The sequence below is a fragment of the Nonomuraea sp. KM88 genome (assembly GCF_052245635.1).
In the GTDB taxonomy this organism is placed as follows: Bacteria; Actinomycetota; Actinomycetes; order Streptosporangiales; family Streptosporangiaceae; genus Nonomuraea.
On the sequence record NZ_JBQQCC010000001.1, the window covers coordinates 338,007 to 448,774 of the forward strand.

Annotated in this window: 108 protein-coding genes and 3 pseudogenes (2 of these 111 cut by a window edge); 48 read left to right on the forward strand and 63 right to left on the reverse strand. The window is 70.6% G+C overall.

Annotated elements, in window-relative coordinates:
• Positions 1-476: the 5' portion of a hypothetical protein gene (locus ACTWPV_RS01580; RefSeq protein WP_347641686.1), read on the reverse strand. 145 nt of this gene lie to the left of the window's left edge; only the first 476 of its 621 coding nucleotides appear in the window; the start codon lies at positions 474-476; its stop codon lies beyond the left edge, outside the window.
• 135 nt (positions 477-611) lie between these two features.
• Here ACTWPV_RS01580 and ACTWPV_RS01585 point away from each other — a divergent pair, with 135 nt between their 5' ends.
• Together ACTWPV_RS01585 and ACTWPV_RS01590 are read left to right on the forward strand one after the other, a co-directional pair.
• Positions 612-1,370: a TetR/AcrR family transcriptional regulator gene (locus ACTWPV_RS01585; RefSeq protein WP_347641687.1), complete on the forward strand. Its 759-nt coding sequence runs from the start codon at positions 612-614 to the stop codon at positions 1,368-1,370.
• A 111-nt stretch (positions 1,371-1,481) separates the two neighbouring features.
• A pseudogene (locus tag ACTWPV_RS01590) lies at positions 1,482-1,583 on the forward strand (IS982 family transposase); the annotation flags it as partial.
• Here ACTWPV_RS01590 and ACTWPV_RS01595 read toward each other — a convergent pair.
• Positions 1,560-3,215, reverse strand: coding sequence for a pyruvate, phosphate dikinase (locus tag ACTWPV_RS01595; RefSeq protein ID WP_443150282.1), 1,656 nt, complete (start codon positions 3,213-3,215; stop codon positions 1,560-1,562). The pseudogene ACTWPV_RS01590 and the gene ACTWPV_RS01595 overlap by 24 nt on opposite strands.
• On the reverse strand, positions 3,212-3,898 hold the full coding sequence (locus ACTWPV_RS01600) for a transcriptional regulator (RefSeq protein ID WP_443150283.1): 687 nt from the start codon (positions 3,896-3,898) through the stop codon (positions 3,212-3,214). Before ACTWPV_RS01600 ends, ACTWPV_RS01595 begins: the two co-directional genes overlap by 4 nt.
• Positions 3,899-4,196: 298 nt before the next feature.
• On the opposite strand from ACTWPV_RS01600, the gene hemW reads away from it, so the two are divergent.
• Complete coding sequence (gene hemW / locus ACTWPV_RS01605; protein ID WP_347641690.1) at positions 4,197-5,417, forward strand: radical SAM family heme chaperone HemW; 1,221 nt, start codon at positions 4,197-4,199, stop codon at positions 5,415-5,417.
• Here the strand turns inward: hemW and ACTWPV_RS01610 are convergent.
• From ACTWPV_RS01610 to ACTWPV_RS01620, 3 genes are read right to left on the reverse strand one after another with little or no spacing between them, the layout of a single operon-like run.
• Entirely contained in the window at positions 5,414-6,322 is a 909-nt protein-coding gene (locus tag ACTWPV_RS01610; protein ID WP_443150284.1) for a DUF4870 domain-containing protein, read from the reverse strand. The genes hemW and ACTWPV_RS01610 overlap by 4 nt on opposite strands.
• Positions 6,319-7,125 (reverse strand): DUF3097 domain-containing protein, encoded by an 807-nt coding sequence (locus tag ACTWPV_RS01615; RefSeq protein ID WP_347641693.1) that lies wholly within the window; start codon positions 7,123-7,125, stop codon positions 6,319-6,321. The genes ACTWPV_RS01610 and ACTWPV_RS01615 overlap by 4 nt, the downstream gene beginning before the upstream one ends.
• 17 nt (positions 7,126-7,142) lie before the next feature.
• Entirely contained in the window at positions 7,143-7,670 is a 528-nt protein-coding gene (locus ACTWPV_RS01620) for a hypothetical protein (RefSeq protein WP_443150285.1), read from the reverse strand.
• 560 nt (positions 7,671-8,230) lie between these two features.
• Between ACTWPV_RS01620 and hrcA the strand changes: the two genes are divergently transcribed.
• Genes hrcA through ACTWPV_RS01635 form a run of 3 tightly spaced genes read left to right on the forward strand, consistent with a single transcriptional unit; the run spans position 8,231 to position 11,128 of the window.
• Entirely contained in the window at positions 8,231-9,244 is a 1,014-nt protein-coding gene (gene hrcA, locus ACTWPV_RS01625; RefSeq protein WP_443150286.1) for a heat-inducible transcriptional repressor HrcA, read from the forward strand.
• Between the two features lie 11 nt (positions 9,245-9,255).
• Positions 9,256-10,401, forward strand: coding sequence for a molecular chaperone DnaJ (dnaJ, locus tag ACTWPV_RS01630; RefSeq protein ID WP_443150287.1), 1,146 nt, complete (start codon positions 9,256-9,258; stop codon positions 10,399-10,401).
• Between the two features lies 1 nt (position 10,402).
• On the forward strand, positions 10,403-11,128 hold the full coding sequence (locus ACTWPV_RS01635; protein WP_443150288.1) for a 16S rRNA (uracil(1498)-N(3))-methyltransferase: 726 nt from the start codon (positions 10,403-10,405) through the stop codon (positions 11,126-11,128).
• A 15-nt stretch (positions 11,129-11,143) separates the two neighbouring features.
• Here ACTWPV_RS01635 and ACTWPV_RS01640 read toward each other — a convergent pair whose 3' ends face one another.
• Together ACTWPV_RS01640 and ACTWPV_RS01645 are read right to left on the reverse strand one after the other, a co-directional pair.
• The gene (locus tag ACTWPV_RS01640) at positions 11,144-11,791 is read right to left on the reverse strand and encodes a hypothetical protein (RefSeq protein WP_443150289.1); all 648 of its coding nucleotides are present in this window, start codon (positions 11,789-11,791) and stop codon (positions 11,144-11,146) included.
• Complete coding sequence (locus tag ACTWPV_RS01645; protein WP_049573205.1) at positions 11,788-12,300, reverse strand: SigE family RNA polymerase sigma factor; 513 nt, start codon at positions 12,298-12,300, stop codon at positions 11,788-11,790. The genes ACTWPV_RS01640 and ACTWPV_RS01645 overlap by 4 nt, the downstream gene beginning before the upstream one ends.
• A 281-nt stretch (positions 12,301-12,581) precedes the next feature.
• On the opposite strand from ACTWPV_RS01645, the gene ACTWPV_RS01650 reads away from it, so the two are divergent.
• The 8 genes from ACTWPV_RS01650 to era all read left to right on the forward strand — a co-directional run bounded on the left by ACTWPV_RS01650 (position 12,582) and on the right by era (position 18,629).
• The gene (locus tag ACTWPV_RS01650; protein ID WP_132517572.1) at positions 12,582-12,926 is read left to right on the forward strand and encodes a histidine triad nucleotide-binding protein; all 345 of its coding nucleotides are present in this window, start codon (positions 12,582-12,584) and stop codon (positions 12,924-12,926) included.
• A gap of 117 nt (positions 12,927-13,043) precedes the next feature.
• A complete protein-coding gene (locus ACTWPV_RS01655) occupies positions 13,044-14,099 on the forward strand; it encodes a PhoH family protein (protein ID WP_347641699.1) in 1,056 nt (351 codons plus the stop codon).
• Complete coding sequence (gene ybeY, locus ACTWPV_RS01660) at positions 14,089-14,565, forward strand: rRNA maturation RNase YbeY (protein ID WP_347641700.1); 477 nt, start codon at positions 14,089-14,091, stop codon at positions 14,563-14,565. The genes ACTWPV_RS01655 and ybeY overlap by 11 nt, the downstream gene beginning before the upstream one ends.
• Positions 14,538-15,857, forward strand: a complete 1,320-nt coding sequence (locus ACTWPV_RS01665; RefSeq protein WP_443150290.1) for a hemolysin family protein — start codon at positions 14,538-14,540, stop codon at positions 15,855-15,857. The genes ybeY and ACTWPV_RS01665 overlap by 28 nt, the downstream gene beginning before the upstream one ends.
• Before the next feature lie 312 nt (positions 15,858-16,169).
• Complete coding sequence (locus ACTWPV_RS01670) at positions 16,170-16,805, forward strand: hypothetical protein (RefSeq protein WP_347641702.1); 636 nt, start codon at positions 16,170-16,172, stop codon at positions 16,803-16,805.
• 101 nt (positions 16,806-16,906) lie between these two features.
• Positions 16,907-17,224 (forward strand): cytidine deaminase, encoded by a 318-nt coding sequence (locus tag ACTWPV_RS01675; protein WP_443150291.1) that lies wholly within the window; start codon positions 16,907-16,909, stop codon positions 17,222-17,224.
• A 1-nt stretch (position 17,225) separates the two neighbouring features.
• Positions 17,226-17,702 carry an NUDIX domain-containing protein gene (locus ACTWPV_RS01680; RefSeq protein ID WP_347641704.1) on the forward strand — a complete coding sequence of 159 codons (477 nt, stop codon included), beginning with the start codon at positions 17,226-17,228 and terminating at the stop codon, positions 17,700-17,702.
• Positions 17,703-17,720: 18 nt separating this feature from the next.
• Positions 17,721-18,629 (forward strand): GTPase Era, encoded by a 909-nt coding sequence (gene era, locus ACTWPV_RS01685; protein ID WP_443150292.1) that lies wholly within the window; start codon positions 17,721-17,723, stop codon positions 18,627-18,629.
• A 33-nt stretch (positions 18,630-18,662) separates the two neighbouring features.
• Here era and ACTWPV_RS01690 read toward each other — a convergent pair whose 3' ends face one another.
• Genes ACTWPV_RS01690 through ACTWPV_RS01730 form a run of 9 tightly spaced genes read right to left on the reverse strand, consistent with a single transcriptional unit; the run spans position 18,663 to position 26,155 of the window.
• Positions 18,663-20,117 carry an MmgE/PrpD family protein gene (locus tag ACTWPV_RS01690; RefSeq protein ID WP_443150293.1) on the reverse strand — a complete coding sequence of 485 codons (1,455 nt, stop codon included), beginning with the start codon at positions 20,115-20,117 and terminating at the stop codon, positions 18,663-18,665.
• Positions 20,114-20,938, reverse strand: a complete 825-nt coding sequence (locus ACTWPV_RS01695; protein WP_347641707.1) for a cyclase family protein — start codon at positions 20,936-20,938, stop codon at positions 20,114-20,116. Before ACTWPV_RS01695 ends, ACTWPV_RS01690 begins: the two co-directional genes overlap by 4 nt.
• A 50-nt stretch (positions 20,939-20,988) precedes the next feature.
• A complete protein-coding gene (locus ACTWPV_RS01700; protein ID WP_347641708.1) occupies positions 20,989-21,495 on the reverse strand; it encodes a hypothetical protein in 507 nt (168 codons plus the stop codon).
• Positions 21,496-21,537: 42 nt separating this feature from the next.
• Complete coding sequence (locus ACTWPV_RS01705) at positions 21,538-22,332, reverse strand: urease accessory protein UreD (RefSeq protein ID WP_443150294.1); 795 nt, start codon at positions 22,330-22,332, stop codon at positions 21,538-21,540.
• Positions 22,332-23,006, reverse strand: coding sequence for an urease accessory protein UreG (gene ureG / locus ACTWPV_RS01710; protein WP_443150295.1), 675 nt, complete (start codon positions 23,004-23,006; stop codon positions 22,332-22,334). Before ureG ends, ACTWPV_RS01705 begins: the two co-directional genes overlap by 1 nt.
• A gap of 15 nt (positions 23,007-23,021) precedes the next feature.
• Positions 23,022-23,843, reverse strand: coding sequence for an urease accessory protein UreF (locus ACTWPV_RS01715; RefSeq protein WP_443150296.1), 822 nt, complete (start codon positions 23,841-23,843; stop codon positions 23,022-23,024).
• Entirely contained in the window at positions 23,843-25,552 is a 1,710-nt protein-coding gene (locus ACTWPV_RS01720) for an urease subunit alpha (protein ID WP_443150297.1), read from the reverse strand. The genes ACTWPV_RS01715 and ACTWPV_RS01720 overlap by 1 nt, the downstream gene beginning before the upstream one ends.
• Positions 25,545-25,856 (reverse strand): urease subunit beta, encoded by a 312-nt coding sequence (locus tag ACTWPV_RS01725; protein WP_132517596.1) that lies wholly within the window; start codon positions 25,854-25,856, stop codon positions 25,545-25,547. The genes ACTWPV_RS01720 and ACTWPV_RS01725 overlap by 8 nt, the downstream gene beginning before the upstream one ends.
• Positions 25,853-26,155: an urease subunit gamma gene (locus ACTWPV_RS01730; protein WP_132604563.1), complete on the reverse strand. Its 303-nt coding sequence runs from the start codon at positions 26,153-26,155 to the stop codon at positions 25,853-25,855. The genes ACTWPV_RS01725 and ACTWPV_RS01730 overlap by 4 nt, the downstream gene beginning before the upstream one ends.
• Before the next feature lie 277 nt (positions 26,156-26,432).
• Between ACTWPV_RS01730 and ACTWPV_RS01735 the strand changes: the two are divergent.
• Positions 26,433-26,567, forward strand: a pseudogene (locus ACTWPV_RS01735) (ABC transporter ATP-binding protein); the annotation flags it as partial.
• Between the two features lie 245 nt (positions 26,568-26,812).
• On the opposite strand, the gene ACTWPV_RS01740 reads toward ACTWPV_RS01735, so the two are convergent.
• The 5 genes from ACTWPV_RS01740 to ACTWPV_RS01760 all read right to left on the reverse strand — a co-directional run bounded on the left by ACTWPV_RS01740 (position 26,813) and on the right by ACTWPV_RS01760 (position 33,845).
• On the reverse strand, positions 26,813-29,386 hold the full coding sequence (locus ACTWPV_RS01740) for a BTAD domain-containing putative transcriptional regulator (protein ID WP_443150298.1): 2,574 nt from the start codon (positions 29,384-29,386) through the stop codon (positions 26,813-26,815).
• A 69-nt stretch (positions 29,387-29,455) separates the two neighbouring features.
• Positions 29,456-30,175: a Mut7-C RNAse domain-containing protein gene (locus ACTWPV_RS01745; RefSeq protein ID WP_443150299.1), complete on the reverse strand. Its 720-nt coding sequence runs from the start codon at positions 30,173-30,175 to the stop codon at positions 29,456-29,458.
• 50 nt (positions 30,176-30,225) lie between these two features.
• Entirely contained in the window at positions 30,226-32,523 is a 2,298-nt protein-coding gene (locus ACTWPV_RS01750) for a glycoside hydrolase family 6 protein (protein ID WP_443150300.1), read from the reverse strand.
• Between the two features lie 44 nt (positions 32,524-32,567).
• Positions 32,568-33,548 carry a GNAT family N-acetyltransferase gene (locus ACTWPV_RS01755; protein WP_443150301.1) on the reverse strand — a complete coding sequence of 327 codons (981 nt, stop codon included), beginning with the start codon at positions 33,546-33,548 and terminating at the stop codon, positions 32,568-32,570.
• A 51-nt stretch (positions 33,549-33,599) separates the two neighbouring features.
• Entirely contained in the window at positions 33,600-33,845 is a 246-nt protein-coding gene (locus ACTWPV_RS01760) for a DUF2630 family protein (protein ID WP_347641721.1), read from the reverse strand.
• A gap of 38 nt (positions 33,846-33,883) precedes the next feature.
• On the opposite strand from ACTWPV_RS01760, the gene ddaH (ACTWPV_RS01765) reads away from it, so the two are divergent.
• Together ddaH (ACTWPV_RS01765) and leuA are read left to right on the forward strand one after the other, a co-directional pair.
• Entirely contained in the window at positions 33,884-34,630 is a 747-nt protein-coding gene (gene ddaH, locus ACTWPV_RS01765; RefSeq protein WP_443150302.1) for a dimethylargininase, read from the forward strand.
• Positions 34,631-34,851: 221 nt separating this feature from the next.
• Positions 34,852-36,555 carry a 2-isopropylmalate synthase gene (gene leuA, locus ACTWPV_RS01770; RefSeq protein ID WP_443150303.1) on the forward strand — a complete coding sequence of 568 codons (1,704 nt, stop codon included), beginning with the start codon at positions 34,852-34,854 and terminating at the stop codon, positions 36,553-36,555.
• A 38-nt stretch (positions 36,556-36,593) separates the two neighbouring features.
• On the opposite strand, the gene ACTWPV_RS01775 is transcribed toward leuA, so the two are convergent.
• From ACTWPV_RS01775 to ACTWPV_RS01785, 3 genes are read right to left on the reverse strand one after another with little or no spacing between them, the layout of a single operon-like run.
• Entirely contained in the window at positions 36,594-37,184 is a 591-nt protein-coding gene (locus tag ACTWPV_RS01775) for a hypothetical protein (protein WP_443150304.1), read from the reverse strand.
• Positions 37,181-39,385, reverse strand: coding sequence for a hypothetical protein (locus tag ACTWPV_RS01780; protein WP_443150305.1), 2,205 nt, complete (start codon positions 39,383-39,385; stop codon positions 37,181-37,183). Before ACTWPV_RS01780 ends, ACTWPV_RS01775 begins: the two co-directional genes overlap by 4 nt.
• Positions 39,382-39,684 carry a hypothetical protein gene (locus ACTWPV_RS01785; RefSeq protein WP_443150306.1) on the reverse strand — a complete coding sequence of 101 codons (303 nt, stop codon included), beginning with the start codon at positions 39,682-39,684 and terminating at the stop codon, positions 39,382-39,384. Before ACTWPV_RS01785 ends, ACTWPV_RS01780 begins: the two co-directional genes overlap by 4 nt.
• A gap of 455 nt (positions 39,685-40,139) precedes the next feature.
• Between ACTWPV_RS01785 and ACTWPV_RS01790 the strand changes: the two genes are divergently transcribed.
• Positions 40,140-40,409 (forward strand): hypothetical protein, encoded by a 270-nt coding sequence (locus tag ACTWPV_RS01790; RefSeq protein WP_347620145.1) that lies wholly within the window; start codon positions 40,140-40,142, stop codon positions 40,407-40,409.
• Between the two features lie 108 nt (positions 40,410-40,517).
• Here the strand turns inward: ACTWPV_RS01790 and ACTWPV_RS01795 are convergent, their stop codons facing one another.
• Positions 40,518-40,730 carry a DUF397 domain-containing protein gene (locus ACTWPV_RS01795; RefSeq protein ID WP_443150307.1) on the reverse strand — a complete coding sequence of 71 codons (213 nt, stop codon included), beginning with the start codon at positions 40,728-40,730 and terminating at the stop codon, positions 40,518-40,520.
• The gene (locus ACTWPV_RS01800; RefSeq protein WP_443150308.1) at positions 40,718-41,545 is read right to left on the reverse strand and encodes a helix-turn-helix domain-containing protein; all 828 of its coding nucleotides are present in this window, start codon (positions 41,543-41,545) and stop codon (positions 40,718-40,720) included. Before ACTWPV_RS01800 ends, ACTWPV_RS01795 begins: the two co-directional genes overlap by 13 nt.
• A 147-nt stretch (positions 41,546-41,692) precedes the next feature.
• Between ACTWPV_RS01800 and ACTWPV_RS01805 the strand changes: the two genes are divergently transcribed.
• The 4 genes from ACTWPV_RS01805 (at position 41,693) to ACTWPV_RS01820 (ending at position 46,879) form a co-directional block, all read left to right on the forward strand.
• Positions 41,693-42,163 carry an ATP-binding protein gene (locus ACTWPV_RS01805; protein WP_443150309.1) on the forward strand — a complete coding sequence of 157 codons (471 nt, stop codon included), beginning with the start codon at positions 41,693-41,695 and terminating at the stop codon, positions 42,161-42,163.
• Positions 42,164-42,284: 121 nt separating this feature from the next.
• Positions 42,285-43,685 carry an MDR family MFS transporter gene (locus ACTWPV_RS01810; protein ID WP_443150310.1) on the forward strand — a complete coding sequence of 467 codons (1,401 nt, stop codon included), beginning with the start codon at positions 42,285-42,287 and terminating at the stop codon, positions 43,683-43,685.
• 229 nt (positions 43,686-43,914) lie between these two features.
• Entirely contained in the window at positions 43,915-46,278 is a 2,364-nt protein-coding gene (locus ACTWPV_RS01815; RefSeq protein ID WP_443150311.1) for a PEP/pyruvate-binding domain-containing protein, read from the forward strand.
• Position 46,279: 1 nt separating this feature from the next.
• Entirely contained in the window at positions 46,280-46,879 is a 600-nt protein-coding gene (locus tag ACTWPV_RS01820) for a TetR/AcrR family transcriptional regulator (protein ID WP_347641732.1), read from the forward strand.
• Between the two features lie 21 nt (positions 46,880-46,900).
• On the opposite strand, the gene ACTWPV_RS01825 is transcribed toward ACTWPV_RS01820, so the two are convergent.
• From ACTWPV_RS01825 to ACTWPV_RS01835, 3 genes are read right to left on the reverse strand one after another with little or no spacing between them, the layout of a single operon-like run.
• Positions 46,901-47,785, reverse strand: coding sequence for a hypothetical protein (locus ACTWPV_RS01825; RefSeq protein ID WP_443150312.1), 885 nt, complete (start codon positions 47,783-47,785; stop codon positions 46,901-46,903).
• Complete coding sequence (locus tag ACTWPV_RS01830; protein WP_347641734.1) at positions 47,782-48,111, reverse strand: PadR family transcriptional regulator; 330 nt, start codon at positions 48,109-48,111, stop codon at positions 47,782-47,784. The genes ACTWPV_RS01825 and ACTWPV_RS01830 overlap by 4 nt, the downstream gene beginning before the upstream one ends.
• 24 nt (positions 48,112-48,135) lie before the next feature.
• On the reverse strand, positions 48,136-48,828 hold the full coding sequence (locus ACTWPV_RS01835; RefSeq protein WP_443150313.1) for a TetR/AcrR family transcriptional regulator: 693 nt from the start codon (positions 48,826-48,828) through the stop codon (positions 48,136-48,138).
• A 113-nt stretch (positions 48,829-48,941) separates the two neighbouring features.
• On the opposite strand from ACTWPV_RS01835, the gene ACTWPV_RS01840 reads away from it, so the two are divergent.
• From ACTWPV_RS01840 to ACTWPV_RS01850, 3 genes are read left to right on the forward strand one after another with little or no spacing between them, the layout of a single operon-like run.
• Positions 48,942-49,295 carry a YrdB family protein gene (locus ACTWPV_RS01840; protein WP_347641736.1) on the forward strand — a complete coding sequence of 118 codons (354 nt, stop codon included), beginning with the start codon at positions 48,942-48,944 and terminating at the stop codon, positions 49,293-49,295.
• 2 nt (positions 49,296-49,297) lie between these two features.
• The gene (locus ACTWPV_RS01845; protein ID WP_443150314.1) at positions 49,298-50,209 is read left to right on the forward strand and encodes an NAD-dependent epimerase/dehydratase family protein; all 912 of its coding nucleotides are present in this window, start codon (positions 49,298-49,300) and stop codon (positions 50,207-50,209) included.
• Entirely contained in the window at positions 50,206-51,093 is an 888-nt protein-coding gene (locus ACTWPV_RS01850) for a Gfo/Idh/MocA family protein (protein WP_443150315.1), read from the forward strand. The genes ACTWPV_RS01845 and ACTWPV_RS01850 overlap by 4 nt, the downstream gene beginning before the upstream one ends.
• 72 nt (positions 51,094-51,165) lie before the next feature.
• Here the strand turns inward: ACTWPV_RS01850 and ACTWPV_RS01855 are convergent, their stop codons facing one another.
• The 4 genes from ACTWPV_RS01855 to ACTWPV_RS01870 all read right to left on the reverse strand — a co-directional run bounded on the left by ACTWPV_RS01855 (position 51,166) and on the right by ACTWPV_RS01870 (position 55,624).
• Positions 51,166-51,993 (reverse strand): trypsin-like serine peptidase, encoded by an 828-nt coding sequence (locus ACTWPV_RS01855; RefSeq protein ID WP_347641739.1) that lies wholly within the window; start codon positions 51,991-51,993, stop codon positions 51,166-51,168.
• 105 nt (positions 51,994-52,098) lie between these two features.
• A complete protein-coding gene (locus ACTWPV_RS01860) occupies positions 52,099-53,106 on the reverse strand; it encodes an acetamidase/formamidase family protein (protein ID WP_443150316.1) in 1,008 nt (335 codons plus the stop codon).
• Positions 53,103-54,470 (reverse strand): APC family permease, encoded by a 1,368-nt coding sequence (locus ACTWPV_RS01865; RefSeq protein WP_443150317.1) that lies wholly within the window; start codon positions 54,468-54,470, stop codon positions 53,103-53,105. The genes ACTWPV_RS01860 and ACTWPV_RS01865 overlap by 4 nt, the downstream gene beginning before the upstream one ends.
• Positions 54,471-54,544: 74 nt before the next feature.
• Positions 54,545-55,624, reverse strand: coding sequence for a substrate-binding domain-containing protein (locus tag ACTWPV_RS01870; RefSeq protein WP_443150318.1), 1,080 nt, complete (start codon positions 55,622-55,624; stop codon positions 54,545-54,547).
• Positions 55,625-55,673: 49 nt separating this feature from the next.
• On the opposite strand from ACTWPV_RS01870, the gene ACTWPV_RS01875 reads away from it, so the two are divergent.
• Positions 55,674-56,120 carry a MarR family winged helix-turn-helix transcriptional regulator gene (locus ACTWPV_RS01875; protein WP_443150319.1) on the forward strand — a complete coding sequence of 149 codons (447 nt, stop codon included), beginning with the start codon at positions 55,674-55,676 and terminating at the stop codon, positions 56,118-56,120.
• 174 nt (positions 56,121-56,294) lie between these two features.
• Here the strand turns inward: ACTWPV_RS01875 and ACTWPV_RS01880 are convergent, their stop codons facing one another.
• Positions 56,295-57,572, reverse strand: a complete 1,278-nt coding sequence (locus ACTWPV_RS01880; RefSeq protein ID WP_443150320.1) for a Glu/Leu/Phe/Val family dehydrogenase — start codon at positions 57,570-57,572, stop codon at positions 56,295-56,297.
• A gap of 217 nt (positions 57,573-57,789) precedes the next feature.
• Between ACTWPV_RS01880 and ACTWPV_RS01885 the strand changes: the two genes are divergently transcribed.
• A complete protein-coding gene (locus tag ACTWPV_RS01885) occupies positions 57,790-59,343 on the forward strand; it encodes an alkaline phosphatase D family protein (protein ID WP_443150321.1) in 1,554 nt (517 codons plus the stop codon).
• Positions 59,344-59,347: 4 nt separating this feature from the next.
• On the opposite strand, the gene rocD is transcribed toward ACTWPV_RS01885, so the two are convergent.
• The 3 genes from rocD to ACTWPV_RS01900 all read right to left on the reverse strand — a co-directional run bounded on the left by rocD (position 59,348) and on the right by ACTWPV_RS01900 (position 61,972).
• Entirely contained in the window at positions 59,348-60,562 is a 1,215-nt protein-coding gene (gene rocD, locus ACTWPV_RS01890; protein ID WP_443150322.1) for an ornithine--oxo-acid transaminase, read from the reverse strand.
• 2 nt (positions 60,563-60,564) lie between these two features.
• Positions 60,565-61,362, reverse strand: coding sequence for a dimethylargininase (gene ddaH / locus ACTWPV_RS01895; RefSeq protein ID WP_443150323.1), 798 nt, complete (start codon positions 61,360-61,362; stop codon positions 60,565-60,567).
• A gap of 124 nt (positions 61,363-61,486) precedes the next feature.
• On the reverse strand, positions 61,487-61,972 hold the full coding sequence (locus ACTWPV_RS01900; RefSeq protein WP_347641748.1) for an Lrp/AsnC family transcriptional regulator: 486 nt from the start codon (positions 61,970-61,972) through the stop codon (positions 61,487-61,489).
• Positions 61,973-62,063: 91 nt separating this feature from the next.
• Between ACTWPV_RS01900 and ACTWPV_RS01905 the strand changes: the two genes are divergently transcribed.
• Entirely contained in the window at positions 62,064-64,415 is a 2,352-nt protein-coding gene (locus ACTWPV_RS01905; RefSeq protein WP_443150324.1) for a GH1 family beta-glucosidase, read from the forward strand.
• A 119-nt stretch (positions 64,416-64,534) separates the two neighbouring features.
• Here the strand turns inward: ACTWPV_RS01905 and ACTWPV_RS01910 are convergent, their stop codons facing one another.
• The 3 genes from ACTWPV_RS01910 to ACTWPV_RS01920 all read right to left on the reverse strand — a co-directional run bounded on the left by ACTWPV_RS01910 (position 64,535) and on the right by ACTWPV_RS01920 (position 68,461).
• The gene (locus tag ACTWPV_RS01910; RefSeq protein WP_443150325.1) at positions 64,535-65,935 is read right to left on the reverse strand and encodes a glycoside hydrolase family 16 protein; all 1,401 of its coding nucleotides are present in this window, start codon (positions 65,933-65,935) and stop codon (positions 64,535-64,537) included.
• Positions 65,936-66,173: 238 nt separating this feature from the next.
• Positions 66,174-66,896 carry a DUF5941 domain-containing protein gene (locus ACTWPV_RS01915; RefSeq protein WP_347641751.1) on the reverse strand — a complete coding sequence of 241 codons (723 nt, stop codon included), beginning with the start codon at positions 66,894-66,896 and terminating at the stop codon, positions 66,174-66,176.
• Positions 66,893-68,461: a CDP-alcohol phosphatidyltransferase family protein gene (locus ACTWPV_RS01920; RefSeq protein WP_347641752.1), complete on the reverse strand. Its 1,569-nt coding sequence runs from the start codon at positions 68,459-68,461 to the stop codon at positions 66,893-66,895. The genes ACTWPV_RS01915 and ACTWPV_RS01920 overlap by 4 nt, the downstream gene beginning before the upstream one ends.
• Positions 68,462-68,611: 150 nt before the next feature.
• Between ACTWPV_RS01920 and recO the strand changes: the two genes are divergently transcribed.
• Positions 68,612-69,346, forward strand: coding sequence for a DNA repair protein RecO (gene recO, locus ACTWPV_RS01925; protein ID WP_347769542.1), 735 nt, complete (start codon positions 68,612-68,614; stop codon positions 69,344-69,346).
• The gene (locus ACTWPV_RS01930; protein ID WP_443150326.1) at positions 69,343-70,116 is read left to right on the forward strand and encodes an isoprenyl transferase; all 774 of its coding nucleotides are present in this window, start codon (positions 69,343-69,345) and stop codon (positions 70,114-70,116) included. Before recO ends, ACTWPV_RS01930 begins: the two co-directional genes overlap by 4 nt.
• 4 nt (positions 70,117-70,120) lie before the next feature.
• Here ACTWPV_RS01930 and ACTWPV_RS01935 read toward each other — a convergent pair whose 3' ends face one another.
• Positions 70,121-70,669, reverse strand: a complete 549-nt coding sequence (locus ACTWPV_RS01935) for a CGNR zinc finger domain-containing protein (RefSeq protein ID WP_347641754.1) — start codon at positions 70,667-70,669, stop codon at positions 70,121-70,123.
• A 71-nt stretch (positions 70,670-70,740) separates the two neighbouring features.
• Between ACTWPV_RS01935 and ACTWPV_RS01940 the strand changes: the two genes are divergently transcribed.
• Positions 70,741-71,658, forward strand: a complete 918-nt coding sequence (locus ACTWPV_RS01940; RefSeq protein WP_443150327.1) for a DMT family transporter — start codon at positions 70,741-70,743, stop codon at positions 71,656-71,658.
• Here ACTWPV_RS01940 and ACTWPV_RS01945 read toward each other — a convergent pair.
• The 9 genes from ACTWPV_RS01945 to ACTWPV_RS01985 all read right to left on the reverse strand — a co-directional run bounded on the left by ACTWPV_RS01945 (position 71,598) and on the right by ACTWPV_RS01985 (position 81,362).
• Complete coding sequence (locus tag ACTWPV_RS01945) at positions 71,598-71,987, reverse strand: Fur family transcriptional regulator (protein ID WP_443150328.1); 390 nt, start codon at positions 71,985-71,987, stop codon at positions 71,598-71,600. The two genes, ACTWPV_RS01940 and ACTWPV_RS01945, sit on opposite strands and share 61 nt — an antisense overlap.
• Entirely contained in the window at positions 71,984-72,859 is an 876-nt protein-coding gene (locus ACTWPV_RS01950) for a metal ABC transporter permease (protein WP_443150329.1), read from the reverse strand. Before ACTWPV_RS01950 ends, ACTWPV_RS01945 begins: the two co-directional genes overlap by 4 nt.
• Entirely contained in the window at positions 72,856-73,638 is a 783-nt protein-coding gene (locus ACTWPV_RS01955) for a metal ABC transporter ATP-binding protein (protein WP_443150330.1), read from the reverse strand. The genes ACTWPV_RS01950 and ACTWPV_RS01955 overlap by 4 nt, the downstream gene beginning before the upstream one ends.
• Positions 73,635-74,525 (reverse strand): metal ABC transporter substrate-binding protein, encoded by an 891-nt coding sequence (locus ACTWPV_RS01960; RefSeq protein WP_443150331.1) that lies wholly within the window; start codon positions 74,523-74,525, stop codon positions 73,635-73,637. Before ACTWPV_RS01960 ends, ACTWPV_RS01955 begins: the two co-directional genes overlap by 4 nt.
• 445 nt (positions 74,526-74,970) lie before the next feature.
• Positions 74,971-75,804: a formate dehydrogenase accessory sulfurtransferase FdhD gene (gene fdhD / locus ACTWPV_RS01965; RefSeq protein ID WP_443150332.1), complete on the reverse strand. Its 834-nt coding sequence runs from the start codon at positions 75,802-75,804 to the stop codon at positions 74,971-74,973.
• Positions 75,797-76,639 carry a 2Fe-2S iron-sulfur cluster-binding protein gene (locus tag ACTWPV_RS01970; protein WP_347641760.1) on the reverse strand — a complete coding sequence of 281 codons (843 nt, stop codon included), beginning with the start codon at positions 76,637-76,639 and terminating at the stop codon, positions 75,797-75,799. The genes fdhD and ACTWPV_RS01970 overlap by 8 nt, the downstream gene beginning before the upstream one ends.
• Complete coding sequence (locus tag ACTWPV_RS01975; protein WP_443150333.1) at positions 76,636-78,441, reverse strand: NAD(P)H-dependent oxidoreductase subunit E; 1,806 nt, start codon at positions 78,439-78,441, stop codon at positions 76,636-76,638. Before ACTWPV_RS01975 ends, ACTWPV_RS01970 begins: the two co-directional genes overlap by 4 nt.
• Before the next feature lie 4 nt (positions 78,442-78,445).
• Positions 78,446-80,347: a molybdopterin oxidoreductase family protein gene (locus tag ACTWPV_RS01980; protein WP_347641762.1), complete on the reverse strand. Its 1,902-nt coding sequence runs from the start codon at positions 80,345-80,347 to the stop codon at positions 78,446-78,448.
• A 37-nt stretch (positions 80,348-80,384) separates the two neighbouring features.
• Positions 80,385-81,362 (reverse strand): 2-dehydropantoate 2-reductase, encoded by a 978-nt coding sequence (locus ACTWPV_RS01985; RefSeq protein ID WP_347641763.1) that lies wholly within the window; start codon positions 81,360-81,362, stop codon positions 80,385-80,387.
• A 261-nt stretch (positions 81,363-81,623) separates the two neighbouring features.
• Here ACTWPV_RS01985 and ACTWPV_RS01990 point away from each other — a divergent pair, with 261 nt between their 5' ends.
• From ACTWPV_RS01990 to ACTWPV_RS02020, 7 genes are all read left to right on the forward strand, one after another.
• On the forward strand, positions 81,624-82,871 hold the full coding sequence (locus ACTWPV_RS01990; protein ID WP_443150334.1) for a molybdopterin-binding protein: 1,248 nt from the start codon (positions 81,624-81,626) through the stop codon (positions 82,869-82,871).
• A gap of 89 nt (positions 82,872-82,960) precedes the next feature.
• Positions 82,961-84,631 (forward strand): thiamine pyrophosphate-binding protein, encoded by a 1,671-nt coding sequence (locus tag ACTWPV_RS01995; protein ID WP_443150335.1) that lies wholly within the window; start codon positions 82,961-82,963, stop codon positions 84,629-84,631.
• Positions 84,632-84,643: 12 nt separating this feature from the next.
• Positions 84,644-85,867, forward strand: coding sequence for a formyl-CoA transferase (gene frc, locus ACTWPV_RS02000; RefSeq protein ID WP_347641766.1), 1,224 nt, complete (start codon positions 84,644-84,646; stop codon positions 85,865-85,867).
• Complete coding sequence (locus ACTWPV_RS02005; RefSeq protein WP_443150336.1) at positions 85,868-87,988, forward strand: acetate--CoA ligase family protein; 2,121 nt, start codon at positions 85,868-85,870, stop codon at positions 87,986-87,988.
• 76 nt (positions 87,989-88,064) lie between these two features.
• The gene (locus ACTWPV_RS02010) at positions 88,065-89,558 is read left to right on the forward strand and encodes an Nramp family divalent metal transporter (RefSeq protein WP_443150337.1); all 1,494 of its coding nucleotides are present in this window, start codon (positions 88,065-88,067) and stop codon (positions 89,556-89,558) included.
• Positions 89,558-90,049 carry a hypothetical protein gene (locus tag ACTWPV_RS02015; protein WP_443150338.1) on the forward strand — a complete coding sequence of 164 codons (492 nt, stop codon included), beginning with the start codon at positions 89,558-89,560 and terminating at the stop codon, positions 90,047-90,049. Before ACTWPV_RS02010 ends, ACTWPV_RS02015 begins: the two co-directional genes overlap by 1 nt.
• Positions 90,046-91,020: a TerC family protein gene (locus ACTWPV_RS02020; RefSeq protein WP_347641769.1), complete on the forward strand. Its 975-nt coding sequence runs from the start codon at positions 90,046-90,048 to the stop codon at positions 91,018-91,020. Before ACTWPV_RS02015 ends, ACTWPV_RS02020 begins: the two co-directional genes overlap by 4 nt.
• A gap of 125 nt (positions 91,021-91,145) precedes the next feature.
• On the opposite strand, the gene ACTWPV_RS02025 is transcribed toward ACTWPV_RS02020, so the two are convergent.
• From ACTWPV_RS02025 to ACTWPV_RS02055, 7 genes and pseudogenes are all read right to left on the reverse strand, one after another.
• On the reverse strand, positions 91,146-91,934 hold the full coding sequence (locus tag ACTWPV_RS02025) for an SDR family NAD(P)-dependent oxidoreductase (RefSeq protein ID WP_443150883.1): 789 nt from the start codon (positions 91,932-91,934) through the stop codon (positions 91,146-91,148).
• Between the two features lie 112 nt (positions 91,935-92,046).
• Positions 92,047-92,313, reverse strand: coding sequence for a TetR-like C-terminal domain-containing protein (locus ACTWPV_RS02030; protein ID WP_443150884.1), 267 nt, complete (start codon positions 92,311-92,313; stop codon positions 92,047-92,049).
• A 215-nt stretch (positions 92,314-92,528) separates the two neighbouring features.
• Positions 92,529-92,684 (reverse strand): annotated as a pseudogene (locus ACTWPV_RS02035) (TetR family transcriptional regulator); the annotation flags it as partial.
• A gap of 130 nt (positions 92,685-92,814) precedes the next feature.
• Entirely contained in the window at positions 92,815-93,873 is a 1,059-nt protein-coding gene (locus tag ACTWPV_RS02040) for an SDR family oxidoreductase (protein WP_443150339.1), read from the reverse strand.
• Positions 93,874-93,907: 34 nt separating this feature from the next.
• The gene (locus ACTWPV_RS02045) at positions 93,908-94,762 is read right to left on the reverse strand and encodes an alpha/beta hydrolase (RefSeq protein ID WP_443150340.1); all 855 of its coding nucleotides are present in this window, start codon (positions 94,760-94,762) and stop codon (positions 93,908-93,910) included.
• A gap of 84 nt (positions 94,763-94,846) precedes the next feature.
• Positions 94,847-96,184, reverse strand: coding sequence for an MFS transporter (locus ACTWPV_RS02050; protein ID WP_443150341.1), 1,338 nt, complete (start codon positions 96,182-96,184; stop codon positions 94,847-94,849).
• Between the two features lie 29 nt (positions 96,185-96,213).
• Positions 96,214-96,639 carry a hypothetical protein gene (locus ACTWPV_RS02055; protein WP_443150342.1) on the reverse strand — a complete coding sequence of 142 codons (426 nt, stop codon included), beginning with the start codon at positions 96,637-96,639 and terminating at the stop codon, positions 96,214-96,216.
• A gap of 101 nt (positions 96,640-96,740) precedes the next feature.
• On the opposite strand from ACTWPV_RS02055, the gene ACTWPV_RS02060 reads away from it, so the two are divergent.
• Positions 96,741-97,640 carry a LysR family transcriptional regulator gene (locus ACTWPV_RS02060; RefSeq protein WP_443150343.1) on the forward strand — a complete coding sequence of 300 codons (900 nt, stop codon included), beginning with the start codon at positions 96,741-96,743 and terminating at the stop codon, positions 97,638-97,640.
• A gap of 72 nt (positions 97,641-97,712) precedes the next feature.
• On the opposite strand, the gene ACTWPV_RS02065 is transcribed toward ACTWPV_RS02060, so the two are convergent.
• Positions 97,713-99,017, reverse strand: a complete 1,305-nt coding sequence (locus ACTWPV_RS02065) for an SGNH/GDSL hydrolase family protein (RefSeq protein WP_443150344.1) — start codon at positions 99,015-99,017, stop codon at positions 97,713-97,715.
• 251 nt (positions 99,018-99,268) lie between these two features.
• Between ACTWPV_RS02065 and ACTWPV_RS02070 the strand changes: the two genes are divergently transcribed.
• Positions 99,269-99,400: a hypothetical protein gene (locus tag ACTWPV_RS02070; RefSeq protein WP_443150345.1), complete on the forward strand. Its 132-nt coding sequence runs from the start codon at positions 99,269-99,271 to the stop codon at positions 99,398-99,400.
• A gap of 253 nt (positions 99,401-99,653) precedes the next feature.
• Here ACTWPV_RS02070 and ACTWPV_RS02075 read toward each other — a convergent pair whose 3' ends face one another.
• The 3 genes from ACTWPV_RS02075 to ACTWPV_RS02085 all read right to left on the reverse strand — a co-directional run bounded on the left by ACTWPV_RS02075 (position 99,654) and on the right by ACTWPV_RS02085 (position 102,206).
• The gene (locus ACTWPV_RS02075) at positions 99,654-99,836 is read right to left on the reverse strand and encodes a hypothetical protein (RefSeq protein ID WP_443150346.1); all 183 of its coding nucleotides are present in this window, start codon (positions 99,834-99,836) and stop codon (positions 99,654-99,656) included.
• A gap of 226 nt (positions 99,837-100,062) precedes the next feature.
• Entirely contained in the window at positions 100,063-100,806 is a 744-nt protein-coding gene (locus ACTWPV_RS02080; protein WP_347641779.1) for a GntR family transcriptional regulator, read from the reverse strand.
• A gap of 86 nt (positions 100,807-100,892) precedes the next feature.
• The gene (locus ACTWPV_RS02085) at positions 100,893-102,206 is read right to left on the reverse strand and encodes a hypothetical protein (RefSeq protein WP_443150347.1); all 1,314 of its coding nucleotides are present in this window, start codon (positions 102,204-102,206) and stop codon (positions 100,893-100,895) included.
• 89 nt (positions 102,207-102,295) lie between these two features.
• Here ACTWPV_RS02085 and sucC point away from each other — a divergent pair, with 89 nt between their 5' ends.
• Genes sucC through ACTWPV_RS02115 form a run of 6 tightly spaced genes read left to right on the forward strand, consistent with a single transcriptional unit; the run spans position 102,296 to position 109,187 of the window.
• Positions 102,296-103,426: an ADP-forming succinate--CoA ligase subunit beta gene (sucC, locus tag ACTWPV_RS02090; RefSeq protein ID WP_347641781.1), complete on the forward strand. Its 1,131-nt coding sequence runs from the start codon at positions 102,296-102,298 to the stop codon at positions 103,424-103,426.
• A complete protein-coding gene (gene sucD, locus ACTWPV_RS02095) occupies positions 103,426-104,310 on the forward strand; it encodes a succinate--CoA ligase subunit alpha (RefSeq protein ID WP_347641782.1) in 885 nt (294 codons plus the stop codon). The genes sucC and sucD overlap by 1 nt, the downstream gene beginning before the upstream one ends.
• Positions 104,307-105,071: a hydroxypyruvate isomerase family protein gene (locus ACTWPV_RS02100; RefSeq protein WP_443150348.1), complete on the forward strand. Its 765-nt coding sequence runs from the start codon at positions 104,307-104,309 to the stop codon at positions 105,069-105,071. The genes sucD and ACTWPV_RS02100 overlap by 4 nt, the downstream gene beginning before the upstream one ends.
• On the forward strand, positions 105,068-105,928 hold the full coding sequence (locus tag ACTWPV_RS02105; protein ID WP_443150349.1) for an NAD(P)-dependent oxidoreductase: 861 nt from the start codon (positions 105,068-105,070) through the stop codon (positions 105,926-105,928). The genes ACTWPV_RS02100 and ACTWPV_RS02105 overlap by 4 nt, the downstream gene beginning before the upstream one ends.
• Positions 105,925-107,646, forward strand: coding sequence for a glyoxylate carboligase (gene gcl / locus ACTWPV_RS02110; protein ID WP_443150350.1), 1,722 nt, complete (start codon positions 105,925-105,927; stop codon positions 107,644-107,646). The genes ACTWPV_RS02105 and gcl overlap by 4 nt, the downstream gene beginning before the upstream one ends.
• Before the next feature lie 11 nt (positions 107,647-107,657).
• Positions 107,658-109,187, forward strand: a complete 1,530-nt coding sequence (locus ACTWPV_RS02115; protein ID WP_443150351.1) for an aldehyde dehydrogenase family protein — start codon at positions 107,658-107,660, stop codon at positions 109,185-109,187.
• Between the two features lie 46 nt (positions 109,188-109,233).
• Here the strand turns inward: ACTWPV_RS02115 and ACTWPV_RS02120 are convergent, their stop codons facing one another.
• Positions 109,234-109,674, reverse strand: coding sequence for a DUF6703 family protein (locus ACTWPV_RS02120; RefSeq protein ID WP_443150352.1), 441 nt, complete (start codon positions 109,672-109,674; stop codon positions 109,234-109,236).
• Between the two features lie 62 nt (positions 109,675-109,736).
• Between ACTWPV_RS02120 and ACTWPV_RS02125 the strand changes: the two genes are divergently transcribed.
• Together ACTWPV_RS02125 and ACTWPV_RS02130 are read left to right on the forward strand one after the other, a co-directional pair.
• Complete coding sequence (locus tag ACTWPV_RS02125) at positions 109,737-110,024, forward strand: antibiotic biosynthesis monooxygenase family protein (RefSeq protein WP_347620091.1); 288 nt, start codon at positions 109,737-109,739, stop codon at positions 110,022-110,024.
• A 93-nt stretch (positions 110,025-110,117) separates the two neighbouring features.
• Positions 110,118-110,768, forward strand: the 5' end (the start) of a protein-coding gene (locus ACTWPV_RS02130; protein ID WP_443150353.1) for a glycine--tRNA ligase. The gene runs 735 nt beyond the window's last position; only the first 651 of its 1,386 coding nucleotides appear in the window; it begins with the start codon at positions 110,118-110,120; the stop codon falls past the right edge of the window.

The following is a 110,768-nucleotide window of genomic DNA, read 5'->3' on the forward strand; positions in this document are numbered from 1 at the left end:
AGGCTCAGCACGCCGGTGATCGCGAAGGTCATGCCGATGCCATGCCCCCGGAAGGCCGGGGCCAGGAAGAGGCAGGCGAGGGAGAAGAACACGCCCCAGCCGAGCAGTTCGAGCGCGAAGGTCAGCGACGGCCATCCGTAGGGCTCGAACCACTCCAGGCCCTCGGTCCGGCCGAGGCCGGGGCTCTGCGCGACCAGAGTCAGCGCCACGAACCGGTTGGCGCACGTGCACACGGCACACAGCACGACGAACACCAGTGAGGCGAGCGTGTAGACCTGCCTGGCGGCCGGGGTGGCGAGGTGGACGGCGCACCACAGGGGCACCATGACCAGCCCTCCGAGCATCATGATCACGTGAAAGGCCGTGCGGAAGGGGTCCTGCGGCGGGAACGGCAGCCCTTGGGCCGTCATTACCGCGAGAGCGGCCGTGTAGGCCACCAGCAGGGTGACGAAGCCACCGCCCGCCCACGTGCCCACGGATACGACTGACGTCCTGTTTCTCATGGCCCTGCCTCCGACGAGTGGCGTAGATTGTTCACCATAGTGGTGAAAAATCTACGCCACTATAGGGTTGTCGCCGACATACCGCAGCGCAACAGGGAGACGGAGGCGATGGGGGAGCACCACAGGAGGCCCACGCCGGCGGGCATCGAGCTGGCCTGGCACGCCTCCCGCGCCCGGGAGCGCGGTGAGCCGCCCAGGCCCGGCCCTCGGCGAGGGCTCAGCCTGGAGCGGATCGTCGAGGCCGCGATCAACCTCGCCGACCGCGAAGGGCTCGGGGCGGTGTCGCTGGCGCGCGTCGCCGCCGCGCTCGGCACCGTGACGACCTCGCTGTACCGGCATGTCCGTTCCAAGGACGACCTCGTCGTGGTGATGCGCGATGCCGCCGCCGCGCCCCCGGCCGGCCTGCCGGACCCCGACCCCGCACGGTGGCGGGAGTCCCTGGCCGCCACCGCCTGGCAAATCTACGACCTCTTCCGGCGCCACCCCTGGGTCCTCCAGGTGCCCGCGTTCGGCCCGCCGGACACGCCGAACGACCTGCTGTGGGGCGAGCGCATGCTCAAGGCTCTATCGGGGACCAGGCTGAGCCCGCACGACCGGCTGCGCGCCGTCACCCTGATTTTCGGATACGTTCGCGAGCAGGCCAGGCTCACCCTCGATCCGGTCATCTCCGACGGCGGCGAGGCCGCGGCCGGCGACTACTTCGGCTTCCTCGCGACGGTCATGACGCCGGACCGCTATCCGCTGTTCTGCGGCCTGTTCGCCGACGCGGCCGGCGCCGCTTCCATCGGCTACACCGACGAGGACTTCCGGTTCGGCCTGGACCGCATTCTGGCCGGGCTGGCCGAGCTCAACCACGCGGGCGGCTGATCCTGGCAGGCCACCGTCCGGCTACGACAAGCGGCTACGGGCCTGCCGTCGGGCTGGACAAGCGGACCGTCGGCGTGCTCGCCCGACGACTGCTGGACCGTGGATTGCACCATCCGCGTCGCCCAGCGCGTTCTCGCGCCGGCGGCGGCGATCTGGCGAAACAACGCGACCAACGCCCCGATCACCCGGTCACTGATCGCCTACGACCCTTGACCGGAGATCGGACTTGCTCGTGCAGTCGTGACGGAGGATGGCGTGGGCGGCGGTGAGGCGTTCGGCCTCCTCGCGTTCGGAGCGGTCGCCCGACACGTCGTCCGCCCAGGCGAGGAGCCGGCGCAGGTGGGCGTCGGCCGCGTCCGTCGAGACGGGAGGGCTGCCGAGGGCGACCTCGCCGCTGGTCCCGTCGATGGTGACGAGGGTGCCTTCGCTGACGGTGTGCCCATCGGCCCTCCACGAGGCGGCGGCGACGTCGACGACGAGGCCGGTGACGCCGACGACGGCCGGCTTTCCCATCGCCCGTGCGACGACCGCGGCGTGGCTGGCCGACCCGCCGCGCGCGGTGACGATGCCCGTGGCGGCGGCCAGGCCGCGCATGTCGTGCGGGGACGTCTCCGGGCGCACCAGGATGACCGGGCCGTCGGCGGCCATGCGCACCGCCGCTTCAGCCGTGGTCGCCACCTTGCCGGCCGCTACACCGGGACAGGCCCCCACTCCGCGGACGACGATGTCAGCCTTCGCCGATGCCGCCATGCGGGGCGTGCGGGCGTGCCGCAGATGGTGTGGCGAGACCCTGAGCAGCGCTTCTCGCCGCGTGATGAGGCGCTCGTCGGCGAGTTCGGTCGCGACGCGAACGGCGGCGCCTCCGACGAACCGGCCGGGCCGGACCTGCAACAGCCACAGCTCGCCGGCCTGGAAGGTGAACTCGACGTAGCACGCATCGCGGTAGTGCCCCTCGACCCGGCGCAGGGCTTCCGTCAGGGCGCTCCACACGGCCGGTTCCCGGCCGGCCAGTTCGTGCAGGGGGCGGGTCGATGACCGGCCCGAGACGACGTCTTCGCCCTGGCGCCCGAACAGGACGTCGCCGTACGGGACGTTCTCCCCGGTGTTGGGGTCACGGCTGAAGGCGACTCCGGTGCCGCTGCGGTCGTCACGGTTCCCGTACACCATCGCCTGCACGATCACTGCTGTGCCGAGATCGTGCGGAATGTCATGCAGTTCGCGGTACGTACGCGCCCGAGGTGCGTCCCACGACGAGAAGACGGTCTCGATCGCCAGCTCCAGCTGCTCGACCGCGCCGTCAGGGATCGACCGGCCGACTCGTTGCCGGATACGCTCCTCGACCGCTTCGATCAGCTGTGCGTCCCCGTCGCCCGGGGCTCCGCCGGAATCGGCGGCCGCTCCCATGACGTCGGTGTCCGTGATCGCGGACGCGAAGCTCGACAGGAACCGCAGCCGCGAGTTCAGCGCGAACCGGGCGTCGCCGGTCTCGGCGGCCAAACCCGCTGACGCTTCCGTCGTGAGCCCGAGATTCAGGACGGTGTTCATCATGCCGGGCATCGACACGCTCGCCCCGGAGCGTACCGACACGGCCAACGGCGCCTGAGCTCCGCCGAACCTGCGTCCGGTCGCGGCCTCCAGGCCGGTCATGGCGATCGCGAGCTCCTCGTCCAGTCCGGCGGGAAGACGGCCCTCGCGCATGAACGCCCGGCATGCCTCGACGGTGACGACGAACCCGGCGGGCACCGGCAACCCCAGACGGTGCAGGACCACGAGGCCGTGCGCCTTGGCGCCCAGAACCTCCGCAGGCTCCTCGGCCCGCGCGGAGAGCGGCCGGATCCACCTCACCGGGGGATCCCGAGCGTCGCGAGCAGGTCCTCGTGAAGCTGGGCCCACACGGTGTGGTACGAGGCGGCGACGTGGTCGGCCACGTACTCGAGCTCGCCCGAGTGGGCACGGTCGAGGGCTTCGGTCAGGCGGGTTCGATAACGGCCTAAGCGCGGCAACGCCGCGGCCAGTTCGGCGCAGACGACCGCGGCCCGCTGGTCCAGGGCGGAGAACCGGTCGAGCACGCGAGTGTCGTACGCGGCGTCGCTGTGGTCGTTGACGATCATCACACCGTCGACGGGCCTCAGCTGCCAGGCCGTGCAGAGATCGAGCAGTTCCGGGTTCAGTACGAGAAAGCGCTCGTAGGCCGCGGTGACAGCGGGACGCGCGCCACCTGATTCGAGCTCGTCGGTGATCCACTCGGCGTCGGCGACCCGGCCGGCATCCGTCAGGCCCCACACGTCGAACCCGCCGGACAGATGCGTGACGAGACCGGCGACCGCGAGATCGATCAGCTCGGACTCGACCTCGGACTCGTCCATGCCCGTGGCCGCGGCCACACGGGTGAGGCCAGCATGGCCGACACAGCGCAGTGCATGGAGCACCAGCAGCCCGGCGTCGGTGCGGCGAGGTGCGGGCCGGCTCGCGTCATCGCCCTTCGCGACCGGGCGCCGTGCCGGGTCGCCGGGTGCGGGCCGGCTCATGGCGCGGCCCTTCGCGACCGCGCGCCGTGTGCGGCGTCGGCTGCCGTCGCGGCTCCGTCCACCGCGACCCGGGTCCGTGCCCGTGAGCCCCGCTCGACGGGCTCCCGCCTCGCGGCCGATGCGCGTCCGCGCGCCTGCCGGACCCGTGCCGGCCGTGTCTCCACCACTTCTTCCCACCAGAACATGATTGGGATGCTCTCATAATCCGAATGTTGTTGTCATTCGAAGGGCGTCGCGACAAGCGCTTCGTCAACGCCCTGAGCCGGAGCACTCCCGCGGGGCGGGCAGACTGGAAGGCGTGCCATCCACCCCGCCTGACGGCGATCCCGCGCCCGCCACGGGCGAGCTGCCCGCGAGCGCCCTGAGCGGGCTCGGCGAGCGTCCGTTCGGCTTCTACGTGCACGTGCCGTTCTGCGTCACCCGCTGCGGCTACTGCGACTTCAACACCTACACCGCCGCCGAGCTCGGCCCCGGTGCCTCCCACCGCGACTACGCCGACACGGTCGTCGAGGAGATCCGGCTCGCGCGCCGCGTCCTGGGCACGGCCGAGCTGCCGGTGGAGACGGTGTTCTTCGGCGGGGGAACCCCCACTCTGCTTCCTCCGGAAGACCTGGCCAGGATCCTTGGCGCGATCGGCTCGGAGTTCGGGCTGCGGCCGGGGGCCGAGGTGACGACCGAGGCCAACCCGGAGTCCGTCACCCCGTCCTCCCTCGACAAACTCCGCCACGGCGGGTTCAACCGGGTCAGCTTCGGCATGCAGAGCGTCCGCGAGCACGTGCTCCAGGTGCTCGACCGCGGGCACACGCCGGGGCGGGCCGCCGCGGCCGTGAAGGAGGCGCGGGCGGCCGGGTTCGAGCACGTCAACCTCGACCTGATCTACAGCACGCCCGGCGAGTCCGACGACGACTGGAGGGCCTCGCTGGACGCGGCGATCGAGGCCGGGCCCGACCACGTGTCGGCGTACTCGCTGATCGTCGAGGACGGCACCAGGCTGGCGGCCAGGATCCGGCGGGGCGAGCTGCCGATGCCCGACGACGACGTGGCCGCCGACCGCTACCTGATCGCCGACGAGATGTTGTCGCAGGCAGGTCTCCACTGGTACGAGGTGTCCAACTGGGCCACCTCCGACGCGGCGCGCTGCCGGCACAACCTGCTCTACTGGACCGGCGGAGACTGGTGGGCCGCCGGTCCGGGCGCGCACAGCCACGTCGGCGGCACCCGCTGGTGGAACGTCAAACACCCGGCCGCCTACGCCCAGCGGCTGGCCGGCGGCGCCTCGCCCGCGCATGCCCGCGAGGTGCTGGACACCGATGACCGCGACGCCGAGCGCCTGATGCTGGAGCTGCGGCTGGCGTCCGGCTACCCGCTCGCCGAGGTCGCGCCCGCCGCGCGTCCCGCTGTGGCGAGCGCGCTGGCGCGGGGGCTGCTCGAGCCCGGGCCGTTCAGGTCGGGGCTGATGGTGCTCACCCTCCAGGGCCGGCTGCTGGCCGACGCCCTCATCAGGGATCTGCTCGTCTAGGTGATCATGCGGATGGCGAACGGATAGCGGTACATCTGCCCCTTGTTCGTGGCCATCGCCGCCTGGATGTGGAAGATCAACGACACGATCCAGACCACCGGCAGCAGCAGGATGCCGACGAAGACGATCATCAGGATGCTCGAGACGAGATAGCCGATGAACATCGTGATCTGGAAGTTGAGCGCCTCGGCCGCCTGGTCCCGCACGTACGGCGACTCGTCCTTCTTCATGAGGTAGATGACCAGCGGACCGATCCAGGAGGCCAGCAGGCCCAGCAGGTGCGCGATCATCGCCAGCGAGGTGTCGTCGGTGCCCGGGCGAGGGCCGAAACGGCCGGGGACGTACGGCTCGTGCGGGCCCCGGGGGTAGGCGTAGCCGGGCGGGGGAGAGCCGTATCCCGGGGCCTGGCCCTGGCCGGGCGGTGGTGCGTAACCGGGAGGCGGACCGTAGCCGGGCGGCTGGGGTCCGTAGATCGGCTCGGAGTCGGGCATCCGGCCGTAGGGCTGCTCGCCGTAGGCGGGCTCGGACCCGGGTTGCGGGCCGTACCCTGGCTGGGCGCCGTACCCGGGCCGGCCCGTATAGCCGGGCTGCCCGCCGTAGCCGGGCTGGGAACCGGGTTGCTGGGCGTATCCGGGTTGGCCGCCGTAGCCGGGCTGGGATTGCGGTTGGGAACCGTAGCCGGGGTGGCCGCCGTATGCGGGTTGGGATCCTGGTTGGGGGCCGTAGCCGGGTTGGGAGGCCTGCTGAGGGCCGTAGCCGGGGTGGGAGCCGGGTTGGCCGCCGTAACCCGGGTGGTGGCCGGGGGCCGGGGGCTGAGGGCCGGAGCCGTGGTCCGGCTGGAGGTCCGACGCGGGCACCTTGCGGGTGCGTTCGTCGTCAGGCGGCGGCTGGGGATCCTGGCTCATGATGCCTCCGTCACGAAGTCGATCAGTTCTTCGACCCGGCCGAGCAGCTCCGGCTCCAGGTCGGTGTAGCTCGAGACGGCGCCGAGGATGCGCCGCCATGCCTGCGCGGGCTCCATGCGCCAGCCCAGGGCCGCGATCACGCCTTCCTTCCACGGCACGCCGCGCGGCACGTCGGGCCAGCCGGGGATGCGCAGCACGGACGGTTTGACCGCCTGCCAGATGTCGACGTAGGGGTGCCCCACGACGAGCACGTCCGGTGAGGTGATCTCGGCGGCGATCCGGCTCTCCTTGGAACCGGGCACGAGGTGGTCGACCAGCACCCCGAGACGGCGGCCAGGCTCGGGACCGAACTCCGCCACGATGGCGGGAAGATCGTCCACGCCCTCCAGGTATTCGACCACGACCCCTTCGACCCGCAGGTCGTGACCCCAGATCTTCTCCACGAGGGCAGCGTCGTGCACACCCTCCACGTAGATCCGGCTCTCCCTGGCCACCCTGGCCCGCAGCCCCTGGACGGCGATCGAGCCCGACGCGCTGCGTCTGGTGCCCGCGGGGGCCGCCGCCGGGCGCACGAGTGTCACGGGCTTGCCCTCGAGCAGGAACGCCGCGGGCGCGAGCGGGAACAACCGGCGCTTGCCGAACCGGTCTTCGAGCGTGACGGCCTCCTTGTCACAGGCCACCACCGCGCCGCAGAAGCCGCTGTCGGCATCTTCCACGACGAGCTCCAGCTCGGCGGGCACTTTCGGGATCTTCCCCTTGCCCGGCCGACGCCAATTCCCCGCCAGTACATCGCCCTCGTACACACGGGGACGGTAGCAAATCACCCGCCGACCGCGCCGACCGCAAGGCGCCTGCGCGACGCACCCCGGCCCGCCAGGACGACGGCCGTGCCGATGACCGCGGCGAGCAGTCCCGCGCCGCCGACCTGCAACGGGGCGGTCGTCCCCCCGCCCGTGGAGGAGGCGTCCTTCCCGACGCCGTACCGTACGGTGGCCTGCTCCTGGTGGGTGCAGATCAGCTGGTAGTCGCCCCTGGCGGGCGCGTTGATGACGAGGAACTGCTGCCAGACCGTGCCGCCCTCCGTGACCCTCGGGAGGCCCGTGGTCTTGGCCAGCCTGGCCGGTCCGGAGATCTCGCACGCGTAGTGGACGGCCGTGTCGCTGGCGATGTAGACGGCCGGCCTGTCCGCGGGGTCGATCGGCACCGTGACGCTTTCGCCGGACGCGAACGCCTTGGTCGGCGCCAGGCCGGACGCGTCGGCCCCGCCGCCGAACATGACGGCGGCGGTGATCAGGCACACGACGGCCACGCCCCAGACGGCTCCGAGCCACCACAGGGGCGGCGTCACGGCCTTCGGGTCGATGCGGGGCGGGAACTGGGGTTGCCCGCCATGAGGTCCGTACCGCGGCTGCGGGCCGTACTGGGGTTGCTGCGCGTACGGCCCGGGCTGGCTGTGGTGCGGTTGTCGCGCGTACGGCCCGCTGTGGTACGGCGGTTGCCCGTGGGGCGAAGGCTGACCGTAGCCCGAGGGCTGATCATAGGGTGGCGATGGATGCCCGAACTGAGGCGGTGGACTGTAACCAGGCTGTGAGCCCGCCTGAGGCTCGTAGCCGGGTTGTGAGCCCGGCTGAGGGCCGTAGCCCGGCTGGGAGCCCGGTCGCGGGCCGTACTGCGGGGGTTGGGGCTGACCTTGGTCGGGATCCTGCCCTGGCGGCTGGTCGGACGACGGGGGCTGGGAATCGTCGGTCATGTGCGCAAGTGTGAGGCCTGTCCCTTCCCGGAAGCTAGAAGCAGGACGGGACACGGTGTTATCGCACCTTGTGGGCGAGAGCCGTACACTTGGCACTCGGGAACACAGAGTGCTAGAGCCTGTGTCTTCCCCGTGGCACGAGGGCAGGAGGTGAGCGCGTGCTTGACGAACGGAAGCTGGCGGTGCTCCGCGCCATTGTCGAAGACTACGTGTCGACCAACGAACCGGTGGGCTCCAAAGCGCTGGCCGATCGCCACAATCTGAAGGTCTCCCCGGCGACCGTCAGGAACGACATGGCGGCGCTGGAGGAGGAGGGATACATCACGCAGCCGCACACCAGCGCGGGCCGGGTGCCGACGGACAAGGGCTATCGCCTGTTCGTCGATCGGCTCTCGCAGGTCAAGCCGCTGTCGGGGGCCGAGCGCCGGGCGATCGAGACGTTCCTGGCCGGCGCGGTCGACCTCGACGACGTGGTGACCCGCACGGTTCGCCTGCTCGCGCAGCTGACCAGGCAGGTGGCGGTGGTGCAATACCCGACGCTGACCCGTTCGACGGTGCGGCACGTCGAGCTCGTCCCGCTGAACGACCGGCGGGTCATGCTCGTGCTGATCACCAACACCGGCCGCGTCGAGCAGCGCGTGATCGAGCTGCCCGAGGTGGTGGAGGAGGCGCGGATCGCGCACCTGCGCGCCGTGCTCAACTCCTGCCTCGACGGCTGCGGCCTGACCAGCGTGCCCGACCTGGTGGCCGACCTGCCTGAGCGGTTGCCCGCCGAAGACCGGCCCGCCGTGGCGACGATCCTGTCGGTGCTGCTCGAGACCCTCGTGGAGCGGCACGACGAGAAGATCGTGTTCGCCGGGGCGGCCAACCTCGCCGGCGCCGACTTCTCCACCGGCCTCCGCGACGTGCTGGAGGCGCTGGAAGAGCAGGTGGTGCTCATGCGGCTGCTCGGCGAGACCACGTCCGACACCCCGTCCACGCTCACCGTGCGCATCGGCTCGGAAAACCCCTACCTGCGGGGCACATCCATCGTCGCGACCGGATACGGTTCTGGCGACAACCAACTGGCCCGGCTCGGGGTGCTGGGACCCACGAGGATGGATTATCCAGTGACGATGGGCGCCGTGCGCGCGGTGGCACGCTACGTCAGCCAGATCCTGGCTGCATCTTAAGAGGTCGATAAGTGGCAAACAGCGACTATTACGCCACCCTCGGGGTGCGCCCTGACGCCAGTCAGGACGAGATCAAGAAGGCCTACCGCCGGCTCGCCCGCGAGCTGCATCCCGACATGAACCCCGATCCTGAGACTCAGGACAGGTTCAAGGAGATCACGCAGGCCTACGAGGTGCTGTCCGACCCGAACAAGCGCCAGATGTACGACCTGGGCGGCGACCCCTTCAGCGGCGCCGGAGCGGGTGCGGGCGCCGGAGCCGGCGGGTTCGGCGCGGGTTTCCCCTTCAGCGACATCATGGACGCCTTCTTCGGCACCGCGGCCGGCGCCAGGGGCCCCCGTTCGCGTGCCCGCAGGGGCCGCAACGCCACCATCAGGGTCGAGCTCGACCTGCGCGAGACCGCTTTCGGCACCACCCGCGAGCTGGTCGTCGACACGGCCGTGATCTGCGAGGTGTGCCAGGGCGCGGGCGCGGCGGCCGGCACCCACCCCAACACGTGCGACATGTGCAACGGGCGCGGCGAGATCTCCCAGGTCACCCGCTCGTTCCTGGGCCAGGTCATGACCTCGCGGCCGTGCCCGCAGTGCGGCGGGTTCGGCACCATCATCCGCAACCCCTGCCAGGAGTGCTCGGGCGACGGCCGGGTGCGCACCCGGCGGACGATCAAGGTCCGCATCCCCGCGGGCGTCGAGGACGGCACCCACATCCAGCTCGCCGGCGAGGGCGAGGTCGGTCCCGGAGGCGGCCCGCCCGGAGACCTGTTCCTCGAGATCGTCGAGCGGCCTCACGAGATCTTCGAACGGCGCGGCGACGACCTCCACTGCACCGTGCAGATCCCGATGACGGCCGCCGCGCTGGGCACGGTGCTGACGGTGGAGACGCTCGACGGCGCCGAGGAGATCGACGTCCGCCCGGGCACCCAGTCAGGTCAGGTCATCACGATGTACGGGCGCGGCGTGCAGCGGCTCAACGAGTCCGGCAGGGGCGACCTGCTGATCCACGTCAACGTCGAGACGCCGACCCGCCTCGACACGGCGCAGGAGGAGCTGCTGCGCGAGCTGTCCAGGCAGCGCGGCGAGGAGCGTCCTCCCGGCAAGTTCGCCCCCGGGCAGCAGAGCTTCTTCTCCCGGCTGCGCGACGCCTTCAACGGCAGGTGACGTGACCGTCCCCGTCTTCCTGTCGCGGGAGCTGGACGGCACGGAGCTGACGCTCGACGGCCCGGAGGGGCGCCACGCGGCCTCGGTCAGGCGCCTGCGGGCCGGCGAGCGGGTCGACCTGACCGACGGCGCCGGCTCCGTCGCCGAGTGCGTCGTACGCGAGGTGCTGAAGGACGCGCTCAGGCTCGACGTGATCGGCCGGCACACCGTCGAGCCGCCCGGCCGGCGGCTGGTCGTCGTCCAGGGGCTGCCCAAGGGCGACAGGGGCGAGCTGGCGGTCGAGATGATGACCGAGGCGGGCGTCGACGTGATCGTGCCGTGGTCGGCCGCCCGGAGCGTCACGCAGTGGAAGGGCGACAAGGTCGCCAAGGCGCTGGGGCGCTGGCGGTCCACGGCTCGTGAGTCGGGCAAGCAGGCCCGCAGGTTCCGCCTGCCCGAGGTCGCCGACCTCGCCTCCACCTCCCAGGTCGAGCGGCTGCTGTCGGAGGCGGCGCTGGGGCTGGTGCTGCACGAGGAGGCGGCCGAGCCGCTGTCGGGCGTGGAGTTGCCGGAGGGCGGCGACATCGTGGTGGTCGTGGGGCCTGAGGGCGGTGTCTCAGCGGACGAGCTCGACAGGTTCCGCGCGGCGCGGGCTGTGCCGGTGCTGCTGGGGCCCACGGTCCTGCGTACGTCCACGGCGGGCGTGGCGGCGGCGGCCGTGCTGATGACGCGTACGGGGCGCTGGTAGGGCCTCTGAGGGCCGTCAGGGCGCCGGCTGGGAGGCGTCGAGGAGCGGGCTGCTGCCGCCGGTGGGCGTCTCCTCCACGACGTCGCCAGGCGGGCACTCCTCCATCGGGCACGCCGTGGGCTCCATGGACGTCTCTTCCGGGGCGGGCGTCGGGCTGGGGGTGCTCGTGGGGCAGTCGGGCGCCGGCTCGGCCGGCACGACGGTCGCCGAAGGGCACGGGGTGGACGTGGGGCTGGACGAGGGCGACGGCGCCCTGGTCGAGTCGGCCGTCTTCGAGGCCCGCGGCGTCGGGGACTTCGACTCGGGCGGCACGAAGACGACCTCGGAGCGCGAGGGGACGGGTTTCTTCGGCGGGGGCTCGTGCGAGCGGGTGGTGGAGGAGTTGGACGGGACCTCGGAGGACTCGACACCGGCGGGCTGGACGGAGCTCTCCTCGGTGATCTGGGAGCGCAGCCCGGGAACCATCATCACGATCGTCCCCGCCACGAGCAGGGCACTGGCGGCGGCCGCCCCCGCGCGCCACCAGAACAGGTTACGAACGCCGCGCCGCTCGATGCGGGCACGGATGATCTCCAGTCCTTCCGGCGAGGGCACGACCGCATCCGCCTCCGCACGGAGCGCACGACGCAGCGCGTCGCCGTACTCGTCGGGGGGCTGGGTCATGACATTTTCTCCAGAACGGATCGCAACGCGGCCATGCCACGAGCGGTGTGGCTCTTGACCGCCCCCTTGCTGATGCCCATGGCGTGAGCGATCTCAGCTTCGGACAGATCACCGTAATAGCGTAGGACCAGTGCTTCTCTCTGTCGGGTCGGCAGGGCTCGTAACGCCTCGATGACGGCGGAGCGTTCCAGCTCGCCGATCGCGCCGTTCTCGGCGCTCGGGGCGTCAGGCAGGCCCTTGGGGGCGTATTTCTCGACGACCGCGCGGTGACGCAGCACGGAGCGGGACCGGTTGACGACGGATTGACGCAGGTAGGCGAGTGCTTTGTCGGGATCACGCAGCCTACGCCACGCGCCATGAATGGCGACGAACGCATCCTGCACGACTTCCTCGGCGGTTGCCATGTCGCGCACCAGCAACACAGCGAGACGCACCAACGACCGGAAATGCGCGCTGTAGAGCGCGGTAACGGCCATGTCGGCATCCCACCCGACCGGCACCGCCCCCATCGACCTGTCGGCCAGAAGGGTTTCGGTGGTCACATCAGTGGGACGCGCGGCCTTCCCAGAGGGTTTACGCTCTTCCGGTTCTTGAGGTTTCCCCGGTTCCTTAGGGTGCATTACCCAGTCGTGTTCCTCGCCAGGTGGCGCTCGCCCGACCCTGAATCGTGTTCTTTTTTGCTGAAGTGTCGCACACTCACCCTAACCGCGTGGATCTTCCTGCGCACGACACAGCTGATTACCGATTCGCAACGGACTCCTGACGGCGAGGCTGTCGATAGGGTACCGGTGTGAACGACTGCCTCTTCTGCAAAATCGTGGCCAAGGAGATCCCGGCCGAGATCGTCTACGAGACCGGCAGGGCACTGGCGTTCCGCGACATCAACCCGCAGGCCCCCACCCACGTGCTGGTCATCACGAAGGGCCACTACTCCGACGCGGCGGCGCTCGCCGACGCCGACGACGGGCTGGCCGACGAGGTGCTCAAGGCCGCCCACGCCGTGGCCGTCATGGAGGGCGTGGCCGAGGAGGGCTACCGCGTGGTGTTCAACACCGGGCCGGGCGCCGGGCAGACCGTCTTCCACGTGCACGCCCACGTCCTGGGCGGGCGTGCGCTGACGTGGCCGCCGGGTTAGCCGGACCTCTGCTGCCCAACCCGGTGATATTGACGCGAGCATTCGGCGTCGTCCCGGATACGATGGGCTCAGAAGACACCGAAAGAGACCGGGAGGCATCAGGCCGCTGGCCTGCCCATGTCCGAACTACACGAATCCCGACGCACGGCACCTCCCTCGCGCACACAAGCCAAGGTGCTGATTCCGGACGAATACCCGATGGTCAGCCTCCTCGGCTCCGGTGACGAGCTGCTTCGCGTCATCGAGGGCGCCTTCAAGGCCGACATCCACGTACGCGGCAACGAGATCACCGTCACGGGCTCTCCCGACGAGAGCGGCACCGTGGTGCGGCTCTTCGAGGAGCTCGTGGAGGTGCTGCGCAGCGGCGGTGAGCTCACGCCCGACGCGGTCGAGCGCAGCATCGCCATGCTCCGCATGACCTCCGACCGCCCCGCCGAGGTGCTCTCCCTCGACATCCTCTCCTCCCGTGGCCGCACGATCAGGCCGAAGACGGTCAACCAGAAGCGCTACGTCGACGCGATCGACAAGCACACGGTCGTGTTCGGCATCGGCCCCGCGGGCACCGGCAAGACCTATCTCGCGATGGCCAAGGCCGTGCGGGCGCTGCAGGAGAAGCGGGTCAACCGGATCATCCTGACCCGGCCCGCGGTCGAGGCGGGAGAGCGGCTCGGCTTCCTGCCCGGCACCCTCTACGAGAAGATCGACCCCTACCTGCGGCCGCTCTACGACGCGCTGCACGACATGATCGATCCCGACTCGATCCCCAAGCTGATGGCCGCGGGCACGATCGAGGTCGCGCCGCTGGCATATATGCGTGGCCGTACCCTCAATGACGCGTTCATCATCCTCGACGAGGCACAGAACTCCTCGGCCGAGCAGATGAAGATGTTCCTCACCCGGCTCGGGTTCAACTCCAAGATCGTGGTGACGGGCGACGTGACGCAGGTCGACCTGCCCTCGGGCACGGTGAGCGGGCTGAGGGTGGTGCAGGAGATCCTCGACGGCATCCCCGACATCCACTTCTCCCGGCTGAGCAGCTCCGACGTCGTACGCCACAAGCTGGTGAGCGACATCGTCGACGCCTACGGGCGCTACGACGCCACCCGGGCCGCCCAGGAGCTGAAGCCCGTCCAGCAGCGGGGGAAGCGGCGGGTGAGCGACCGTGAGCATTGAGCTGAACAACGAGTCCGGCGTCGAGGTCGACGAGGAGTCTCTCGGCGCCCTGGCCGCCCACGTGCTCGGCGAGATGGGCATCAACCCGCTCGCCGAGCTGTCCATCGTGATGGTCGACGAGGACACCATGGCCGAGCTGCACGAGAAGTGGATGGGTGAGCCGGGCCCGACCGACGTGCTGGCCTTCCCGATGGACGAGCTGCGTCCCGGCGGCGGCGCGCGCGGCGAGGCCGACGGCGCCGCCGATCCCGCGCTCCTGGGCGACGTCGTGCTCTGCCCGCACGTGGCCGCCAGGCAGGCGGCCGAGGCGGGTCACGGCGCCGCCGACGAGCTGGAGCTGCTGTGCACCCACGGCATCCTCCACCTGCTCGGCTACGACCACGCCGAGCCTGAGGAGCACAAGGAGATGTTCGGCTTGCAGGCCCGGCTCCTCGAGTCGTGGCAGGAGGTGCGCAACTCGCGGTGAACGCCTGGTTGTTGCTGGTCATCGCCCTCGTGATCATCGGTGGCCTGATCGCCAGTGCGGAAACGGCACTGACGCGCATCTCCAGGGTGCGCGCCGAGGAATACGCGCGCGAGAGCCGGCGGGGTGCGGGGCGGCTGCAGGCCATCGTCAACGACCCGCCGCGCTACCTCAACCTGCTGCTGCTGCTCAGGCTGAGCTGCGAGCTGGTCGCGACGGTCATCGCCACCCTGCTGTTCATCGACCTCATGCACGACCAGGGCTGGGCCTACGTCTGGGCCGCCGTCGTGATGATCGTGATCAGCTATGTGGTGGTCGGCGTCATGCCGCGTACGCTGGGCCGCCAGCACGCCGAGCCGGTCGCGCTGGCCAGCGCCCCGATCGTGTACGGCCTGACCCGCATCTTCGGCCCCCTGCCCAAGCTGCTCATCCTGCTCGGCAACGCGCTGACCCCCGGCAAGGGGTTCCGTGACGGGCCGTTCACCTCGGAGGCCGAGCTGCGTGACCTGGTCGACCTGGCCGAGGAGCGCAGGGTGATCGAGCCCGACGAGCGCGAGATGATCCACTCGGTCTTCGAGCTGGGCGACACGCTGGTGCGCGAGGTCATGGTGCCCCGCACCGACATGGTCTACATCGAGCGCGCCAAGACGATCAGCCAGGCCCTGTCGCTGGCGCTGCGGAGCGGGTTCTCCCGCATCCCGGTCGTGGGCGAGAACGAGGACGACGTCGTCGGCATCGCCTATCTGAAGGACATCGCCCGCAAGATCCACGAGTCGGGCGAGGGCGGCGGCAAGGACACCGTCGAGTCGATCATGCGTCCGGCCGCGTACGTGCCCGAGAGCAAGCCCATCGACCAGCTCATGCGGGAGATGCAGGCCAGGCAGATCCACATCGCCATCGTCATCGACGAATACGGCGGCACGGCCGGGCTGGTCACGATCGAGGACGTCCTGGAGGAGATCGTCGGGGAGATCACCGACGAGTACGACCAGGAGGCGCCGCGCGTCGAACCCATGCCCGACGGTGGCATGCGGGTGACCGCGCGCATGCCGGTCGACGAGCTCGGCGAGCTTTTCGACACGGAGATCGAGGTCGACGACGTGGAGACGGTCGGCGGCCTGCTGGCCCACGCGCTCGGTCGGGTGCCGATCGCCGGCTCGCACGCGCAGGTGGCCGGGCTCTCGCTGACCGCCGAGAGCCTCGCGGGACGCCGCAACCGCATCAGCACCGTGGTGGTGCGCCGGGTGGTGCCTCCCGAGGACGAGGCCGTTCCGGCCGCCGTCGAGCGGGAGTGACCCGCGAGCGGGACCTGTGCGGACGGATGCCGCAAGCGTTCTACAAGTGGTCTGCAAGCTCCGCACGGCAGTCTTCTCACCAAGACATCCAGTGCGGTGGGTGTCGGGGAGCGTCGGAAGCCGGATGGGGTTCGCGGCAGGCCGGCGCTCCGGGGGGCGACGGCGTCACGGCCTGCTAGGGGGCTGTGGCGTCGGTCGGCGCAAGGGTGTTCTCGTCCAGGAAACCGGATGAGAACACCCTTTTTGCGGGTTGGTGGGAACTTCGGTGGATTGCTGCTTCGCCGGTTGGGGAGGCTGCGACCAGGGGGAATCATGAGGCGCGAACGAGGGATCGTCGGCTGCGGGCTGCTGGCCTGCGTCCTGGCCGGCTGCGGCGGCGGGGCAGCGGGGAGCCACCTTGATCCGGGGGTCATGGCGCAGCTGCGCGCGGTGCTCAGCGAGGAGCCTCGGCTGCCCGACGGGTTCACGCCCAGGCCGGGGGAGGCCTGGCGGATACCGTTCGACAAGGCGGGCAAGAACTGCCGCCTTATGCTGCGCCCCGCCGAGGGGCGGGCCCCGAGCCAGGCGCTGACCGCCCAGGTGGCGGTCAGCTACGCCGGGGACGACCTGGGCGAGCAGGCCGGGGTCGCGCTCGCCAGGTACACCGGCGGCGAGGCGGCCGACCACCTCGACGAACTGGCCGACGCGCTGGAGTCGTGCCGGCGCGTCAGCTCCCCTTCCGGCACCGACCTGCGCTCGAGCGAGCTGCCGATCGAGGACGTGGGGGACGAGGCCGTGGGCGCGCGGCTGGCCGGCCGGCTGAACGGCTACCCGTACGCGATGGACGTGGTGCTGTCGCGGGCCGGCGACACGCTGGTGTCGGTGGTGCACACCGGCCTTGAGGATGTGGACGCCGACCGCACGCGTGCGATGGTGGACGCGGTCATCACCATGGCGGAGGACCGCTGAGGCGGGCATGGCGGCGACCGCCGCGGCGGGGCATGGCGGGGACCGGCGAGGCCGGCCCCTCGCCGTCACCCGTACGGCTGGGCACTCGTTAGCCTGGTCCCGTGACTCTCGATCCGGAAGACAGCAAGATCATCGTTCTGGCCCGGTCCGCCAGGGCCCGCAACGGCTCCGCGGAAGGAGCCGCCGTGCGCGACGAGACCGGACGCACCTACGCGGCGACGAACGTGGCGCTGGAGGCGCTGACGCTGTCGGCCGTGCAGGTCGCGGTGGCCATGGCGATCTCCAGCGGGGCACGGTCGCTGGAGGCCGCCGCGCTGGTGAGCGAGGGCGGGCCGAGCGCCGCCGACGAGGCCGTGGCCGCCGAGCTGGGCGTGAAGGCGCTGCTCGTGGCCGGCCCCGACGGCACGGTGCGGGGCTGACATGCCGATGTCGCCCTTTCTGGCGCGACTGCGGGAGAAGGTCGGCACCGACCTGATGATGCTGCCGTCGGCCTCCGGATTCGTGTTCGACGACGAGGGCAGGCTCCTGGTGGCCCGGCACGGCGACGTGGGGCTCTGGGCGGCGCCGGGCGGTGGCATCGACCCGGACGAGCGGCCGGCGGACGCCGTGGTCAGGGAGCTGCACGAGGAGCTCGGCCTCGAGGTCGAGGCGCTGGGCCTGATCGGCGTGTACGGCGGCCCCGAGTTCCGCACCGTCTACCCCAACGGCCACCAGGTCGGCTACGTCATCGCGGCGTACGCCTGCGCGGTCGTCGCCGGGCGTCCCCAGCCCGACGGCGTGGAGATCGACGACTTCCGCTGGGTGGCGGAGCAGGAGCTCGCCGGGATGAAGACGACCCCGTGGACCCCGCTCGTGGCGCCGGAGGCGTTCGCCTGGTGGCGTGAACACGTCGGTTGATAGGCCACAATGCACAGTGTGACTTCGCCAGACAGCCATCGCGCCGGATTCGCCTGCTTTGTGGGGAGGCCGAACGTCGGCAAGTCCACGCTGATGAACGCCCTCGTCGGCAGCAAGGTGGCGATCACCTCGTCCAAGCCGCAGACCACCAGGCGCGTCATCAGGGGCATCGTGCACCGTCCCGACGCCCAGCTCGTCATCGTCGACACGCCGGGGCTGCACCGCCCGCGCACGCTGCTCGGCGAGCGGCTCGACAGCCTGGTGTTGTCCACGCTGACCGAGGTCGACGCGATCGGCTTCTGCGTGCCGGCCAACGAGCCGATCGGCAAGGGCGACCGGTTCATCGCCGACAAGCTTGCGGCGGTGAAGAAGACCCCGGTCGTCGCGGTGGTGACCAAGTGCGACCTGGCGAGCAAGGAGCAGATCGCCGAGCAGCTGCTGGCGGTCTCGGAGGTGGGGGAGTTCGCCGCCATCGTGCCCGTGTCGGCGCAGTCGGGTGACCAGCTCGGCGTGCTGGCCGACGTGCTGATCGAGCACATGCCCGAGTCGCCGCCGCTTTATGAGGACGGCCGGCTCACCGACGAGCCCGAGCAGATCCTGGTCGGCGAGCTGATCAGGGAGGCGGCGCTGGAGGGCGTGCGTGACGAGCTGCCCCACTCGATCGCCGTCGTCGTCGACGAGATGTTGCCCAGGGAGGGCCGCGACGACCTGCTCGACATCTACGCGCACCTGTTCGTGGAGCGGCCGTCCCAGAAGGCGATCGTCATCGGGCACAAGGGCGGGCGGCTGCGCGAGGTCGGCACCAAGGCCCGCCAGCAGATCGAAGGGCTGCTGGGCACGCGGGTCTATCTCGACCTGCGCATCAGCGTGGCCAAAGACTGGCAGCGCGACCCGAAGCAGCTGCGCCGCCTGGGCTTCTACGACTGACGGGCGGACCTGGCAGGCGTGCCGGGGCGCCGTTCAGTCCTGTGCGGGCGACGGCGGGCGGGCGGCGGCGAGGGCCGGCTGGAGCAGGCCGGTGACGTCGTCGCGGGCCGCCAGCCCGCGGACCTGCCGGGCGAGCGCCGCGACGGCCTCCGGCGGGAGCACGCGCGAGGCGTTCAGCCGGTACTTCTCCTCCAGCTCGTCCATGCTCAGCGGATGCTCGGGCCCGCCCCGCGAGCTGTGCACCCGATGCTCCAGCCGCCGCCCGTCCCTGGCCCGTACGCGCAGCACGGCCGAGAACGCCAGCGGGAACTCCTCCGTGCACACCTCGTCGGCCACCACCCGCACCCGGGCGGCCAGGGCGAGCCGCTTCTCGTCGCGGAAGGCGGCCTCGGTGAAGTCGTCGAGGTGCAGCCCGAGCCCGCCGCCGCCGACCAGCGCGCTGGCCACCGTGTACGGCCCGGAGAACTTGGCGTGGTACGGAGTCCGGGGCCGCACCTTCTCCTCGTACGGCTCGCCGATCGTGCGCAGCGGCGCGGCCGCCACGCCCAGCTCGATCTCCGCCACGTCCTCGGCCCGCAGCCCCTGGGCCCGCAGCGCGAGCGCCGCGTCGATGCCGGGATGGGTGAAGTGGTTGGACGGGTACGGCTTGTAGACCGTACGCAGGAGCTCCCACCGCTCGCCGAGCCCGTCGGTGATCGCGGCCGCGTCGTAACGCCCGTCGAGGAACGCCTGGAAGAAGCCGAAACGCCCCTCGAAGACCGTCGGCGGCCCGGTCACCCCTTCGGCGGCCATCATGGCGGCGACGACGCCCGCGTGGGCCGCCCAGCCGCAGTGGACGCGCTTGACGGTGCCGCCGGTGCGGTTGGCCTCGATGACCCCGGCTCCCATGCTCGCGGCGATGCCCATGGCCGCCGTGATGCCGCCGGCGTCCAGGTTCATGAGTAAGGCCGACGCGGCGGCGGCGCCGACGGTGCCGCAGATGGACGTGGCGTGCCAGCCCTTCTCGAAGAACAGCGAGTTGCGCAGCTCGGGCAGGTAGGAGGCCATGCCGAGCCGGTTGGTGATCTCGTTGCCCACGGCGATGGCCTGGCACAGCGCCGCCCCGGGCGCACGTGCCGACTCCGCGACCGCCAGCGCGGCGGGCACGACGGAGGCGGACGGGTGGAGCACCGAGGGCAGGTGGGTGTCGTCGAAGTCGAGTGCGTGCGCGAGCGTGCCGTTGACCAGGGCGGCCGACGGTGCGGGGAGCGCGAGCGGGTGGCCGAGCACGGAGGACTCGCCGGCTCCGCCCCACCGGTCGGCCAGCCGCCTGACCGCCTCGTGCGGCTCGTCGTGGCCGGTGAGCTCCAGGGCGGCCAGGCCGTTGCCGAACATGTCGAGCACGCGACCCGTGACGTCGTCCATGACGGGCGCGGGCAGCCCCGCGCGGGCGTGCGCGGCGAACTCGGCGAGGGCGGAGACGATGGTCACGCCGGGCAGGCCGGTCATGACGCGAGCACCGCGAGCGGCCGTACGGGGGCGCCGGTGGCGCCGACGACGTGCAGCGGGTTGATCACCAGCAGGAACTCGGTCGCGCCGACCTCGCGCAGCCGGGTCAGCCGCATGGTCTCCACGATGTTCACCCCGGCCTCCACCAGGAGGATGCGGTGCACCGGCAGCGTGGCGTGGCCGCGTCCCGCCGCGATGTGCTCGAACGCGATGGTCTCCCCGCCGGCCACCTTGACGCCCCGCTCGACCAGCCAGCGGGCGGCGTCGGCGCCGGGCCCCGGCACGCCGCCCTCCTCGCCGACGAACCGGGACGGTCTTTCCCATTCGAGCGACCAGCCGGTGCCGATCAGCACCGCGTCGCCGGGCCGGATGGCCACGCCCGTCCTTTTCAGCGCCGTCTCCAGGTCGTCGCGGGTCACCTCGTATCCGGGGGGCAGCACGTCCACGCCGTGCACGGCGGTCACGTCGAGCAGCACGCCGCGCCCCACGTACGGGGGGAAGGTCTCGATGCCGAGCCGGGACAGCCCCTTGTGCGACTGGATGCCCGCGACCTCGACCCCGCCGTACGCGTGCCCGTCGTGGGAGACGTGGCCGAGCGCGTCGACGTGGGTGCCCACGTGCCCGCCGGTGACGATCAGCTCGTTGGCGGCCGACCCGCCGTCCTCGCGCACCATGTCGCCGTGGCGGCGCTCGATGACCATCCGGAACCTGGGATGGTTCGGCGACTGGGGCATGCCCGTCCGCATGGGCTGGGCGAGGTCCACGATCTCGGAGCCGTCGAGCCGCTGCCAGAGCGTCGTCCCTGTCTGTTCAACCTGCATGCGAAGATTGTCGCAGCAACCCGATCATCGTCCGCGCCTTGCCGGGACCGTCAGCCGCGGCGCACCAGGGCCACGACGGCCAGCAGGATCACCGCGACGGCCGACGCCAGCGCCGCGAACCAGCCGAACCTGATCACCGGCTCGATCGACAGCAGGTCGCCGAGGTCGACGGAGACCCGGTCGCGCAGGCCACGGTCGCCGGTCACGAACGACACCAGCACCACCACGGCCGCGCCTCCCGGGACGGCGGCCAGCGCGGCCAGCCGCGGCCGCCCGAGCACCCCGGCGAACCCGCACGCCAGCGCCGCCAGCCCGGCCACCAGGCTGTAGACCCCGGCCGCCGCGTCGACGCCGCGGACGTCATCGGCGATCGCACCACCGATGAGCTCGCTGCGCGCCTCCACCCCGGCCCACGGCAGGACCGCGCAGGACATCAGCAGGGCGCCCGCGATCACGACGCCCAGCGGGGCGCCGCGGCGGGCGCGCGGCCCGGTGGGTGAGCGGGCGAGTGAGCGGGTGGTCGGGCTGGTGGGCTCGGGCTGCGGAAAGTCGGCCACACGATCAGGGTAAGCCGGGCCCCGCCGCGCCACCAGCGGCCGCTACTCACGCGACGAAGCCCTCACCGCCCCGCGAGCCGCCGCCGATTCGTGAGCCGCCCGTTCTCCCCACTCCAGCCGCGAGCGCAGCTGCACCGCGTCGGCGGCCAGAGCGGACACCAGCGTGCCCGACACCGCCAGCGGCAGCACGGCGACCCCGTCGGCCACGACCGTCTCGCCGGCGCAAGCCGTCAGGAACGTGGTGCCGACGCAGCGGGCCGCACCATAGACGGCGGGGGAGGCGTCGAGGTCCGGGTCGCCGACGGTGAACTCCTGCCGGAGCAGCGGCAGGCCGTCGCAGGTGGCGTCGAAGCGAGCATGGCAGCGGCCCGGCGCCTCGCCGTGCCGCCCGAAGACGATCTCCTCCCGCCACGACACGCTCGCGCCCGGCTCCAGCGCCAGCCGTACCAGCAGGCGGTGTTCGCACCCGGCGGCGAGCACCGTCGGCTCCGGCGCGAACCGGAGCGAGGCTCCCGCGCCCACCCGGGCGGTGACCATCAGCTCCGACACGCCCTCGCCGGGCAGGACCAGGGTGCTCGCGACCGAGCCCAGCTCCAGCGTGGTGCGCGGGGCGACGTCGAGGTCCAAGGCGAGCCGGTCGCCGCCGAGCGGACCGGCCGCGGTGGAGACGAGGTGGACGGCGCACGGGCCGGTCTGGCGCAACGTGAGCGGCGGGGCCGAGGCCAGCCGCCGCACGACGGTCGTGCCGTCCCGCGCCTGCGCCGTCGCCACGGCGGCGTGCGCCCGCATGGCTCGGCGTCCCGAGCAGGCGCGCGCGGGGGCCGTGTCCCCGGGCATCAGGCGATGGGCGCCGGGTGGGCGTGCGACCAGGCGCGCACCTGCTCCGCGACCCAGCCCGCCACGTCGCCGGCCGCAGGGTCCCGCCTGATCGAGGTGAACACGACCGGCCGCTCGCCCCGCACGGCCGCCGCGTCACGCGCCATCACGCCCAGGTCGGCACCCACCATCGACGCCAGGTCGGTCTTGTTGACCACCAGCAGATCCGCCGCCGTGACCCCCGGTCCGCCCTTGCGCGGCACCTTGTCGCCGCCCGACACGTCCAGCACGAAGATCTGCCGGTCGGCCAGCCCTCGGCTGAACGTCGCCGTCAGGTTGTCGCCACCGCTCTCCACGATCACCAGGTCCAGCGGGCCGAACCGGCATTCCAGCGTCTCCACGGCGTCGAGGTTGGCGGCGATGTCGTCGCGGATGGCGGTGTGGGGGCAGCAGCCGGTCTCCACGGCCAGGATGCGCTCCTCGTCGAGCACGCCCGCACCGCGCAGGAAGTCGGCGTCCTCGGTGGTGTAGATGTCGTTCGTCACCACACCCAGCGACAACGACGGGCCCAGCGTCCGGCACAGCGCGGCGACCAGGGCCGTCTTGCCGCTGCCGACGGGGCCGCCGACCCCGAGCCGCAGCGCCCTGCCCCGGCCGTCGGGGGCGTGGTGGTGATCGTCGTGATGGATGCCCATCGTCGAGGTCCTTTCCTAGGAGACGAACAACCTGGTCCCGGCCCGGGCATGCCGCTCGGCCAGGAGATCGAGGGCGGGCGCCGAGTGCGCGGGCAACGCCGCCCAGCGCACCTGGGCGCCGCCGGGGCGCGCGCCCGCGTCCGGGCGGTCGGGACGCGGGCGCGCGTGCGCGCCATCGGGACGGGCGCGCGGGGTGGTGGGGCCGGGGTGCCCGGTCGTGACGGCCGTCCGGGCGTCGGCGGCCACGGCGGACAACTCGGTCGTGAGGCCGGCCAGCAGGCCGTGCACGGCGACCGGATCCAGGCCCAGCAGGCGGACCGCCGCCGTGGCCGGGCCGCTGACCGCGTGGTACGCCGCCGCCAGCGCCGCGTCCCCCGGTGCCGCTCCCGCCGCGTGCGCCGCCACCCCGAGCGCGACCGGATGATGCGGCTGCGGTACGGCCCGCGCCAGCTCGTCGAGCACCGGCGACGGCCACACCCGCCGGGCGACCCTGAGCAGCAGCCTGCCCTGCGTCCTGGAGGCGTCCCGCTGGGCGGGTGACGCGGTCCTGGCGTCGACCTCCCTGCCGAGCACCGCCCAGGGGCCCGCGTCGCCCCCCGCCGGGAGCCCGGGTGGTGGGGCGGTGGCGGGAGGCGTAGCGGCGGCGCAGGCGCAGGCGGCGGCGGTGAGGACGGCCGCGAGCGCGCCCGCCGTGTGGAGGCGGCCGCGCAGGAAGCGCGCGAGTGAGGGCACATCGTGCACCGCCCCCGAGGCGATGGCCTGTTCGGCGCCCCCCGAGTGGGCGTGGCCGCCGGCCGGGAGGCGGGAGTCGGTGAGGAGGAGCAGGGCGGGGTGCATCAGAAGAGGAAGTACCGCTGGGCCATGGGCAGGCGGGCGGCCGGGGCGGGCTCGATGAGCTCGCCGTCGACGCGGACCTCGAACGTGTCGGGCGCGACCTCGATCCTCGGCAGGGCGTCGTTGAGGGGCATCGCGGACTTGCCGCGCCGGCGTACGTCCTGGACGGGCGCCAGGCGGCGGCGCACCGCGAGACGGTCGGCGAGGCCCGCGTCCAGGGCCGCGGGCGCGACGAAGTGGAGCGAGGTGGCGGCGGCCGTGACCGGCGACGCGCCGAACATGGGACGGGGCAGCACCGGCTGGGGCGTGGGGATGGAGGCGTTGGCGTCGCCCATCTGGGCCCACGCGACGACGCCGCCCTTCAGCACCAGGTCGGGCTTGACCCCGAAGAACGCGGGGCTCCACAGCACGAGATCGGCGAGCTTGCCGGGCTCGACGGAGCCGAGCTCGTCGTCCAGCCCATGGGCGATGGCCGGACATATCGTATATTTCGCGATATAGCGCTGTGCCCGCAGGTTGTCCGCCGGCCCTCCGCCGAGCGCCCCCCACCGCCCCTTCATCACGTGGGCCGTCTGCCACGTACGGATGATCGTCTCCCCGATCCGGCCCATCGCCTGCGAGTCGGAACCGATCATCGAGATCGCCCCGAGGTCGTGCAGCACGTCCTCGGCCGCCATCGTCGCGGGCCTGATGCGCGACTCGGCGAAGGCCAGGTCCTCGGGGATCGACGGGTTGAGATGGTGGCAGACCATCAGCATGTCGAGGTGCTCGTCGAGCGTGTTGGCGGTGTGCGGCCGGGTGGGGTTGGTGGAGGACGGCAGGATGTTGGCCTGACCGGCCACCCGGATGATGTCGGGCGCGTGCCCGCCGCCCGCCCCTTCCGTGTGGTACGCGTGGATCGTGCGGTCGCCGATGGCCTCGAGCGTCGACTCGACGAACCCGGCCTCGTTCAGCGTGTCGGTGTGCAGCGTCACCTGCACGCCCGCCGCGTCGGCCACGCTCAGGCAGGCGTCGATGGCGGCGGGCGTGGAGCCCCAGTCCTCGTGCAGCTTGAAGCCGGAGGCTCCGGCCGCGAGCTGCTCGCGCAGCCCTTCGGCGCTGACCGTGTTCCCCTTGCCGAGCAGCGCGAAGTTCAGCGGGTACGCGTCGAGCGACTCCAGCATCCGGCCGAGGTACCAGGCCCCGGTGACGGTCGTGGCCTTGGTGCCCTCGACGGGCCCCGTGCCTCCTCCGACGATCGTGGTGACCCCCGACGCGATGGCCTCGTCGAGGAGTTGCGGGCAGATGAGGTGGACGTGGGAGTCGACGGCCCCGGCGGTGAGGATCCTGCCGTTGCCCGCGAGCACCTCCGTGGACGGCCCGATGACCAGGTCGACGCCGTCCATCGTGTCGGGGTTGCCGGCCTTGCCGATGGCGTACACGCGGCCGTCGCGGACGCCGACGTCGGCCTTCACCACGCCCCAGTGGTCGAGGATGACCGCGCCGGTGATGACCAGGTCGGCCGCGCCCTCCGCGCGGGTGGTCCGCGCCTGGCCCATCGACTCGCGGATGACCTTGCCGCCGCCGAAGACGGCCTCCTCGCCGGCCCCTGCCGGGCCCATCGCGCGGTCCTCGGTGACCTCGATGAACAGGTCGGTGTCGGCCAGCCGGATCCGGTCGCCGGTGGTGGGTCCGTAGAGTGCCGCGTAGCGGGCACGCGCGATGTCACCCATCGAGCGGCCCCGCCCACTCCTGCCGCAGGCCCGGCACGACCCGGCCGCCCGCGATCGGCACCAGCGTCACATCGCGCTCGACGCCGGGCTCGAACCTCATCGCCGTCCCCGACGGCACGTCGAGCCGCATCCCCCAGGCCGCCTTCCTGTCGAACTCCAGCCCCGGGTTGGCGGCCGCGAAATGATAGTGGGAACCCACCTGCACCGGCCGGTCAGCGGTGTTGACCACCCGCACCGTCACCCGCTCGCGCCCCGGGTTGAGCTCGATCGCGCCCTCGGGATGGGCGTACTCGCCCGGGATCACGGGATCGGCCTGTGCACGGTGACCAGCTTCGTGCCGTCGGGGAACGTGGCCTCGATCTGCACGCTCTCCAGCATCTCCGGCACGCCGTCCATGACGTCGGCGCGGTCGAGCACCGACCGCCCGGCCTCCATCAGGTCGGCGACGCTGCGCCCGTCCCTGGCGCCCTCCATGAGGAACGACGCGATGACGGCGGTGGCCTCGGGGTGGTTGAGCCGCAGGCCCCTGGCCTGCCGCTCGCGCGCCACCCCGGCGGCGACGTGGATGAGCAGCCGTTCCTGCTCGTGTGAGGTTAGCCGCATGGCCGGACCATAGGAACCGGCCGTTTCCTAGGTGTTGCCGCGCTATGTCGGGTCGGTTTCGCTCTCGCGCTGAACCGCCGTATGTCGGGATAAGTGCGCCTGTGAACGTCGGGTAATCGCGTCTTTACACGCGGGCGATGTTGTCGGTAACCGGCCTTGAGCCGGGGTACGGAAGGGCGCGCGTGTTGTTCGGCGTCTCGCTGGAGGCCGGGCCTGGGCAACTCGTGTGCGTCATGGACGCAACGGCGTCGGCAAGACCACGCTGCTCGACACCGTCATGGGGGTGCTGCCCGCGGTGGCCGGCACGGTCACGTTCGACGGCCGCGACGTCACCGGGCTCAAGCCGCACGAGCGGGTGCGGCTCGGCATGGGGTACGTACCGCAGGGTCACCAGTGTTTCCCCCAGCTGTCCGTCCAGGGCAACCCGCTGGTGACCCTGGAGGCCGCCAAGCAGCCCAAGCAGGCGTCGACGAGGCCCTCGACCTCTTCCCCGCGCTCGAACCGCTGCTCAAGCGGAGCGCGGGCCACCTGCCGGGAGGCCAGCAGCAGCTCGCCATGGCCCGTGCCCTCGTCACCGGGCCGAGGACCTGCACCGCGCGGACGTGCGCCGCCTGCTGGCCGTGTGAGGCCCAAGCCCGCTGCGGGTCGACGGGGGCGTCACCGCGGAGTCTGCGCCAGGAAGGCCCGCGTGTTCGCGGCGGCCTGCCGGTCGCCGGTCGCCTCGAAGACCTCCAGGGCCGCCCCGGCCAGCTCGCGCGCCCGCCCGGTCGCGCCCTCCGCCCGGTTGACCCGGGCCAGGGCCAGCAGCGCGTGCGCGTCGAGCAGCCGGTCGCCGAGGCGTACGGCGATGCCCCTCGCCTGCTCGGCGGCGGCCCTGGCGGCCGGTCTGGCGGCCTGCGCCAGGCGTACCGCCGACAGGTCGAGCAGGGTGTCGGCCTGCCGGTGCCGGTCACCCAGCTCCGCCAGGCGCCCGACGGCGGCCGCCAGCAACCCGCCGGCCTCGTCCAGCCGGCCGGCGCGGCGCAGCACCGCGCCGAGCACCCGCTCGGCGTCGGCCGTGTCGCGCTCGTTGCCGGCCTCCTCCAGGCAGGCGCGCAGCGCCCGCTCGGCTTCATCCAGCCGGCCCAGCTCCAGGTGGACGCGGGCCAGCCGGCGTACGGCGTGGTTGACGTCGCGCGCGCGGCCCTGCCGCCTGACCATGTCCAGCGCGAGCTCCAGCCGTTCGTACGCGCGCTCCCACTCCCGCTCGGCCAGATGCAGGTCGCCCAGATCCAGCAGGATCAGCGCCTCGCCCTCGTCGTCGGCCGACCGCCGCGCCGACTCCAGCGCCGGCCCGGTCACGGCCCGCCAGTCGTCGAGGTAGCGGTGGCGTTCGAGGAAGGGCCCCAGCAGGTGCGCCAGCCGCCAGCACGCGTCGTCGAGCCCCGCCGCGTGCAGGTCGGCGACCAGGCTCACCAGGAACGCCCGTTCGGCTGCCAGCCACTCGACCGACTCCCTGATGTCCCTGGTGGCCACGGCCGTCGCCGGGTCGCCCGACACCAGGGAGAACCGCGACGCCCGCACCCGGTCCAGTACCACCGCCGCCAGCCTAGCCAGCACCCCGGGGACGGGCTGCTCGCGGGCGAACAACCTGGTCAGATCGTGCATCCGGTAGCGAACCTGGCCCGCCACGTCGACCCCGTACGTCTCCAGCAGGCCCGCGTCCACCAGCGTCTCGGCCTGCCCGCCGAGCTGCTCGGTCACCCAGTCGGCGAAGTCGGGCGCCGACAGCGCGCCGAGCCCGCGCAACGTCAGCCGGGCCGGCTCCGGCAGCCCGTCGAAGCCGATCGCGAGCACGCTGCGGACCGTCTGGTCGCCCGCGTGCAGCCGGTCGAGCCGCTCGTGCTCGTCCTCCAGCAGGCGCACCAGATAGTCGACGGTCCACTCCGGCCTGGCCGCCAGCCGGGAGCCGGCGATGCGCAGCGCGATCGGCAGGCCGCCGCAGAACCGCGCCAGGCTGCGCATGGCGTCGCTCGCCGCGCGCCCGGAACACCTCGCGAGCAGGTCGAGCGCCTCCCCGTCGTCCAGCACGCCGATGGACAACCGCCGCGCCCCGGTCAGCCCGCCGAGCGAGGAACGGCTGGTCACGACCGTCGGGCAGGACGTCAGCAGCGGCCGCACCTGGGCCTCGGCCGCGGCGTTGTCCAGCAGCACCAGCAGCCCGCGGCCGGCCGCGTACGTGCGGAAGAGCCGTTCACGCTGCTCCAGCGACGCGGGGATCGCCTGGGCCGGGCAGCCCAGCCAGCGCAGGAAGTCCTCCAGCACCGCCGCCGGCGCCGTCGTCTCGCGCAGGTCGGCGTACAGGATGCCGTCGGGGAAATTCTCGCGCCCCCGCCAGGCCGCGTGCACGGCCAGCGCCGACTTGCCCGCACCCGCCTGGCCGTGCACCACGACCTGGCCGCCGATCACCCGGTCGAGCAGGGCGGCCCGTCCCGTGAAACCCGCCACGTCGGGCGGCAGCAGCACCGGCGGGCCCGCTGACACGTGCAGCGACGCGTCGTCGTACAACATGCGGTGGTAGAGCAGCTGCAACTCCGGGTCGGGCTCGATCGCGTGGCCGCCGTCGAGCTGGTCGCGCAGCACCGCGTACGCGGCCAGCGCGTCCACCCGCCGGCCGCTGCGGTAGAGGGCCAGCATGTACTGGCCGCGGAAGCGCTGCCACGTCGGATGTTGCCGGGTCAGCCGGCGCAGCTCGGCCAGCAGCTCGCGATGGCGGCCCGCGTCCAGATCGGCCTGCAGCCTGCGCTCAAGGGCGAGCAGCCGCAGCTCGCCGAGCTCCTCGCGCAGCCGGCGCGTCTCCGACCACCGCTCGCCCTCGGGGTCGACGTCCTCCAGGACCTCGCCCCGCCACAACTCCAGCGCCTCCTCGTAGGCGCCCTTGTCGACCAGTAACCGGAACCGGTCGACGTCGAGCCCGCCGTCGCCGACGGCCAGCACGTACGACCCCGACACGGTGCCGATCACGTCTTTCCCGAGCAGCTGCCTGAGCCGGCCGACGTAGCCGCGGATGAGAGAGTCGGAGCGGTCACCTCCCTCGCGCGGCCACAACAGCCGCCGCAGCCGCTCGACGGTCAGCGGCCGGCCGGCGTTGAGCAGGAACATGGCCAGCAGATCACGGAGCTTGGGCGTCGTGGGCGTCAGATCCCGGTCGCCGTCGGCCACCTCGAGCGGCCCCATGATGCGAAAGTCCACACGACCCTTCCTTCGAGCCTTCGAGCTTCCGAGGAGAGATGTCGATCAGGATGGCACACCGCGGCGGTGTCAGGGCGCCCAGGCTCGGGCCGTGCGCACGATCTCCTCCAGATGGCCGCTGTGCGCGCCGTGCCAGTAGACCTGGCCGCACTTCCCGCACCGGCCGTAGGCGTCGTAGCTGCGTCGCGTGCCGGCCGCCAGCAGCGGCTCGATCTCGACCTTGGCCACCTGCTCCAGCTCACCGTTGCACGCCGTGCACCGGGTCCACGGGCGCAGCGGCGGCGCGAAGCGCTCCAGCAGGTCGCGGAGCTGGTCGGTGGGCCGCGAGCCGCGGACGTACGCGCCCAGCCACAGCGCGCGGCGGCGCAGCAGGCCGCGGTCCTGCGTGAGCAGCACCCGCCGCTCCTCGTTCGCCTGCGCCACCAGCGCCGGATCGTCCATGTCGTTGTGGTAGGCGGTGTCGATGCCGAGCAGCCGCAGCCGCCGCGCCAGCGTGCCCAGATGCACGTCCAGCAGGAACTGCGGCTCTTCGGGCAACTGCTGCGGGCGCGGCACCGGGTGCACCTCCACCACGTCGCCGGGCGCGGGCTGGTAGGACGGCGGCACGCCCTGGGCGCCGGCCACGATCATCGGGCCGACCTCCGTCAACGGGATGCCGATCGACTCGACGTGGTGCCCCAGCGTGGAGGTGCCGTCGGGGGCGACCTCCTGCCACTCGCGTCGCCGGCTCACCGGCAGGAACATCCTCAGCTCAGAGGCGATGCGCAGGCGTGCAGTCACAATCCCCATTCTGGTGGACCGGACCGCGGGAATTCATGCTGATATCTCCTGGTACGCGCTCACCTCAGCGGCGGATTCGCGTTCTTCGCCCGCTCCAGCGCCAGGTCGCCCCACCACTGGCCGCCCTCCGGCGACACGACACCGCGCTCGGGATCCTCCTCGCCGCCGGTGCCGCGCCTGCACCGGCCGCCCGACTCGCCCGGCCGCGCGATCCACAGGTACGCGTCGACCAGCTCCTCACCCGTCTCCGTGGTGGGCCGCGGTCCGACGCCCCTGCCCGGAGGGTTGCACCACACCTGCGGATCCTCGTACTTCTTCTCCTTCGGCCTCCACGAGCCCTGCCCGTTCCTGGCGGTGTCGATCACGAAGTGCGGCATCCTCGACCGGTCCAGCGGCGCGTCCTGCGGGCACTCGTCGCGGCCCGTCGCCAGCTGGACGCTGACGCACGCCGACAGCGCCTTGCCGTACTCGACGCTTCCCTCCGTACGCTGGTAGCCGGCGGTGTTGACGAAGAACCCGTCCGCCTCCTCGATCCCCGCCCCGATCAGCCGCCGCGCCATGATGTCGGTGCCCGGCCAGTAGTTCTGGCTGCCGTCGAGATAGACCGCCGTGCGAGGGCCGGACCTGAGGCTCCGCACGGCCTGCCTGAGGTCCCGGTAGCGCTGCTCGGGAGAGCCGCCCGCGTCGCACTTCTCCGTCCCCGGCAGCTTGACGAGGCTGGACGGCTCCAGGATGACCACCGCCCCGGCCCGGCCGATCTGGCGGGCGATGCCCTTGATCCACTCCTGGTACGCCGCCATCTCCTCGGGCTCGATCGGCAGGCAGTCGCTTCCCGGCATGTAGTTGATCAGGAACACCGGGACACCGCCCTCCTTCTCGGCCGCCCTGATCGTGTCGTCCACCTTCGACCTGACCTCGGGCTGGTTGAGCCGGATGGCGTGGGGGACCGCGGCCAGCCTGCTCATCAGCTCCGCGTCCTCGGGGCGATCCTTCTGCCACAGCGCCGCCTGCCTGCTCGCGCCCGGCTCGGGCGGGGAGTAGAACGGCACCTTCCCCTGGGCCATCAGCGGGTTGCGGGCCGCGCCCGCCGGCCGGGTCGCGTCCTGACCTGTGGTGCCGTTCTGCCCGGCGGTGGCGGTGGCTTCGTACGCCGTCGTGCTGCCCGAGGTGCCTTCGTCACGCCACACGAGCGCCGCCGACACCCCGGCCACCGCCACGGCCACGGCCGCGGCGGCCGCCATCAGCTTGCGCCGCCCGCCCGCCGCCCCGAGCCGCGACAGCCCGCGCCTCGGGACGTCCCCCGGCCCGCCACCATTCGCCGCTTCCGGACCGTTCCGATCCCCCAGACCGTTGTGCCCGTCCTCACCCGAGCCTGCCGGCCCTCCGAAACCGTCGCGACTCCCTTCGGGACCCACGGAACTTCCTGGACCCTGGGCCGGCCCGGCGGTGTCATCTGCGACGGCGGGCCGCCCGTCTCCTGACCCCGCACTGCCGCCTGTGCCTGCGGCATCCCCTCCTGGGATCGGCGTGCCAGGGCCGGTGGTGGTGCTCACGCCGGAGCCCGAGGTGCTGAGGCGGTCCATCAGGTCCTGCGCCGTGGGGCGTTCAGCGGGGTTCTTGGCCAGCGACGCCACCACCAGGTCCCGCAGCGGCCCCGTGAGCCCGCGCAGGTCGGGGGGTTCGTTGACGATGCGCAGCAGAACCGTCGGCACCGAGCCCGACCCGAACGGCGGCACGCCCCCGGCGGCGAAGGCGACCGTACAGCCCCAGGAGAAGATGTCCGACGGCGGCCCGATCGTGACGCCCGACACCTGCTCGGGCGACATGTACGACGGCGTCCCCACGATCGCGCTGCTCATCTCCGCGCCCGCGAGCTGCGCGATGCCGAAGTCGATGACCTTGGGTCCCACCTGCGACAACAGCACGTTCGACGGCTTCAGGTCACGATGCACCACCCCAGCCCCGTGGATGGCGCGCAGCGCCATGGCCATCGAGGCGGCCAGCCCGTCGAGAGCCGAGCCCCTGAGCGGCCCCGAGGAGCGGACGACGTCGTCGAGGCTGGGACCCTCGACATATTCGGTGACCAGATAGGCCAGGTCACCCTGGACGTCGGCGTCGAGGACGGGAGCGGTGCAGAACCTGGCGACCCGCTTGGCGGCGGCCACCTCGCGGGCGAAGCGGCGCCTGAATCCGGCGTCCGCGTCCAGCCTGGCGTGGATCAGCTTGACGGCCACCTGCGTGCCGTCGGGGGAGCGGCCCAGGTAGACGACGCCCATGCCGCCTTCGCCCAGCCGGCCCAGGAGGGTGTACGGGCCCACCTGCCTGGGGTCTCCGTCTCTCAGCGCCTCCATGGTCATAGTGGGTCAGGTTAGCTCCCCGCGCGCCGGATGATCCATGCGCGCTACACCTCCATGCGCCACTCGTTCCATTCGTCGAAGAGCTCGAATCCCATGGCCTCGTTGATGGCGAGCATGTGGCTGTTGCTGGTGGCGTTCCAGGTGATGACGCGTTCGAGGTGCGGCTCGCGCTCGCGCAACCACAGCAGGTTGCCCAGCTTGAGCAGCAGGCCGAGGCGGTGGCCGCGGTGCGCGCCGAGCACCGTCGTGTCGGCCTGCTCCGCCCAGCCGTCAGAGCGGTCGGCGTCGAGGTAGATGCGCGTGTAGCCCGCCGGGGCGCCGTCGGAGTCGCGGCGGGCGATCGAGGTGTAGCAGGTCCGGCCCCCGGGGACGATGCCCTCCTCGCGGTGCAGCAGGCGCTCCGGGCTGAAATTCGAGTCCTCGACGCCGCTGTCGCGCGGGGCGTCGTTCATGCCGCCCATCAGCGTGACGAGGTCGGGTACCAGCTCGGGGCCCGCCGGCCCGGAGAACCGTTCGACGTGGTAGCCGGCGACCTCGGGGATCATCCGTTCGAGCGCCGCCCAGTCCACCTTGCGCAGGTCGAGCATGCGGCGGGCCTCGACGAGCGCCACCTCCATGCCGCGGGCGCGCGCGAAACGGGCGCCGGCGCCGGTGACGGGTGTCTCCGCCAGCAGCAGCCGCCTGCCGTGATGGCGCAGGCGGCCGAGCACGTGCCCGAACAACTCCGTCCCGAGCCCGCGCCGCTGGTGTTCGGGCCGTACGGCGAAAGGGAAGATCGTGCCGAGGTGCGTGTTGTCGAGCAGCGGGAGCGACAGGCCGTAGCCGCCGACGACCCTGCCGTCCTCCACGGCCCCCCAGACCTCGGCCCGCCCGCCGGGCCTGTGCGCGCAGAAGTCCCTGCGGAAGCGGGGGAGCGGTGGCTGGGGACCAGGGTCGTCCGCGGAGGCGGCGGCCACATAGGCGTCATACAGGCCCGCGACCATCTCCTCCGGCGGGTCGTCGAGGTCGATCGGCTGGATCCGCATGAGGCCAGCAAAGCGCACCAGCGGCGGTCCGGCGACAGGTTTTCCCGCCGCCTACTGGCGGTAGTTCTCCACCTCGCCGGCGGGCCTGGCCGCGGCGTCGTCGGGGTCGTCGCCCGCGTTGCGCCTGGCCCGGCGCTGCCTGAGCAGGTCCCAGCACTGGTCGAGGGCCATCTCCAGCTCCTTGATGCGCGCGTGTTCCTCGTCCGTGGTGACCTCGCCCGCCGTCAGCTTGTCGCGCAGCTTGTGCTCCTCGCTGACCAGGGCGCTGATCCTGGTGAGAATCTCGTCGTCCCGCATGCTCAAGACTCTAATCACCCCGTGATAGAAGACGCACTATGGCTGGTATTGCGCTGGTAAGGAAGCCCGGTCCCCGAATCGCCGAAGGCATCGTCACCCACATCGAACGCGAACCCGTGGATCACCGGTGGGCCCTCGCGCAACATGACGCCTACGTCGAGGCCCTGGCGGCCGGCGGATGGCGGCCCGTGTACGTGCCGCCCGCCGACGAGCTGCCCGACTCTCCGTTCGTGGAGGACGCGGTGGTCGTGTCGGGGCGGCTGGCGGTGCTGACCAGGCCCGGCGCGCCGGAGCGGCGGCCGGAGGTGGACTCCGTGGCGGCGGCCGTACACGAGCTCGGGCTGACGGCCGTCAGGATCGCGGCCCCCGGCACGCTCGACGGCGGCGACGTGCTGCAGACCGGCGCCACCCTGTACGCCGGCAGGTCGGCGCGCACCAACGACCAGGGGATCGAGCAGCTGGCGGCCCTCCTCCCCGAATGCGAGGTCGTGCCCGTGAAGATGCGGGGCGTGCTGCACCTGAAGTCGGCGGTGACCGCGCTGCCCGACGGGACGCTCATCGGAGATCCCCGGCACGTGGACCTGCCCGACCTGCTCGTGCCGGAGGAGGAGCCGGGTGCCCACGTGGTGCCGCTCGGCGGCGACCGCGTCCTGATGGCCGCCTCGGCGCCCCGGACTGCCGCCATGCTCGAACAGCGCGGACTCGCCGTGACAACCGTCGACATCTCCGAGTACGAGAAACTCGAAGGCTGCGTGACCTGCCTCAGCGTCCTCATCCCGGACTGACGCCTACGACCCTTCTCCGGACAGGCGACGCCTCGCCCGACCCGCTTCTCACCATCCGAGACCCGGGACGGCGCATGGCGAGACGTCTGGTACCGTCGTTGGCATGCTGCGCGGCCTCCTGCTTAGCTGCCGCGGCGGGGGCCTCTAAGGCCGGCTCCCTCGCCGCGGAGCCTGTCGTGCGCGTCGGCCGCTTCCTTCCGTCCGAAACAGGAGCAGCAGCCATGACCGCCCAGCAACCCAGCCCTATGCCCATCCATCGCTACCAGCCGTTCGAGCCCGTACGCCTGCGCGACCGCACCTGGCCTGACCAGGTCATCACCAAGGCCCCCCGCTGGTGCGCGGTGGACCTGCGCGACGGCAACCAGGCCCTGATCGACCCGATGGACCCCCACCGCAAGCTCCAGATGTTCGAGCTGCTGGTACGCATGGGCTACAAGGAGATCGAGGTGGGCTTCCCCGCCGCCTCGCAGACCGACTTCGACTTCATCCGGCAGATCATCGAAGAGGGCCGCGTCCCCGACGACGTGGTGATCCAGGTGCTGACCCAGGCCAGGCCCGAGCTGATCGAGCGCACCTTCGAGTCGATCGAGGGCGCCAAGCAGGCCATCGTCCACCTGTACAACTCCACCTCCACCCTCCAGCGCCGCGTGGTCTTCGGCCAGGACAAAGACGGCATCACCGCCATCGCGGTCGAGGGCGCCAAGCTGGTGAAGAAGCTCGCCGACGCGACCGACGTCGACGTGCGTTTCCAGTATTCCCCGGAGTCGTTCACCGGCACCGAGCTCGAATACGCCGTCGAGGTGTGCGACGCGGTCACCGAGGTGTGGCAGCCCACGCCCGACCGTAAGACCATCCTCAACCTGCCGGCCACCGTCGAGATGGCCACGCCCAACATCTACGCCGACCAGATCGAGTGGATGCACCGCAACCTCAAGCGCCGCGACTCGATCATCCTGTCGCTCCACCCGCACAACGACCGCGGCAGCGCCGTGGCCGCCGCCGAACTGGGCTACATGGCGGGCGCCGACCGCATCGAAGGCTGCCTGTTCGGCAACGGCGAGCGCACCGGCAACGTCTGCCTGGTCACGCTGGGCATGAACCTGTTCTCCCAGGGCGTCGACCCCGAGATCGACTTCAGCGACATCGACGAGGTCCGCCGCGTCACCGAATACTGCAACCAGCTGCCCGTCCACCCGCGCCACCCATGGGGCGGCGAGCTCGTCTACACCGCCTTCTCCGGCTCCCACCAGGACGCCATCAAGAAGGGCTTCGAACACCTCGAGAAGGACGCCGTGGCGGCGGGCGTGCCGGTCGACGACTTCACCTGGGCCGTCCCCTACCTCCCGATCGACCCGAAGGACATCGGCCGCACCTACGAAGCGGTCATCCGGGTCAACAGCCAGTCGGGCAAGGGCGGGGTCGCCTACATCATGAAGGCCGACCACCAGCTCGACCTGCCGCGCCGGCTGCAGATCGAGTTCTCCAAGGTCGTACAGGCCCGCACCGACACCCAGGGCGGCGAGATCAGCCCGGCCGCGATGTACGACGTCTTCCGCGACGAATACCTGCCCAACCCCACCAACCGGTGGGGCCGGCTCAGCCTCATGGCCCACCGCCACGAGTCCACGGAAGAACACGACCGCATCAGCGCCGACGTCCGCCTCGACGGCGAGATCCGCGAGGTGACCGGCACGGGCAACGGCCCCATCTCCGCCTTCATCGACGCCCTCGCCCAGGTCGGCATCCGGGCGCGCGTCCTCGACTACGTGGAGCACGCGATGAGCGCGGGCGCCGACGCCAAGGCCGCCTCCTACCTGGAGTGCGACGTGGACGGCCAGGTGCTGTGGGGCGTGGGCGTCGACGCCAACGCCACAACCGCCGCCCTCAAGGCCATCATCTCCGCCGTCAACCGCGCCTTCCGCTGACCCACCCGCCCGGGCCCCTTTCACTGGGGCTCGGGCCCTTACGTGGCGAGCTTGCAGTCGTACACCTTGCTGTAGCGCTGTTGGGCGATACGCATAAGCTCGATCAGATCCTTGATCCCATCCCTGCCCTTGGCGACTTGTGCTAGGTAGATGGTGATTAGCTGAACTTTGCCGTCGCATCGAAATTTTGCGACAACTCGGTACGGTTGGTCGGCGAACGGTGTATCCGGCAGGTATGCGGCAAGGCCGTCGCCGAGGTCAGGAGGAAGAGTGACTCCGCCATGCCTGCTATAAACCTGACGCCTATCGTCTAGAACGAAGTCTAGTTGCTCTCGATGTATTCCTTCGCTCTCCTGCATCCACCGCACCTCCAATGGTCGAGGCGTGACATCTGGAGCCCAGCAGTCGCCGTCCTGCTGACCGCCGTCCATCTTCTCGGCGAGTGGGCCATTCATGCCACTGACCAGGCGAAATGCCTGTTCAGGGATAAACCTACAGACGTATGGTGTGGAATCCTCGACAGGCTGCGGTGCTGGGTTGGGAGTGGGAACGATGCCACCGTTCTGAGTGCAGGCTGTGACAAGCACCGCGAGAGCGACCAGAACGATTGGCAAGCGGGAGCGGCTCATCGCCCACCTCCAGTGGAGGGGATCTGCAGGTCGAGATAGTCGTCGACTTCGCTGGTACTGCGGAAGGTCATGCGGAAACGATCGAGTAGGTCGTTATTCCCTCCAGATTCGCGCGCCCACATGAGGAACTGGCTGTATTCATGCGGAGTCATCTCGGCGAAGGCCTTGATACGCGGCGAATCCCCAGCCGCGAATGAATGTCTTTCCGCGCCCAATCCGTCAAGCAGACCTTTATTCAGCATGGCGGTGGCGAGCATCTGCTCTGCCAGCCTCTCCACCGCTCTCCGATTGTCCGCGAGGGTCTGGTGCGTCTCGTCCAGGCCCCGCCCATGTCCGGACATTCGGTGGGCGGCTTGTTTGGAAATCTCGTCGTACGCGGCTCCGGCGAACTTGTCGTAACCCTTGCCGATCAGTTCGCCAAAAGCGCCCGTGGCCAACTGGCCCACCTGTTTGGCTCCTGGTACGGGGAGTAGCCCCAGTGCGTTGCCCACCATGGTCTTCAGTGCCTCGTCCGCCTTCTTGTCGTCCAACCCCTGAGCGATCAGCACTTGGCGGCGGGTCTCCACGATGTGATTAAAGGGCCGGGCCTCCGCCACGGTCCGGTCCGTCAGGAACTGCTTGATGTCGGCCTTGTCGACCCGCCCGTCCCCGTCGAAGTCATACTCCTTGACGTCCGCCTTGGTGAAACCAAGTCGTTCGGCGTTGGAAGCGTTGAGGCCGACTGGAGGCACCGTGGCGAGTGCCGCTCGCATGTGCTCCGTCTGCGCTCTCACCAGCGCCTCGAACCCCGCATCGTTAGAGGTGGCCAGGAGCAGCGCGTATGACATGTCCTCGGGTGTGACCTGGCCGAAAGTCGCGTGGTTCAGGTAGAGTCGGGAGAGTTGGTCGATGTTGGCCGAGATCGCACGGGCTAGGGGATAACTGAGCGCGGCGTATCGGTCGAAAGCCTCCCCGTTCCTGATTTCCAGGTTGCCGCTGTCGGCCTTGCCGAAGGCGCCGCGTACCTCGTTGGAGAGGATCTTCGTCATGTCGGCGGCCAGCTTCCGAGACGTGGCGTCCTGGCCGGTGGTCGCGGTCACCAGCAGGTCGTTGAACGGCGCGTGGTCCTTCGTGTGGAGGGCGGCTTCCCAGCGGGTCGTCAGCAGGTAGTCCAGGACGGATTCCTTCCACCCGGGCGGAGTGTGGTTCAGCAGGGCATGGGACGCTTCCCGACTGGACTTGGCCGCGTGGAACAGGTCGTCGACCACGGACGACTGTGCCTTTGCGCCCGGAGCCCCTGCATGGGTTCCGGGTCTCAGCAGGGTGCCGAGGCCGAGCGCGCCGGCCAGATCGATGATGGGGAGCTGGGTTCCTGCGAAAAGGCGGCCCAGAGAATCTCTGCTCGCCGCCCATTCGTCCTTACGTTCCTCGTGCTCATAGACGATCACGTCGCGTCCGACGGTTTCCATGAACTCCTTCGAGTACGGCGGCTTCCCGTCGTGGGCTCGCCAGATGAGCGCCTGCGCCTGGTAGCCGGAGTACGTCGTGCCGCCCGTCTTGTGCTGGGCCCGGCCCTGCTGCACCAGTTGCTGAAGGAAACCGGCGCCCGCATATGCCGGATTCTTCGGATCCATTCCTTTGGCCAGGGCGGCGCTCAGCATGCGCAGCGCCTTGCCGCCATCGCTGGAGAGCTGAGCGACGCGTTTGGCGTCGCCATGGGCTCTGGCGTCGCGCAGTTGGGCGGCGAGCGAGCCGGGGAGCCGCGTCAGGCCCTGGGCACCCAGCGCGCCGAGGAACGTCTTGACGAACTCCGCATCCCCTCCTCTTGACGCGTATTTCTCCAGCTCGGCCAGCGCCGTGGAGTCACCGTCCGCGGCCTTCAGCGCCGCGCGGCCGGCGAGCGTGCCGTCCAGCAACCCTTTGGCCGCCTCCAAACCGTCGGGCATCTCGAGAAAGCTTCCGGCGGGCGTGCTCCGGCCGAAAGTGATCCGCTGCCGTTGGAGCTCGTGGACGAGTTTCTGCCGCCGCCGTAGATCTTCGGCCTGTGTGGTGACTCGCCCGGCCAGCTGCCGCAGCCGCGCCGCCGGTGAGGTGTCGAGCCCCGCGCTGCGAAGTTCACTGTGCAGAGCCTGGGCCAGTTCTTCCAGCCGCCTGGCCGCCTCGGTGTGCTTGCTCGTCATCGTGTCGAAATCGGGCTGCTTGACTCCGGTGAACTCGGTCATGGCTTGTCCTGAATGGACGCCAGCTTCTGGTTCGCGCTGTGGACGGCCTGCCTGAGCAGGTCGCGCAGCTCGCGCTGGTCGGCGTGGAGCTGGGCATCGAACCGGCCGCCCGTCGGCCCCACCCATGCGTCCTTCTCCATCAGGCGGCAGGACGGATCGAGCGACCACCAGTGCTCGTCGGACAGCCGCTGGATCCGCTGCGCTACGGCACGCATCGCCTCGCGATCGAGGTCAGCCACGATGATCCCCTCGCACGGTTCGCTGCGCCAGAACAGGTCAGGAGGCGGCACGTCGCCCACATCATTCGCACGGTAATCAACAGCGCATCAACAAAACAAGTTGAACCCCGGTGAAAGGTATGGCGCGTTCGAAGTTTGCCCGCAGATAGGGGTATCAGCCTGGCTGATGACAGTTTCGCCCCAGGGTGTGGCGAAGTGCAGAGTCATCGTACGATTCGGCTAATGTGCGACATACCACGACGTGCTGATAGACGCCCGGCTCGCCTCGGGATAATGACCTTTGATCCCCGGGGCGGCGGAGGCAGCGACCCTGTCCACCAGGGACGGACCCCCAGCCGTCCACGCTCAATTACATCTGAGGGAGAAACACGCCAGGCGCCGGGAGAAAGAACCACACCCGGGCGCGGGCGGTGACCAGCATGAACGTCAGCCGTGTGTCACTATCCTCACCGTCAAACCTTGCACCCGCCACCCGTGCGGGTTGCCATTCCCAGCTTCGCAAAGGCAGGAATGCGGTGAACGAAGAGGTACGGATCCTCGCCTTGATCACGCGTCTCCGGGCGCTCGAGGCGAGCACGCATGCCGGAGACGGCACTTCCATGATGACCGACATCGCCCAGATGCAGGCGGATATCGCCGACATGCGGGCGGAGATGAGACACAACCTCGCGGCTCTCTGCGACGAACTCGCCGGCCTCCGCCGCCATATGGACAGCTGCTTCGCTGTCATCCGCTCCGAACTCATCCCCAGGCTCGGTGCGCCCCCGCCCGAAGTGATCAATTAGCCGTCCGGGAGACCAACCGGTTTCCTGGACGGCTTGCTCAGGCCGGCGAGGGAGGTTCGACGCGAATGCAGGACGCATCGGGAACATCCCTCGTCGGGCCGGTGGTAGTCAGTCGAATTCGCCGCTCTTCACGCCGCTGATGAAGGCGTTCCATTCGCCTGGGGTGAAGATGAGGGCATGGCCGGTGGGGTTCTTGCTGTCACGGACGCCTCGGTGTCCATGGGACAGTTCAGCGACTTCAACGCAGTTTCCACCGTCGGGTCCTGATCGCGTGGCCTTGCGCCAGATAGCTGTGTCGAGTTCGTGGGTCAGATCGTCCATCGCTGTAGCGTCTCCTTGATCAGTTCCAGGGACTCGCGCTGGGGGAGGGCTTCGGAACGAATTCCCTCATATCTGTATGTTAGGACATTAACGTCCTCTGGCCGGTCCGTCACCCGACTCATGATCCCGGCGGATTCAACGTAGGCCGTGTCGAAGGCTCCATGGGCTTGTGCGATGGCAAATCCGCCGGAAAGACCGGTTGTGGAGTACGCATTGAGAGGGAGAACCTGGATGGTGATCCGGGGAGCTTGGCCGGCTTCGAGGAGGCGGTTGACCTGCGCCGACATTACGGCTGGGTTGCCGATCGGGCGATTGAGCACAGCCTCATCGATCACTATCCACAACAATGGTGGCTTGGGACGTCGGAGAATGCTCTGACGTTCCATGCGAGCGATCACCTGCTCCTCAATCTGCTCAGGCGTTACGCCGACGTCGCCACTCAACACCGCCCTGGCGTAGTCCTCGGTTTGGAGCAGGCCGGGCACAACCAGCGGCTCCCACGACCGGATCGCCTCTGCTGTGGCTTCGACGTCGAGCCAGGGGCGGAACCACGACGGAGCCGATGCGTGGCTCACCATCGGCCAGAGCCGCATCAGCGCTCCTTCCGCCTCCAGCGCTTCATCGCAGTGGCGTGCGAACTCCTCCGTTGGTGATCGCCTGGCTGTCTCGATCATGCTGATCGTGCCGACGGAGTAGGACACCGCCTTGGACAGGCGGATCTGGGACCACCCGCGGGCCTTGCGGTATCGCCGCAGCTCGAAACCGAAAAGGGCGGTCGGGGAGTCGGCGGGGCACAGCTCGCTTTCCTTGGGCACCTGACCTCCGGGGGGCCACCGGCGTTTCAACCGGAGCTTCACTACAACGGTTGATGGCATGTCGAAGTCAATTCACTACTGAGTGTAGCCAAAGCTTGCGATCGTCGTAAGGCAGATAGAGGTCGGCTACTTGGAGTGGGTGAAACCGTGCAAGCAGCGAGCGCCGAGCCGAAGGTCATCGGTTCGATTCATCTGGCGGGCATTCGTGAGTCCGTTCCCCGGGCCCGCGCCGAGGTGCGCAGGTGGCTGGGAGATGACCACCCTGTGGTCGACGAGGCTGTGCTGGCCGTGTCCGAGCTCATGACGAACGCTCTGCGGCACTCCAACGCCAAGCCGTACACCCTCATCGGCCTCACGGTCGCGGCGGTCGGCGGGACGGTCTACGTCGGCGTGCGGGATCCCGGCTCCACGTTCTCCGCGCCCCATATCCGGCAGGAGTCGGAGGCGGAGGATGGCCGCGGGCTGCTGATCATCAACGAGATCGCCCACGACTGGGGTGTCCGGGAGCATGGCCACGGGCTTGGTCGCACCGTGTGGTGCGCCATCCGAGCCGTCCCTCCTCTCGCCGCGTCGGCGCCCGCACCGGCTGAACGTGCGGCAGTCGAGATCGATAGCTGATGAGAGATCGCCGCCGATGGATTGCGGTGACCTGCGCAACACTCGATTAGTGAACGTTGCGTTTCTATAGGAGGAAGCTTACGCTCCTTAGAGAACGGTTCGTTCTCTAAGGAGCGATGTCATGGGCTTCGTGCTCTCGGGGCTGATCCTGGCGATGTTGCTGGGTGCGCTCGACCAGACGATCATGGCGCCCGCGCTTCCGGCCATCGCGGGTGACCTGGGCGGGCTCGACCAGATGCCGGTCGTCGTCACCGCCTATCTCGTCGCGGCCACCGTGGTCATGCCCGTCTACGGCAAGCTCGGCGACAGGTACGGCCGCAAGCCCGTCATGCAGGTGGCCATCGTGGTGTTCGTGCTCGGCGCCGTGCTGTGCGCGCTGGCCACCTCGATGCCGCAGTTCATCGCCTTCCGAGCCGTGCAGGGGCTGGGCGGCGGAGGGCTGATGATCGGCGCCCAGGCCATCATCGGCGAGATCGTCAGCCCGCGCGAGCGGGGCCGCTATCTCGGTTTCATCGGGGCCGCCTACGTCGTGGCCGCCGTGGGAGGGCCGCTGATCGGCGGGCTGTTCATCGACCGGCTGAGCTGGCGGTGGATCTTCGCCATCTATCCGCCGCTCGGCCTGATCGCGCTGGTCGTGCTGAGCGTGACGCTGCGGCTGCCGAAGCCCCGCGCGCGGGCTCCGCTGGACGTCGCGGGCGCGCTCGCCCTGGCCGTCGCCGTGGTCGGCGTGGTCATGGTGGGGCAGACCCGCGACCCCGTCTACCTGGTCGTGGCCACCGCCGGGCTGGTCGCCTGGCTGGTCAGCGCCCGGTACGCCAAGGACCCGATCCTGCCGCTGCGCCTCTTCCGCGACCGGGCCTTCGCGATCCCCGTGGCGATCAGCCTGCTCATCGGGTTCGCGCTGTTCGGGACGATCACGTACATGCCGGCCTACCTGCAGATCGCGGCGGGCACCAGCGCCACGCAGGCGGGCCTGCTGGTGACCGCGCTCATGGGCGGCGTGCTCGCCACGACCGTCGTGTCCGGCCGGCTGATCACGCGGACCGGGAAGTACAAGCCCTATCCCGTCGCCGGCACGGCGGTGGCCGCGGCAGGGCTGGGGCTGATCGGCCTGGCCGGCGCCTCGCCGCTCGCGCTCGCCCTGGCCATGTTGCTGACCGGGCTGGGCGTCGGGCTCGTCATGCAGACCATGGTGCTGGCCGCGCAGAACGCCGTCGAGTACGCCGACCTCGGCACCGCCACGTCGTCGGTGACGTTCCTGCGCCAGATCGGCGCCTCGGCGGGGGTCGCGCTGGTGGGGGCACTGATCACCATGAGATCCGGCATCGCGGCCACCGACCCGGCCGCCCTGCCCGCCGGCGTGCGCGAAGCCTTCGCCGCCGCCGCGCCGCCGGTGTTCGCGGCCATGGCGCCGCTGCTCGCGGTGGCGTTCGTGCTCGCGCTGGCGCTGCCGGCGCGCCCACTCCGCACCACCGCTCACGCCGAGGAAGAGGCCGTGAAGACGAGGAGAGGCCGTGAGTGAAAGCCGATGCCGAGATGAGGCCGTGGCTGAAAGCCGGGGACGGTCGTGCGTGAAAGCCAGGGAAAAGCCGCGGGTGCCGAGCCGTGGACAAGCTGCGGGCGCAGGCGGTGGACGAGTTGTGGGTGCAGGCCGTGGACCAGTCGTGGGTGGAAGTCGAGGACAAGTCGTGAGTACGAGCCGAGGGGATGCCGTGAGAGCGGAGAGAAGCCGTGAAAGCCGGGAAGAGGCCGTGAAGCTCGTCGCACCCCTGGACGCCTTCGGGCATGACGATCTGGCCGTGGCCGGTGGCAAGGGCGCCAACCTGGGCGAGCTGGTCAGGAAGGGCCTGCCGGTGCCGGGTGGTTTCATCGTCACGACCCACGCGTACGAGCAGGTCGCGCAGGGCCACGACACGCGCGAGCACTTCGAGCGGGTGGAGTTGCCCCCCGGCCTGCGGCAGGCGATCGCCGACGCCTACGCCGGGCTCGGCGGCGGGCCCGTGGCCGTGCGCTCCAGTGCCACCGCCGAGGACCTCCCGGGCGCCGCGTTCGCCGGCCAGCAGGACACCTACCTCAACGTCGTCGGGGAGGAGGCGCTGTTCGACGCGGTGCGCCGCTGCTGGGGTTCGCTCTGGACCGAGCGCGCGATCGCGTACCGCGCGAAGCTCGCGATCGACGGCTCAGGGGTGCGGATCGCGGTGGTCGTCCAGAGCATGGTCGAGGCGGAGATGGCCGGGGTCATGTTCACCGCGAACCCCGTCACCGGCGACCGCGCGCAGCTCGTCATCGACGCCAGCAGCGGTCTCGGGGAGGCCGTCGTCTCCGGCCTCGTCACGCCCGACCACTACGTGGTCGACGCTTCGGGACACGCCGACTTCACTCCGGGCCGCCGCGAGGTGGTCATCCGCGGCACCTCCGGCGGCGGCGTCGCCCGCGAGACCGGCGCGGCGGCCGCCGCCGAGCGGCTGCCCGACGCGGTGATCGCGGAGCTGACCCGGCTCGGCAGGGAGGTCGCCGACCACTTCGGCCGCCCCCAGGACATGGAGTGGGCGTACGCGGGCGGCCGGGTGCACCTGCTGCAGGCCCGCCCGATGACCGCGCTGCCGCCGCCACCGATCGGGAAGCTCAACCCGATCCAGCGCCGGCTGGTGACCGTCCTGCTCGAATATCTCCCTGAGCGGCCCTATCCGATCGACGTGACGACCTGGCTGCCGTACGGCCCGGCCGGGCTCATGCGCAAGATCACGTCCTCGTTCGGGATCAAGGGCGCGTTCGAGAACTTCCTGAGCGAGGAGGACGGGGTCGTCTACCGGCTCGTGCCGCCGAAGCCGCATCCGTCGCCGAGGATGTTGCTCACCCCGTTCCGGCTTCTGGCCAGGGCCAGACGGTACGACCCCGCCCGCTGGACCGAGGACCCGCGCTACCGCACCTTCCTCGCGCAGGCCAGGGAGCTGGCCGCGCGCGATCTCGCGTCGATGCCGTGGGAGCGGCTGATCCGCGTGCCCAGGGAGACGCTCGACGTCGTGCAGCCGGTGGCCGGCCTGCGCATGGACTACCTGCCGGGCTCGGGGCTGGCGCTGTTGCGGCTGCTGGTGACGGTCCGGCGGCTGGGGCGCCGCGAGGTGTTCGGTGACCTGCTGTCCGGGGCGCGCACCCGCACCACCGACGCCAACGAAGCGCTGGAACGGCTCGCGGAGGTGGCCAAACGCACCGGCGCGCTCGACGCCGACCCGCTGCCCGCCGAGTTCGAGGCCGAGTTGCGGGCGTTCCTCGCCGAGTACGGCCACCGCGAGACGTCGAGCCCCATCCTCGTCACCCCGCCGACCTGGGCGGACGCTCCGGAGGCCGTGCTCGGCCTGGTCAAGGCCCTGGCCGGCGCCCCACCCGAGAGGAAGGAGGGCGACGACGCGCTCGACCTCCTGCTCCGCCACCCTCGCCTGCGTTCGGAGCGCCGCCGCGCCAGGGTGCGGCGGCGGGTGGCGGCGGCTCGCGCGGGCGTCGCCTTCCGCGAGGACAGCCACTTCTCCTTCACCCTGCCGCAGCCCGTCCTGCGCAGGTCGCTGGTGGAGATCGGTCGCCGCCTGGTCGGCGTGGGGGTGCTCGACCGTCCTGAGGACGTCTTCCACCTGCGGCTGGAGGAGCTCGAAGCGATCGGGGACGTGACCGCGCTGCCTCCTGAGAGCCGGGAGCGGCTGCGCGGGACGGTCACAGAGCGGGCGGCCAAGCGGGAGGAGCTGTCCGGCGTGCGGCTCATCGACCCCGCCGCGGTCTTCCCTCCCCGTGAGACGGGCGACGCGCTGCTCAGCGGGGCGCCCGCGAGCGGCGGCGTCGCGACCGGGCCGGTTAAGCTGATCAGGGAGCCGGCCGACTTCGGCAAGCTCAACGGCGGCGACGTGCTCGTCTGCCCCTACACGAACCCGTCGTGGACGCCGCTCTTCCAGCAGGCGGCGGCCGTGGTCGTCGACACCGGCGGCGCCGGCTCGCACGCGGCGATCGTGGCCAGGGAGTACGGCATCCCCGCCGTCATGGGCACGGGCACGGGTACGTCGGTGCTCCAAGACGGGGAGATCGTCACGGTCGACGGCGGTGCGGGCACGGTCGCCCGCGCTACCTAGGATGCAGGTCATGGTCACCGACCACCGCAAGCGTCCGCGGCGCCGGGGCGAGGCGCTCAACGCGGCCATCCACAAGGCGACGCTCGACGAGCTGGCCGAGGTCGGCTACGCCGGGCTGACCATGGAGCGGGTCGCCGAGCGGGCCAGGGCCAGCAAGGCCTCGCTTTACCGGCGCTGGCCCTCCCGCATCGAGCTGGTGATGGAGGCGGTCTACAGCTCGCTGCCCACCCCGGAGTCCTCGCCCGACACCGGCAACTTCCGCGACGACCTGGTGGCGATGCTCCGCCGTACGGCACAGGCGTTGTCGGGTCCGGCCGGCGAGGCGATGCGCGGGCTGCTCGGCGAGGCGCTGCGCAACGAGTCGCCGCTGAACGCCATGCGGAGGAGCAGCCAGGGCGCCGGGAGGAGGATGATGGAGGAGATCGTCCGCCGGGCGGTCGAGCGCGGCGAGGTCGATCCCGGCGACGTCACCGCCCGGCGGCTCGACGCCGGGCAGGCGCTGCTGCGGCAACACTTCCTCTTCGAGGGCACGCCCATCCCGGACAGCCTCGTGGTGGAGATCGTGGACGAGGTGCTGGTGCCGCTGCTCAAGCGGGGGTAGCCGGCTCGCCGCGACCCTTGCTCAAGCGGCGGTGAGCCGGTCCGTCGCGGCCCGGCCCTGCCTGAGCGCGAGCCGCGCGGCCAGCCCGGCCATGCAGACGCTGACCAGCGCACCGGCGGTGACCGCCGCCACGAACGTCCACGGCGCCCGCGTCAGTCCGAGCAGCATCAGGGCAGCCACGGGCAGCCAGGCCAGCGTGTTGATGATGGCCGCCACCGCGAGCAGGGTGGCGCCGGTCCTGACTTCGGACGTCAGCGGGGGTGCCTGCGCCGCCACGGCGATCACGGGCAACGAGAACGCCAGGACGGGCGGGATGAGGAAGCCGCCCGTCATCGCGTTGCCCAGCGGTCCGGCGGGGTAACCGGCGTCGGCGAAGGCCACCGCATAGTGGATGGAGCCCAGCAGCGTGACGGGGACGGCGACGGCGACCGCTGTTCTGACCACTTGCCGGGCCGTCACCTGCGTCATGAGCCCCTGCCCTGGGCTGCCCAGGGCGCTGGAGGCGGTGAGCACGACCGGCGTCACCGCCAGCGCCCCCATGAGCCCCGCCGTGACGAACAACGACATCGCCGTCCCCTGCAGCGTGTGGGCGAGTGCCCCCATGTGCGTGGCCTCGGCCCAGACGCGGTGGAGGCTCTGCGGGTCGCGCACACCCGGATTCCACAGGAGCAGCAGAGCGGTTCCCAGCATGCACAGGATGGCGGCCGCGGGAATGCGGAACGGTCGCCCTCCTGGGATGAGCCGGTGGTGGAGCCACGCGTCGGCGGCGCCCCCGACCAGGTCGAGCACCGTGCGCACGCGCACCGGCCGGGAGGCGACCAGGTCGGCGACCTCCTCGCCGTAGCGCTGCCGCCACGCGTCCGGATAGAGGCTCAGCACCGACTCGGCGATGATGCGCAGGATCACGACAACCCCCAGGAGACCGCGGTGCGCCGCACGCCCGCCTGCTCGATGCGCCGCAGCGTGGCGAGTTGCTCGCGCAGCGCGTCACGCCCGCTCTCGGTGATCCGGTACGGCTTGCGCCGCTCGGCGGTCTCGACGGGCTCGATCCATCCGCGCTCCTCCAGCCGCATCAGCGCGCCGTAGAGCGTGCCGGGCTCGAGGGCGGTCCCCGAGAACTGCTCGATGTCGTGGATCATCCGGTAGCCGTGTTTCTGCCCCTCGGCCAGGCTGATGAGCACCAGCAGCGCCACGTCGGTGAAGCGGCCGAGCTCGGATGTCTTCCGTGCCATGTATTCAGTAAAACTTAGTAAGTGTCACTGAGCAAGCCCCATCGTGGCCGCCGCGAGACGCATCGCGTGCTCGAACGCCGTCCTGCGGTTCTCGATCACGTTGTTGAACTGGCCGAACACCTCGAAGTTGACCCATCCGTACAGCGCGGTCCACGCGGAGACGGCCTGCCAGATCACCGCGTCGGGCACGCCCGGCATGAGCTCGCGGAACGAACCGGCGTCGCGTTCGAGCTCTTCGGGGCCTTCGTCCGGCGGCGGGACGATCGCGCCGGCCTCCCAGGCGTCGGAGACGATCCGGCCGTACGCGGCCACGTCGCGCACCCTGGCCGCGATCGTGTCCTGGGGCGCCTGGTAGCCGGGCACGGGGGAGCCGTAGATCAGGGCGTATTCGTGCGGGTGCGCGACGGCCCACTCGCGCACCGCGTGGCAGGCGGCCAGCCACCGTCCGGGGAAGTCGTCGCGGGGGCAGGCGGACTCGGCCTGCTCCACGGCCTCGCCCAGGGCGTTGTAGCCGTCGACGATCAACGTGGTGAGCAGGTCATCGCGGCTCGGGAAATAGCGGTAGATGGCGGATGAGACCATGCCCATCTCCCGCGCGACGGCCCGCAGCGACAGGCCGCCCGCCCTCTCCGTGGCGAGCTGGCGCCGCGCGATGTCGGTGATCTCCCTGGTGAGCTCGGCCCTGACGCGTTCTCTTGCGGTACGGCTGGCAGTCATGCACAGCAGGCTATCAGAGCGGTGTCAAAATTCGAGAGCACTGCTCTTGACGAACGTTGCTCTCTTAAGCGAGCATTGCTCTCGCAAGCGAACGGTGGTCTCTGGAGGTCCCGATGCTCAGTCTCGCCAACCATGCCAACAGGGCGCTGATGTTCCTGCTGGAGCTGGGCGTGCTGGCGTCGGCCGGTTACTGGGGCTTCACGCTCTCCCCCAGCTGGGCGATCAAACTGCTGGCCGGGCTCGGTGCTCCGGCGCTGTTCGTCGCGGCGTGGGCGCTGTTCGGCGCGGGAGGCGGCGCCAACGCCACCTTCCCGCTCACCGGCCCGGCACGCGTCGCGCTCGAGATCGTGTGGTTCGGTGGTGGCGCGGCGGCGCTCCACGCCTCCGGGCTGACCACCTCCGCGGCCGCCTTCGCCGCGCTCTTCGTCGTCAACGCGGTTCTCCGCATCATCTGGAAGCAGGTCTGAACATGGGTAAGCACGTCGTCGTGGGCTCCGGCCAGGTCGGCTCGCACCTCGCCGCCAAGCTCGTCGCGCAGGGGCACGAGGTCGTCGTCGTGACCCGCTCGGGCCGCGGCCCCGAAGGGGCGGTCAGGGTGGCCGCCGACATCGCCGACCAGGCCAGGCTCATCGAGATCGCCAGGGGCGCCGACGTCCTCTACAACTGCGTCAACCCCCAATACCATCGCTGGCTCACCGACTGGCCGCCGATGGCCGCGTCGTTCCTGGCCGCCGCGGAGTCGAGCGGGGCCGTGCTGGTGATCCTGGGCAACCTCTACCCGTACGGGCCGGTCTCCGTCCCGATGACGGAGGATCTGCCGCTCGCCTCCACCACCCCCAAGATGCGGGTACGCGCGAAGATGTGGACCGACGCCCTGGCCGCGCACCGGGCGGGCCGCATCAGGGTGACCGAGGTGCGTGGCTCCGACTACTTCGGTCCCGGCGCCACCGACCAGTCCTACCTGGGCGATCGGTTCATCGCGCCGCTCAGGGCGGGCCGGGCCATCCCGCTCGTCTGGCCGGCCGACGTCCCGCACAGCTGGACGTACCTGCCGGACGTGGCCGACGCGCTGATCACGGCGGGCGGTGACGAGCGGGCCTGGGGCAGGCCGTGGCACGTGCCCACCGGCGCGCCGCTGACCTTCCGCCAGCTGGGGGAGAAGATGGCCGCGCTGCTGGGGCGGCCCGCCCCCCGGATGAGGCAGCTGCCGTGGCCGCTGGTGTGGGCGGCCGGGCTGTTCTCGCCCTTCATCGGCGAGCTGAAGCACACGCGCTACCAGTTCGTCGCGCCCTACGTGCTCGACTCGTCGGCGTTCGAGCGTACGTTCGGCGTGGCGCCCACCCCGATCGAGGCGGCGCTCAAGGCTACGCTCGACGTGTGAAGACAGCCATGATCGGCCTGGGCGACATCGCGGAGAAGGCCTACCTTCCCGTGCTCGCCGCGCAGCCCGCCCTCGATCTGCACCTCTGCACGCGCAACACGGCTCGGCTGGACCGGCTCGGCGACGCCTACCGGATCGCCGCCCGGTCGTCGAGCGTGGACGAGGTGATCAAGGACGGCGTCGAGGCGGCGTTCGTGCACGCCGCCACCGACGCCCATCCCGAGATCGTCGAGCCGCTGCTCAGGGCGGGCGTCCACGTCTACGTCGACAAGCCGATCGCCTACACCCTCGCCGAGTCCGAGCGTCTCGTGCGGCTGGCCAGGGCCGAGGGGAGGTCCCTGATGGTGGGCTTCAACCGCCGGTACGCGCCCGGATATGTCGGACTTGCCGCTCACCCCCGTCATCTCATCCTCATGGAGAAGAACAGGGCTAATCACCCCGACACACCCCGGCGGGTGATATTTGATGACTTCATCCATGTGGTGGACACCCTCCGCTTCCTCGCCCCCGGCCCCGTCACCGACACCACGATCAGGACCCGCGTCCGCAACGGCCTGGTCGAGCACATCGTCCTGGAGCTGTCCGGCGACGGCTGCACCGCCATCGGCGTCATGAACCGGGCCGGCGGGGTCTCCGAGGAGTCCTGCGAGGCCATGGGCGACGGCGCGAAGCGGCGCGTGGTCAACCTCGGCGACGTCATCGACCACCAGGGCGGCGAGACCCTCGCCAGGCGGCCCGACTGGGTGCCGGTGGCCAGGCAGCGCGGCATCGAGCAGATCTGCCTGGAGTTCCTCTCCGCCGTACGCGAGGGCCGGGTGATCGACGCCGGCGACGCCCTGGCCACCCACGCCCTCTGCGAGGAGATCGTCGCGCGCGCCGCCTGACCCGCGCCTGTCGCCGGAGCACCGGCCTGGCCGCTCCGGCCCGCCCGCGCCGCCGACCCGTGCCCGGAGGTGTCAGCCGCGCTGCCTGAGCCGCATCGTCCTGTCGGCCCTGGCGAACATGCGCTTGAACGGCTTGTCCCCGAGCCGGGCGAGCACGGTGTAGCCCTTCGTGTCGCTCAGCGGGCTGGAGGACGACACGACTCCGGCCACCGAGCCGCCGTACAACGCGGGCCCGCCGCTGCCGCCGGCGGCGGCGTGGCAGTTACGGGTGACCATCAGCCCCGGCCCCTCGGAGACCGCCTCGGCCGCGTCACCCAGGCACCGGTACAGCCTGGTGCCCCCCGGATAGCCCTTGCCCGCCGGATAGCCCAGCAGCTCCAGACCCTGCAGCGTGGTGCCCCTGTCCGTGGCCATCGGCCGCAGCCCCCGGCCGGTCACGGCCTCCAGCGGGCGCTTGCCGCGCCCGACCCCCACCAGCCCGATGTCGTACGGGAGAAGCCCGGGCGAGTACGGCCGGTTGCGCCATCTCGCCGGCACCCACGTGCGTACGGCCGGCCAGACGCCCAGCCCCGGCCGCCCGCCGTCGTAGCCGGGCAGGAAGGCCAGATTCTCGAGCACCCGGCCACGGTGGTAGAGGCAGTGCGCGGCCGTCAGCACCAGGCTGCGGCTGCGCGAGCCGATCACCGTGCCCCCGCACAACACGTCCCGCCGCGAGACGGGGTCGTGACCGAGCAGCACGCCGGTGAGCCGCCGCGCCCCCGTGTAGGGGCGCGGGACCGGCGCGTAGCCGAGGCGGTCTCCGTCAGGAGTCAGGACGCGCGGGGCGGGCACGTTGCGCTGGGACACCTCGGTGACGGCGGACGGGTCGAGCAGGGCGAGGGACAACACCAGCCTGAGCACCCGGCCAGCCTACGGGGCTGATGATCAGCCCTCTCACCTGCGACATCCGTCTTTACCGAAGGTTCGCAGAAAGCCGCGCCCTTCGGCTTCGGCGCGGGGAGCAGGTCACTGTGCCGTGTACCGGGAGGCGAGCGCGCGCAGGCGGGTGTGGGCCGACGCGTAGACCGCCGTGTCTCCCGCGTAAGCCTTGGGCAGCTTGGCGACCATCGTGTAGTTGGTGTCGCACACGTTGCCGACCGGCGCCTGCCCGGCCTGGCTGACGAGCTGGTAGGCGTCGAGCGTGTCCAGCCCGGTCAGCTCCGACGTCCAGGTGACCAGGTCGTGCTGGCTGATCCGGTACGCGTCCTCCAGCGGCCTGGCCGACCCGGTGGACATCAGGTGCAGGTCGTCCTCCAGCCGGGGCCACGGCGTGGCCACTCCCTTGATCAGCTCGACGGCGACCACCGTGTTCATGGCCGACTCGACCGCGGTGCCGCACACCTCTCCGTGGCCCTGCAGCCCGTGGCCGTCGCCGATGGAGAACATCCCGCCCTCGACGTTGACCCCGAGGTAGACGGTGACGCCGGCGCGCAGTTCGGGGGTGTCCATGTTGCCGCCGTGCGCGTCGGGGGTGATCGTCATGCGGGCCTCGTTCGCGGCCGGGGCGACGCCGACGGTGCCGTGCATCGGGTCGAGCGGCAGCTCCACGCTGAAGTCGCTGGTGCGGGCGTGGTAGACGGCCACGCCCTTGGCGAGGTCGATGTCGTAGCGCCAGACGCGTTCCTCCAGCGGCGGCTGCAGCATGGCCGTGGTGTGGGTGCCGGTCAGCGCGCCGAAGTGGGGGAACGTCGTGGAGACCGCCCAGTCCCTGGCCGGGGTGATGCTGATGAAGTGCAGGGCCAGCGTGTCGCCGGGCTCGGCGCCCTCCACGTGGAAGGGGCCGGTCACGGGGTTGAGGTAGGGGAACTCGCACACCTGGGACGGCAGGTCGTCCACGCCCCGGACGAGGCCGCCGAAGCAGTCTTCCGTGTAGAGCTCCACGATCGTGCCCGGCCGTACCTTGCCGACGGGGGAGCGCCCGCCGAAGGTGTAGCTCAGTTCCTCCGGCGCGGGGCGGTAGGAGACGACGTTCACGAGACCTCCGTGGGAAGTGTGGGCTTACGGCCGATCAGATAGGTGATGCCCAGAACCGCCAGGCCGATCGCCAGCCAGACGCCGCCGACCCACTGGGCCGCGACGTTCTGGTTGTACACGACGGCCACCAGGACGGCGAAGCCGATCACGGGGGCGACGAGGTGGGCCCACCAGTTGGTGCTGCGCTGCCTGATCACGTAGTGCACGACGACGGAGACGTGCAGCACCAGGAACGCGGTCATGGCGCCAAAGTTCACCAGCGAGGCCAGCTCGCCGACGCCGTTCGCCCTGGTGCTCATGAAGACGCCGAGGACGAGCGAGACGGCGGCCACCGCGAGGGTCGCGTTGACCGGCACCTTGTGCCTGGCGTTCACCCGTGACAGGAAGGCGGGCAGCTGGCGGTCGCGGGCCATGGCGAACAGCAGCCGCGACGTCGCCGCCTGCGCGACCAGCGAGTTGGCGAAGCCCCACGCGACGGCGGTGGCCACGGCGGTGAGCACCGCCAGCCACGGCCCGCCGGCGTACGCGGCGGTGTCGTAGAAGGCGTTGCCCGCGGGGTCCCCGTTCGCGATCAGGGCGTCGCGGCCGGGCGTGAGGAGCGCCGCGACCCAGGTCTGCGTCACGAACAGCACGGCCGCCAGGCCGAGGGCGGCCAGCATGGACCTGCCGAGCCTGCGGGCGTCCTCGCGGTTCTCCTCCGCCAGCGTGGAGATGCCGTCGAAGCCGAGGAACGACAGGACGGCCACCGACGCGGCGGCGAACACCACGCTGAAGGTGAACCCGGACGAGTCGAAGATCGGCGTGAACGCGCCGGTCTGCGCCTCGCCCTGGGCCAGCGCGACGCCCGCGACCACCAGGAAGATCGCCAGCACGACCAGCTCGGCCGCCAGCATGATCCGGGTGATCCTGGCCGTCATCCGGATGCCGAGGTAGTTGACGACGGTGTTGAGCACCACGAACGCCGCCAGCCAGGCCCAGACGGGGATCACGGGCACGAACGAGTTCATGGCGACGCTGGCCACCAGGTAGAGCAGCGACGGCACGAGCACGTAGTCGAGCAGGATGGCCCAGCCGGCCATGAACCCGACGGGGGCGCCGATGCCGCGGCCCGCGTACGTGTAGACGGATCCGGCCATCGGGAACGCCCTGGCCATCTGCGCGTACGACAGCGCCGTGAACGCCATCGCCACCAGGCCGATCACGTACGCCAGTGCCACCATGCCGTGGGACACGGAGAAGACGTTGCCGAAGATCCCGAACGGCGCGATCGGCACCATGAAGATCAGGCCGTAGATCATCAGGTCGGTGAAGCCCAGCGAGCGCTGGAGCTCCTGGCGGTAGCCGAACTGCTCGATCGTGCTCATGGACGGCTCCTTCTGCATCGGGGGGTGCAGCTGGGGTGCAGCGGGGGCGTTTCGCACCCTAGAGCTAAAGCTTTCTATTGAAAAGGTTTCTCTAGAAAGAAATCCAGGCCGTCCGCCCTCCCGAGGTGAACGGGATGGCGTACCTGCCGTCCGAGCAGGGTGAGCGTCCCGCGCGCGCTGGTGATCGTGGTGCCGTCGGCCACCGCGTCGAGCGCCGGCACGGCCAGCGACCCCGCCCGCGCGCACAGGGCGGCCAGCATGGCGACGGCCTCGTAGCAGCCTTGGCCGTGGGCGTTCAGCATGGGAGCGTCAGGGCCGAAGCGGGCGGCGTACCGCTGCGCGAAGCCGAGGCTGGCCTCGGTCGGCAGGTCGCGGAAGTAGCCCATCGACGCGTACAGCCCTCCCGTGGCGTCCCCGCCGATGCCCAGCAGCCCGTGCTCCTCCAGCGCGCCGCAGAGCCGGGCCGCGCCGAGCCCGCCGGCCGCGTACGCGCGGTTGAAGTCCACGAGGTCGCTGCCGATCAGCGTCAGCAGGATGGCGTCGGGGCGGGCGGCCGCCACCCGGTCGAGCCGCCGCACCGCGTCGCCGTACGGCACGAGGCTCTCGCCCACCACGGTGGCGCCGGACGCGCGCAACAGCGGGCGGGCGCTCGCGTGCGCCAGGCGCGGCCAGATGTAGTCGTTGCCCAGCAGGAACCACCGGCGTGCCCGGCGCGCCCCGACCAGCCACTCGATCCCCGGCGCGAGTTGCCGGTCGGGGGTCTCGCCGAGGAAGTAGACGCCCGGCGCGTGCCCGCCGCCTTCGTACGGCGGCCCGTAGACGAACGGCACTCGCCCGGCGATCGCGGCCACCACCTCGACCCGCACGTCACTGGCGTGGGCGCCCGCCACGGCCTGCACGGTGCCGGTCCTGACCAGCTCGGACACCTCGGCCGCCACCTGGCGCGCGGGCCGCCCGCCGTCGACGAGGACCAGCTCGACCGGCCTGCCCAGCATGCCGCCCGCGGCGTTGAGCTCCTCCGCCGCCAGGACGGCGCAGTTGATCGCGCAGGGACCCATCAGGCCGAGGACCCCGGACACGGGCACGACCAGGCCGATCCTGATCGAACCTGATGGGAGGAGCCGCGCTTCGAGAGGATCGACGGTCGCCGCCACGCCGACGAGTATCCTCCCTTCAAGCTCTCCGATGAAAGGACCTCCTCCAATGACCTCCTCCGGGCTCGGGTCCTCGCTCGCCTATCTGCTGAGCCGCGCGGAGCGCAGCGTCAACCGGGGGCTGGCGGCCGCGCTGGCGGGCGAGGACGTCACCGTCGAGCAGTGGCGCATCATGCGCGCGCTGGCCGACGGGCGGGGCGACTCGATGGGCGAGCTCGCCGCGGCCGTGCTGATGCCCCACCCCACCCTGACCAAGGCGATCGACCGGCTGATCGAGCGGGCGCTGGTCTACCGCGGGCCGTCGAAGGGCGACCGGCGGCGGGTGGCGGTGTTCGTCTCGGACCGGGGGGCCGAGCTGCTCGCGCGGGTGGACGGCGCGGTGGCCGAGCACCACGGGCTCGTCGCGGTCGCGTTCGGCGCCGAGCGCACCGAACGGCTCATGAGCGATCTCGAGGGCCTGGTGGCCGTGCTCGACTACGCCGAGCTCAGGAAGTGAGCCGGGGAAGTAGGTCCGGGGAGTGAGCCCAGGGAAGTGAGCCCAGGGAAGTGAGCACAGGAGCCGGGGCCCGCCCCGGACTGCGGGCCCCGGTCGTTCTGGCCGGCGGTCGTCCTTGACCTCCGGTGGTTCCGGCGCGCTGAGGCGGTCCTCAGCCGTGCCGGCTGCCGGTCGTCACGGGTAGAGCCCGCGCATCCGGTGCGCGTCGGCCACCCGGCCCACGCCGATGACGTGCGCCGCCTGCCTGAGCGTCAGCCCGCGTTCGGCGGCCAGCGACTTCACCTCGGAGTAGGCGCCCTGCATGAGGTCGCGCAGCTTGAGCTCGACCTCGCCGGAACTCCAGGAGTAGGCCTGCATGTTCTGGACCCACTCCAGGTAGGACACGATCACCCCGCCCGCGTTGGCCAGGATGTCGGGCACGACCGTGGTGCCGGAGGCGGCGAGGATCTCGTCGGCCTGCGGCGTGGTGGGCCCGTTGGCGCCCTCGACGATCAGCCTGGCCCGGATCCTCGGCGCGTTGGCCTCGGTGATCGCGCCTTCCAGCGCGGCCGGGACCAGCACGTCGACGTCCAGTTCGAACAGGTCGTCGCGGGCCAGGGCGTCGGCGTGGCGGTAGCCGTGCACGCCGCCCTCCTCGGCGGCCCAGGCGCGCAGCCGGGCGATGTCGAGGCCGCTGCTCGCGTAGACGGCGCCCGTGACGTCGGAGACGGCCACGACTTTGCAGCCGGCGTCGGACAGGTATTGTGCGGCCAGCGCGCCCACCTTGCCGAAGCCCTGCACGGCCACGGTCACGCCCTCGGGCGAGCCGCCCAGCGCGGCCAGCGCCGCGATCTGCACGCCGCGCGAGGTCGCGCCCGCACGGCCGAGCGAGCCGCCCAGCGTCATCGGCTTGCCGGTGACCACGCCGGGCACGGAGTAGCCGGCGTTGACGCTGTAGGTGTCCATGACCCACGCCATCGTCTGCTCGTCGGTGCCGACGTCGGGCGCGGGGATGTCCTTCTCCGGGCCGATCAGCGGCAGGATCTCGTTGACGTAGCGACGGGTCAGCCGTTCGAGCTCGCGGGTGGTGAGCCCGGCCGGGTCCACGGCCACGCCGCCTTTGGCGCCGCCGTACGGGATGCCGACCAGCGCGCACTTCCACGTCATCCACATCGCGAGCGCGGTGACCTCGTGGATGTCGGTGCTGGGATGAAACCGGAGCCCGCCCTTGGCGGGGCCGCGTGAGACGTTGTGCTGGACCCGGTATCCCTGGACGACGTCGAGCCGTCCGTCCTCGCGCCGCACCGGGACCGAGACGGTCAGGGAGCGGCGGGGCGTGGCCAGCATCGTGCGGAGCCCGTCGTCGAGCCCGAGCTGCTCGGCGGCCTGGTCGAGCTGGTGGAGAGCGGAGTCGAGCGCTTGGCGGCCCGGTGTGATCAGGGCCGGCGTCGTTGACGGCACCATGATGCTCATTGAAGAGTTTCCTCCTGGTATTTACGCCCTTTTTGCAGGAAAGGCGCCATTGCCTTCCACTTTGGGCGATGTTGTTACGATCATCCTATAGGCGAGGGGTTTGGACTTGCCTAGGACTTGGAAGAAGTCCAAGCCGGTGACCGAGGTGCCACGAGCGGCGCCACTCTGGCAGGCTTACGAGCGGATGTATGCCGAATCGTCGATCTGAAGGAGTGGAATGCCCGCACTCGTGGTGGGGCCGATGCTGCGTTATGTCGATCGTGACAGCGCCTCGATCTGGGTGGAGACCGCCGACCCCTGCACGGTCACCGTCGAAGCGGACGGCAGGGCTTACCGGTCGCCTACCTTCACCGTGCACGGACACCACTACGCGATCGTGGATCTCGTTGGACTCTCCCAGGATATCGGGTCCTATTCCGTCACACTCGACGGGGAGGCCGTATGGCCCCTGGCGGGTCGCCCGCCCAGCCGGATCAGGCTGTTGCCCGCCGAAGGGGTGCGCAAGCTGATGTTCGGCTCGTGCCGCACCAGCGTGCCCCACGACGCCACACACGTGATCACGCACGGCTACGACATGCTGAGCGAGCTCGGCACCCACCTCGCGCAGGCCGGCGACGAGGAGTGGCCCGACCTGCTGCTGTTCCTCGGCGACCAGGTCTACGCCGACAGCCCGTCGCCCGAGGTCCTGGACTACATCAGGTCGCGAAGGGACACCGAACCGCAGGGGGAGATCGCCGACTTCGAGGAATACGCCGAGCTCTACCGCCAGGCGTGGACCGACCCCGACATCCGCTGGGTGTTGTCCACCGTGCCGACCGCGATGATCTTCGACGACCACGACGTGCGCGACGACTGGAACACCTCGAAGACCTGGCGCGAGCAGATGGCCAGGACACCGTGGTGGCGCCGCCGGGTCGTCGCAGGACTCGGGGCCTACTACGTCTACCAGCACCTCGGCAATCTCTCACCGGCCGAGCGCGCGGCGGACACGCTCCTGCAGAAGCTGCTGAGCGGCGACGGCGACACCGGAGACGCGCTCGACGCGTTCGCCGACAGGGCCGACACCGAGCCGAGCAGCAACCGCTGGAGCTACGCCCGCGACCTCGGCGACACCCGCCTGATCATGGTCGACACGCGGTGCGCCAGGCAGCTCACGCCCGGCGACCGCCGCATGCTCGACCCCGACGAGTGGGCCTGGCTGGAGGAGCAGGTCACCCGCCCGGCCGAGCGGCTGATCATCGGCTCGTCGATCCCGTTCCTGCTGCCCGAGGGCGTCCACGGCGTACAGAACTGGAACGAGGCCCTGTGCGACGGCAAGTGGGGCCGCCTGGTGGCCAGGTGGTCCGAGATGCTCCGGCAGGCCGTCGACCTGGAGCACTGGGCGGCGTTCCGCCGCTCGTTCGAAGACCTGGCCGGGATGCTGATCAAACTCGGCAAGCCCGTGCTGATCCTCTCCGGCGACGTGCACTACTCCTACCTCGCCAAGGCCAACACCGGGCCGGTCTACCAGGTCGTGTGCTCGCCGATCCGCAACCCCCTCAGCCGGGTGCTGCGCTGGGCCAACGTGCTGACCCAGTTCGGCCTGGCCACGCTGGTGGGCGGCCTGCTGGCGCGGTCGGCGGGCATCCCGAGAGCGCCCTTCCGATGGCGGATCGTCAAGGGCCCCTGGTTCCAGAACGCGGTGGCCACCCTGACCCTCCCCGGCACGCTGACCTGGTACGAGTCGCGCGACGACGCCATAAAGCCGATCGAATCCGTACGCGTGGGCTGAGTCCCTACCGCTCCTTCAAGGCGTAGAGAGCATCGGTGAGCTGGTCGATCCCCCAGATCAGGTCGTCCTCGGAGACGACGATCGGCGGAGCCAGCCGGATCGTGGAGCCTTGCGTGTCCTTGACCAGCACGCCGCGCCTCAGCATGGCCTTCGACACCTCGCGCCCGGTGGCCAGCGACGGCTCGATGTCCACACCCGCCCACAGCCCACGCCCGCGGATCTCGGAGACACCCTTGCCGAGCAGGCCGCGCAGCCGGGCGTGCAGGGTCTCGCCGAGCTTGGTGGCCCTGGCCTGGAACTCGCCGGTGTTCAACAGCTCGATGACCGCGATGCCCACCGCGCACGCCAGCGGGTTGCCGCCGAACGTGGACCCGTGCTGGCCGGGGTGGATGACGCCGAGCACGTCGCGGTCGGCCGCGATGGCCGACACCGGTACGACGCCGCCGCCGAGGGCCTTGCCCAGGACGTAGATGTCGGGCACGACCCCTTCGACGTCGCACGCGAACGTCTGCCCGGTGCGGCCCAGCCCTGACTGGATCTCGTCGGCGATCATCAGGATCCCGCCGGCCGAGCACAGCTCCCTGACCTCGGTCAGGTAGCCGTCCGGCGGGACCAGCACCCCGGCCTCGCCCTGGATGGGCTCGACGAGCACGGCGACCGTGTTGGCGTCGACGGCCTGCCTGATCGCCTCAGCCGAGCCGTAGGGCACGATTCTGAAGCCCGGCGTGTAGGGGCCGAAGTTGTCGTGCGCGTCGGCGTCGGTCGAGAAGCTGATGATCGTGGTGGTGCGGCCGTGGAAGTTGTTCTCCATCACGATGATGTTGGCCTGGTCGGGCTCGACGCCCTTGACCTCGTAGCCCCACTTGCGCGCCACCTTGATGGCGGTCTCGACGGCCTCGGCGCCGGTGTTCATGGGCAGGACCATGTCCTTGCCCGTGAGGTCGCCCAGTCCGGCGCAGAAGTGCGCGAACTGGTCGTGGTAGAACGCGCGGCTGGTCAGGGTCAGCCGTTCGAGCTGGTCCCTCGCCGCCTCGACGATCTTCGGGTGGCCGTGGCCGAAGTTGAGCGAGGAATAGCCGGACAGGCAGTCCAGATAACGTTTGCCCTCGACGTCGGTGACCCACGCTCCGTGCGCCTCGTGGATCACCACGGGCAGTGGGTGGTAGTTGTGCGCACTACGGCTTTCGCTGATCTCGATCAACTCTGCGCTGGTGGTCATGGTCAGTTCTCCCCCCTGATCTCCAGTGTGCAGCACTTGGGGCCCCCACCCGCCTTACGCAGCTCCGACAGGTCGACCGGGAGCACCTCATACCCTCGGCGCTTGAGCTCCAACTGCAGGTTGGAGGCCTCGGCGTTGATCACCACGTGGGTGCCGTCGCTGACCGCGTTCAGGCCGAGCACCTCGGCGTCCAGGGCGGTCGCCAGGACGGCGTCGGGGAACAGGTGGCGCAGCACCTCCTGGCTTCCCCGCGAGAAGGCCTGCGGGTAGTAGGCGACGTTCCGGCCGTCCAGCGGGAACAGCGCCGTGTCCAGGTGGTAGAAGCGCGGGTCGACCAGGGTCAGCGAGATCACCGGCCGGCCCAGGATCTCCTGTGCCTCCTGGTGGGCGCGCACGTCCGTGCGGAAGCCCGTGCCGGCGAGGATGATCTCGTCGAGCGCGAGGAAGTCGCCCTCGCCCTCGTTGACGTGTTGCGGCTCGTGCGCCGGATATCCGCGTTCGGCGAACCAGCGCAGATAGGCCGGGCCCTCGGGGCCGCGCTGCGGGTAGGCGAACCTGGCGCCGTAGACGCGCCCGTCGACGACCAGCGCGCCGTTGGCGGCGAACACCATGTCGGGCAGCCCGTCGATCGGGTCGATCAGGCTGACGCGATGGCCGAGTTCCTCGTATGCGGCTTTGAGGTCTTCCCACTGCCGAACCGCGATGTCGCGGGACGCGCCGGCTTCGGGGCGCATCCACGGATTGATGCTGTATTCGACGGCGAAGTACTCAGGGCGGCACATGAGGAAGTGTTTGGGCATGCAGCGCTCCATCATCGTTGACCAGGGAAAATCCCGCTCTGGAGGGACGCAGCCAGCCTAGGAACCGCCCGTCATGGCGGCCAAGAGGTCGACATTGCGTATATGCGCAGGTCTGTTGCGTCTTTCAGGCGTCGGTGGACGGTCCGTTGCGCGGTTGGGGCACGGTGGTGCCAGGCGGTGCGTCGACCAGCCTGGAGAGCACGATGACGCTCTTGGTCCGCACCACGAACGTCTCCGCCGCGATGCGCTCGATCACCCGCTCCACGTGGCGGACGTCCGTCGCCCGGATGTGCAGCAGCGCGTCGGCCTCGCCGGTGATCGTGGCGGCGCCCACCACCTCGGGGAACTTGGCCACGGCCAGCGCGATGTCCGACGGCTTGGTCTTGCCCTGGCAGAACAGCTCCACGTAGGCCTCGGTCGTCCAGCCCAGCGCCTGGGGCGCCACCCGCGCGCTGAACCCGGTGATCGCCCCCGTAGCGCGCAGCCGGTCGACCCGACGCTTGACCGCCGACGCGCTCAGCCCCACGTGATCACCGATGTCCGCGTACGTCGCACGGGCGTCGTCGACGAGCGCCGCGATGATGTCACGATCAAGCCGGTCCAGTTCCACGCGCTCTGTATACAGCCTGGCCAGGCTGGCGCGCGACGTGCGGCGCGCGGGACACTGGGCGCCCGAACCGTGTCCGGAGGGTTTCACCACGATGAGCGCAGCGAGTTTCCCCGAGGGTTTCGTCTGGGGAGTGTCGACCTCCGCCTTCCAGATCGAGGGGGCCACGACCGCCGGCGGCCGCGGCCCGTCCATCTGGGACGGCTTCTCCGCCGACCGTGCCGAGGCGTGCGACCATTACCACCGCCATACCGAGGACGTGCGGTTGATGAAAGACCTCGGAATAGCCGCCTACCGTTTCTCGGTGAGCTGGGCGAGGGTGATTCCCGACGGCTGCGGAAAGGTGAACACGGCCGGGCTCGACTTCTACGATCGGCTGCTCGACGAGTTGCTCGCCGCGGGCATCACGCCCTATGCGACCCTATATCACTGGGACCTGCCGCAGGTGCTGGAGGACCAGGGCGGCTGGCCGGTCCGCGACACCGCCCGCCATTTCGCGGATTACGCCGCGGCCGTTCACGAGCGGCTCGGTGACCGGGTCGACACGTGGTTCACGGTGAACGAACCGTGGGTGGCGGCCTTTCTCGGATATGGCTCCGGCATTCACGCGCCCGGCAGGACGTCGGCGGCCGACGCCTTCCGCAGCGCCCACCACCTGCTGCTCGCCCACGGGCTGGCCGTCCAGGCGCTGCGCGCCGCCGGAGCCGCCAAGGTGGGCGCCGTCGTCAACATCTCACCCGTGCTGACGCCCGCCCAGGTGAGCGACGCAGGCAGGGAGCTGAGCGAGGAGGACGCCGAGGCCGTGGCCAGGATCGACGCCCTGGCGAACCGGCAGTTCCTCGACCCGATGCTGCGCGGCGCCTACCCTGCCGACCTGATCCCGCTCATCGAGCGCCACGCGGGGCTCGGCCACGTCCGCGACGGCGACCTCGACGTCATCGCCCGGCCCATCGATCTGATCGGCGTCAATTACTACGCGCCGCTGGTGGTGCAGGCGCAGCCCAGCGAACCCGCCGATCCGGCTTTCCCGGGAAGCGAGGGCGTGCTCTTCTGCACGGTGCCCACGGCGGTCACCGCCATGGGCTGGCCCATCGTGCCCGGTTGCCTCTCCCAGCTGCTCGGCCGCCTTTCGCGGGAATATCCGGAAACCGATCTGATGATCACCGAGAACGGCGCCGACTTCGTCGACGTGGTGACCGGCGACGGCATTCACGACGTCGACAGGATCAGCTTCATCGAGGAGCACCTGCGCGCCCTGAGATCCGCGATCGAGAACGGCGCCAGGGTCCGCGGATACTTCGTCTGGACGCTGCTCGACAACCTCGAATGGGCCGACGGTTACCAGCGCAAGTTCGGCCTCGTGCACGTGGACTTCGCCACCCAGAAACGCCGTCCGAAGGACAGCGCCCGGTGGTATCAGGACGTCATCGCGCGCAACGGCCTGACCGAGACCCGCCCCCGGCGGCCCACCCTGGAGACCGTGGCCGCCCGTGCCCGCGTCTCCAGAGCCACGGTCTCGCGCGTCGTCAACGGAGAGAGCTCGGTGAGCTCCGAGGTGCGCGCGACGGTGATGCGGGTCGTCAGAGAGCTCGGCTACGTGCCCAACGCCGCCGCCCGCAGCCTGGTCACCAGGCGCACCAACACGGTCGCCCTCGTCCTGTCGGTGCCCAGGCAGGGCGGCGATCCGCTGACCGCGGCCGTCGTCCAGTACGTCACCAGCATGCTGGAGGGCGCGGGCAAGCAGATCACGCTCATGCTGGCCGACACCGCCGAGAGCCACCGCCGCATCGCCTCCCACGTGGAGGCGCGGCTGGCGGACGGCGTCGTGCTCCTGCCGCCCGACCGGGCCGACACCCTGGCCGAGCGGCTCTCGCGGACCGGCGTGCCGATCGTGCTGCTCGGGAAACCCGCGGTCACGTCGCTGGTGCCGTACGTGGACGTCGACAACGCCGGGGGAGCGGCGGCCGCCACCGAGCACCTCATCGCGCGCGGGCGCCGCCACATCGGCATGATCTGCGGCCCCATGGACCTGACCTCCGTCCAGGACCGCCTCGCCGGTCACCGGGCAGCCCTCCACCGCGCCGGCATGAGTCCGATCCTGGCCCCGGCCGACGACCTCACCCGCGCGTCCGGCGCGGCGGCCGCGCGCCGGCTCATCGGCGACAACCCGTCACTGGACGCGATCTTCGCGGCCGGCGACCAGCTCGCCATCGGGGCGTTGCGGGCGGCGCGGGAGACCGGGCGGCGGGTGCCGGACGACCTGGCGATCGCGGGCTTCGACGACGTCGACGCCGCCTCGGCCACCACCCCGCCGCTCACCACCGTGCGCGTCCCCGTCGCCGACCAGGCCCTCGCGCTCGCCCGGCTCCTGCTGTCGCGCCTGGAGGGCCGCCACGTCACGTCCGTCGTGCTCCCGGCCCGGCTCGTGGTCAGGGACTCCACCTGACGCCTGCCCTCTTCGGGCGCGTGCCGCGCCCATATCGCCGTACGTCGAAGCGGTGGGCCTGCCGGCCGGGGGCGGGCCCGTACGCGCAAGGTTCACGCGCGTACGGGCCAGCTGGGCGGTCAGGAGGTGGAGAAGGTGAACCAGTTGACGTTGACGAAGTCGGCCGGCTGGCCGCTGCTGAAGGTGAGGTAGACCGTGTGCGTCCCGGTCACCCCGGAGATGTTGGCCGGGATGGTGCGCCAGCTCTGCCATCCGCCGGTGTTCCCCACGGCGAAGTCACCGATGGGCGTGGCCGTGGGGCTGTCGAGCCGCACCTGCACCAGCCCGCTGACCCCGGCGCCCGCCCCGGACGCCACCCTGGCCTTGAACTGGCGGGCGGCCTGCGAGCCGAACCGCACCCCGTCGAAGCGGAGCCAGTCGCCGTTGGAGATGCCGCCGACGTTCTGGCCGCCGCCCGAGTCGGTGGTCGTCTCGACCATGGTGCCCGACTGGGCGTTGTAGCGCTCGGCCTGGATGGTGGAGCGGGCGTCGACGTCGCCGGGCGGGTCGGTCGGGTCGGGGTCGCCGCCGCCCGTGCCGCTCTGCCAGACCGCGACGTAGTCCACCATCATCGGCCTGCCGGGCACGGTGTCACCCGTGGGGGTCCCGAAGCCGGCCACGCCGTTGGGGAACGCACCGCCCATCGCCACGTTGAGCAGCAGGAAGTAGCCGGCGTGACCGGTCATGTTGTTCCAGGTCGTGGCGTCGAACCTGGACTGGCTGAGGCTGTGGAACAGCTGGCCGTCCACGTACCAGCGCAGCTGGTTGGGGCTGACGCTGCGGTCCCACTCGAAGCGGTAGGTGTGGTAGCCCGACTGGCACGACGAGCCGGGGCAGGCGCGGCTGGCGCCGAGGCCGTTGTTCTCTTCGCACGGCCCGCCGGGGGCGACGCCGCAGTGGAGCACGGCCCAGACGGAGTTGAGGCCGTTGACGTTCTCCATGATGTCGAACTCGCCGATCCCCGGCCAGTTCCAGTAGTTCCCCCGGTACGGCGACCCGAGCGCCCAGAACGCCGGCCAGTAGCCGAGGGCGGCGTTGCCGGTCACGTTCGGCATCTGGATGCGGCCCTCGATGCGCAGGATGCGCCCGTCGGCGGGCTTGAAGTCGGATCGCCTGGTCTCGATGCGGGCCGAGGTCCACTCGCCGGAGCCGCTGCGGAGCGGGGTGATGCGCAGGTTGCCCGAGCCGTCGAGGCTGAGGTTGGAGGTGCTGGAGGTGTAGTTCTGGATCTCGCCGGTGCCCCAGTTGGCCGGGCCGCCGGGGTACGCGTGCCCCGTGTCGATGATCCAGTTGTTCGATGAGGGCAGGGTGTTGGCGGGGCCGTCGAAGTCGTCCGACCAGACCAGTGACCAGCCGGACGGCGTGGACGGCACGGAGGCCGAGGCGCCGGCGGTCATCTGGACGAGCAGCCCGGTGAGTGCGGTGAGCACCACGGCCACGGCCGCCAGGCGGCGCCGGTGCCTGTTTGCTGTTGTCATCATCGCTCCATGGGGGGGTTGGATGCGAGAGAGCGCTCTCTCAACGATGTGAACACAGCACCTAAGAACTGTCAACGATCAGGGCACGGGCACCCCACCCTCGGGTAAGCGCCGATCGGAGAGCTTCTAGAGAGCGCTCTCGTTGCGACTCGTGCCGTACGCCGTGCAGCAGGTCCACGGCGGTCGCGCCGGTGAGATCCGCGACACCGCGCGCACGGCGGTGCCGCGGATCTCGCCCGGGTCAGCCCTTGGCGGTCTCGCCGTTGGCCTGTGCCTGCTCCATCGCCTCTTCCGGGGAGGCCTCAAGGTCCTGCTCGGCGTCGGCGGACTGGGCGGTGGACTTGTCGAGGCGGACCCAGCTCGTCACGCTCTCCACCGCGAACAGGACGAACAGGTAGGCCGTCAGCACCGCCAGCACCGGGGTCAGCGCTCCGAGCGCGGCTCCGGCGCCGATGATGATCAGGCGCAGCTCCCATCCGAGTCCCGCGTGGAACACCCAGGCGGGCGGCCAGATGCTCTGACGGGTGCGGTAGACGGTGTCGTAGGTGTGGTAGCCCACGACGTACACCAGCACGAACAGCAGCCACCTCGGCGCGTCGGCCGCGAGACCGATGGCGATCATGGTGAGGAACTCGGTGCCCCGCAGCAGCGGCGGGGTCAGCCAGTCGAAGCGGCCCAGGTGGTCGCGCGGCGCGGTGGGCAGCACCAGCAGCAGCATGATCGCCACGGGCAGGAGCAGGATCGGGCCCGCCTCCAGCACGCCGGCGACGACGAGGCCGACGATCGCCAGCAGGGCGACGAGCGTGGCGGGCACGGGCGGCAGGCCCCTGCCGATCTTGCCGGCCAGCGCGTGGGCGAGCGGGCCGTCGTCGCGGTAGGCGAGCAGACGGGCGGTCTGGATGCGGCGGCGTTCCTCGTCGGGGTCCGGCGTGGGGGTGGCCATGGCCTGCGGTTGGGTGATCATACGAGCGACCTCATGAGGCGTCCGGTGAGGGTGTAGATGGCGGCGACGGAGCCCCAGATCACCAAGGTGAGGAAGGTGATCCGGGCGTCGAAGAGGGCGGCGGTGATCGCGATGGCCGCGAACCGCTCGCCGATGGGGAAGACGATCATCTTACGCGCCCAGTGGACGGCGCGGTTCTTGCCCGCCTTGCTCCACAGCTTGAGCACGCCCCGCACGCCCTGGTTGCGCTCGACCTTCCGACGCGTCAGCGCCTCGCGCAGATCGCGGTCGTCGGGCGCGTCGAGCGCCAGGGTGGGCAGCTTGGCCGGTGGCTTGCGGCGGTTGGAGATGCCGAAGGAGAAGTCGAGCAGGTGGCGCACCGACTGCAGGCCGAGGGCGGCCAGCGCCAGGATCCAGATGTCCTCGCTGTTGCCGGAGACCACCCAGCCGATGGCCAGCCCGGCGAAGACCACGTATTCCTTGAACCGGTCGAACGTGGCGTCCAGCCATGCACCGAGCACGCCGAACTTGCGGGCGTAGCGGGCCACCTGCCCGTCGACGCAGTCGAAGACGAACGCGAAGTAGATCAGGATCCCGCCCGCCACCATCCACGGGCGATCGCCCGTGGCGAAGCACGCGGCCGCGGCCACGCCGAGCGCGATCGAGATCAGCGTGACCTGGTTGGGCGTCAGCCCGCGCCTGGCCGCCCAGCGGGCGATGAAGCGGGAGTAGGTGGAGACGAAGTAGGTGGTGAAGAAGCCGTCGGCGCCCTTGACCGCGTTGTTGAGCCTGGAGCGGTCTTCGTCCATGCCGGTCATCTCGGCGCCCGCCTCGTTGACCTCCTCCTGGGTGGTGACCCGGCGGTAGAACAGATCGCGGCGGCCGCGGATGCCGACCGACACGCCGTTGCGCACCAGGCCGAACACGATGAGCTGCACCAGGTCGTCGTCATCGCCGAAGCGGTGGGCGATCTCGGCCAGCTCGCGGCAGGTCTCGGCCAGCACGGGCGCGTTGCGCGCGCTCACGTGCAGCGGGCCGAGCAGCGCCGCGTTGGGCCTGGTGACAGCGTGGTGGGCGGTGCCCACCGAGACGATGCGGTTGGACTTGCCGATGCGGGCGCGCACGGGCAGGCCTTCGAGGCGTTCGTAGCCGATCTCCGGCTCCGCCTCCGCGATGGGGACGCGCCCCTCCGTAGCGGGCTCGTCGTCGCTGTCTTCCTGGCCGTTGTCCTCCTGACCGGTGTCCTCCTGCGCCTCCTCGGTGATCCCGTAGCGCGGCTCCTTCGCGACGAGCGCCAGCGCCCCGCGCTTGGACTTGGTGATCTGGTAGATCAGCTCGTCGTGGACGACGGAGTTGGTCGGGATGATGAAGAGGTTTTCCGTTGCTGATGCGGCGACATCGGCCAGGGCTCGCAGGGCGGCGGCCACATCGCCTGACTCGATGGTGGCGGGCCGCGGATCCATGGAGGTGACCTGGCTGCGTAGTCGTTCGGCCACGGTGGGGTTGCCGGTAAGCGCGGCCAGCCTCAGGCCGGTCGGAGAGGTTTCGGGGCCGGGCGAGGCGCCCAGCAGGACCACGCGGGTCATGTCTCCCTTTCGAGGCGATTGCGGGGGGTTGAACAACGGGTGATGCGGGGACAGGCGTCAAAGTCTAGTGAGGGTTACGCAAAGTCGCGTCAACAGAGCATGCCCGTAACGTTCGCCCGTCGGTACCGAGAGTGGCCGTAAGATGTCCGAGTGAGTCTCTACCGTGACGAAGGCGTGGTCCTGCGTACACAGAAACTCGGTGAGGCCGACCGCATCGTCACCATTCTGGCCAAGCGCACCGGCAAAATCCGCGCGGTGGCCAAGGGCGTGCGCCGCACGACGTCGCGTTTCGGGGCGAGACTCGAGCCGTTCACCCATGTCGACCTGCAGCTGCACACCGGGCGCACCCTCGACGTCGTCACCCAGGCGGAGACGCTGAGGCCCTACGGGGAGGCGCTGGCCGCCGACTACCCGCGCTACACCGCGGGCACCGCGATGCTGGAGACCGCCGACCGGCTGACGCACGGGGAGAAGGAGCCGGCGCTGCGGCAGTTCCTGCTCCTGGTGGGCGGGCTGCGCACGCTCGCCGACCGGGATCACGAGGCCAGACTGGTGCTGGACGCCTATTTCCTGCGTTCCCTGGCCGTGGCCGGCTACGCCCCCGTGCTCGACGCGTGCGCCCGGTGCCGGGCCCCGGCGATCAGGGCGTTCGCCATCGTCGCCGGCGGCGTGGTGTGCGGGGCGTGCAAGCCGTCCGGGTCCGTTGTGCCCGCCGGAGAGACGATCGGGCTCATGGCCGCGCTGCTGCGCGGTGACTGGGCCCTGGCCGACGCCTCCGAGTCGCGCCATCGCAGCGAGTGCAGCGGCCTTGTCGCCGCCTATCTGCAGTGGCACCTCGAACACGGCATACGCTCTCTCCGACACGTCGAAAGGGAGCCCGCGTGAACGTCCGACCACCGTCCCCCCATCCGTCAGGCGCGACACCGCCGCCGATCCCGCGGGAGCTGGTGCCCCGGCACGTCGCGATCGTCATGGACGGCAACGGCCGCTGGGCCAAGGCGCGGGGGTTGCCGCGCACCGAGGGGCACAAAGCAGGCGAATCCTCGCTGTTCGATGTCATCGAGGGAGCTCTCGAGCTGGGCATCCCCTATCTGAGCGCGTACGCGTTCTCGACGGAGAACTGGAAGCGCTCGCCCGACGAGGTGCGTTTCCTCATGGGCTTCAACCGCGACGTCATCCGGCGCCGTCGCGACGAGCTCAACGCCATGGGCGTGCGCGTGCGCTGGGCCGGCCGGCCCGGGCGGCTGTGGAAGAGCGTCATCTCCGAGCTGCAGACGGCTGAGGAGATGACCGTCGCCAACCGTACGCTGACACTGCAGTTCTGCGTCAACTACGGGGGTCAGGCCGAGATCGTCGATGCGGCGGTCCGGTTGGCCGAGGACATCGCGGCCGGGCGGGTGAAGCCGTCCAAGGTCAACGAGAAGGTGTTCGCCCGCTATCTCGACGAGCCGGAGATCCCCGAGGTCGACCTGTTCGTACGGTCGTCGGGCGAGCAGCGGTTCTCCAACTTCCTGCTGTGGCAGTCGGCCTACGCCGAGATGGTGTTCCTCGACCGGCTCTGGCCCGACTTCGACCGCAGGGACCTGTGGGAGGCGTGCGAGATCTACGCCAAGCGCGACCGCCGCTACGGCGGGGCGCTGCCCAACCAGGTCTAGCGGCTCAGGCGCGGCGGCGGGCGCGATAGGCGGCGACGTGCATACGGTTGCCGCACGTGCGGCTGTCGCAGTAGACGCGTGAGCGGTTGCGGGACTCGTCGACGAACACCCGGTCGCAGTCGGGTGCCGCGCACGTGCGCAGGCGTTCGGCCTCGCCCTCGACCAGCAGGTGGGCCAGCGCCACCCCGCAGTCGGCCGCCACGTGCTCGGCCAGCGCCGCGTCGGCGGCGAAATAGTGCACGTGCAGCGGGTGCCCGTCGTGCTCCGTGAGCCTGGGCGTGATGCGCGTCTCCGACAGCAGCGCGTTCAACGTGCGGACCGCGGTCGGCTGGTCGGTGGCGGTGAAGACGCGGTGGAACGCCTCCCGCACCATCCGCACCTGGCCGAGGTCGCGGGCCGTGAGCCGGCTCACGCCGCTGATCTGGCGGGACTCCACGAACGCCTGCAGTTCGGCCAGGCCGGCCAGGCCCTCCTCGCCGCCGGTGGAGGGCGAGGTGTTGACCAGCTCGACAACGGTGGCCAGCGAATGCACCATGTCATGGCCAAACGGCATGTTGACTCCTGTACGCGCCGGGATCTAGCGTTGTCGCAGCGTATCTCTTGCTCGGGGTCCCGGGGGTTTCCGTGAGTGCACATCGGCGTATCGTCATGGTCGCGATCGCCGGAGCGCTCATCATCTCCACCTCCGGTCCCATGGTCCGCATGGCGGACGTGTCACCCGCGACCTCCGCGTTCTTCCGCTGCGCGTACGCCGTGCCGCCGATGCTCGTGCTGGCCTGGCTGGAGCGGCGCAGGCTGGGGCCGATGCCGCGCAAGGCGCTCCTGCTGGCCTATTCCGCGGGGGCTGTGTTCGCGCTCGACCTGCTGTTCTGGCACCACGCGATCGAGTACGTGGGCGCGGGGCTGGCGACCGTGCTGGGCAACCTGCAGGTGTTCATCGTGGCGTTCGCCGCCTGGGCGGTGTTCGGGGAGCGGCCGTCCCCCCGGCTGATGGTCGGGACGCCGGTGGTGTTCGGCGGCGTGGTGCTGATCTCCGGGGTGTTCGACAGCGCGGCCTACGGCAGTGACCCCATGATGGGGGTGCTCGCGGGGGTGGCCACGTCGCTGTCGTACGCGGTGTTCCTGCTGCTGATGAAGGCCGGGCCGGATCGTGGCGCGGGCCCGCTGGCGCACGCGACCGTGGTGACCGCCGCGACGATCGCGCTGCTCAGCCCGCTGTTCGGGGGCGCGGACTTCACGCCGGACTGGCCCGCGCACGGATGGCTGCTGCTGCTCGCGCTCGGGCCGCAGGTGCTCGGGTGGTCACTGATCACGTTTTCGCTGCCGCGTCAGCCCGCCGCGCTCACGGCGCTGCTGCTGCTGATCCAGCCCATGACGACCGTGGGGATCTCCGCGCTGGCGCTGGGGGAGCGCCCGTCGGTCATGCAGCTCACGGGCTGCGCGGTGATCGTGCTCGGGGTCCTCTACGGCTCTCGCCGCGCTCAGCCCGTCCTGACCGAGGCGGAGCAGGACGAGCAGGTGCCGAAGACCTCGACCGTGTGAGTGATGTCGGTGAAGCCGTGCTCCGAGCCGACCATCTCGGCCCAGCGCTCGACCGCGGGGCCGTCGACCTCCACGGTGCGGCCGCAGCGGCGGCACACCAGGTGGTGGTGATGGGTGTCGCTCGCGCAGGCGCGGTAGACCGACTCGCCGTCGTCGGTGCGCAGCACGTCGACCTGACCGCCGTCGGCCAGCGCCTGCAGCGCGCGGTAGACCGTGGTCAGGCCGATCTTGGCGCCGTGGAGGCGCATCTCGGCATAGACGTCCTGCGCGCTGCGGAACCCCTCGCTCCTGCGGAGGGTGTCGTGGACGGCATCGCGTCTCGTCGTCATGCGACCTCCTCGACGCGCAACTTTGGTCGCTCGCTCAATGGTGACTCCTGGGTCCGGCCTCGCCGTACGAATCTACCGACACCGAGGGCCAGGACGAAGCCGGCGAGCGCAAGAAGCACGATCGCGGCTCCTGGAGGGACCTTGGCCGAGTAGGTGGAGGCGAGCAGGCCGCCCACGGAGGCGAGCACCCCGAACAGCATGGCCAGCAGCATCGTCGTGCGGAATCCCCGCGTCAGCTGCTGGCTGGTCGCCACCGGGATCACCATCAGCGCGCTGACCAGCAGCAGGCCGACCACGCGCATGGCGATGACGACGGTGAGCGCCGCCGTGACGGCGATCAGCAGGCTGAGGAAGCGCACGGGCAGGCCGCTGGCCCTGGCCATCTCCTCGTCCTGGCAGAGCACGAACAGCTCTCTGCCGAAGATCACCACGACCGCGATCACGGCGGCGGCCAGCGCGGCGATGATCCAGATGTCCTCGGGCGTGACGCTGGCGATGGCGCCGAACAGGTAGGAGTTGAGCTTGGTGGTGCTGCCGCCCGGCGCGATGCCCATGAGCATGACACCGCCCGCGATCCCGCCGTAGAACAGCAGCGCCAGCGCCACGTCGCCGCTGGTGCGGCCGCGTGCCCTGACCAGTTCGATGGCCACGGCGCCGAGCACGGACACGATCACCGCGGTCAGCACCGGAGCGGTGCCGGTCAGGAACCCCAGCGCCACGCCCGTCAGCGCCACGTGGCCGATGCCGTCGCCGAGCAGCGACAGCCGGCGCTGCACGATGAACGTGCCGACCGCGGGCGCGCAGAGCCCCACCAGCAGCGCCGCGACGAGCGCGAGCTGGAAGAGCTCCTCCTGAAGCAGCTCAATAATCATCGTGGGTCCCCCTGCCACCCCGTGAGCGGCCCCGCGCCCGGCTCGACGGCCGCGTGCGGGTGCTGGTGCTCGTGCCCCGGCCGCGCGCAGTCGCCCTCGGGCCGCGGCGGCCTGCCGTCGTGAGCGATCCGGCCCTCGCGGATCACGACGCCGCGCGTGATGATCGGCTCCAGCGGGCCGAGCTCGTGCGCGACCAGCACCACCGTCTTGCCCTCCAGCACCAGCGCGGAAAGCGTGTCGGCGAGCAGTTTCTGGGTCTCGGCGTCCACGCCCGCGGTCGGCTCGTCCATCACGTACGTGTCCGGCTCCCCGGCCAGCGCGCGGGCGATGAGCACCCGCTGTTGCTGGCCGCCGGACAACGACTGGACGGGGTCACCTTCGCGGTCGGCCAGCCTGACGGCCTCCAGCGCGCTCGCCACGGCGGCCCTGTCGGCCGCGCTCGTCCTGCGGAACCGGCTCTGCCTGGCGATCCGGCCCGAGGCCACGACCTCGCGTACGCTGGCGGGCACGCCGCCTCCGACGCGCAGCCGCTGCGGCACGTAGCCGATGCGCCACCAGTCGCGGAACCTGGCCGGTGGCGAACCGTACACCAGGGTCGTGCCGCCGGACAGCGGCGTGAGGCCGAGCAGCGCGCGGACCAGCGTGGACTTGCCCGAGCCGTTGGCGCCCAGAAGTGCGACGACCTCCCCGGGACGGACGGTCAGGTCGATCCCCCGCAGGACGGGCTTGCCCTCGAAGGAGACCCGGCCGCCGGTCATCGCGAAGGCCGTTTCGCTCATGCCGTACACCCCAGTGCTGTTTGTAGGGTTTTGAGGTTATCGCGCATGGCGGACAGGTAATCGCCCGAGGGCTTGCTCTCCAGCGGGTCGAGCACGGCCGTCTCCGCGCCGACCTGGCTCGCGAGCACCTCGGCCACCTTCGGGCTGACCAGGGTCTCGGTGAAGATCGTGCCCACGCCTTCGGCCTTGGCGAGCTTGGCCACCTCGGAGATGCGGGTGGGCGACGGCTCGGTCTCGGGGTCGAGCGTGATGCCGACCTGCTTGAGCTTGTAGCGGTCCGCGAGGTAGCCGAACGCCGAGTGCGCGGTGACCAGCGTCCTGGTCTCGCACGTGCGCAGGCCCTCGGCGAGCTCCTGGTCGAGAGTGCCCAGCGCGGCGGCCGTCTTGGCGGCGCGGTCCTGGTACGCCTTGGCGTGCGGGGCGTCGGCGGCGGCCAGTCGCTCGCCCAGCGTCGTGGCGACGGTGGCCAGGCGGGACGGGTCGAGCCAGAGGTGCGGGTCGTAGGCGACCTCGTGGCCGTGCTCCTCGGCGTGCTCCTCCGCGCCCTCCTCGGCGTGCTCCTCGGCGTGCTCGCCGGAAGGGATCGTCTTGACGGCGGTGGCGGCGTCGAAGCTCGTGTCGGGCTCCACGGCGTCGTCCATGGCCGGTTGCACGCCCTTGACATAGACGGTGAGCGCGGCGTTCCTGATCGCCGTGACCTGCTGGATGCCCAGCTCGAGGTCGTGCGGCTCGACGCCGGGCGCGGTCAGGCTCGTCACCTGGACGTCGGATCCCCCGACCTGCTCGGCCAGCCACTGGAGCGGATAGATGGCGGCGACCACCTCGGGCTTGCCGCCCTCCGCCGCGGTGGTAGCCGAGCCGGCGCCGCACGCGGCGGTGGTGATCAACGCGGCTCCCGCCAGCAAACGCGCAGCACAAGACCGGGAAAATCCTGAAATCATGCATCCAGTATGCGGCAGAATGAAAATGATTGTCAAAATCTGCGGCCCAGCGCCCCGGAGGGAGCAGGTTCGCGAGGGAGTGCCGTCACCTGGAGGAGCGTCGGGAGCTGCGAGGGAGCCCGCCTCACGGAGCGAGGCCCTGAGCAGGGCGACCAGAGCGGGGGAAGGTGGCGGCGTCTGGCGACCGAGTCCGCCTCCACGGAGTGGAGGCCATGAACAGGGCCATGAACACAGGATGCCGGACGGCGGCTGGGGGCCCAGGCACGCCGCTCGGCATCCCGCGGTCGCCCCGGTGGTCGTGCGCCGGCAGAGCCGTTGCCGGCGCCCTGAGCGACGTTCGCGGCCCCGTTCCGCGAGGCGCGCGTTCGCCCGGCGCCTCGCGGAACGGGGTTCAGTCGGGGAGCAGGGCCTCCTCGGCCAGCCGGTGCTCGCCCGCGTAGACGTTCATCGAGTCGCCGCGGAGGAAACCGATGAGCGTCAGCCCCTCCTCCGCGGCCAGCTCGACCGCGAGCGAGGAGGGCGCGGACACCGCGGCGAGCGCGGGGACGCCCCCCATGACCGCCTTCTGCACCAGCTCGAACGACGCCCTGCCCGACACCATCAGCACGGTGCCGCGCAGCGGCAGCCGCCCGTTCCTGAGCGCCCAGCCGAGCAGCTTGTCGACGGCGTTGTGGCGGCCCACGTCCTCGCGCACGCACAGCGCCTCGCCGCCGGCCGTGAACAGGCCGGCCGCGTGCAGCCCTCCGGTCCTGTCGAAGACCCGCTGGGCCGCCCGCAGCCGCAGCGGCAGGGATGTGATCACCGGCTGCGTCAGCTCGACGGGGTCGTCGCCGGCGCTCCAGCGGGCCACGGTGCGCACCGCCTCCAGCGACGCCTTGCCGCAGACGCCGCAGGAGGAGGTGGTGTAGAAGTTGCGCGGCTCCGGCGCCGGGACGCCTGGTGCGAGCCGCACGTCGAGCACGTTGTACGTGTTCCCGCCTTCCACCGTCGCGCCCGCGCAGTAGCGGATCGTGGCGATGTCGTCCGGCGAGCCCACGGCCCCCTCGCTGACGAGGAAGCCGGCGGCCAGGTCGAAGTCGTCGCCGGGCGTGCGCATGGTGACCGTCAGCGGCGTGCCGTTGAGCCGGATCTCCAGCGGCTCCTCGGCGGCCAGCGAGTCGATCTTGCGCGTGCGGGCGGTGTCCTTCACCCGCAGGATGCGGCGTTTGACGGAGACCCTAGACATAGCCGTACCCGAAACGGCCCTTGACGCAGAGGTTGCCCTTGGTGACCGGGTTGTCGTGCGGCGAGGTCACCTTGACGATCTTGTTGTCCTGCACGTGCAGGGTCAGGTTGCACCCGACCCCGCAGTAGCTGCAGATCGTCGTCGTCTCCGTCTGCTTCGTCTCGTCCCAGGTGCCCTCGGCCCGCATGTCGAACTCGGTCTTGAACGACAGCGCGCCCGTGGGGCACACCTCGACGCAGTTGCCGCAGTAGACGCAGGCTGAGTCGGTGAGCGGGGCGTCGAACTCCGTGGAGATCGTCGTGTCGAAGCCCCGGCCCGCGACGCCGATGGCGAAGGTGTTCTGCCACTGGTCGCCGCAGGCGTCCACGCACTTGTAGCACATGATGCACTTGCTGTAGTCGCGTACGTAGAGCTCGTTGTCGACCTTGGCGGGCTGCTCGACGGTGGCGGCGTCGTCGCCGAACCTGGCCGGGTCGGCGGCATATTCCTCCGTCCACTCGGCCGCCCTCGGGGTGGTCGACATGTCCACCGAGGAGCCGAGCAGCTCCAGCACGACCTTGCGGCTCTGCCGGGCGCGCTCGGTGTCGGTGCCGACCTTCATGCCCTTCTCGGCCTTCCTGGAGCAGGCGGGCGCCAGCGTCCGTGCGCCCTCCACCTCCACGACGCAGACCCGGCAGGCGTTCTTCGGGGTGAGCGTGTCGCCGTAGCAGAGCGTCGGGATGTCCTTGCCCGCCGCGGCGCACGCGTCGAGGATCGTCGAGCCCTCTGGCACCCGTACGGGCTCGCCGTCGATCTCGACGTCGATGAGCCGGCGGGGCGGCTGGAGCGGGATCATCTGAAAACTCCCAGGCGGTCGATTGCTGATTCGACGGCGTTCCAGGCGGTCTGTCCGAGGCCGCAGATGGAGGCGTCACGCATGGTCTGGCCGACCTCGCGCAGCAGCACGAGATCGTCGTCGTCCACCCGGCTCGACAGCCGGTGCAGAGCCTCCTCCTGGCGTACCGTACCCACCCGGCAGGGCACGCACTGGCCGCACGACTCGTCGCGGAAGAACTCCGCGATGCGCAGCAGCAGGCTCTTGAGGTCGACGCCGTCGTCGATGACGAGCACCACGCCGGAGCCGAGCGTCGCGCCGGCGGCCCTGGTGCCCTCGAAGGTGAGCGGGATGTCCAGGTCGGTGACGAACGCGCCGGCCGCGCCGCCGAGCAGCACCGCCCTGGTCGTCCCGGTGGTGCCGGACAGGTCGAGCAGCTCGCGCAGCGTGGCGCCGAACGTCAGCTCGTACACGCCGGGGCGTTCCACCGCGCCCGAGACGCAGAACAGCTTCGGCTCGGCCGCCGCGTACGCCTGCGCCCCGTTCTCCAGGATCGGTAGCACGTTGACCAGCGTCTCGACGTTGTTGACCACGGTCGGCTTGCCGAACAGCCCCTTCTCCACCGGGAACGGCGGTTTGCTGCGCGGCTCGCCCCGCTGCCCCTCGATCGAGTTGAAGATCGCGGTCTCCTCGCCGCAGATGTAGGCGCCCGCGCCCCTCCGCAGCTCGATGTCGAAGGACAGGCCCTTGCCGAGGATGTCGTCGCCGAGCAGGCCCCGCGCGCGGGCGGTCGCGATCGCGTGCTGGAGCCGCGCGACCGCCCGGGGATATTCGCCCCTGATGTAGAGGTATCCCTTGGCGCAGCCGGTGGCGTAGGCGGCGATCGTCATGGCCTCGACCAGCGCGTACGGGTCGCCCTCCATGATGACCCGGTCCTTGAACGTGCCCGGCTCGCTCTCGTCGGCGTTGCAGACCAGGTAGTGGGGGTGGTCCGGCTGGCGGGCCGTGGCGTCCCACTTGCGTCCCGTCGGGAACGCCGCGCCACCCCTGCCGACCAGGCCCGACTCCAGCACCTCGCGGATCACTCCCGCGGGGCCGAGGTCGAACGCCCGCCTGAGCGCGGTGTAGCCGCCGGCCGCCCGGTAGTCGTCCAGGCTGGCCGGGTCGACGGCGCCGATTCTCCTGAGCAGGAGCAACCCGTCCTGCCCGGCCTGCGGCACCGCCGCCCGTTCTGGGGTCTCACCGGTGACCTTGACGCTCGGCGTGCTCCCGTTGGAGCTCGGCGACGCCTCGGCCATGGTGGTGATCGTGTCGGGGGTGGCGGGGGCGTACACCTGCGCCACGGGCGGCGTGCCCGCCTCAAGGGCGAGCGCGGCCGGGGCCCGCTCGCACATCCCCAGACAGGGGCTCTCCTGCCACGACGTGCCCGCCGGGCCGAAGTGGTCCTCGACGCGCCGGCGTACGGACTCCGCGCCCTTCGCCTGGCAGGCCAGGTCGGTGCAGACGTGCAACATCCGCGTCGACCTGGGCTTCACGGAGAACAGCGCGTAGAACGTCGCCACGCCGTACGCCTCGGCCGGCGGGATCGTCAGGCGGCGGCAGATGTACTCCAGCGCCCCCTCACTGATCCACCCGACCCGGTCGTTGACCGCGTGCAGCGCCGGCAGCAACTGGTCGCGGGCGGCCTCGGCGCGGGCGGCGAAGCGCAGGTCGGCCGCGGTCCGCGAGCCGCCGTCCCAGGCGGAGGCGGGCGGCCCGAGCAGGGCGTCGACCGCCGCGCGCTCCTCCTCGGACGGCTCCGCACCACGAAATCTCAGATCCATCTGATCACCCAGCCTTGACGAGCTTCTCGACGCGTACGGCGGCGGCCTTGAACTCGGCCGTGCCCGAGATCGGGTCGGTGGCCTCGATGGTCAAGGAGTTGGTGTCCACCTCGTCGGGGAAGTGGAACGTCATGAACACGAGCCCCGGCCGCAGGGCGGGGTCGATGTACACCGGGGCGGTCACCGAGCCGCGCCGCGAGGTGATCCGCACCTCCTCGCCCTCGGTCAGCCCGAGCCGCTCGGCGTCCTCGGGGCAGAGCTCGATGGTCTCCCCGCGGCGCAGCGGCGAGGCGAAACCGGACGACTGCACGCCCGTGTTGTAGGAGTCGAGCCGGCGGCCCGTGGTCAGCCGCAGCGGATACTCGTCGTCCAGCAGGTCCACCGGCGGCGAGTGCCGCAACACCGCGAACGGCGCCGGCGTGCCCCGCTTCGACGGGTCGTTCTCCCAGAGCCTGCCGTGCAGGTACGGGGGCTCCAGCTCGTCCTCCGACGGGCAGGGCCACTGGATGCCCTGCAGGTCGGCCAGCCGCTGGTAGGTCATGCCCGTGTGCTGCGGGGACAGGGCGCGCAGCTCGTTCCAGACCTCCTCCGCGCCGTCGTAATGCCAGTCGTGGCCCAGCCTGCGGGCGATCTCGCACATGATCCAGATGTCGTCGCGGGCCTCGCCCGGCGGCTCCAGGGCCTTGCGCACCCGCTGGACGCGGCGCTCGCTGTTGGTGAACGTGCCGTCCGCCTCGCACCAGGCGGCGCTGGCCGGCAGCACGACGTCGGCCATCTGGGCGGTCTTGGTGAGGAAGATGTCCTGCACGACGAGGTGGTCGAGCATGGACAGGCGCTTGACGCAGGCCAGCGAGTCGGCCTCCGACTGCACGGGATTCTCACCGATCAGATAGCAGGTGGTGACCTCGCCCTCGGCCATCGCCTCGAGCATCTCGGTGAGGTTGTGCCCGTACGAAGGCTGGATCGGCCGGCCCCACGCGCTCTCGAACCTGGCCCTGATGTCCGGGTCGAGGATGTCCTGGAAGCCGGGCAGGCGGTTGGGGATGGCGCCCATGTCGCCGCCGCCCTGCACGTTGTTCTGCCCGCGCAGCGGCGACAGGCCCGACCCGTAGCGGCCGACGTGGCCGGTCAGCAGGGACAGGTTGATCAGTGCCCGTACGTTGTCGGTGGCGTTGTGGTGCTCGGTGATGCCGAGCGTCCAGCACAGCTGGGCGCGGTCGGCGCGGGCGTAGGCGTGGGCCAGCTCGCGGATGGCGGCCGCGGGCACGCCGGTGACCTGCTCGGCCGCGCTGAGCGTCCACGGCTCGACCGACTCCTTGAACTCCTCGAAGCCGATCGTGGCCCGCTCGATGAACGCCTCGTTGTGCAGGCCGGAGTGGATGATCTCGCGGGCCACCGCGTGGGCGAGCGGGATGTCCGTGCCGACGTTGAGCCCCAGCCACAGGTCGGCCCACTGGGCTGTGCCGGTGCGGCGGGGGTCGACCGCGAACATCCGCGCGCCCTTGCGGATGCCCTTGAGGACGTGCTGGAAGAAGATGGGGTGGGCGTTCCTGGCCGCCGAACCCCACATGACGATCACGTCGGTGTCCTCGACCTCCTGGTAGGAGGAGGTGCCGCCGCCACTGCCGAACACCGCCGACAAACCGGCCACGCTCGGCGCGTGGCACGTGCGGTTGCAGGAGTCCACGTTGTTGGTGCCTATTACCACGCGGGTGAATTTCTGCCCGACGTAGTTCATCTCGTTGGTGGAACGGGCGCACGACAGCATGGCGAAGCAGTTGGGGCCGTGCTTGGCGACGTTGCGGCGGAATCCCTCCGCCGCGCGCTCCAGCGCTTCCTCCCAGCTCGCCCTGCGCAGCACGCCGTTCTCGCGCACCAGTGGATGGGTCAGGCGGTCATAGCTCATGATCCCTCCATTCTGTATACAATCACGGTATTCCCAGCTAGACCGCGCGGACAAGGTTCGCGTTCAGCAGATCGCTCACAGCGTGGATCGCGCGCAGGGTCGGCACCTCCGCTCCGGTGAGGTCGGCCAGCTCGACCACCGCCGCCAGCAGCACGTCGAGCTCCAGCGGTTTACCCTTCTCCAGATCCTGGAGCGTGGACGTCTTGTGCTCGCCGGCCTTCTCGGCCCCCCGCAGCCGGCGCTCGATCGAGATGCCGGGATCGCAGCCCACCCGCTGCGCCACCTCGACCGTCTCCCGCATCATCGCCACGACCAGTTCCCTGGTGCCGTCGTGGCGGCAGATCCCGGCCATCGTCGCCCTGGCGAGCGCGCTGATCGGGTTGAAGGCGATGTTGCCCATGAGTTTGATCCAGACATCCCGGCGGAGATCACGCTCCACCGGGCACTTCAGCCCGCCCTCCACCGCTGCCTGGCTGAAGGCGGCGCACCGCTCGGTCAGCTCGCCGTTCGGCTCGCCGATGGAGAACCTGGTGCCCTCGAGGTGGCGGATCACGCCCGGAGCCTCGATCTCGGTGGCGGCGTAGACCACGCAGCCGATCGCCCGGTGCAGCGGCAGCGCGGCCGTCACCGCGCCGCCCGGGTCGACGCTCTCGATGCGGTAGCCCTCGTACGGGCCCTTGAGTCCGTGGAAATACCACCACGGGATGCCGTTCTGCGCGGCGATGACGCTCGTGGCCTCGTGCAGAAGCGGCCGGATCATGGGGCCTGCGGAGGCGTAACTGTTCGCCTTGAGGCCCAGGAAGATGTGGTCCACCGGGCCGACCTCGGTGGGGTCGTCGGTGGCATGGGGATGGGCGACGAAATCGCCCCTGGGGGTGAGCACCCGCACACCGGCGGCGCGTATCGCCTGCAGGTGCTCGCCTCTGGCGATGAGGTGCACCTCGACTCCCGCTCTGTGGAGGGCGGCCCCCACGTATGCGCCGATGGCGCCGGCGCCAAGAACAGCGACCTTCATCATCCGCTCCGTTCTCGCGTCGGACTGTCTGTACGGCCCCCGTACAGCGGTGGGCCGCCGTCGCGACCCCACCGGAGGCGCGGATTTCCTCCGCTGCCTGCAGTAGCTCGCTGGACGCGGGGAACTGTAGGCGCGAATTCTCCGCCGCCTGCGGTGGATCGCTGGACGAGACCCACCGTGCATTCGGTATACAGTATGGAAAAAGTCGGGTCAAGGAGCGTACCTGTGACCGTTGTTCGGCATGAACCAGTGGTGGAAGCGATGTCATGGGCCGCCGCGCGGGCCCTCGCGGCACGGTCGGTGGGGCGGTTGGAGCCGGCGCGGGTCCCGCTCCAGGAGGCGCTGGGCCGCCGCCTGGCCGCCCCCGTGACGGCCCTGGTGCCGGTGCCGGGGGTGGACGTCGCGGCGATGGACGGCTACGCCGTGGCGGGCCCCGGGCCGTGGCTGGTCGTGGGCGGCGTCCTGGCCGGGGGAGCGCCGTACGGGGGAGTGCTGCGGGCGGGTGAGGCGGTGGAGATCGCCACCGGCGCACCCGCCCCGGCGGGGGCGGAGGCGGTGCTGCCCTACGAGCACGCGATCGCGGCACCGCCTCCCGGACGCCCGGACGCCCGCGCGGTCCCGGGGCCGCAGCGACGTCCGGGGGCGGATCCCCTGTGGGTGGGCGGCACGGTCGAGGCCGGGCGGCACATCCGGCGGCGGGGCGAGGATGTCGCCGAGGGCGCGGTCGTGCTCGGGGCGGGCTCCACGGTCACTCCCGCCGTGCTCGGGCTGGCCGCCTCGCTCGGCCACGACACCCTGCGGGTGCGCCCCCGGATCCGGGTGACGGTCCTGGTCACCGGCGACGAGGTGGTGCACGAAGGACTCCCCGCGCCGGGCCGGGTCCGCGACGCCATCGGGCCGTTCCTGCCCGGCCTCGTGGAGTGGGCGGGCGGCCGCGTCGTCGGCACGACCCGCCTGCCCGACGGTCCCGGCGCCCTCCGCGAAGCCCTCGCCGGGCCGCCCTTCACGACGGGGAAGGGCGGCGACGTGGCCGTCGTGTGCGGGGCGTCGTCGAAAGGGCCGGCCGACCACCTCCGGGGGGTGCTGGCCGAGCTCGGGGCGGAGCTTGTCGTCGACGGCGTGGCCGTGCGCCCGGGGCACCCGCAGATGCTGGCCCGGCTGCCGGGCGGCGGGCTCGTCGTGGGGCTGCCGGGCAACCCGTTCGCGGCCCTCGCCGCGGCGCTCACCCTGCTGGCCCCGATCGTGCGCGAGGCGGCGGGCGCATCAGCCGGCGCATCGGCCGGCACATCAATCGGCAGGGAGACGAGCGCGCTCGTCGGCCCGGTCAGGGTGCACCCGAGGGACACGCGGCTGGTGCCGGTCAGGAGGTCCGGCCGCGGGGCCGTTCCTGTGGGACATGACCGGCCCGGTTCGTTGTGGGGCGCCGCGCTCGCGGATGCCCTGGCCGTGGTGCCTGCGGGGTGGTCCGGTGAGCAGGTCGAGCTGATCGAGTTGCCCCCGGGGGGCTAGACAGGCCGTTCAGGAGGGAGTAACCATTGCGTTCATACGGTATGCAGTATGCGGAAGACAGCGCTCCGTCCCCCGGAAAGGGTTGAAGGATGTCGGAAACGATCTCTGGCGGTCATCTCGTAGCCAAGGCGCTCAAGGCCGAGGGCGTAGAAGTGATCTACACGCTCTGCGGCGGCCACATCATCGATATCTATGACGGCTGCGTCGATGAGGGCATCGAGGTCATAGACGTACGCCACGAACAGGTAGCCGCGCACGCCGCGGACGGATACGCGCGCATCACCGGCAAGCCCGGCTGCGCAGTGGTCACCGCCGGACCGGGCACGACCGACGCGGTCACCGGCGTGGCCAACGCCTTCCGCGCCGAGAGCCCCATGTTGCTCATCGGCGGCCAGGGGGCTCTGAGCCAGCACAAGATGGGCTCGCTCCAGGACCTGCCGCACGTGGACATGATGGCCCCCATCACCAAGTTCGCGGCCACGGTGCCGAGCACGGAACGGGTGGCCGACATCGTGTCCATGGCCTTCCGCGAGTGCTACCACGGCGCTCCCGGCCCGTCGTTCCTGGAGATCCCGCGCGACGTGCTCGACGCGAAGGTCCCGCTGGAGAAGGCGCGGATCCCGGAGACCGGGCGCTATCGGGCCTCCACCCGCCAGGCAGGCGACCCCGAGGCGATCGAGCGGCTCGCCGACCTGCTGGCGCACGCCGAGAAGCCGGCCATCCTGCTCGGGAGCCAGGTCTGGACGTGCCGGGCGACCGACGCGGCGATCGACTTCGTCAGGGCGCTCAACGTGCCCGCGTACATGAACGGCTCGGGCCGCGGCACGCTCGCGCCGGGCGACCCGCACCACTTCCAGCTCAGCCGCAGGTACGCCTTCACCGAGGCCGACCTGATCATCATCGTCGGCACCCCGTTCGACTTCAGGATGGGGTACGGCAAGCGCCTGTCGCCGACCGCGACCGTCGTCCAGATCGACCTCGACTACCGCACCGTCGGCAAGAACCGGGACATCGACCTCGGCATCGTCGGCGACGCCGGCCTCATCCTCTCCGCCGCGGCCCAGGCGGCGAGCGGCCGTATCGGGGACGCCGCCGCCAAGCGCAAGGCGTGGATCGAGGAGCTGCGCACGGTCGAGACCCAGGCGTACGAGAAGCGCCTGCCCCGCCAGCACTCCGACGCCCAGCCCATCGACCCCTACCGCCTCGTCCACGAGATCAACGAGTTCCTCACCGAGGACACCATCTACATCGGCGACGGCGGCGACATCGTCACCTTCTCCGGCCAGGTCGTGCAGCCGAAGTCGCCCGGCCACTGGATGGACCCGGGGCCGCTCGGCACGCTCGGCGTCGGCACCGCCTTCGCGATGGCGGCCAAGCAGGCGCGGCGCGACAAGGAGGTGCTGTGCCTGTTCGGCGACGGCGCCTTCAGCCTGACCGGCTGGGACTTCGAGACGATGGTCCGCTTCGACCTGCCGTTCATCGGGGTCATCGGCAACAACTCCTCGATGAACCAGATCAGGTACGGCCAGGCCGCCAAGTATGGCGAGGACCGCGCGCGCGTCGGCAACACCCTAGGCGACATCCGCTACGGCGAGTTCGCCAAGCTCCTCGGCGGCCACGGCGAGGAGGTCCGGGACCCGGCCGACATCCGTCCCGCGCTGGAGCGGGCCAGGGAGTCGGGCAAGCCCTCACTGATCAACGTATGGGTCGATCCGGAGGTCTACGCCCCCGGAACGATGAACCAGACCATGTACAAGTAGGGGAAAAGCGACATGAAGGCTCTCGAAGGTGTCCGCGTCCTCGACATGACCCATGTCCAGTCCGGCCCGTCCGCCACCCAGATGCTCGCGTGGCTGGGCGCGGACGTGGTCAAGCTGGAAGCACCCAAAGGCGACATCACCCGGCAGCAGCTCCGTGACGTGCCAGACGTCGACAGCCTCTATTTCACGATGCTCAACTGCAACAAGCGCAGCATCACCCTCAACATGAAGAGCGAGCGCGGCAAGGAGCTCTTCACCGAGCTCGTGAAGAACGCGGACGTCCTGGTGGAGAACTTCGGGCCGGGCGCGGTCGACCGCATGGGCTTCACCTGGGAACGCCTCCAGGAGCTCAACCCCCGCCTCATCTACGCCTCGATCAAGGGCTTCGGCTCCGGCCGGTACGCCAAGTTCAAGGCGTACGAGGTGATCGCGCAGGCGATGGGCGGCTCGATGAGCACCACGGGCTTCGAGGAGGGCCCGCCGCTGGCCACCGGGGCGCAGATCGGCGACTCGGGCACCGGCATCCACGCGGTCGCCGGCATCCTGGCGGCCCTCTACCAGCGCGAGCAGACGCAGCGCGGCCAGCGCGTACAGGTGGCCATGCAGCACGCCGTGCTGAACCTGTGCCGGGTCAAGCTGCGCGACCAGCAGCGGCTGGCGCACGGCCCGCTGCGCGAGTATCCCAACAAGACGTTCGGCGACGAGGTGCCGCGCTCGGGCAACGCCAGCGGCGGCGGCCAGCCGGGCTGGGCGGTGCGCTGCGCTCCCGGAGGCCCCAACGACTACATCTACGTGATCGTGCAGCCGGTCGGCTGGGAGCCGATCGCGAACATCATCGGCCGTCCCGAGCTGGCGGACGACCCCGAGTGGGCGACGCCGGAGGCGCGGCTGACCAAGCTGGACAAGATGTTCCAGCTCATCGAGGAGTGGACGATCCGCCACGACAAGTGGACGGTGCTCGACCGGCTCAACGGCGCCAACGTCCCTTGCGGGCCGATCCTGTCCACCAAGGAGCTGGTGGAGGACGAGAGCCTGCGCGAGGAGGGCATCGTCGTCAAGGTCGACCACCCGGAGCGCGGTGAGTTCGTGACGGTCGGCAGCCCGCTGCAGCTGTCGGACTCTCCGGTGGACGTCGTCACCCCGCCCCTGCTCGGCGAGCACAACCAGGACATCTACGGCGAGCTCGGCGTCAGCGCGGACGAGCTTGCCGAACTCAAGACGAACGGAGTCATCTAAGTGGTCAGGGAAGTCATCGACAAGGCGCTCGCCGAAGGGCGCACCGCCCTGACAGCACCCGAAGGACGCAGGCTGTGCGAGGAGTACGGCATCGCGACCCCGGGCGAGGGGCTGGCCACGTCGGCCGCGGAGGCGGCGGAGATCGCCGAAAAGATCGGGCTCCCGGTCGTCCTCAAGATCGTCTCGCCCGACATCCTGCACAAGACGGACGCCGGCGGCGTGCTGGTCGGCCTGAAGAGCGCCGACGAGGTACGGGAGGGCTACGACACGATCCTGGCCAACGCCCGCGCCTACAACCCCGACGCGAAGATCGACGGCATCCAGGTGCAGCAGCTGGTCGGCGGCGGCCACGAGGTCATCGTCGGCGCCGTCACCGACCCCACGTTCGGCAAGGTCGTCGCCTTCGGGCTTGGCGGTGTCCTGGTCGAAGTTTTGCAGGACGTTACCTTTAGGCTTGCCCCGCTTTCGGGCGAAGATGCCTTTGGGATGCTGGACAACATCAGGGCGGCAGAAGTCCTCCGTGGTGCTCGCGGCGCCGAACCCGCCAACCGGGAGGCGCTCGCGGGCCTGATCGAGCGGGTCGGCCGGCTGGTCACCGACTTCCCCGAGATCATCGAGGTCGACCTCAACCCCGTCTTCGCCGACGCGAACGGCGCGGTCGCCGCCGACGTGCGCATCCTCATCGGGGACAAGCCCGCGGAGGTCACCCGGCTGCCGCGCGAGGAGATCCTCCGGCAGATGACGCGGATCTTCAAGCCGCGCTCGGTCGCGGTGATCGGCGCCTCCGCGGAGAACGGCAAGATCGGCAACTCCGTCATGCGCAACCTCATCAACGGCGGCTACCAGGGGCAGATCCTGCCGATCAACCCCAAGGCCGACGAGATCATGGGGCTGCCCGCGTACAAGAGCATCTCCGACGTCCCCGGCGACGTGGACGTGGCCGTGTTCGCCATCCCCGCCAAGTTCGTCGCGGCGGCGCTGGAGGAGACCGGGAAGAAGGGCGTGGCGGGCGCCGTCATGATCCCGTCGGGGTTCGCCGAGACGGGCAACGTCGAGGGCCAGCAGGAGATCGTCGAGATCGCGCGCAGGCACGGCGTGCGCATGCTGGGCCCCAACATCTACGGCTACTACTACACGCCGGAGAACCTCTGCGCGACGTTCTGCACGCCGTACGACGTCAAGGGCAGCGTGGCGCTGACCTCGCAGAGCGGCGGCATCGGCATGGCCATCCTGGGCTTCAGCCGCACCACCAAGATGGGCGTCTCCGCCATCGTCGGCGTCGGCAACAAGGCCGACGTGGACGAGGACGACCTGCTCACCTTCTTCGAGCAGGACGACAACACCAAGGCCGTGGCCATGCACCTGGAGGACCTCAAGGACGGGCGCGGCTTCGTCGACGCCGCCCGCCGCGTGGTCAAGGAGAAGCCGGTCATCGTGCTCAAGGCGGGACGCACCGCGATGGGCGCGCGGGCGGCCGGCTCGCACACCGGGGCCCTGGCCGGCGACGACAAGGTCTACGACGACATCCTCCGGCAGGCCGGAGTGGTGCGCGCGCCGGGCCTCAACGACATGCTGGAGTACGCCCGCGCGCTGCCGATCCTGCCCGCGCCCAAGGGCGAGAACGTCGTCATCATCACCGGGGCGGGCGGCTCGGGCGTGCTGCTCTCCGACGCCATCGTCGACGCCGGGCTGACGCTCATGGACATCCCGCCCGACCTGGACGAGGCCTTCCGCGCCTACATCCCGCCCTTCGGGGCGGCGGGCAATCCCATCGACATCACCGGCGGCGAACCGCCATCGACGTACGAGAACACGGTCCGCCTCGGCCTGGCCGACGAGCGCATCCACGCGCTCGTCCTGGGCTACTGGCACACGATCGTGACGCCGCCGATGGTCTTCGCCGAGCTCATCGCCCGCGTCGTGGCCGAGGAGCGGCAGAAGGGCAACGTCAAGCCGGTCGTGGCGTCGCTCGCCGGGGACACCGAAGTTGAGGAGGCCAGCGAATACCTGTTCGAGCATGGCGTGGTCGCGTACCCGTACACGACTGAGAAGCCCGTGGCGGTCCTCGGTGCGAAGTACCGCTGGGCCAGGGCGGCCGGGCTGCTGGGCCAGAGCCGATAGATCGCACAGCAGCCAGGCGAGGGGGCCATTCGGGGCAGCAGCGCAGAAAGGCAACAACCCCCCAGGAGGTCCGTAGGTGGACACATCGAACACACCACCGGCGGCGCAGGCCGCGCCACCGGTGGAGGACGAACGAGTATGGAAAGCGGGCCGGCTCGAGCCGATGCCCATCAGGAAACTCCCCGACGCGCCTCCCTCGGTGCACATTCTCGGGCCGACGGTCTTCCTCGTCGCCCTGGGCGTGGGCATGGGAGAGTCGTACATGTGGCCCCGGCTGGTGCTGCTGTTCGGGCCGGAGATCCGGTGGCTGTTCCTGATCGGCGTCACCCTGCAGGCCGTGGTGATGCTGGAGATGGCGCGGTACGCCATGGCCACGGGGGAGAGCATCTTCTCCGGCGCGGCCAGGGTGTTCAAGCCGCTGATGTGGTTCTTCTTCATCGTCGCCATCGCCGTCTACATCTGGCCGGGGCACCTGTCGGCGGGAGCGGCGGCGTTCGAGGAGATCACCGGAATACCCTGGGTGGTGACCGCGGTCGCCGGGTTGATCCTCGTGGGCGTGATCTTCAGCCTGGCGAAGGTGATCTACAACGTGCTGGAGAACGTGCTGTCGCTGCTCATCGGCGCGCTCGTGCTCGGCACGGCCGTGGTCGCCGCCATGGTCGGCACCTTCAACGACGTGGTCACCACGATCACCGGCATGTTCTCCTTCGGCTACCTGCCGCCGGAGGCCATGACCGCGGCCTGGTTCCCGGTGATCGTCGGGGCGTGCGCGTTCGCCGGCCCGTCGGGTATGCAGCAGATGTGGTACACGCTGCACCTGCGTGACTCCGGCGCCGGCATGGGCGCGCACATGCCGAAGGTCCGCGGGCTGCGGCACGCGGGCGAGCAGGAGGAGATGCCCTCGCGCGGGTTCATGTTCGACACCGACGACCCGGCTGAGATGGCCAAGTGGAAGGGCTGGCGGCGCTGGGTCACCTTCGACGCCCTCCTTCTGTTCTGGGGCATCACCATGCTGGTCACGATCTCCTTCACGGTGATCGCCCAGTCGGCGGTGCGGCAGAACCCGGGCGTGCGCGACGTGATCGCAGGCGATGACCGGGAGGTGGCGCTCACCGCGATGGCGGACGCGGTCTCCTCCGCGGGCAGCTCGGTACTCGGGGTGGTTTTCCTCGGGTTCATCGCGCTCATCGGCCTGAACGCGACGCTGGGGTTGTTCGACTCCTTCTCCAGAGGCCAGGCCGACATGACGTACAACTTCGTGCCCGGCGCGAAGAAGATCCGCATGTCGCACCTGTACGCGATCTTCCTCTGGGGTGTGATCATCTTCGGCATCCTGATCCTGCTGTTCGGCCCGGCCGACGGACCCAGCGGGATCCTGGACACGCTGGCGTTCCTGTCGACGTTCGCGATGGGCGCGTACTGCGTGACCCTGCTCCTGGTGAACAACCGCATGTTGCCCAAACCGATCAGGCCCAAGTGGTGGACCAACGTGATCATCGGGTTCGGCGCGGTGTTCTACCTGGGGATGTTGTTCTACAGCCTGTTCGCCTATGGCGTGGTCGTGGGCTGATGATCGGACGGCACAGCCTCGAACTCGCCCTGCCAGGGGCGTCGATCGGAGCCGCCGCCGGTGCCATGGCCGGTGGGCTGACCCTGCTCGCGGGGCAGCCCACCGGGATGGCCGCGCTGTCGGCCCTCGCGCTCGCCGTGCCGCTCGGCCTCTTCGGCGGGCTGTATGGCGTGCTCCTGGGCCACGGCGTGTTCCGGCCCGGCACCTTCGGGCCCGTCGGACTGTTCTGGATGGCGGCCTTCCCCGTGTCGCGGCTCATGCAGGAGAGCGTGGCCGGGGTCGGCATGGCCGACGGCGTGCTGCCGTTCCTGGCGTACCAGGCGATGGTGGCGCTCGGCTTCGCGATCGGCTTCGTCTGGCTGCACGAGCGGCTCATGCCGCACTGGCTCATGCGCAGGGCCGGCGCGAACCCTGAGGCCAAGGCGCTGCTCGGTGAGTACGTCAAGCACGCCCAGGCCCTGCAGGCGGCCAGGAAGGGGTCGCGTCGATGAACCTGCCCGTCTGGGTCTGGCTGGCCACGATCGGCGGATTCTGCATCGTGCTCGCGTTCGACTTCTACCTCGTCGCCCGCAACCCGCACGAACCCTCCTTCAGGGAATGTGTGGGGTGGGTGTCGTTCTACGTGGGTCTGGCCGTGGCCTTCGGCGCCGGCCTGCTCCTGTTGTCGGGCCCCGCGCACGGCGGGGAGTTCTTCGCCGGGTGGATCACCGAGTATTCGCTCAGCGTGGACAACCTCTTCGTCTTCCTGCTGATCATGAGCCGATTCCAGGTGCCGCGTCAGTATCGCCAGAAGGTGCTGCTCATCGGCATCATCCTGGCGCTGATGATGCGCGGCGCCTTCATCGCGGCCGGCGCCGAGGCGGTCTCCAGGTTCGACTGGCTCTTCTACGTCTTCGGCGCGTTCCTCGTCTACACCGCGTGGAAGCTGATCGGCCACGAGGACGACGACGCGGAGTTCTCCGAGAACCTCGCCCTGCGCACGGTGCGCCGGGTGCTCCCGACCACGGACACCTATCACGGCGCCCGGCTCACCGTGCATCTGGGCCGCAGGATGGTCACCCCGATGCTGATCGTGATGGTCGCCATCGGGACGACCGACCTGTTGTTCGCACTCGACTCCATCCCGGCCATCTTCGGGCTCACCAAGGAGCCCTATCTGGTGTTCACCGCCAACGCCTTCGCCCTCATGGGGCTGCGGCAGCTCTTCTTCCTCATCGGCGGGCTGCTGGACCGGCTCGTCTACCTGAGCAAGGGGCTGTCGGTGGTGCTGGCGTTCATCGGGGTGAAGCTGATCCTCGAGGCCCTGCACCACGACGGCGTGTCGTGGGCGCCGGAGATCCCGATCATGGTCTCACTCGGCGTCATCCTCGGCACCCTGGCGGTGACCACGGTGCTGAGCCTGATGAAGTCGTCCCGCGACGCCAGGGCAAAGGAGGTGGAGCCGGAGCCTGCCGACCGCTGACGCGCCTCGGACCAGAGGCCGAGGCCGCGCGCGGGGGCGGCCGCGGCTCGGCGGCATGCTCACAACGACGTGCCCAAGGGCGCCTGCCCAGGGACGGGGACTCTTGTGCACGTCGTGCTGCCGTCTCACAGTTGGCGCAGGGCTCCTCCGTCGATCGCCCATTCGGCGCCGGTGACCTGGGCGGCGCGGGGGGACAGCAGGTAGGCGATGACGCCGGCCACCTCCTCCGGGGTGCCGATGCGCCCGGTGGGCAGGCGCCGCTCGACGCGGATGAAGTGGTCGACGGCGTCTGCCGGCGGCAGGTCGAAACGCTGGGCCAGTTGCTCGGCGAAGCCGCCAGGAGCGTCGAAGAGCGCGGTGCGCGTAGGGCCCGGAGAAACGATGTTGGAGCGCACCCCGGCCGGGCCGAGGGCCGCGGCCAGGGATTTCGACACCGACAACAGTGCCGCCTTGGACGCGGCGTAGTCGGCGATGGACGCGTCGGGCATGCGGGCCGCCTCGCTGGCGACGTGGACGATGCTGCCTCCCTCGGGGTTCTGCGTCAGGATCGGCAGCGCAGCTCGCGTGAGCCGGACGGCTGAATGCAGGTTGAGCTCGAAGGTGGCGTGCCACTGGTCGTCGTCGATGTCGGCGAACGAGTCGCGGGAGATCAGGGCGGCCGCGTTGTTGACCAGTCCGTCGAGCTTGCCGTGGCGGTCCATGATCTGTGTGACGACCTGCGTCGCGACCGCCGGATCGGTGAGGTCGGCGCGGATGAACTGTGTGGCAGACGGCAGCGCGGGCTGAGGGGAGGTGCCGCGGGCGATCGCCACGACCTGAGCTCCTTCCCCGGCGAGCAGATGGGCGGTCGCCAGGCCGATGCCGCTGGTCGCACCGGTGACGAGAATGACCTTGCCGGAGAGGTGAAGGTCCATGGCGGGCTCCTTGGAAGCCGGAGACGAGGGGATGGGCTGGGTTGCGGGGCACTGGGGCCTGCGGGGCGGGGCGCGTGCGCGCAGGCCGTTCCGGCAGCTCGGGACATCCATCTCACGTGTTTGGTCCGACGAACGCCCCCGCGCGGGCGGCGGCCAGAGTGCGCAGAGCCGCCCGCTCGGCGACAGCCGCATCGATGACCTCCCGGGTGACCAGCAGGCGATAGTAGATGGGCGCGGAGACGGCCCGGATGACTTCCTCGCCGTCGGTGCCCGGCGGAAGCTCGCCGCGCGCGATGGCCAGGTCGACGCACTCTTCCCACTCGTGGATATGCGACGGACATAGAACGCTCGAAGAGCGTCGGCCGCGCCTCCGTCGCAGGTGGCAGCTGTGATCATGGCTTCGAGTGTCGGGCCCAGGCGCTCGTCGGTGATGCCGTGGAGAACATTGGCAGCATGAGCGCGAAGGTCTCCTTCGATGGTTCCCGTGTTGGCGTGCGGAGCCGACTGCTCGGCGAGTTCCCTCATCAGATCAGTCACGAGACCTGCGGTTGTTCCCCAGCGACGGTACAAGGTGGTTTTGCCCACGCCTGCTCGTGACGCCACGTGATCCATGACCAATCCATGGAAGCCGCGTTCCATCAGCTCGTCCTGGGTTGCCTCGAGCACCGCGGCACGCACTCTGGCTGTGCGACCGCCAGGACGCACCGTCCCTGCCGAGCGGGAATCCTGATTCATGGAGCTCCTCGACATGTCAGCATCACGCCGATGCTATCGGCACCAATGACCCGTTAAGGACGTGGCTTGCTGGTGTCGCCGCGACATGCCCTGAACACCGTCTCGCTCCACCGAACGCACAGTTCGGTGGAGCGGCTCCATCGGCTCAGGGGATGATGCGGCGTTCGCGCATGCCGGACAGGATGTTGAGGAACATCTCCTCGGTGTCGACGAAGTCGTGGAAGCCGAAGCGCCGGGCCTTGGTGCCGTCGGCGAACATGTCGTAGTCCCAGGAGAACACGAAGTCGCCGAACCCCCACGATGACAGCTCTTCGTAGGTGTGCGGCTCCAGGCCGTACTTGCGCGTCATCTCCTCCCAGAGCGGCGCCTTGTCGGCCATGACGGTCGCCAGCGACATGGGAAGCGGGCTGGCGACTTCCAGATCGAAGAATTGGGCGATCTTCGGCCACATGTCGTCCCAGCGGAACAGATCGCCGTTGTTGATGTTGAACGCCTGGTTCGCGCATCGGGGATCGGTCGCTGCCCAGACGGTTGCCTTGGCGAGCAGCCCGGCGTCGGTCATCTCAAGGAGGCTGTGGTAGGCCCCCGGCTTGCCGGGGAAGCGCATGGGCACGCCGAGCTCCTTGGCGATGGAGCCGTAGACGGCGATCACCATGGCCAGATTCATGGGATTGCCGAGGGCGAAGCCGCACACGACGGACGGGCGGATCGCCGACCATGTCCAGGACTTGCCCCGCTGCCGCCGCTCCAGGAACTCCTGCTGGTCGACGTTGAACTCCGGCGGCATGTGGTGCGGGTCCGATTCGCGGGCCGGCGTCTTGAACGGTCCGAGGTGGGCACCGTACACCTTGTAGCCCTGCATCAGGCTGATGTGAGCGAGGTCGTGTGCGAAGGGCTCGACGGCGTCGACGACGTTGACGAGCATCGCGAGGTTCGGCGGGACGAGTTCGGCCCAGGTCGGCCGTTCCTGGTAGGCGGTGTAGAAGATGTGGGTGACCTCGTTCAGGCCGGAGAGCTTCTTGGTGCAGTCCTCCGGGTCGAGCAGGTCGACGGAGATGTTTCGGAGGCGGTCGCTGTCCGGCGCGGAACGGCGGGATAGGCCGATCACCTCCCAGTCGTCGAAGGTGGCCAGGTGGTCGACCAGGTTACGGCCGATCACGCCCTGGGCGCCGACGACGAGGGCGACCTTGCGCTGGGTGCTCATTCGGGTGTTCTCCTGTTCCAATGGTGATGGCTGGTTACGGCAGAAGGTGCCTGCGCGTCACGTCGCCGATCCGGGTGTAGAGGGTGTCGGTGCGCTGAACAGCACGACCGGCCAGGTAGAAGGCGTGGATCATTCCGTCGTAGCGGGTGTGCGTGACCGTCGTCCCGGCTGTGGCCAGGCGTGCGGCGTACAGTTCGCCTTCGTCGCGCAGCGGGTCGTACTCGGCGGTCATCACGAGTGCCGGCGGCAGCCCGTCGAGGCGGGCCCGCAGCGGTGAGGCGTAGTGGTCCGCCGGGTCGTGGGGTCCCAGGTACTGGGCCCAGTTCCATCGCATGGTGCGGCTTTCCAGCCCGTAGCCTTGCGCGTACGTCTGGTGGGAGGCGGTCGCGCAGGCCGCGTCGGTGGCTGGATAGATGAGGATCTGCAGGCTGATGGCGGGTCCGCCTGCGTCGCGGACGCGCAGGCATGTCGCTGTGGCCAGGTTGCCGCCGGCGCTGTCGCCGGAGACACCGATCCGCTTCGAGTCGATCTGCAGGTCGGTGGCGTTCTCGGCGATCCACGACACGGCCGCGTGGCAGTCGTCGAGTGCCGCGGGAAAGCGGTTCTCCGGAGCCTTGCGGTAGCCGACAGTGATGACGGCGCAGCCTGTGGCGTTCGCCAGCCTGCGCGAAGGCCGGTCGTATATCTCGGGGTCGCCGCTGACCCAGCCGCCCCCGTGGAAGTGGACGAGGCACGGGTACGGGGGCTTGCCGTGCGGATAGTGGACCCGGGCCGGCAGCGCGGAAGCCGGCCCGGGGATGGTCACGTCTCGGACGTGGGCCACGGGCTCCGGCTCGCCCTGCAACTCGAGGTACTTCAAGATGCCGGTGCGGGCGCCGGTGACTGTCATGCGGCCAGTGGGGGCCCGGTTCCTGGCTGTGCTGTCCAGGAGAGCGGCAGCTTGCGGATCCAGAGGCATGGTGTCTCGACGGGCTCAGCGCGTCGCACGAAGGGCGACGCGATTGCGGTGCAGCAGAACGCCGCCGATCGTGGTGGCGAGACCGGACAGGCCCATCATCGTCATCATCGGCACGGGCGATCCGCCCAGACCGCCTACGGCGGCCAGGGTGGGCAGCGGCAACAAGCCGCCGCCTACCAGCGCGCTGATCGCGATCACGGTCGCAACGCCGACGTAGCGCACCTCGACCGGGAACAGGTGCGACATCATGGTCGGCGCCACCCCACCGAAGATCCCGTATGAGACGGCGCCGACGATCATGGCCAGCCACAGCGCGTATCGGTCGCCTGTGCCGATCAGCAGGTAGGACGGTATGGCCCACGCCATCGTCAGCACGCCTGAGATGATCACGATGCGCTCGCGGCCCCATGCGTCGCCGTATCTGCCGCTGATCGCCACGAGAACGACCAGGGCCAAGCCGGTCAGCACCAGTCCGAGCTGCACGTCCGCGGCGGACAGTTCCGGTTGGTACTTTCCGACGTATGCCAGCAGGCTGGTGAGGAACGCGTAGCCGAAGGTGACCGGTCCGATCCACATCAGCACGCAGATCAGCAACGGCCGCCGTGCCCGGCGCAGGAGCGTGCTGAACTGTCCGGAGGCGGCGCGGCGTTGCGTGGCCACTTTGCTCGACGCCTCGACGAATTCCGGTGTCTCGGAAAGCCGGCTGCGCAGGAGAAGCCCGAAGACGACCAGGACTCCGCTGAGCAGGAACGGCACTCGCCAGCCCCAGGCCTGCCAGGTGGTCTGTCCGACCACCAGGTTGACGATCAGCATCGATGCGCCGGCGGAGAGGATGCCGATCATGTTTCCGATCTGGGGGAAGGCGCCGTAGAGCGTGGCGAGCCTGGGAGGCGCGTGCTCAACGGCGACGACGACCGCGCCGGGATACTCGCCGCCCACGGCCAGTCCTTGGAGCATCCGGAGCGCTACCAGGATGATGGGGGCGGCCGCGCCGATCGCGGCATAGGTCGGGAGAAGCCCGATGCCGACCGTCGCCACGCCCATGATGGCCAGTGACGCCAGCAGCGCGGGTCTGCGGCCGAGCCGGTCGCCCATGCGGCCGAACACCGTCGCGCCCAGCGGCCGGATGAGGAAGGCCACAGCGTGTCCCGAGAACGCGGCCAGGGTGCCGAGCCACGGCTCGAAGCTGGGAAAGAACAGCGGGCCGAACACACTGGCCGCGATGAAGGAGTACAGGATGAAGTCGTAGAGTTCTATTGCGTTCCCGATCATGGCCGCGAAGCCGACCTGGCGGGGCGTCAGGGCATTGCGTGGCCGTACGTAGGTGGTCGCGTCTGGGTCGGTGATTGCCATGGGGCCGTGCCTTTGCCGTGGTGCCGTCGTCAGCTGAGCGGGAGCGGGGGGTTCGCGCTGCGGACTTGTTCTACTGTGATGAAGGCCAGGTCGTCGCCGCCGATGTTCTCCAGGTCGTGCAGCAGGTATTCGCCGGCGCAGAAGACGTACTCCCGGGTTTCGCCGCGGCGGTAGGAGACTTCGCGCGTGGTGCCGTCGTGGGTGTGCTGGCGGCTGCGTCCATCGGTCAGCGCCGTCCAGAAGTAGTCGAGTACGTGCCGGTGCGCCGGCAGCCGCTCGCCGGGGGCGAGCCTGATCTGCCAGACGCGCACTCGCTCGGATTCGTGAAGCAGCAGCCCACCGACATGGCCGTTGTGAGCGTTGGCCTGGAACTCGTCTCGGAGGCTCGCCGGCCAGTCGCTGAAGTCCGTCCCTACGACGGCTCCCGCGAGCGCGAGGTTATCCAGGAATGTCACAGTGGGTCTCCTTCCGAGAGAGTCGGCTGTTGAAAGAGTCTCGTTGCAGCCACGTCTATAAGTCGAACTCATATCTTTCATAGATCCGATAAAATCTGTTCATGGTAAGCCTGCGTCAGATCGAATACCTGGTCACCGTCGTGGACGAGGGCTCCTTCACGCGCGCAGCCGCGCTGCTGCACGTCACACAGCCCGCGCTGTCCCATCAGATACAGGCACTTGAGCGGTCCGTCGGAGCCGCGCTGCTGGAACGAGCATCACGTGGTGCGCATCTCACCCCGGCCGGACGCGCTTTCCTGCCGCACGCCCGGGCGGTCCTCACGGACGCGGCCAACGCTCTCTCCGCCGCCAGGCAATCGGTGGGGCTGGCCGGCGGAGAGCTCAGGCTCGCGACCACCTATTCGATCAGTCTCGGCCTGCTGCCTGCTGCCCTGCGTCTGTGGAGCCGGCGCCACCCGGACGTCGATGTCCGCCTCTACGAGCACCGGCATTCGGATGAGCTGACGAAGGCCATGACGGGAGGGCAGGCAGACCTGGCCATCGGGCCTCGTCCGCCAGACTGGACGGGGCCGATACACACGCTGGGCATCGAAGATTTCGTCATCGCGGTCTCGCGTGGCGACCCCCTCGCCGTCCGTCACGCCACAGAGGTGGATCTCGCGGAGCTACGTGACCGCCGCTGGGTGCACTACGCGCCCGACAACGGCCTTGCCGATGTCCTGAACCTGGCGTGCGCGAGAGCCGCGTTCCAGCCCAGCATCGCCGTACGGACCGAACAAACCGCGTCCGCGCCCATCCTCGCGGCCGCCGGCCTCGGGCCCGCCCTGGTTCCCGCCAACATTGTGCCGGACGGGTACGAGGGCTACGCCCTCAGGCCGTCACCGGGTGTGCGCCGGGAGCTCACCGCCTACGCGCGTACCGTCCCCGATGCGCTCGTGAGCGCCTTCCTCGTCATACTGAAGGAAAGCACGCGCGAGCGTCTGTCCCGCCCCGCATCATGACCTGGCCTTCGGCCGTGGGCCGCGGTGGTCGCCGTTCGTCCCGCCGTCGCGGGACGGGGTTCCGCCAGCCGGTCAGCCCCGGTCGTCAGCGCCTTTCGAGGGCCGCAGCACGGCGGCCACTGCCTGAGCCATGGCCCGGTAGCCGGCATCGTTGGGATGCAGCTTGTCACCGCTGTCGTAGGCGGGATCGAGCAGATCCGGGTCGGACGGCGAGGCCATCGTTCGGTCGAGGTCGACCACGGCGTCGTACTCGCCGGACGTGCGGATCCACCGGTTGAGCTCGTTGCTGGCGGTCGCCGCGTGATCTCCCCAGTGATCCGAGCCCTTGAAGGGCAGCAGGGTCGCGCCGATCACCTTGATGCCCTTGGCGTGTGCCTTCTTGATGAGGCGCTGGTGTCCCGCGATCAGCTCGCGTGCCGGAATGACAGGGTTCGGCTTGTAGGTAGGCGTGTCCGACTCGCTGAAGCCGATGTCGTTGATGCCCTCCAGAATGACGACCGTGTCCACCCCAGGCTGATCGAGCACGTCACGATCGAACCGAGCCGACGACTTCTCTCCATACCAGGAGGAGTCGTTGAGCACCAGGTTTCCGCCGATGCCTGCGTTGAGTACGGGCCGCGGCTTGCCTGAGGCGTCGAAGACCTCGGCCAGTTCGTCCGAGAAGCGGTTGTTGGCGTCGTTGGTGGAGCCGAAACCATCGGTGATGGAGTCGCCGAATGTGACGACGGAGCCGCGTCCCTGCTCGCCGCCGGTCACATCGAGTCCGGAGAGGTAGTACCACGAATGCGTGCTCTGCGTGAACGCGGACCCGGACGGATCGGTGCGGTGGTCGCCAGCGGCGCGGTAACTGGTGGCATATGCCTGGGAGTGGAAACTGGCGGGACCGGTGGTCCCCGCGAAGTACAACGTGACGGTCAGCGAATCCATGGCGCTGACGTCGAAAGGCAGCGGATCGCTGGCTGCCTGGCCGCGCGCCGGGATGGTCAGCGACGTCGATCGCCCGAACCTGAGATGCCGTACGGAGCCGGCCTTGACGGACGCGCCTTCTTCTGCTCGTGCGACGGTGGCACCGGTGACGCGCAGTGGTGAGGTGCCGTAGAGGTTCGACAGGCGGATGCGAACGCTCCTGCCGCCGGCGGTTGTTCTGACGACCTGCCGAACGCTCTGGTTGGAGAAGCCTTCCTCGGACCAGTTCGGCTCGAAGCCGATACTCGGTCGTTGCGGCGAGGCGATCCAGCCGGCGGCCCAAGCTGAGGTGGCGGCCGATGCGGGGGGCGGTGCGCTTGCGCATCCCGCGCCGGTCGACAGCACCGCTGTCGCCGCCAGCGGGACCAGCAGCCTGGTACGAGGACTTCGCTTGAAGGAGGTCATGATCATCCCATCACAAGCTAACGGTTCATTTGTTCCGTTAAGGTGAGACCAACTGTAGCAGGCTTAATGGAACGAAAGGACCGTTAGCTGGGTGATGTCGGCCACGAGTGACGACGCTCGACACGGGCAAGAGGGTCCTGGCCATGGGAAACGTGCTCCGTCATCACCGTCGGCCGCTGCCGGGTGGTGTTCACGGGGACGGCGCACAGGCTTGATCTGGCCACAGGTGTGGCGTCGCCAATGGTGGCGGCCTTCGCGTGATTCTGGTCGGCGAGGTTCCCGGCGGGATCGCCCTCCGGTTGGACGAGCCGGAGCGGGTGGAGACGGTGCTGGGTGGCGAGGGCGCGCGACCGGGCGCTCTGGCCGGCCGCGTCTCCCTCGTCCCCTAGCGCGGCCGGCGTCGGCTATGTCCGGCGGGAGACTGGTTTCGGAACAGCCGAGACCCGTGGGTTCCCTGTGGCCGGACGCCGACGGGTCGTCGTACGTTGCTGGAGCCCGGACCTGAGGCCGAAAGCGCGCGGGGGGCGACGGCCCTGCCGGCTCAGCGGCATGTCCGCGGCGAAAGGTGCCTGCACGTCACTTCGCCGAGCTGGGTGTGGAGCTCAACCGCCCCGGCGACTCACCGACGTTCAGGCGACGCACTCAGCATCGAGGGCTCTTGCGTACGTCGTGCTCTGCGGTCCACTGGCGCAGGTAGCGCTCCGCGTCGTCGGCGGAGTAGTGCTTCCTGAGCGCCGTGCTGAGGCCGAGGCCGATCACCCGGCCATCGGCGGAATGGCCCGCGGGATCACCCAGGAGAAAGCGGATCAGCGCCTTCACGGTCATGCACCTCCCATCTTTGCTACGCATCCTCTGCCCGAGGTGTTACGCAGCATGTCGTCTTCTGTGAACGTCAGATCACCCCGCGGGCCATCCCCGCAGGTCAGCCCGCGGCGGGTCCGAGCAGGTCGTTCTGGACGCTCCGCGCGGGTCAGACCCGCGCGGGTTCTGGCGCGCGGTCAGCCCGTGCGGGCCTGCGCGCGGGTCACCCCGCGCGGATCTTCGCGCGCCGTCAGCTCGCGGCCGGCGTGCGCGGGCGCCGCCGCCGCACCGGCTTGGGCGCGGGCTCCACGGGCTCGTTCTCCCGCTGCTCCATGTAGGAGGCGCGGGTGTGCTCCGTGTGGTCACGCATGATCTTGGCGGCGCGGTCCTCGTCGCCCGCCTCGATGGCGTCGATCAGCGAGGTGTGCTCGTCCCACGAGGCCATGCCGCGCTGGCGGGCCACCGGCGTGTGATACCACCGCACGCGCCTGGCCACCTGGGCGGCCAGCTCTGCGAGGACCTTGTTGCCCGACAGATCGGTCACCAGGGCGTGCAGCTCGGAGTTGGTGGCGACGGCCGCGTCGACGTCGTCCGACTGCACCGCGGCGATGCCGCGGGAGCACAGCGCGCGCAGCCGTTTCACGCCGTCCTCGCCGGCGTGCACGGCGGCCAGCCGGGCCGACTCGGTCTCGAGCAGCGTGCGGACGGCCAGCAGCTGGTCGGCCTCCTCAAGCGTCGGGACGTGCACGAACGCCCCCTGGCCGGGATGCAGGTCGACCCAGCCCTCGCCGCTGAGCTGCTGCAGCGCCTCGCGGACCGGCTGCCGGGAGACCCCGAGCAGCTCGGCCAGCTCGCTCTCGACGAGGTGCTGGCCGGGCTTGAGCTGGCCCGAGACGATGAGCTCTTGGATAGCCTCTATCACGCTCTCCCGGAGCGTGGCGGGACGGGGAATCTTCGCGGCCGCCGTCTGACCGGCCTGATCCGACAGCAACATGGGCACGTCTCCAGGGCTGAGCTAAAAGTTTTTGGTCGACTGCCTACAGCATACCGGCCAACGATTGTCCATGGTCGTGAGTCTCATCACAGCGGTATCGTCGCGGGCAGGCCGGGGATGCGCAGGCGGGGCGCGGCCAGCGCGGGCAGCGCGGCCAGGGTGGCGGCGGTCAGCAGCGCGGCGCCCGGAGCGGTCAGTGCAGCCATGGCCAGGGCCACGGCGCCGACGCCCGCCAGCGCCTTGGCGCTGTAGATGACGGCGTGGATCTCGCCGGCGCGCTCGGTGCCGAAGAACTCGCGCACCAGGCTGGCGAGCAGCGGGTAGAAGGCGCCACCGCCCAGCCCGGCCGCGATCGCGCCGAGCCAGAGCAGGCCGGCGCTGACGGTCGCCTGCGCCGGCGAGCCGCCGACGTGCGCGCCGCCGGCGGCCAGCAGCACCTGGCCGACCGCGAGCGCGCCCAGCACGGCGGCCAGCACCCGCCTGCGGCCGAACAGCTCCGAGCAGCGCATGGCCACCGACCTGCTGGCCCCGTTCAGCGCCACCATGAGGGCCACGGCGCCCCACGTCCCCGTGCCCGCGACCACGATCACGTCGAAGACCGACACGGCGCCCGCGCAGGTCAGGATCAGGGCGAGAGCGGGCAGCGTCCGCGTGCGCAGAGCCTGGGCGAGCAGGAACTGCTTGGCCGCCTCCGGGGTGACGCGCAACCGTGCCGCGTCGAGGGCGTGCGTGCGCGGGTCGACGTCGTCGGGCCACCACAGGGCCGGGGGGAGTCGCAGGTGGCGGGCGGCCGCCCCGATGACCGCCACCGCGACGGCCGCGGCGGTGATGAAGGCGGCCTGCGTGGCGCCGGGAGCGATGCCGGCCCAGAGCAGCAGGGGCACAGCCCCGTACCCGAAGGCGCCGGTGATCAGGCCGACGCGGGCGGCGGGCCGTTCCGGGAACCAGGAGGAGACGACCTCGCCGCAGACGCCGTAGACCAGGCCCGCGCCCAGCCCGCCGAGCAGTCCGTAGCCGGTGAGAGCGGCCAGGCTCACGGAGCCCGGGGCGCCGCCCGCGAGCGCGGCGGCGGCGCCTTCGGCCGGCGGCGCCGCGACCGTGAGGGCCGCCGCGACGAGGCCGAGCCCGCTCAGCGCGGCTCCGAGCGCCAGGCTCGCGCGTACGCTGAGGCGCCCGCGCCGCACCAGGTGAAGAGCGGGCAGCGCGCCCGCCGCCTGGCAGGCGATCCAGACGGCCAGCAGGGTCAGCTCCTTCTGGGCGAGCAGCGCGGCGTAGCCGTACTGCAGCGGGCTGATCGCGGCCATGGCGGCCCAGGACAGCCAGAACATGCGCTTGTGGTCGGCGGGGACGGGCCCGGGAAGGTACGAGCGGCCACGCCAGTCTCGAACTGCATTCTCCATACTGTATGGAATATCCAGTCGACGGAGCCCTGTCGAGACCCTAGACGAGGGATATTCCATACGGTATACCGTCTACAAAGGAGGCTCGAATGGACCTGTACGAATACCAGGCGAAGGAGCTCTTCGGGCGTCACGGGATCCCGGTCCCCGCCGGCAGGGTCGCCACCACCCCCGCGCAGGCCGGCGCGATCGCGGCCGAGCTGAACGCGCCCGTTGTCATCAAGGCCCAGGTCAAGACCGGCGGACGCGGCAAGGCGGGCGGCATCAGGACCGCGGCGGGGCCGGTCACCGCGGAAGTGGAGGCCGACCGCGTCCTCGGCATGGACATCAAGGGGCACGTCGCGCGCAGCGTGCTGGTCGAGACCGCGACCGTGCCGTTCGAGGAGTACTACGCGGCCTTCCTGGTCGACCGGGCCGAGGGCGGGTTCCTGGCCATGGTGTCGAGCCAGGGCGGCATGGAGATCGAAGAGCTCGCCGCCACCGACCCCGACGCGCTGGTGAAGCTCCCCGTCGACCCGGTGTCCGGAGTGGACGCCGAGACCGCGCGGGCGCTCGCCGCCAAGGCGGGCCTGCCCGAGCAGGCGGCCGAGACGCTGGAGAAGCTGTGGCGGGTGCTGGTCGCGGAGGACGCCCTGCTGGTCGAGGTGAACCCGCTGATCTGCACCACCGACCAGCGGATCGTGGCGCTCGACGGCAAGGTGACCCTGGACGACAACTCCGCCTTCCGGCACTCCTGGGAGCAGGAGGAACACGCGGACGGCCTGGAGGCCCGCGCCCGGGCCAAGGGACTGAACTACGTCAAGCTCGACGGCGAGGTCGGCGTGATCGGCAACGGCGCCGGCCTGGTCATGAGCACGCTCGACGTGGTCGCCGGAGCGGGAGCCGCCCCCGCCAACTTCCTGGACATCGGCGGCGGCGCGTCCGCCAAGGTCATGGCCGACGGGCTGGAGATCATCCTTGACGACCCCGGCGTGCGCTCGGTGCTGGTCAACGTCTTCGGCGGCATCACCGCCTGCGACGCGGTGGCGAACGGCATCGTCACCGCACTCGAACTTCTCGGCGAACGCGGCCACGGCAGGCCCATCGTCGTACGGCTGGACGGCAACAACGCCGAGGTGGGCCGGCGCATCCTGAGCGACGCCAGGCACCCGGCCGTCCGCCAGGTCTCGACCATGGACGGCGCCGCCGAGACGGCGGCCAGACTCGCGGCAGGTGCATGATGGCGATCTTTCTGACCAAGGACAGCCGGGTGCTCGTGCAGGGCATGACGGGCGCCGAGGGCAGCAGGCACACGGCCCGCATGCTCGCCGCGGGCACCGACATCGTGGCCGGGGTGACACCCGGCAAGGGCGGGCGCTCGGTGGACTTCGGCGAGCGGACGGTGCCCGTGTTCGGCTCCGTGGGCGAGGCGATGGCCGAGACGGGGGCCGACGTCTCCGTGGTCTTCGTGCCGCCCCGGTTCACCGGCTCGGCCGTGGAGGAGGCCGTCGAGGCGGGCATCCCGCTCTGCGTGGTCATCACCGAGGGCGTCCCCGTGCACGACGCCGTACGCTTCCGCGCGCTGGCGAGCGGCCGCACCAGGATCATCGGGCCCAACTGCCCCGGCCTGATCAGCCCCGGCCAGTCCTCCGCCGGCATCATCCCCGCCGACATCACCTCCGCCGGGCGCATCGGGCTGGTCTCCAAGTCGGGCACGCTGACGTACCAGCTGATGTACGAGCTGCGCGACCTCGGCTTCTCCACCGCTGTCGGCATCGGCGGCGACCCGGTCATCGGCACCACCCACATCGACTGCCTCCAGGCGTTCGAGGAGGACCCGGGCACCGACGCCATCGTCATGATCGGCGAGATCGGCGGCGACGCCGAGGAGCGGGCCGCCGCCTACATCGCCGCGAACGTCACCAAACCCGTGGTCGCCTACGTCGCCGGCTTCACCGCGCCGGAGGGCAAGACCATGGGGCACGCGGGCGCGATCGTGTCCGGCTCGTCCGGCACGGCCCAGGCCAAGAAGGAGGCCCTGGAGGCCGTCGGCGTCCGCGTCGGCCGCACCCCCTCGGAGACGGCCCGCCTCCTCCGCGCCACGCGCGAGGGAGGGTCTTCGTGAGATTCACCGTCAACCTGTCCATCCTGTTCACGGACCTGCCGCTGCTGGAGCGTCCGGCCGCGGCGGCCAAGGCGGGGTTCGACGCCGTGGAGATGTGGTGGCCGTTCGACGGCCCCGACCCCGCGGGCGCGGAACTGGCGGCGCTGCGGCAGGCCGTCGAGGACGCGGGGGTGCGCCTCACGGGGCTCAACTTCGACGCCGGGAACATGGCGGCGGGCGATCGCGGCCTGCTGGCCAGGCCCGGCGACTCGGCGAGGTTCCAGGCGAACGTCGACGTCACGGTCCGGCTGGCGGGCGAGCTGGGCTGCGGGGTGCTCAACGCCCTGTACGGCAACGGCCCCGGCACCGACAGGGACCTGGCCGTGGCGAACCTGAGGAGGGCCGCGGACGCGGCGGCGGACATCGGCGCGACCGTGGTCGTCGAAGCCCTCAACTCCCACGAGAACCCGAACTATCCGATCACGTCGTCGCAGGCGGCGTTCGAGCTGATCGACGAGGTCGGCAGGGACAACGTGGCCTTCCTGGCCGACCTCTACCACCTGCACCGGATGGGCGAGGACGTGCTCGCGCTCATCGACGGGCACGCGGAACGCTTCGGCCACGTGCAGATCGCCGACGACCCAGGAAGGGGACGTCCGGGCAGCGGGCGCATGCCGTACCGGGAGATCTTCGCGCGGCTGGAGGCCGCCGGCTACCGCGGCCACGTCGGCCTGGAGTACCGGCACGAGGGGCCGGGCGCATTCGACTGGAGGCGCACATGAACATCGGCTTCATCGGCTTGGGGATCATGGGCAGCCCCATGGCCGCCAACCTCGTCAAGGCCGGGCACGCCGTGACCGGGTACGACATCAGCGCCGAGCGGGTCGAGCAGCTCGCCGGGCTGGGCGGCAAGGGCGCGACCGGCGTGGTCGACGCGGTCGCCGGCGCGGACGTCGTGATCACCATGCTGCCCGACTCGCCGCAGGTGGAGGAGGTCGCGCCGCTGGTCGTCGAGTACGGCAAGCCGAACCTGCTCTACGTCGACATGAGCACCATCAAGCCGGAGACCTCCCGCCGGGTGGCGCGCCAGGCGGCGGCCGCCGGGGTACGGGCGCTGGACGCCCCGGTCAGCGGTGGCGAGCGCGGCGCGATCGACGGCACCCTGTCGATCATGGTGGGCGGCGAAGCCGAGGACGTCGCGGCGGCCGGGCCGGTGCTCGGCAGCCTCGGCACGTCCGTGGTGCACGTCGGCCCCGCGGGCGCGGGCCAGACCGTCAAAGCGGCCAACCAGCTCGTCGTCGGCGGCGTGTACGGGCTCGTGTCGGAGGCCATCGTGCTGCTGGAGGCCTCAGGCGTCGACCCGGCCGCCGGCCTGGACGTGCTCGCGGCCGGCCTGGCGGGCTCCAGGATCCTCGAGCTCAAGCGCCACACCATGGTCAAGCGGGAGTTCGCCCCGGGGTTCCGCATCGACCTGCACCACAAGGACATGGGCATCGCCGTCGCCGCGGCCCGCGAGGCCGGGGTCAGCCTGCCGCTCACGGGGCAGGTCGCCCAGCTCATAGCGGCGGCCAGGGCGCAGGGCCACGGCTCGCTCGACCACTCCGCCCTGCTCAAAGTGATCGAAAGGCTGAACGGATGAATCGAATTCCGTGCATGGAGGCCGTGGTCGCGGTGCTGGAGTCGGAGGGCGTGGACACCGTCTTCGGCATCCCCGGCGCGGCCATCCTGCCGCTCTACGCGGCGCTCCAGAACAGCTCGATCCGGCACATCACGGTACGCCACGAGGAGGGCGGTACCCACGCGGCCGACGGCTGGGCCAGGGTGACGGGGAACGCCGGCGTCTGCATCGGCACGTCCGGCCCCGCCGGCACCAACATGATCACCGGTCTCTACACGGCGATGGCCGACTCGATCCCGATGATCTGTGTCACCGGCCAGGCCGCCACGTCGAAGCTGCACCAGGAGGCGTTCCAGGCGGTCGACATCGTGGAGATCGCCCGTCCGGTGACCAAGTGGGCGGTGCAGCTCAAGGAGCCCGCCCAGGCGCCGTGGGTGTTCCGCGAGGCGTTCAGGATCGCCAGGTCGGGCCGGCCGGGGCCGGTGCTCATCGACCTGCCGATCGACGTCCAGCGCGGCACCTGCCTGTACGACCGCGACGTGGACGCGCCGCTGCCCGTCGAGGCGCCGCGCCCGCTGCCGAAGGCCGTGCGCAAGGCCATGGACCTCCTGGCGGAGGCCAGGCGACCCGTCATCCTGGCCGGCGGCGGCGTGATCATCGCCGACGCCTGCGGCGAGCTGCGCGCGCTGGCCGAGCACCTCCAGGTGCCGGTGCAGGTGACGCTCATGGGCAAGGGCGCCTTCCCCGAGGACCACCCGCTGTTCGCCGGGATGCCGGGCATCCAGACGCAGACGCGGTGGGGCAACGCCGCGTTCCTGGACAGCGACCTGGTGCTGGCCGTCGGCGCTCGTTTCGGCGACCGGCACACCGGCGACCTCGACGTCTACCGCCGGGGACGCAAGTTCGTGCACGTCGACATCGAGCCCATGCAGATCGGCCGGGTCTTCGAGCCCGACCTGGGGATCGTCGGCCACGCCAAGCCGGTGCTCGCCGACCTGCTGGCAGAGGCGCGCGGGCGGAGCGGGCCGAAGGAGCCGGGCAAGTGGGTGCGCAAGGTGTCCGACCTGCGCCGTACGATGACCCGCCGCGACGACTTCGACGACGTGCCGATCAAGCCGCCCAGGGTGTTCAAGGAGATCAACGAGTATTTCGGCAGGGACACCACGTTCGTCACCGCCATCGGGCTCTACCAGATCTGGTCGGGCCAGTTCCAGACGACCTACCTGCCGCGGCGCTACCTGGTCTGCGGGCAGGCGGGGCCGCTGGGCTGGGAGGTGCCCGCGGCCATGGGCGTCAAGTGCGCGCATCCCGAGCGGCAGGTGGTGGCCGTGGTCGGCGACTACTCCTTCCAGTTCCTGATGGAGGAGGTCGCGGTCGCCGCCCAGTACCGCATCCCGTTCGTTATCGTGATGATCAACAACGAGTACCTCGGGCTCATCCGGCAGGCGGAGATCCCGTACGACATGAACTTCGCCGTGGACCTGCACTACGGGGAAGGCGGCATCGACCATGTCAAGGCCATGGAGGCGTTCGGCTGCCCGGCGCGCCGCGTGGAGCTGCCGGGTGACCTGCCCGGCGCGCTGGCGTGGGCGTCGGCCGAGTCGGCGCGCGAGCGGCTGCCGGTGCTGGTGGAGGTGATGGTCGAACGCGAGGCCAACGCCGCCATGGGTCCCTCGCTCGACGCGGTCAAGGAGTTCGAGCCGCTGCCCGAGCTCATCACCGCCGACTGGTCCGACTGAGAGGAGCGCTCATGCAGCTCAAGCCGGGTACGGCCTGGCGGGACGCCTACGACCGATGCCACACGGCGGCTCCCGAGGCCTTCCACGACGACCGCGTGCTGAACCACTGGGGTGGCATGTGGCGCCGCGACGGGCGCCCCGTGCCGGGGTTCTCGCCGCTGGACGGCACGGCCATCGCCGGGCTGCCCCGGCTCGACCGGGCCGGGGCCGCGCGGGCGGTGGCCGGCGCCGTCGAGGAGCACAACCGGTGGCGGTACCTGCCGATGGCCGAGCGCAAGGCGATGGTCGCGGCGGCCGTGGAGTCCATGGCCGCCCACCGCGACCTGCTGGCCCTGCTGCTGGTCTGGGAGATCGGCAAGCCGTGGAAGACGGCCTGCGCCGACGTGGACCGCTGTCTGGACGGCGTGCGCTGGTATCTCGACGAGATCGACCGCATGGTGGCGGGACGCACGCCGCTGCCGGGACCGGTCAGCAACATCGCGAGCTGGAACTATCCGATGAGCGTGCTCATGCACGCCATGCTCGTGCAGGCGCTGGCCGGCAACGCGGTGATCGCCAAGACGCCCACGGACGGCGGGCTGTGCTGCCTCACGCTGGCCTGCGCGCTGGCCGTGCGGGAAGGGCTGCCGTTCACGCTGGTCAGCGGGGGAGGGGCCGAGCTGTCGCCCGCGCTGGTGGCGGGGCGCGCGCTGGGCTGCGTGTCGTTCGTGGGCGGCAGGGACGCGGGCGCCAAGGTGGCGACCTCGCTGGCCGACCTCGGGCGCCGGCACGTGCTGGAGCAGGAGGGGCTGAACTGCTGGGGCGTGTGGGAGTACGGCGACTGGGACCTGCTCACGAGGCAGATCCGGGCGTCGTTCGACTACGGTAAGCAGCGGTGCACGGCCTATCCGCGGTTCGTGGTGCAGCGGTCGGCGTTCCACGAGTTCCTGGGCGCGTACGTGTCCGCTGTGGGGTCGCTGCGCTTCGGCCACCCGCTCGCGGTCGCCGAGCCGGACGACCCGCTGCCGGAGCTGGCCTTCGGCCCGCTGATCAACGCCTCGAAGGCCAAGGAGCTGGCCGACCAGGTGGACGAGGCCGTGGCGCGGGGCGGCGTGCCGATCCACCGCGCGGCCATCGAGTCCGGACACTTCCTCCCGGGGCAGGATATTTCCGCCTACTTTGCTCCGACCGCGGTCCTCAACCCGCCCCCCTCCTCACCCCTGCACCACGCCGAGCCGTTCGGCCCCGTCGACACGATCGTCCTGGTGGACACGGAGGCCGAGCTGCTGGCCGCCATGAACGCCAGCAACGGCGCGCTCGTCGCCACCCTTTCCTGCGACGACGAGGAGACCTTCCACCGCCTCGCCCCCGAGGTGCGGGCGTTCAAGGTGGGCCACAACAAACCGCGCTCGCGCGGCGACCGCGAGGAGCTGTTCGGCGGGCTCGGCGCGTCGTGGCGCGGCGCGTTCGTCGGCGGCGACCTGCTGGTGCGCGCCGCCACGAGCGGCCCCGACAACGAACGCCTGCCGGGCAACTTCCCGCACTACACGCTGCTGCCCTGAGGCGATCCCTCACGAAGGCCACCCAGCAGGCGCCTCAGCGGGTCACTCAGAAGGCGCCGAAGCGGGTCGCCGCGAGCAGGACGAGAAACGTCAGCATGGCGACCCGCAGCAGCTTCCCGCCGGCCCCCAGAGAAGGCCACGACAGATAGGCCAGCCACCCGATGAACGCGATCACGGGCAGGACGGCGACGCCGCCCAGCGGATTGGTCACGGCGAACCCGGCCAGCAGCAGGACCACCAGCACCACCGGCGCCACCCACCGGGGCACCTGCGTGAACAGGAACGTCATCGGCACGGCGCTGCGCTGCTCGACGGACTTGCGCAGGCCGGTCGCGCCCGGCGTGAAGAACGGCTCGCCCTGCGGGAGCGGGCGCTTGCCGCTGCGCCGGTCTCGGGGCCGGTCGCCGGGCCGGTCGTTGCGCCGGTCGCCGCGCTTGCTGCCGGGCTTGCTGTCGTGCCTGCCGCCGGGCTTGCTGTCAGGGGCCACGGGAAGAGCCTACGCGTGTCGCGCGGGCGCGGTGTTCCTGAAGGGGCCTCTAGGCTGGTCGCGTGCTCGCCGTGATCCGATACTCCGTTCCAGAGTCCCAGTCACAAGACTTCGTCAAACAGGGCCACGCCATCCTCGACCTGCTCGCCACCCAGCCGGGCTATCAGCGCGGCCGGCTGGCCCGCTCGGTCGACGAGCCCAACCTGTGGGCCCTGGTCAGCGAGTGGGAGGGCGCCGGTTTCTACCGCAGAGCGCTCTCCGCCGCCCGGATGGCGATGTATCCACTGATGATTCTCATGGTCAACGAACCCAGCGCATATGAGGACGTCCACGTCCGGGACGGTGCGTAACAATACTCGCGCGCGAGAGCGTTCGAGAGTCCCCTAAGCTGGGATCTCACCAATTTCACTCGCCGACCTCCAGCCGGAAAGAGATTCATCGACATGGCACGACGCACCGACGTCATGGACACCATCGTCAGCCTCGCCAAGCGCCGCGGGCTCGTCTATCCGTCGAGCGAGATCTACGGCGGACTGCGCGCGTCGTGGGACTACGGTCCACTGGGCGTCGAGCTGAAGAACAACGTCAAGCGGCAGTGGTGGCTGTCGATGGTCCAGTCGCGCGACGACGTGGTGGGCCTCGACTCCTGCGTCATCCTGGCGCCCGAGGTGTGGCGGGCCAGCGGCCACGTCGACACCTTCAGCGACCCGCTGACCGAGTGCCTGTCCTGCCACAAGCGCTTCAGGGCCGACCACCTCGTCGAGGCCTACGAAGAGAAGAACGGCAAGACCCCCGAGGGCGGTCTGGCCGACATCACCTGCCCCAACTGCGGAAACAAGGGCACCTTCACCGAGCCCCGGCAGTTCAGCGGCCTGCTCAAGACCTACCTCGGCCCGGTCGAGGACGAGTCGGGCCTGGCCTGGCTGCGCCCCGAGACCGCGCAGGGCATCTTCATCAACTACCTCAACGTGCAGCAGTCGGCGCGCAAGAAGATCCCGTTCGGCATCGGCCAGATCGGCAAGTCGTTCCGCAACGAGATCACGCCGGGCAACTTCATCTTCCGCACCCGCGAGTTCGAGCAGATGGAGATGGAG

Excerpts from the sequence above, each read along its gene's own strand:
- ACTWPV_RS01875 (WP_443150319.1), top strand. The coding sequence starts at position 55,674 with ATGACCTCCTCCGGGCTCGGGTCCTCGCTCGCCTATCTGCTGAGCCGC.
- ACTWPV_RS01945 (WP_443150328.1), bottom strand. The coding sequence starts at position 71,987 with ATGACGACGAGACGCGATGCCGTCCACGACACCCTCCGCAGGAGCGAG.
- ACTWPV_RS01600 (WP_443150283.1), bottom strand. The coding sequence starts at position 3,898 with ATGAGCCGGCCCGCACCCGGCGACCCGGCACGGCGCCCGGTCGCGAAG.
- leuA (WP_443150303.1), top strand. The coding sequence starts at position 34,852 with ATGACCGCCCAGCAACCCAGCCCTATGCCCATCCATCGCTACCAGCCG.
- fdhD (WP_443150332.1), bottom strand. The coding sequence starts at position 75,804 with ATGTCTAGGGTCTCCGTCAAACGCCGCATCCTGCGGGTGAAGGACACC.
- ACTWPV_RS01835 (WP_443150313.1), bottom strand. The coding sequence starts at position 48,828 with ATGACTGCCAGCCGTACCGCAAGAGAACGCGTCAGGGCCGAGCTCACC.
- ACTWPV_RS01585 (WP_347641687.1), top strand. The coding sequence starts at position 612 with ATGGGGGAGCACCACAGGAGGCCCACGCCGGCGGGCATCGAGCTGGCC.
- ACTWPV_RS02045 (WP_443150340.1), bottom strand. The coding sequence starts at position 94,762 with ATGACAGTCACCGGCGCCCGCACCGGCATCTTGAAGTACCTCGAGTTG.
- ureG (WP_443150295.1), bottom strand. The coding sequence starts at position 23,006 with ATGGGCATCCATCACGACGATCACCACCACGCCCCCGACGGCCGGGGC.
- ACTWPV_RS01670 (WP_347641702.1), top strand. The coding sequence starts at position 16,170 with ATGAGGCGCGAACGAGGGATCGTCGGCTGCGGGCTGCTGGCCTGCGTC.
- ACTWPV_RS01640 (WP_443150289.1), bottom strand. The coding sequence starts at position 11,791 with ATGACCCAGCCCCCCGACGAGTACGGCGACGCGCTGCGTCGTGCGCTC.
- ACTWPV_RS01695 (WP_347641707.1), bottom strand. The coding sequence starts at position 20,938 with ATGCAGGTTGAACAGACAGGGACGACGCTCTGGCAGCGGCTCGACGGC.
- ACTWPV_RS01820 (WP_347641732.1), top strand. The coding sequence starts at position 46,280 with ATGCAGGTCATGGTCACCGACCACCGCAAGCGTCCGCGGCGCCGGGGC.
- ACTWPV_RS02060 (WP_443150343.1), top strand. The coding sequence starts at position 96,741 with ATGGTAAGCCTGCGTCAGATCGAATACCTGGTCACCGTCGTGGACGAG.
- ACTWPV_RS01775 (WP_443150304.1), bottom strand. The coding sequence starts at position 37,184 with ATGAGCCGCTCCCGCTTGCCAATCGTTCTGGTCGCTCTCGCGGTGCTT.
- ACTWPV_RS01980 (WP_347641762.1), bottom strand. The coding sequence starts at position 80,347 with ATGAGCTATGACCGCCTGACCCATCCACTGGTGCGCGAGAACGGCGTG.
- ACTWPV_RS01970 (WP_347641760.1), bottom strand. The coding sequence starts at position 76,639 with ATGATCCCGCTCCAGCCGCCCCGCCGGCTCATCGACGTCGAGATCGAC.
- ACTWPV_RS01845 (WP_443150314.1), top strand. The coding sequence starts at position 49,298 with ATGGGTAAGCACGTCGTCGTGGGCTCCGGCCAGGTCGGCTCGCACCTC.
- ACTWPV_RS01715 (WP_443150296.1), bottom strand. The coding sequence starts at position 23,843 with ATGCACCCCGCCCTGCTCCTCCTCACCGACTCCCGCCTCCCGGCCGGC.
- ACTWPV_RS01795 (WP_443150307.1), bottom strand. The coding sequence starts at position 40,730 with ATGGACGATCTGACCCACGAACTCGACACAGCTATCTGGCGCAAGGCC.
- ACTWPV_RS02040 (WP_443150339.1), bottom strand. The coding sequence starts at position 93,873 with ATGAGCACCCAGCGCAAGGTCGCCCTCGTCGTCGGCGCCCAGGGCGTG.
- ACTWPV_RS01810 (WP_443150310.1), top strand. The coding sequence starts at position 42,285 with ATGGGCTTCGTGCTCTCGGGGCTGATCCTGGCGATGTTGCTGGGTGCG.
- ACTWPV_RS01910 (WP_443150325.1), bottom strand. The coding sequence starts at position 65,935 with ATGATGACAACAGCAAACAGGCACCGGCGCCGCCTGGCGGCCGTGGCC.
- ACTWPV_RS01780 (WP_443150305.1), bottom strand. The coding sequence starts at position 39,385 with ATGACCGAGTTCACCGGAGTCAAGCAGCCCGATTTCGACACGATGACG.
- ACTWPV_RS01750 (WP_443150300.1), bottom strand. The coding sequence starts at position 32,523 with ATGACCATGGAGGCGCTGAGAGACGGAGACCCCAGGCAGGTGGGCCCG.
- ACTWPV_RS01905 (WP_443150324.1), top strand. The coding sequence starts at position 62,064 with ATGAGCGCAGCGAGTTTCCCCGAGGGTTTCGTCTGGGGAGTGTCGACC.
- ACTWPV_RS01840 (WP_347641736.1), top strand. The coding sequence starts at position 48,942 with ATGCTCAGTCTCGCCAACCATGCCAACAGGGCGCTGATGTTCCTGCTG.
- ACTWPV_RS01610 (WP_443150284.1), bottom strand. The coding sequence starts at position 6,322 with ATGAGCCAGGATCCCCAGCCGCCGCCTGACGACGAACGCACCCGCAAG.
- ACTWPV_RS01880 (WP_443150320.1), bottom strand. The coding sequence starts at position 57,572 with ATGAGCATCATGGTGCCGTCAACGACGCCGGCCCTGATCACACCGGGC.
- ACTWPV_RS01920 (WP_347641752.1), bottom strand. The coding sequence starts at position 68,461 with ATGACCCGCGTGGTCCTGCTGGGCGCCTCGCCCGGCCCCGAAACCTCT.
- ACTWPV_RS01995 (WP_443150335.1), top strand. The coding sequence starts at position 82,961 with ATGTCGGAAACGATCTCTGGCGGTCATCTCGTAGCCAAGGCGCTCAAG.
- ACTWPV_RS01655 (WP_347641699.1), top strand. The coding sequence starts at position 13,044 with ATGTCCGAACTACACGAATCCCGACGCACGGCACCTCCCTCGCGCACA.
- ACTWPV_RS02065 (WP_443150344.1), bottom strand. The coding sequence starts at position 99,017 with ATGATCATGACCTCCTTCAAGCGAAGTCCTCGTACCAGGCTGCTGGTC.
- ACTWPV_RS01745 (WP_443150299.1), bottom strand. The coding sequence starts at position 30,175 with ATGGGGATTGTGACTGCACGCCTGCGCATCGCCTCTGAGCTGAGGATG.
- ACTWPV_RS01985 (WP_347641763.1), bottom strand. The coding sequence starts at position 81,362 with ATGAAGGTCGCTGTTCTTGGCGCCGGCGCCATCGGCGCATACGTGGGG.
- sucD (WP_347641782.1), top strand. The coding sequence starts at position 103,426 with ATGGCGATCTTTCTGACCAAGGACAGCCGGGTGCTCGTGCAGGGCATG.
- ACTWPV_RS01915 (WP_347641751.1), bottom strand. The coding sequence starts at position 66,896 with ATGATCACCCAACCGCAGGCCATGGCCACCCCCACGCCGGACCCCGAC.
- sucC (WP_347641781.1), top strand. The coding sequence starts at position 102,296 with ATGGACCTGTACGAATACCAGGCGAAGGAGCTCTTCGGGCGTCACGGG.
- ACTWPV_RS01885 (WP_443150321.1), top strand. The coding sequence starts at position 57,790 with ATGCCCGCACTCGTGGTGGGGCCGATGCTGCGTTATGTCGATCGTGAC.
- ACTWPV_RS02015 (WP_443150338.1), top strand. The coding sequence starts at position 89,558 with ATGATCGGACGGCACAGCCTCGAACTCGCCCTGCCAGGGGCGTCGATC.
- ACTWPV_RS02075 (WP_443150346.1), bottom strand. The coding sequence starts at position 99,836 with ATGACCGTGAAGGCGCTGATCCGCTTTCTCCTGGGTGATCCCGCGGGC.
- ddaH (WP_443150302.1), top strand. The coding sequence starts at position 33,884 with ATGGCTGGTATTGCGCTGGTAAGGAAGCCCGGTCCCCGAATCGCCGAA.
- ACTWPV_RS01935 (WP_347641754.1), bottom strand. The coding sequence starts at position 70,669 with ATGCCGTTTGGCCATGACATGGTGCATTCGCTGGCCACCGTTGTCGAG.
- ACTWPV_RS02115 (WP_443150351.1), top strand. The coding sequence starts at position 107,658 with ATGCAGCTCAAGCCGGGTACGGCCTGGCGGGACGCCTACGACCGATGC.
- ACTWPV_RS02050 (WP_443150341.1), bottom strand. The coding sequence starts at position 96,184 with ATGGCAATCACCGACCCAGACGCGACCACCTACGTACGGCCACGCAAT.
- ACTWPV_RS01680 (WP_347641704.1), top strand. The coding sequence starts at position 17,226 with ATGCCGATGTCGCCCTTTCTGGCGCGACTGCGGGAGAAGGTCGGCACC.
- ACTWPV_RS01730 (WP_132604563.1), bottom strand. The coding sequence starts at position 26,155 with ATGCGGCTAACCTCACACGAGCAGGAACGGCTGCTCATCCACGTCGCC.
- ACTWPV_RS01705 (WP_443150294.1), bottom strand. The coding sequence starts at position 22,332 with ATGCCCGGGGACACGGCCCCCGCGCGCGCCTGCTCGGGACGCCGAGCC.
- ACTWPV_RS01720 (WP_443150297.1), bottom strand. The coding sequence starts at position 25,552 with ATGGGTGACATCGCGCGTGCCCGCTACGCGGCACTCTACGGACCCACC.
- frc (WP_347641766.1), top strand. The coding sequence starts at position 84,644 with ATGAAGGCTCTCGAAGGTGTCCGCGTCCTCGACATGACCCATGTCCAG.
- ACTWPV_RS01645 (WP_049573205.1), bottom strand. The coding sequence starts at position 12,300 with ATGGGGGCGGTGCCGGTCGGGTGGGATGCCGACATGGCCGTTACCGCG.
- ACTWPV_RS01865 (WP_443150317.1), bottom strand. The coding sequence starts at position 54,470 with ATGAGCACGATCGAGCAGTTCGGCTACCGCCAGGAGCTCCAGCGCTCG.
- ACTWPV_RS02080 (WP_347641779.1), bottom strand. The coding sequence starts at position 100,806 with ATGTTGCTGTCGGATCAGGCCGGTCAGACGGCGGCCGCGAAGATTCCC.
- ACTWPV_RS01950 (WP_443150329.1), bottom strand. The coding sequence starts at position 72,859 with ATGATTATTGAGCTGCTTCAGGAGGAGCTCTTCCAGCTCGCGCTCGTC.
- rocD (WP_443150322.1), bottom strand. The coding sequence starts at position 60,562 with ATGACCACCAGCGCAGAGTTGATCGAGATCAGCGAAAGCCGTAGTGCG.
- gcl (WP_443150350.1), top strand. The coding sequence starts at position 105,925 with ATGAATCGAATTCCGTGCATGGAGGCCGTGGTCGCGGTGCTGGAGTCG.
- ACTWPV_RS02025 (WP_443150883.1), bottom strand. The coding sequence starts at position 91,934 with ATGGACCTTCACCTCTCCGGCAAGGTCATTCTCGTCACCGGTGCGACC.
- ACTWPV_RS01690 (WP_443150293.1), bottom strand. The coding sequence starts at position 20,117 with ATGACCGGCCTGCCCGGCGTGACCATCGTCTCCGCCCTCGCCGAGTTC.
- ACTWPV_RS01830 (WP_347641734.1), bottom strand. The coding sequence starts at position 48,111 with ATGGCACGGAAGACATCCGAGCTCGGCCGCTTCACCGACGTGGCGCTG.
- ACTWPV_RS02105 (WP_443150349.1), top strand. The coding sequence starts at position 105,068 with ATGAACATCGGCTTCATCGGCTTGGGGATCATGGGCAGCCCCATGGCC.
- ACTWPV_RS01990 (WP_443150334.1), top strand. The coding sequence starts at position 81,624 with ATGTCATGGGCCGCCGCGCGGGCCCTCGCGGCACGGTCGGTGGGGCGG.
- ddaH (WP_443150323.1), bottom strand. The coding sequence starts at position 61,362 with ATGCCCAAACACTTCCTCATGTGCCGCCCTGAGTACTTCGCCGTCGAA.
- ACTWPV_RS02085 (WP_443150347.1), bottom strand. The coding sequence starts at position 102,206 with ATGGAGAATGCAGTTCGAGACTGGCGTGGCCGCTCGTACCTTCCCGGG.
- ACTWPV_RS01755 (WP_443150301.1), bottom strand. The coding sequence starts at position 33,548 with ATGCGGATCCAGCCGATCGACCTCGACGACCCGCCGGAGGAGATGGTC.
- ACTWPV_RS02020 (WP_347641769.1), top strand. The coding sequence starts at position 90,046 with ATGAACCTGCCCGTCTGGGTCTGGCTGGCCACGATCGGCGGATTCTGC.
- ACTWPV_RS01975 (WP_443150333.1), bottom strand. The coding sequence starts at position 78,441 with ATGGATCTGAGATTTCGTGGTGCGGAGCCGTCCGAGGAGGAGCGCGCG.
- ACTWPV_RS01760 (WP_347641721.1), bottom strand. The coding sequence starts at position 33,845 with ATGCGGGACGACGAGATTCTCACCAGGATCAGCGCCCTGGTCAGCGAG.
- ACTWPV_RS01955 (WP_443150330.1), bottom strand. The coding sequence starts at position 73,638 with ATGAGCGAAACGGCCTTCGCGATGACCGGCGGCCGGGTCTCCTTCGAG.